Annotated in this window: 113 protein-coding genes and 2 tRNA genes (1 of these 115 running past the window's edge); 40 read left to right on the forward strand and 75 right to left on the reverse strand. The window is 61.4% G+C overall.

The window, feature by feature from the left end; translation table 11 throughout:
* Positions 1–64 precede the first annotated feature (64 nt).
* Both dnaJ and radC read left to right on the forward strand, forming a co-directional pair.
* Complete coding sequence (dnaJ, locus tag AN189_RS01165) at positions 65–1,213, forward strand: molecular chaperone DnaJ (protein WP_056029732.1); 1,149 nt, start codon at positions 65–67, stop codon at positions 1,211–1,213.
* Between the two features lie 137 nt (positions 1,214–1,350).
* On the forward strand, positions 1,351–2,100 hold the full coding sequence (gene radC / locus AN189_RS01170; RefSeq protein ID WP_056029735.1) for a DNA repair protein RadC: 750 nt from the start codon (positions 1,351–1,353) through the stop codon (positions 2,098–2,100).
* Here the strand turns inward: radC and AN189_RS01175 are convergent.
* The 4 genes from AN189_RS01175 to secA all read right to left on the reverse strand — a co-directional run bounded on the left by AN189_RS01175 (position 2,097) and on the right by secA (position 8,418).
* Entirely contained in the window at positions 2,097–3,602 is a 1,506-nt protein-coding gene (locus tag AN189_RS01175) for a phosphate ABC transporter substrate-binding/OmpA family protein (protein ID WP_172794831.1), read from the reverse strand. The two genes, radC and AN189_RS01175, sit on opposite strands and share 4 nt — an antisense overlap.
* A 44-nt stretch (positions 3,603–3,646) precedes the next feature.
* Positions 3,647–4,696, reverse strand: coding sequence for a hypothetical protein (locus AN189_RS01180; protein WP_056029742.1), 1,050 nt, complete (start codon positions 4,694–4,696; stop codon positions 3,647–3,649).
* 111 nt (positions 4,697–4,807) lie between these two features.
* Positions 4,808–5,641 carry a sulfotransferase family protein gene (locus AN189_RS01185; RefSeq protein ID WP_056029745.1) on the reverse strand — a complete coding sequence of 278 codons (834 nt, stop codon included), beginning with the start codon at positions 5,639–5,641 and terminating at the stop codon, positions 4,808–4,810.
* Between the two features lie 74 nt (positions 5,642–5,715).
* Entirely contained in the window at positions 5,716–8,418 is a 2,703-nt protein-coding gene (secA, locus tag AN189_RS01190; RefSeq protein ID WP_056029748.1) for a preprotein translocase subunit SecA, read from the reverse strand.
* A gap of 186 nt (positions 8,419–8,604) precedes the next feature.
* Between secA and AN189_RS01195 the strand changes: the two genes are divergently transcribed.
* From AN189_RS01195 to mutT, 3 genes are read left to right on the forward strand one after another with little or no spacing between them, the layout of a single operon-like run.
* Positions 8,605–9,444 carry a peptidylprolyl isomerase gene (locus AN189_RS01195; RefSeq protein WP_056029751.1) on the forward strand — a complete coding sequence of 280 codons (840 nt, stop codon included), beginning with the start codon at positions 8,605–8,607 and terminating at the stop codon, positions 9,442–9,444.
* A 3-nt stretch (positions 9,445–9,447) separates the two neighbouring features.
* Complete coding sequence (gene argJ / locus AN189_RS01200; RefSeq protein ID WP_056029755.1) at positions 9,448–10,662, forward strand: bifunctional glutamate N-acetyltransferase/amino-acid acetyltransferase ArgJ; 1,215 nt, start codon at positions 9,448–9,450, stop codon at positions 10,660–10,662.
* Positions 10,659–11,057 (forward strand): 8-oxo-dGTP diphosphatase MutT, encoded by a 399-nt coding sequence (mutT, locus tag AN189_RS01205; protein ID WP_056029758.1) that lies wholly within the window; start codon positions 10,659–10,661, stop codon positions 11,055–11,057. The genes argJ and mutT overlap by 4 nt, the downstream gene beginning before the upstream one ends.
* Positions 11,058–11,179: 122 nt before the next feature.
* Here mutT and infB read toward each other — a convergent pair whose 3' ends face one another.
* The 6 genes from infB to pip all read right to left on the reverse strand — a co-directional run bounded on the left by infB (position 11,180) and on the right by pip (position 19,217).
* A complete protein-coding gene (gene infB / locus AN189_RS01210) occupies positions 11,180–13,669 on the reverse strand; it encodes a translation initiation factor IF-2 (protein ID WP_056029761.1) in 2,490 nt (829 codons plus the stop codon).
* A gap of 4 nt (positions 13,670–13,673) precedes the next feature.
* Positions 13,674–14,300: an RNA-binding protein gene (locus AN189_RS01215; protein WP_056029764.1), complete on the reverse strand. Its 627-nt coding sequence runs from the start codon at positions 14,298–14,300 to the stop codon at positions 13,674–13,676.
* A gap of 16 nt (positions 14,301–14,316) precedes the next feature.
* On the reverse strand, positions 14,317–15,927 hold the full coding sequence (gene nusA / locus AN189_RS01220; protein ID WP_056029767.1) for a transcription termination factor NusA: 1,611 nt from the start codon (positions 15,925–15,927) through the stop codon (positions 14,317–14,319).
* Positions 15,927–16,553: a ribosome maturation factor RimP gene (gene rimP / locus AN189_RS01225; RefSeq protein ID WP_056030666.1), complete on the reverse strand. Its 627-nt coding sequence runs from the start codon at positions 16,551–16,553 to the stop codon at positions 15,927–15,929. Before rimP ends, nusA begins: the two co-directional genes overlap by 1 nt.
* Positions 16,554–16,707: 154 nt before the next feature.
* Positions 16,708–18,168 (reverse strand): ABC transporter substrate-binding protein, encoded by a 1,461-nt coding sequence (locus AN189_RS01230; protein WP_056029770.1) that lies wholly within the window; start codon positions 18,166–18,168, stop codon positions 16,708–16,710.
* 59 nt (positions 18,169–18,227) lie between these two features.
* Positions 18,228–19,217: a prolyl aminopeptidase gene (gene pip, locus AN189_RS01235; protein WP_056029772.1), complete on the reverse strand. Its 990-nt coding sequence runs from the start codon at positions 19,215–19,217 to the stop codon at positions 18,228–18,230.
* A 59-nt stretch (positions 19,218–19,276) separates the two neighbouring features.
* Here pip and ubiG point away from each other — a divergent pair, with 59 nt between their 5' ends.
* Positions 19,277–20,020 (forward strand): bifunctional 2-polyprenyl-6-hydroxyphenol methylase/3-demethylubiquinol 3-O-methyltransferase UbiG, encoded by a 744-nt coding sequence (ubiG, locus tag AN189_RS01240; protein WP_056029774.1) that lies wholly within the window; start codon positions 19,277–19,279, stop codon positions 20,018–20,020.
* Positions 20,021–20,036: 16 nt separating this feature from the next.
* On the opposite strand, the gene AN189_RS01245 is transcribed toward ubiG, so the two are convergent.
* From AN189_RS01245 to AN189_RS01260, 4 genes are read right to left on the reverse strand one after another with little or no spacing between them, the layout of a single operon-like run.
* A complete protein-coding gene (locus AN189_RS01245; protein ID WP_056029777.1) occupies positions 20,037–20,480 on the reverse strand; it encodes a MarR family winged helix-turn-helix transcriptional regulator in 444 nt (147 codons plus the stop codon).
* A complete protein-coding gene (locus tag AN189_RS01250; protein ID WP_056029780.1) occupies positions 20,477–21,310 on the reverse strand; it encodes a carbon-nitrogen hydrolase family protein in 834 nt (277 codons plus the stop codon). Before AN189_RS01250 ends, AN189_RS01245 begins: the two co-directional genes overlap by 4 nt.
* Positions 21,307–21,564: a glutaredoxin 3 gene (grxC, locus tag AN189_RS01255; protein WP_056029785.1), complete on the reverse strand. Its 258-nt coding sequence runs from the start codon at positions 21,562–21,564 to the stop codon at positions 21,307–21,309. Before grxC ends, AN189_RS01250 begins: the two co-directional genes overlap by 4 nt.
* A gap of 34 nt (positions 21,565–21,598) precedes the next feature.
* On the reverse strand, positions 21,599–22,324 hold the full coding sequence (locus AN189_RS01260; protein WP_056029788.1) for a double zinc ribbon domain-containing protein: 726 nt from the start codon (positions 22,322–22,324) through the stop codon (positions 21,599–21,601).
* Between AN189_RS01260 and AN189_RS01265 the strand changes: the two genes are divergently transcribed.
* The 6 genes from AN189_RS01265 to AN189_RS01290 all read left to right on the forward strand — a co-directional run bounded on the left by AN189_RS01265 (position 22,296) and on the right by AN189_RS01290 (position 27,034).
* Positions 22,296–23,159 carry a methyltransferase domain-containing protein gene (locus AN189_RS01265; RefSeq protein ID WP_253279521.1) on the forward strand — a complete coding sequence of 288 codons (864 nt, stop codon included), beginning with the start codon at positions 22,296–22,298 and terminating at the stop codon, positions 23,157–23,159. The two genes, AN189_RS01260 and AN189_RS01265, sit on opposite strands and share 29 nt — an antisense overlap.
* 53 nt (positions 23,160–23,212) lie before the next feature.
* Positions 23,213–24,289, forward strand: a complete 1,077-nt coding sequence (hemH, locus tag AN189_RS01270) for a ferrochelatase (protein ID WP_056029791.1) — start codon at positions 23,213–23,215, stop codon at positions 24,287–24,289.
* A gap of 57 nt (positions 24,290–24,346) precedes the next feature.
* Entirely contained in the window at positions 24,347–25,513 is a 1,167-nt protein-coding gene (locus AN189_RS01275; protein WP_056029795.1) for an MFS transporter, read from the forward strand.
* Positions 25,514–25,643: 130 nt separating this feature from the next.
* Complete coding sequence (locus tag AN189_RS19040) at positions 25,644–26,057, forward strand: hypothetical protein (RefSeq protein ID WP_157057340.1); 414 nt, start codon at positions 25,644–25,646, stop codon at positions 26,055–26,057.
* 83 nt (positions 26,058–26,140) lie between these two features.
* Positions 26,141–26,323 (forward strand): hypothetical protein, encoded by a 183-nt coding sequence (locus AN189_RS01285; RefSeq protein ID WP_157057341.1) that lies wholly within the window; start codon positions 26,141–26,143, stop codon positions 26,321–26,323.
* A 6-nt stretch (positions 26,324–26,329) separates the two neighbouring features.
* The gene (locus AN189_RS01290; protein WP_056029804.1) at positions 26,330–27,034 is read left to right on the forward strand and encodes a hypothetical protein; all 705 of its coding nucleotides are present in this window, start codon (positions 26,330–26,332) and stop codon (positions 27,032–27,034) included.
* Positions 27,035–27,038: 4 nt separating this feature from the next.
* Here AN189_RS01290 and AN189_RS01295 read toward each other — a convergent pair whose 3' ends face one another.
* A complete protein-coding gene (locus tag AN189_RS01295; protein WP_056029807.1) occupies positions 27,039–27,629 on the reverse strand; it encodes a L,D-transpeptidase in 591 nt (196 codons plus the stop codon).
* 160 nt (positions 27,630–27,789) lie between these two features.
* Here AN189_RS01295 and AN189_RS01300 point away from each other — a divergent pair, with 160 nt between their 5' ends.
* The gene (locus tag AN189_RS01300; RefSeq protein WP_056030672.1) at positions 27,790–28,362 is read left to right on the forward strand and encodes a CAP domain-containing protein; all 573 of its coding nucleotides are present in this window, start codon (positions 27,790–27,792) and stop codon (positions 28,360–28,362) included.
* Here the strand turns inward: AN189_RS01300 and AN189_RS01305 are convergent.
* From AN189_RS01305 to AN189_RS01335, 7 genes are all read right to left on the reverse strand, one after another.
* On the reverse strand, positions 28,359–28,862 hold the full coding sequence (locus AN189_RS01305) for a murein L,D-transpeptidase family protein (protein ID WP_056029809.1): 504 nt from the start codon (positions 28,860–28,862) through the stop codon (positions 28,359–28,361). The two genes, AN189_RS01300 and AN189_RS01305, sit on opposite strands and share 4 nt — an antisense overlap.
* Before the next feature lie 87 nt (positions 28,863–28,949).
* On the reverse strand, positions 28,950–30,146 hold the full coding sequence (locus tag AN189_RS01310; protein WP_056029812.1) for a class I SAM-dependent RNA methyltransferase: 1,197 nt from the start codon (positions 30,144–30,146) through the stop codon (positions 28,950–28,952).
* Positions 30,143–31,975: an ABC transporter ATP-binding protein gene (locus AN189_RS01315; protein ID WP_056029815.1), complete on the reverse strand. Its 1,833-nt coding sequence runs from the start codon at positions 31,973–31,975 to the stop codon at positions 30,143–30,145. Before AN189_RS01315 ends, AN189_RS01310 begins: the two co-directional genes overlap by 4 nt.
* Positions 31,972–33,804: an ABC transporter ATP-binding protein gene (locus tag AN189_RS01320; protein WP_056029818.1), complete on the reverse strand. Its 1,833-nt coding sequence runs from the start codon at positions 33,802–33,804 to the stop codon at positions 31,972–31,974. Before AN189_RS01320 ends, AN189_RS01315 begins: the two co-directional genes overlap by 4 nt.
* 57 nt (positions 33,805–33,861) lie before the next feature.
* Complete coding sequence (locus AN189_RS01325; RefSeq protein ID WP_056029821.1) at positions 33,862–35,007, reverse strand: CCA tRNA nucleotidyltransferase; 1,146 nt, start codon at positions 35,005–35,007, stop codon at positions 33,862–33,864.
* Entirely contained in the window at positions 35,004–35,600 is a 597-nt protein-coding gene (locus AN189_RS01330) for a CoA pyrophosphatase (protein WP_056029824.1), read from the reverse strand. Before AN189_RS01330 ends, AN189_RS01325 begins: the two co-directional genes overlap by 4 nt.
* The gene (locus AN189_RS01335) at positions 35,587–36,585 is read right to left on the reverse strand and encodes an Hsp33 family molecular chaperone HslO (RefSeq protein ID WP_056029827.1); all 999 of its coding nucleotides are present in this window, start codon (positions 36,583–36,585) and stop codon (positions 35,587–35,589) included. Before AN189_RS01335 ends, AN189_RS01330 begins: the two co-directional genes overlap by 14 nt.
* Before the next feature lie 76 nt (positions 36,586–36,661).
* Here AN189_RS01335 and AN189_RS01340 point away from each other — a divergent pair, with 76 nt between their 5' ends.
* Together AN189_RS01340 and AN189_RS01345 are read left to right on the forward strand one after the other, a co-directional pair.
* Positions 36,662–37,096 (forward strand): NUDIX hydrolase, encoded by a 435-nt coding sequence (locus tag AN189_RS01340; protein WP_056029830.1) that lies wholly within the window; start codon positions 36,662–36,664, stop codon positions 37,094–37,096.
* An 82-nt stretch (positions 37,097–37,178) separates the two neighbouring features.
* Entirely contained in the window at positions 37,179–38,399 is a 1,221-nt protein-coding gene (locus tag AN189_RS01345) for an argininosuccinate synthase (protein WP_056029833.1), read from the forward strand.
* Between the two features lie 197 nt (positions 38,400–38,596).
* On the opposite strand, the gene AN189_RS01350 is transcribed toward AN189_RS01345, so the two are convergent.
* On the reverse strand, positions 38,597–39,295 hold the full coding sequence (locus AN189_RS01350) for a hypothetical protein (RefSeq protein ID WP_056029836.1): 699 nt from the start codon (positions 39,293–39,295) through the stop codon (positions 38,597–38,599).
* Positions 39,292–40,194, reverse strand: coding sequence for a D-amino acid aminotransferase (locus AN189_RS01355; RefSeq protein ID WP_056029838.1), 903 nt, complete (start codon positions 40,192–40,194; stop codon positions 39,292–39,294). The genes AN189_RS01350 and AN189_RS01355 overlap by 4 nt, the downstream gene beginning before the upstream one ends.
* A 135-nt stretch (positions 40,195–40,329) precedes the next feature.
* On the opposite strand from AN189_RS01355, the gene msrA reads away from it, so the two are divergent.
* Positions 40,330–40,965: a peptide-methionine (S)-S-oxide reductase MsrA gene (gene msrA / locus AN189_RS01360; protein WP_056029840.1), complete on the forward strand. Its 636-nt coding sequence runs from the start codon at positions 40,330–40,332 to the stop codon at positions 40,963–40,965.
* Here the strand turns inward: msrA and AN189_RS01365 are convergent.
* Together AN189_RS01365 and AN189_RS01370 are read right to left on the reverse strand one after the other, a co-directional pair.
* Positions 40,962–41,837: a ribokinase gene (locus AN189_RS01365; protein WP_056029843.1), complete on the reverse strand. Its 876-nt coding sequence runs from the start codon at positions 41,835–41,837 to the stop codon at positions 40,962–40,964. The two genes, msrA and AN189_RS01365, sit on opposite strands and share 4 nt — an antisense overlap.
* 1 nt (position 41,838) lies before the next feature.
* Positions 41,839–44,088 (reverse strand): NADP-dependent malic enzyme, encoded by a 2,250-nt coding sequence (locus AN189_RS01370; RefSeq protein WP_056029846.1) that lies wholly within the window; start codon positions 44,086–44,088, stop codon positions 41,839–41,841.
* A 116-nt stretch (positions 44,089–44,204) separates the two neighbouring features.
* On the opposite strand from AN189_RS01370, the gene mutS reads away from it, so the two are divergent.
* Positions 44,205–46,847 (forward strand): DNA mismatch repair protein MutS, encoded by a 2,643-nt coding sequence (gene mutS, locus AN189_RS01375; RefSeq protein ID WP_253279522.1) that lies wholly within the window; start codon positions 44,205–44,207, stop codon positions 46,845–46,847.
* Between the two features lie 95 nt (positions 46,848–46,942).
* Here the strand turns inward: mutS and AN189_RS01380 are convergent, their stop codons facing one another.
* Positions 46,943–47,494: a nucleotide exchange factor GrpE gene (locus AN189_RS01380; RefSeq protein WP_056029852.1), complete on the reverse strand. Its 552-nt coding sequence runs from the start codon at positions 47,492–47,494 to the stop codon at positions 46,943–46,945.
* A 10-nt stretch (positions 47,495–47,504) separates the two neighbouring features.
* A complete protein-coding gene (gene hrcA, locus AN189_RS01385) occupies positions 47,505–48,563 on the reverse strand; it encodes a heat-inducible transcriptional repressor HrcA (protein ID WP_056029855.1) in 1,059 nt (352 codons plus the stop codon).
* 117 nt (positions 48,564–48,680) lie between these two features.
* On the opposite strand from hrcA, the gene rph reads away from it, so the two are divergent.
* From rph to hemW, 3 genes are read left to right on the forward strand one after another with little or no spacing between them, the layout of a single operon-like run.
* Positions 48,681–49,388, forward strand: coding sequence for a ribonuclease PH (gene rph / locus AN189_RS01390; protein WP_056030675.1), 708 nt, complete (start codon positions 48,681–48,683; stop codon positions 49,386–49,388).
* Positions 49,385–49,993, forward strand: coding sequence for an RdgB/HAM1 family non-canonical purine NTP pyrophosphatase (gene rdgB, locus AN189_RS01395; protein WP_056029858.1), 609 nt, complete (start codon positions 49,385–49,387; stop codon positions 49,991–49,993). The genes rph and rdgB overlap by 4 nt, the downstream gene beginning before the upstream one ends.
* Complete coding sequence (gene hemW / locus AN189_RS01400; RefSeq protein ID WP_056029861.1) at positions 49,986–51,143, forward strand: radical SAM family heme chaperone HemW; 1,158 nt, start codon at positions 49,986–49,988, stop codon at positions 51,141–51,143. Before rdgB ends, hemW begins: the two co-directional genes overlap by 8 nt.
* Here hemW and AN189_RS01405 read toward each other — a convergent pair.
* The 7 genes from AN189_RS01405 to hemJ all read right to left on the reverse strand — a co-directional run bounded on the left by AN189_RS01405 (position 51,140) and on the right by hemJ (position 58,444).
* Positions 51,140–52,027, reverse strand: coding sequence for a ParB/RepB/Spo0J family partition protein (locus tag AN189_RS01405; protein WP_056029864.1), 888 nt, complete (start codon positions 52,025–52,027; stop codon positions 51,140–51,142). The two genes, hemW and AN189_RS01405, sit on opposite strands and share 4 nt — an antisense overlap.
* The gene (locus AN189_RS01410) at positions 52,027–52,845 is read right to left on the reverse strand and encodes a ParA family protein (RefSeq protein WP_056029867.1); all 819 of its coding nucleotides are present in this window, start codon (positions 52,843–52,845) and stop codon (positions 52,027–52,029) included. The genes AN189_RS01405 and AN189_RS01410 overlap by 1 nt, the downstream gene beginning before the upstream one ends.
* Complete coding sequence (gene rsmG / locus AN189_RS01415) at positions 52,838–53,458, reverse strand: 16S rRNA (guanine(527)-N(7))-methyltransferase RsmG (protein WP_056030678.1); 621 nt, start codon at positions 53,456–53,458, stop codon at positions 52,838–52,840. Before rsmG ends, AN189_RS01410 begins: the two co-directional genes overlap by 8 nt.
* The gene (mnmG, locus tag AN189_RS01420) at positions 53,448–55,319 is read right to left on the reverse strand and encodes a tRNA uridine-5-carboxymethylaminomethyl(34) synthesis enzyme MnmG (RefSeq protein ID WP_172794843.1); all 1,872 of its coding nucleotides are present in this window, start codon (positions 55,317–55,319) and stop codon (positions 53,448–53,450) included. The genes rsmG and mnmG overlap by 11 nt, the downstream gene beginning before the upstream one ends.
* Before the next feature lies 1 nt (position 55,320).
* A complete protein-coding gene (mnmE, locus tag AN189_RS01425) occupies positions 55,321–56,583 on the reverse strand; it encodes a tRNA uridine-5-carboxymethylaminomethyl(34) synthesis GTPase MnmE (RefSeq protein WP_056029870.1) in 1,263 nt (420 codons plus the stop codon).
* A 19-nt stretch (positions 56,584–56,602) separates the two neighbouring features.
* The gene (rho, locus tag AN189_RS01430) at positions 56,603–57,877 is read right to left on the reverse strand and encodes a transcription termination factor Rho (RefSeq protein WP_056029872.1); all 1,275 of its coding nucleotides are present in this window, start codon (positions 57,875–57,877) and stop codon (positions 56,603–56,605) included.
* A 120-nt stretch (positions 57,878–57,997) separates the two neighbouring features.
* Positions 57,998–58,444 carry a protoporphyrinogen oxidase HemJ gene (gene hemJ / locus AN189_RS01435; protein ID WP_056029875.1) on the reverse strand — a complete coding sequence of 149 codons (447 nt, stop codon included), beginning with the start codon at positions 58,442–58,444 and terminating at the stop codon, positions 57,998–58,000.
* Between the two features lie 399 nt (positions 58,445–58,843).
* Here hemJ and AN189_RS01440 point away from each other — a divergent pair, with 399 nt between their 5' ends.
* From AN189_RS01440 to dnaQ, 4 genes are read left to right on the forward strand one after another with little or no spacing between them, the layout of a single operon-like run.
* Positions 58,844–59,443 carry a nucleoside triphosphate pyrophosphatase gene (locus tag AN189_RS01440; protein ID WP_056029878.1) on the forward strand — a complete coding sequence of 200 codons (600 nt, stop codon included), beginning with the start codon at positions 58,844–58,846 and terminating at the stop codon, positions 59,441–59,443.
* Complete coding sequence (locus AN189_RS01445) at positions 59,440–60,273, forward strand: shikimate dehydrogenase (RefSeq protein ID WP_056029881.1); 834 nt, start codon at positions 59,440–59,442, stop codon at positions 60,271–60,273. Before AN189_RS01440 ends, AN189_RS01445 begins: the two co-directional genes overlap by 4 nt.
* Positions 60,270–60,860, forward strand: a complete 591-nt coding sequence (coaE, locus tag AN189_RS01450) for a dephospho-CoA kinase (RefSeq protein WP_056029884.1) — start codon at positions 60,270–60,272, stop codon at positions 60,858–60,860. Before AN189_RS01445 ends, coaE begins: the two co-directional genes overlap by 4 nt.
* Entirely contained in the window at positions 60,853–61,545 is a 693-nt protein-coding gene (gene dnaQ, locus AN189_RS01455; protein WP_056029887.1) for a DNA polymerase III subunit epsilon, read from the forward strand. Before coaE ends, dnaQ begins: the two co-directional genes overlap by 8 nt.
* A 4-nt stretch (positions 61,546–61,549) precedes the next feature.
* Here dnaQ and secB read toward each other — a convergent pair whose 3' ends face one another.
* Positions 61,550–62,068 (reverse strand): protein-export chaperone SecB, encoded by a 519-nt coding sequence (gene secB / locus AN189_RS01460; RefSeq protein ID WP_056029890.1) that lies wholly within the window; start codon positions 62,066–62,068, stop codon positions 61,550–61,552.
* A 56-nt stretch (positions 62,069–62,124) separates the two neighbouring features.
* The gene (locus AN189_RS01465; protein ID WP_056029894.1) at positions 62,125–62,604 is read right to left on the reverse strand and encodes an FxsA family protein; all 480 of its coding nucleotides are present in this window, start codon (positions 62,602–62,604) and stop codon (positions 62,125–62,127) included.
* Positions 62,605–62,714: 110 nt separating this feature from the next.
* Between AN189_RS01465 and AN189_RS01470 the strand changes: the two genes are divergently transcribed.
* Genes AN189_RS01470 through AN189_RS01480 form a run of 3 tightly spaced genes read left to right on the forward strand, consistent with a single transcriptional unit; the run spans position 62,715 to position 64,977 of the window.
* Positions 62,715–63,368: a Tim44/TimA family putative adaptor protein gene (locus AN189_RS01470; RefSeq protein ID WP_056029897.1), complete on the forward strand. Its 654-nt coding sequence runs from the start codon at positions 62,715–62,717 to the stop codon at positions 63,366–63,368.
* A 53-nt stretch (positions 63,369–63,421) separates the two neighbouring features.
* Entirely contained in the window at positions 63,422–64,396 is a 975-nt protein-coding gene (locus AN189_RS01475) for a murein transglycosylase A (protein WP_056030684.1), read from the forward strand.
* Positions 64,396–64,977 (forward strand): Smr/MutS family protein, encoded by a 582-nt coding sequence (locus AN189_RS01480; protein ID WP_056029899.1) that lies wholly within the window; start codon positions 64,396–64,398, stop codon positions 64,975–64,977. Before AN189_RS01475 ends, AN189_RS01480 begins: the two co-directional genes overlap by 1 nt.
* Here AN189_RS01480 and AN189_RS01485 read toward each other — a convergent pair.
* The 4 genes from AN189_RS01485 to hslV all read right to left on the reverse strand — a co-directional run bounded on the left by AN189_RS01485 (position 64,960) and on the right by hslV (position 69,043).
* Positions 64,960–66,180, reverse strand: a complete 1,221-nt coding sequence (locus AN189_RS01485) for an MFS transporter (protein WP_056029901.1) — start codon at positions 66,178–66,180, stop codon at positions 64,960–64,962. The genes AN189_RS01480 and AN189_RS01485 overlap by 18 nt on opposite strands.
* A gap of 38 nt (positions 66,181–66,218) precedes the next feature.
* Positions 66,219–67,526: an ATP-dependent protease ATPase subunit HslU gene (gene hslU / locus AN189_RS01490; RefSeq protein ID WP_056029905.1), complete on the reverse strand. Its 1,308-nt coding sequence runs from the start codon at positions 67,524–67,526 to the stop codon at positions 66,219–66,221.
* 73 nt (positions 67,527–67,599) lie between these two features.
* A complete protein-coding gene (locus tag AN189_RS01495; protein WP_056029908.1) occupies positions 67,600–68,397 on the reverse strand; it encodes an alpha/beta fold hydrolase in 798 nt (265 codons plus the stop codon).
* An 88-nt stretch (positions 68,398–68,485) separates the two neighbouring features.
* Entirely contained in the window at positions 68,486–69,043 is a 558-nt protein-coding gene (gene hslV / locus AN189_RS01500; RefSeq protein WP_056029911.1) for an ATP-dependent protease subunit HslV, read from the reverse strand.
* 104 nt (positions 69,044–69,147) lie between these two features.
* Here hslV and AN189_RS01505 point away from each other — a divergent pair, with 104 nt between their 5' ends.
* Entirely contained in the window at positions 69,148–70,062 is a 915-nt protein-coding gene (locus AN189_RS01505) for a hypothetical protein (RefSeq protein WP_056029914.1), read from the forward strand.
* A gap of 92 nt (positions 70,063–70,154) precedes the next feature.
* Here the strand turns inward: AN189_RS01505 and AN189_RS01510 are convergent, their stop codons facing one another.
* The 9 genes from AN189_RS01510 to regB form a co-directional block, all read right to left on the reverse strand.
* The gene (locus AN189_RS01510) at positions 70,155–70,541 is read right to left on the reverse strand and encodes an ankyrin repeat domain-containing protein (RefSeq protein ID WP_056029917.1); all 387 of its coding nucleotides are present in this window, start codon (positions 70,539–70,541) and stop codon (positions 70,155–70,157) included.
* Positions 70,542–70,723: 182 nt separating this feature from the next.
* Positions 70,724–71,044, reverse strand: a complete 321-nt coding sequence (gene trxA / locus AN189_RS01515) for a thioredoxin (RefSeq protein ID WP_056029920.1) — start codon at positions 71,042–71,044, stop codon at positions 70,724–70,726.
* Positions 71,045–71,102: 58 nt separating this feature from the next.
* Positions 71,103–74,477, reverse strand: coding sequence for a double-strand break repair helicase AddA (gene addA, locus AN189_RS01520; RefSeq protein WP_056029923.1), 3,375 nt, complete (start codon positions 74,475–74,477; stop codon positions 71,103–71,105).
* Positions 74,474–77,401: a double-strand break repair protein AddB gene (gene addB / locus AN189_RS01525; protein ID WP_056029926.1), complete on the reverse strand. Its 2,928-nt coding sequence runs from the start codon at positions 77,399–77,401 to the stop codon at positions 74,474–74,476. Before addB ends, addA begins: the two co-directional genes overlap by 4 nt.
* On the reverse strand, positions 77,394–78,077 hold the full coding sequence (locus AN189_RS01530) for a nucleotidyltransferase family protein (protein WP_056029929.1): 684 nt from the start codon (positions 78,075–78,077) through the stop codon (positions 77,394–77,396). Before AN189_RS01530 ends, addB begins: the two co-directional genes overlap by 8 nt.
* Positions 78,074–79,021 (reverse strand): aminoglycoside phosphotransferase family protein, encoded by a 948-nt coding sequence (locus AN189_RS01535; protein WP_056029932.1) that lies wholly within the window; start codon positions 79,019–79,021, stop codon positions 78,074–78,076. Before AN189_RS01535 ends, AN189_RS01530 begins: the two co-directional genes overlap by 4 nt.
* Positions 79,014–79,478, reverse strand: a complete 465-nt coding sequence (gene tsaE / locus AN189_RS01540) for a tRNA (adenosine(37)-N6)-threonylcarbamoyltransferase complex ATPase subunit type 1 TsaE (protein WP_056029935.1) — start codon at positions 79,476–79,478, stop codon at positions 79,014–79,016. Before tsaE ends, AN189_RS01535 begins: the two co-directional genes overlap by 8 nt.
* Before the next feature lie 40 nt (positions 79,479–79,518).
* The gene (locus AN189_RS01545; RefSeq protein WP_157057342.1) at positions 79,519–81,117 is read right to left on the reverse strand and encodes a PAS-domain containing protein; all 1,599 of its coding nucleotides are present in this window, start codon (positions 81,115–81,117) and stop codon (positions 79,519–79,521) included.
* Between the two features lie 70 nt (positions 81,118–81,187).
* The gene (gene regB, locus AN189_RS01550; RefSeq protein ID WP_056029941.1) at positions 81,188–82,543 is read right to left on the reverse strand and encodes a sensor histidine kinase RegB; all 1,356 of its coding nucleotides are present in this window, start codon (positions 82,541–82,543) and stop codon (positions 81,188–81,190) included.
* An 84-nt stretch (positions 82,544–82,627) separates the two neighbouring features.
* On the opposite strand from regB, the gene AN189_RS01555 reads away from it, so the two are divergent.
* Together AN189_RS01555 and AN189_RS01560 are read left to right on the forward strand one after the other, a co-directional pair.
* On the forward strand, positions 82,628–83,230 hold the full coding sequence (locus tag AN189_RS01555) for an SCO family protein (protein ID WP_056029944.1): 603 nt from the start codon (positions 82,628–82,630) through the stop codon (positions 83,228–83,230).
* Positions 83,231–83,285: 55 nt separating this feature from the next.
* Positions 83,286–83,837 carry an ActR/PrrA/RegA family redox response regulator transcription factor gene (locus AN189_RS01560; protein WP_056029947.1) on the forward strand — a complete coding sequence of 184 codons (552 nt, stop codon included), beginning with the start codon at positions 83,286–83,288 and terminating at the stop codon, positions 83,835–83,837.
* Here AN189_RS01560 and AN189_RS01565 read toward each other — a convergent pair.
* The 3 genes from AN189_RS01565 to AN189_RS01575 are packed head-to-tail and all read right to left on the reverse strand — an operon-like array spanning position 83,834 to position 85,868.
* Positions 83,834–84,322, reverse strand: coding sequence for a GNAT family N-acetyltransferase (locus AN189_RS01565; RefSeq protein WP_056029950.1), 489 nt, complete (start codon positions 84,320–84,322; stop codon positions 83,834–83,836). The genes AN189_RS01560 and AN189_RS01565 overlap by 4 nt on opposite strands.
* Positions 84,319–84,912, reverse strand: coding sequence for an HD domain-containing protein (locus AN189_RS01570; RefSeq protein ID WP_056029952.1), 594 nt, complete (start codon positions 84,910–84,912; stop codon positions 84,319–84,321). Before AN189_RS01570 ends, AN189_RS01565 begins: the two co-directional genes overlap by 4 nt.
* Positions 84,909–85,868 carry a glycosyltransferase family 8 protein gene (locus AN189_RS01575; RefSeq protein ID WP_253279523.1) on the reverse strand — a complete coding sequence of 320 codons (960 nt, stop codon included), beginning with the start codon at positions 85,866–85,868 and terminating at the stop codon, positions 84,909–84,911. The genes AN189_RS01570 and AN189_RS01575 overlap by 4 nt, the downstream gene beginning before the upstream one ends.
* A 125-nt stretch (positions 85,869–85,993) precedes the next feature.
* On the opposite strand from AN189_RS01575, the gene ahcY reads away from it, so the two are divergent.
* A complete protein-coding gene (gene ahcY / locus AN189_RS01580; RefSeq protein WP_056029955.1) occupies positions 85,994–87,382 on the forward strand; it encodes an adenosylhomocysteinase in 1,389 nt (462 codons plus the stop codon).
* A 225-nt stretch (positions 87,383–87,607) separates the two neighbouring features.
* Positions 87,608–87,949, forward strand: coding sequence for a DUF2853 family protein (locus tag AN189_RS01585; protein ID WP_056029958.1), 342 nt, complete (start codon positions 87,608–87,610; stop codon positions 87,947–87,949).
* 34 nt (positions 87,950–87,983) lie between these two features.
* Here the strand turns inward: AN189_RS01585 and AN189_RS01590 are convergent, their stop codons facing one another.
* Positions 87,984–88,382, reverse strand: a complete 399-nt coding sequence (locus AN189_RS01590) for a DUF1761 domain-containing protein (RefSeq protein ID WP_056029961.1) — start codon at positions 88,380–88,382, stop codon at positions 87,984–87,986.
* Positions 88,383–88,502: 120 nt separating this feature from the next.
* Here AN189_RS01590 and AN189_RS01595 point away from each other — a divergent pair, with 120 nt between their 5' ends.
* Positions 88,503–89,480, forward strand: coding sequence for an FUSC family protein (locus AN189_RS01595; RefSeq protein WP_056029964.1), 978 nt, complete (start codon positions 88,503–88,505; stop codon positions 89,478–89,480).
* On the opposite strand, the gene AN189_RS01600 is transcribed toward AN189_RS01595, so the two are convergent.
* From AN189_RS01600 to tsaD, 3 genes are read right to left on the reverse strand one after another with little or no spacing between them, the layout of a single operon-like run.
* A complete protein-coding gene (locus AN189_RS01600; protein WP_056029967.1) occupies positions 89,465–89,887 on the reverse strand; it encodes an EVE domain-containing protein in 423 nt (140 codons plus the stop codon). The two genes, AN189_RS01595 and AN189_RS01600, sit on opposite strands and share 16 nt — an antisense overlap.
* A 1-nt stretch (position 89,888) precedes the next feature.
* Positions 89,889–90,836, reverse strand: coding sequence for an NAD(P)H-dependent glycerol-3-phosphate dehydrogenase (locus AN189_RS01605; RefSeq protein WP_056029970.1), 948 nt, complete (start codon positions 90,834–90,836; stop codon positions 89,889–89,891).
* A complete protein-coding gene (tsaD, locus tag AN189_RS01610; RefSeq protein WP_056029973.1) occupies positions 90,833–91,927 on the reverse strand; it encodes a tRNA (adenosine(37)-N6)-threonylcarbamoyltransferase complex transferase subunit TsaD in 1,095 nt (364 codons plus the stop codon). The genes AN189_RS01605 and tsaD overlap by 4 nt, the downstream gene beginning before the upstream one ends.
* Before the next feature lie 69 nt (positions 91,928–91,996).
* Here tsaD and AN189_RS01615 point away from each other — a divergent pair, with 69 nt between their 5' ends.
* The 4 genes from AN189_RS01615 to AN189_RS01630 all read left to right on the forward strand — a co-directional run bounded on the left by AN189_RS01615 (position 91,997) and on the right by AN189_RS01630 (position 95,499).
* On the forward strand, positions 91,997–92,698 hold the full coding sequence (locus AN189_RS01615) for a uroporphyrinogen-III synthase (protein WP_056029976.1): 702 nt from the start codon (positions 91,997–91,999) through the stop codon (positions 92,696–92,698).
* Positions 92,699–92,828: 130 nt separating this feature from the next.
* Complete coding sequence (locus tag AN189_RS01620) at positions 92,829–93,911, forward strand: COG4223 family protein (protein WP_172794832.1); 1,083 nt, start codon at positions 92,829–92,831, stop codon at positions 93,909–93,911.
* A gap of 11 nt (positions 93,912–93,922) precedes the next feature.
* Positions 93,923–95,380: a heme biosynthesis protein HemY gene (locus AN189_RS01625; protein WP_056029980.1), complete on the forward strand. Its 1,458-nt coding sequence runs from the start codon at positions 93,923–93,925 to the stop codon at positions 95,378–95,380.
* A 43-nt stretch (positions 95,381–95,423) separates the two neighbouring features.
* Positions 95,424–95,499 (forward strand) — tRNA-Thr (locus AN189_RS01630).
* A gap of 59 nt (positions 95,500–95,558) precedes the next feature.
* Here AN189_RS01630 and AN189_RS01635 read toward each other — a convergent pair.
* Positions 95,559–97,865 carry a glycosyltransferase family 2 protein gene (locus AN189_RS01635; protein ID WP_172794833.1) on the reverse strand — a complete coding sequence of 769 codons (2,307 nt, stop codon included), beginning with the start codon at positions 97,863–97,865 and terminating at the stop codon, positions 95,559–95,561.
* Positions 97,866–98,049: 184 nt separating this feature from the next.
* Here AN189_RS01635 and AN189_RS01640 point away from each other — a divergent pair, with 184 nt between their 5' ends.
* Entirely contained in the window at positions 98,050–98,694 is a 645-nt protein-coding gene (locus tag AN189_RS01640; RefSeq protein ID WP_157057344.1) for a hypothetical protein, read from the forward strand.
* On the opposite strand, the gene AN189_RS01645 is transcribed toward AN189_RS01640, so the two are convergent.
* The 8 genes from AN189_RS01645 to pyk all read right to left on the reverse strand — a co-directional run bounded on the left by AN189_RS01645 (position 98,695) and on the right by pyk (position 104,596).
* On the reverse strand, positions 98,695–99,138 hold the full coding sequence (locus AN189_RS01645; protein WP_056029988.1) for an ASCH domain-containing protein: 444 nt from the start codon (positions 99,136–99,138) through the stop codon (positions 98,695–98,697).
* Positions 99,139–99,184: 46 nt separating this feature from the next.
* Positions 99,185–99,580, reverse strand: coding sequence for a hypothetical protein (locus AN189_RS01650; RefSeq protein WP_056029993.1), 396 nt, complete (start codon positions 99,578–99,580; stop codon positions 99,185–99,187).
* Positions 99,577–100,650, reverse strand: coding sequence for a phenylalanine--tRNA ligase subunit alpha (pheS, locus tag AN189_RS01655; protein ID WP_056029994.1), 1,074 nt, complete (start codon positions 100,648–100,650; stop codon positions 99,577–99,579). Before pheS ends, AN189_RS01650 begins: the two co-directional genes overlap by 4 nt.
* 91 nt (positions 100,651–100,741) lie before the next feature.
* Positions 100,742–101,851, reverse strand: coding sequence for a Hint domain-containing protein (locus AN189_RS01660; RefSeq protein WP_172794834.1), 1,110 nt, complete (start codon positions 101,849–101,851; stop codon positions 100,742–100,744).
* A gap of 350 nt (positions 101,852–102,201) precedes the next feature.
* Positions 102,202–102,564, reverse strand: a complete 363-nt coding sequence (gene rplT, locus AN189_RS01665) for a 50S ribosomal protein L20 (RefSeq protein ID WP_056029998.1) — start codon at positions 102,562–102,564, stop codon at positions 102,202–102,204.
* A 15-nt stretch (positions 102,565–102,579) separates the two neighbouring features.
* On the reverse strand, positions 102,580–102,780 hold the full coding sequence (gene rpmI, locus AN189_RS01670) for a 50S ribosomal protein L35 (protein ID WP_056030690.1): 201 nt from the start codon (positions 102,778–102,780) through the stop codon (positions 102,580–102,582).
* Positions 102,781–102,889: 109 nt separating this feature from the next.
* On the reverse strand, positions 102,890–103,114 hold the full coding sequence (locus AN189_RS01675) for a hypothetical protein (RefSeq protein WP_056030001.1): 225 nt from the start codon (positions 103,112–103,114) through the stop codon (positions 102,890–102,892).
* Positions 103,115–103,150: 36 nt separating this feature from the next.
* The gene (pyk, locus tag AN189_RS01680) at positions 103,151–104,596 is read right to left on the reverse strand and encodes a pyruvate kinase (protein ID WP_056030004.1); all 1,446 of its coding nucleotides are present in this window, start codon (positions 104,594–104,596) and stop codon (positions 103,151–103,153) included.
* A 126-nt stretch (positions 104,597–104,722) separates the two neighbouring features.
* On the opposite strand from pyk, the gene AN189_RS01685 reads away from it, so the two are divergent.
* A complete protein-coding gene (locus AN189_RS01685) occupies positions 104,723–105,460 on the forward strand; it encodes an N-formylglutamate amidohydrolase (RefSeq protein WP_056030692.1) in 738 nt (245 codons plus the stop codon).
* Positions 105,461–105,474: 14 nt separating this feature from the next.
* Positions 105,475–105,771, forward strand: coding sequence for a DUF1244 domain-containing protein (locus tag AN189_RS01690; RefSeq protein ID WP_056030695.1), 297 nt, complete (start codon positions 105,475–105,477; stop codon positions 105,769–105,771).
* Positions 105,772–105,823: 52 nt separating this feature from the next.
* Here AN189_RS01690 and AN189_RS19655 read toward each other — a convergent pair whose 3' ends face one another.
* The 9 genes from AN189_RS19655 to AN189_RS01730 form a co-directional block, all read right to left on the reverse strand.
* The gene (locus AN189_RS19655) at positions 105,824–105,958 is read right to left on the reverse strand and encodes a hypothetical protein (RefSeq protein WP_256212353.1); all 135 of its coding nucleotides are present in this window, start codon (positions 105,956–105,958) and stop codon (positions 105,824–105,826) included.
* A 211-nt stretch (positions 105,959–106,169) separates the two neighbouring features.
* Positions 106,170–106,246, reverse strand: a tRNA-Pro gene (locus AN189_RS01695).
* 42 nt (positions 106,247–106,288) lie between these two features.
* Entirely contained in the window at positions 106,289–107,347 is a 1,059-nt protein-coding gene (locus AN189_RS01700; protein WP_056030007.1) for a DMT family transporter, read from the reverse strand.
* Positions 107,348–107,545: 198 nt separating this feature from the next.
* Complete coding sequence (gene leuB, locus AN189_RS01705) at positions 107,546–108,652, reverse strand: 3-isopropylmalate dehydrogenase (RefSeq protein WP_056030010.1); 1,107 nt, start codon at positions 108,650–108,652, stop codon at positions 107,546–107,548.
* Between the two features lie 63 nt (positions 108,653–108,715).
* Positions 108,716–109,666: an endonuclease/exonuclease/phosphatase family protein gene (locus tag AN189_RS01710; protein ID WP_367379427.1), complete on the reverse strand. Its 951-nt coding sequence runs from the start codon at positions 109,664–109,666 to the stop codon at positions 108,716–108,718.
* Between the two features lie 65 nt (positions 109,667–109,731).
* Positions 109,732–110,571, reverse strand: coding sequence for a hypothetical protein (locus AN189_RS01715; RefSeq protein WP_056030013.1), 840 nt, complete (start codon positions 110,569–110,571; stop codon positions 109,732–109,734).
* 288 nt (positions 110,572–110,859) lie between these two features.
* Positions 110,860–111,465 carry a 3-isopropylmalate dehydratase small subunit gene (leuD, locus tag AN189_RS01720; protein WP_056030016.1) on the reverse strand — a complete coding sequence of 202 codons (606 nt, stop codon included), beginning with the start codon at positions 111,463–111,465 and terminating at the stop codon, positions 110,860–110,862.
* Entirely contained in the window at positions 111,465–112,868 is a 1,404-nt protein-coding gene (gene leuC, locus AN189_RS01725) for a 3-isopropylmalate dehydratase large subunit (protein ID WP_056030020.1), read from the reverse strand. The genes leuD and leuC overlap by 1 nt, the downstream gene beginning before the upstream one ends.
* A 233-nt stretch (positions 112,869–113,101) precedes the next feature.
* Positions 113,102–113,212: the end of a calcium-binding protein gene (locus AN189_RS01730; RefSeq protein ID WP_056030023.1), read on the reverse strand. The gene runs 1,284 nt beyond the window's last position; the window shows 111 of its 1,395 coding nt (coding positions 1,285–1,395); the start codon falls outside the window, past its right edge — the gene reads right to left on this strand; it ends in the stop codon at positions 113,102–113,104.

Here is a 113,212-nt window from a genome sequence, read left to right on the forward strand (position 1 = left end):
CCTGACGGAATAGACCGGCCCCTTTAACCGGGCCGGTCTTTTTCCATTCCCAGAGGGGAACACCATGGCAAAACGCGATTACTACGAAACTCTTGGGCTGGCGCGTGGCGCAGATGCGGCCGAGATCAAGAAAGCCTACCGCCAGAAGGCAAAGGAACTGCACCCCGACCGCAATTCCGACAACCCTAAGGCAGAAGAACAATTCAAGGAAGCCAACGAGGCCTACGAGGTCCTCAAGGACGCGAACAAGAAAGCGGCCTATGACCGCTACGGTCACGCTGCATTCGAAGGCGGCATGGGCGGCGGTGGCGGCGGGCCGCGCGGACCGCAGGGCCAGGGCGATTTCGCATCCGCCTTTTCGGATGTGTTCGACGACCTGTTCGGGGATTTCATGGGGGGCCAGCGCGGCGGCGGGCGCGCGCGCGCCACACGCGGGTCGGACCTGCGCTATAACCTGCGGGTCAAGCTGGAAGAAGCCTACACCGGCCAGCAGAAAACGATCAACGTGCCAACGGCCGTGCAATGCGGCAGCTGCAAGGGATCGGGCGCAGAGGATGGGTCCGACCCGGTCACCTGCCCCACCTGTTCGGGCATGGGCAAGGTGCGCGCGCAACAGGGCTTTTTCACCGTGGAACGGACCTGTCCGACCTGCAACGGCGCAGGCCAGACCGTGAAAAACCCGTGCCGCGTGTGCCACGGTGCCGGACGTGTCGAAAAGGAAAAGTCCCTGTCGGTGAACATCCCGGCCGGGGTGGAAACGGGCACCCGTATCCGTCTGGCCGGCGAAGGCGAGGCCGGGATGCGCGGCGGACCGGCGGGCGATCTGTACATCTTTATAGAGGTCGAGGATCACCAGCTGTTCGAACGGGAATCATCGAACCTGTTCTGCCGTGTGCCTGTCAGCATCGCAGCTGCTGCCTTGGGTGGCGAGATCGAAGTGCCGACAATCGACGGTGGCCGCAGCCGGGTCAAGATTCCCGAAGGGTCGCAATCGGGACGTCAGATGCGCCTGCGCGGCAAGGGCATGCCTGCCCTGCGTGGCGGCGGTGCCGGTGACATGTTCATCGAACTGGCGGTTGAGACGCCTGTGAACCTGACCTCTCGCCAAAAGGAAATCCTGCGCGAATTCGACACCCTGTCCAAGGAAAACAACCCGCAAGGGTCCAGTTTTTTCAAGTCAGTCAAAGGGTTCTGGGATTCCATGAAGGGCTGAACGCCCCGTCTGACCGACCCAGAACGGCCCGGACCTGCATGGTTCGGGCCGTTTTGCGTGGCCGATTGTGATGTCAGCGCCGGCTGGCGCGGAACACGATTAACCCTGTCTTCATTATTTGGCGTCAATCTGGCGACATGACTGGATTTCAGGATGCCCTTCCCATCTTTGGCGACCCGGACGAGGCTACAGGCCCACCCGGCGGTGCCCGTCAGCCATCCTATCTGCGGGACCATCGGGCGCGGTTGCGCGACCGGTTTCGCACCGGCGGGGCGGCGGCCTTGCCTGACTATGAAATGTTGGAATTGCTGCTGTTCCGGTCCATCCCCCGACAGGACGTGAAACCGCTGGCGCGCGCGTTGATCGACCACTTTGGCGACTTGAACGGCGTGCTCTCCGCCACCCCGGACAGGTTGGGCAGGATCAAGGGTGTGGGCGATGCGGTCATAACGGACCTGAAACTGGTCGAGGCCGCAACCCACCGCATGGCGCGGGGCCGCGTGATGCAGCGACACGTCGTGTCCAGCTGGGATGCACTGCTGGACTATTGCCATACGGTCATGTCGCACCGCGATACCGAACAATTCCGCATCCTGTTTCTGGACACCCGCAACACGCTGATCGCGGACGAGGCACAGGCCAGCGGCACCATCGACCATGTCCCCGTTTACCCGCGCGAGGTCGTGAAACGCGCGCTGGAACTGAACGCGGCATCGCTGATCCTTGTGCATAACCACCCCTCGGGCGACCCGACCCCATCCGACGCCGATATCGCCATGACACGCCAGATCGCCGCTGCTGCAGAAACCATGCGTATCACGGTGCATGATCATCTGATCATCGGGAAATCACGCGAATTGTCATTCCGCGCAGAGGGTCTTCTTTAGTCGCCGATCCAGACTTCGACCCGGCGATTCGCCTGCCGGCCGCGGGCGGTGTCGTCGCAGCCGATGGGCAGCGCTTCTCCAAAGGCTGCCGTGTCGATCTGTACGGTTTCGGGCAGATCATCACCCAGCACATCCAGCAGGCGGTCACGGACACGCGCCGCACGTTCCGCAGAGAGGTCCAGATTGGCCAGCGCCGGTCCCTCGCCATCACTGAAACCGATCAGCAGAAGGTCACGCCCATCATACAGTCCCGCTCGGATGTCATGGGCCAGCGTCAACAGGTTTGCGTTCGAGACAGGATCCAGCGTCGCGGTCCCGACATCAAAGCGGAATGTCAGCGACGACCGCGCGCGGGCATGCATCAATTGCACCATGCGCTGCAATTCGGTCAGGGGCGTATCCACGCCTGCAATCGTGATCGCATGGGCAAGCCGCCCGCCCTGCCCATCCAGCGGAATGGGCACCACCCCCAGATCCACAAGACCCGCGCGGCGAATGATCAGATGCGCCTCGGGGCTGCGCAGGTAGCGCAGAAAATCGAGGACGATCTGCGGCTGGCGCTGCTGGGCCAAGGTCAGGAACAGCGGGGTGGTCAGCGGATAATCCTGTGTCTTGATGCTGCTGATACGCGGCGCACTGACCAGACCGCAGGTATCGACCAGACTGACAGCCTGGGCCACACCGGTTGCCGACAGGGCCGTGACACCCAGCGCCCCGACATCCTCTGCCACGGCGGCACTCAGGGCGGCAGCGTCGCCATGACGGGTCAGGGATGCCGCATCCCCAGGCAGACTGGCAAGAAACGCATCCGCTTGCCCGTCAAGTTCGGGCCCCAGATGCAACGACAGCGGCGTGCCATCGGGCCAAGCCGTCACGTCACCGGTAAAGGCTGCATCCAGCAGGCCGGGGTCGATCCTGCGTTGCGGGTTGAGCGGGGATACGATGGGCACCAATGCATCAATCCCGAGGATGAACGCATGGCCCAACCCCCGCAGATCCGGGAGGCCCACGTCGGCTGCCCGCTGGTTTTCAACATCGAGGATTTCCCGAAACGACAGCGCGGCATCGGCCCGAAATGTCACCAGATCGGCAAAGGCCTCGGCGGCATTCGACGGCAGGACCGGCACGTCCAGCACGGGGGCATTCCGGGCATCCAGCAGCATTATGCCGGTCATCCTGTCGTCCGACACGATCTGCTGCGCCGTCAGGCCAGCCTGTCGGGCGAATCCGTCCAGCAGCGCCGGGAACAGGATTTCGGTCGCGCGGGCCTCGCCAGAAATGCGCAGCCGCGGCACATATTGGGCCGGGTCGGGACAGGCGGCACCGCTGCATTGCACGGTGCCGAAATCGACCGTCAGCGGACCGTAATCCGATTCGATGCGCAGGTATTGCCCGTCATAGCTGACAATCCGCCCCGTCACGCTTAGCCCGCCCTGCGCCGAGGTAATCGTCACCTCTTGGGCAGCGACCGGGGACAGACACGCGAAAAGTGCGACAACCAAAGCTGCCGCACTTTTCAAGATGGATCGGGACCTGTTGCGTGCATTCATCGTGCCGCGAGTGTCAGGTCCTCGAACATATTATTCAACACCAGAAATTCACCAACGGCATCGCAATCGGGCATCGACATCACCAGATCGGTCGCATCCGTGGGCTTGCCCGGAACGACCTGCAGGCTTTGGGCCGCAACCTGGCGACCGCAATTGCCAGCCGTCACTTCTGCCTCGACGCTGAGTGCGACATTGCCATCACGGGCGTTGGACCCGCTTGGGAACGTATAGACCTCGGCCATGAAACCGTCGCTGATCGCCGGATCACCCAGCGGCGTCAGGACACCGCCCGTTCCGAATTCCGCAGCAGCCAGATCGCCGGTTGCGCCGTTCCAGATATGGCCGTCCTCGAAATAGGACGCACCGAATTCAAGGGCGTGCAATTCAATGTCCTCTGCCCCCTGCCATTGCAACACAGCACGATCGTATTGATCGATGTCGGACACGTCCGTGCTGGCAGCCGCCCCAAGACCCGTGCCGAAATCCGCCACGAACAACGCGTTGCGCGCCAGCGCCGGCACGGTCACAACCAATGCGCCGTCATCGTCGGTCAGGTTCTGAAACATCATGCCACGATGATGGATAGTGACAGCCTCGTTCGGGCGGCACGTGTCCGTCAATGTGATCTGCACCATCGCGATCGGCAGCACCTGCGCATCCATTTTGGGGCTACAATCAGCGATTTCGACCTTGATCACCTCTTCGGGCACAACGACCTCTTCGGGCGCGGATTCAACGACCAATTCCGGCTCCACGGATTCGATCCGCGGCAGCGGCATGGCCTCTGGTGTCTCCAGGACGGGCGCCGGTGGGGTCACGGCCGGCGGGTCAATCGCCACGACGGGTGCGGGGGCCGCCTTGGGCAGCAGGATCATGCCGGGGGCTGCGGTCGCTGTCCGCACAGGGGGCTGCACCATCACCTGCGGTGCGTCTTCGCCGCCAAGGCGCGACGCAAGTGCGTCACCGTATTGCATGACCGTACCAATGCCGAGTGCCGCGGAAAACGTCAGCCCGGCTGTGGCATATTTCTTCATCTTGGTCCGCATGTCCCACTCCTCGTCCAATGACTTGGGGCAGGTGTGACATTCCCCCGTGTCGTCAGCGGGACGGACTCGCGGAATTAAAGTGGCATGAATGGGGCGGCGCAGATGTCCGGATCAGCGCAGATCATAGCCAAAATAGGTGACCAACGGTTCATCTCGCGACAATATACCCGTGATCATGTCGATTTCGTCCTGCGACAACAGCGCCACCTGTTCGGCATTCATGTTCACGATGGGCTGCGGTTCGTAATCCTTGACCGACAGGTCGCCCGTGACGTCGATGCCCATGTCCGCCAGACCAAGCGCCGACACGAGCCTGGACGGATCCGCGCAAAACGCCTCATAGTTCAGCATCGGTACACCGTGATTTTCAACGATATCGCGCAGGAACCTGCTGCGATACAGCCAGAACTCGGCCAGATGGGCCAATGCCTCCTGACGGGTCACGTTTGCGTAAATCAGCTTGCGGTAGCGTTTGATCTGGGACCCGATGTTGGCGTAAGGATCGCGATTGTTGACCAAGGCCCTGCGTTCAGGAAACAGCGCGAACATGGTTTCCGGCCGCACAAGGTTGGGCGGGCTTTTTTCCACGAACCAGGCAATGTCTGGATTCTCGCGCAATTGCTGTTCCGCGACCTTGTTCAGCGTGCCTGCGATGGAATCGGGCACGATCAACGACTGAGGCCACCACAGGTTGTTGTTCAGCGTCCCGGGCACAAGGCGATTTGCCTCGCTGTGTTTGATTTCATAGGTCGAAATGCGCGACGATGTCTGAAGCAGCTTGGCAATGGCAGTGGACCCCGAATTCGGCGGGGTAAAGATCAGGATCGTCGGAAACCGCACCGGACCGGGTGCGCGGTTGGGCCAGACCTCGTCAGGGTCAGGCCGGCGTTCCACGCGCCGAAACCCGAAATGGCGCATCGTCTTGCCTGCCAGTTTTCGCAACATGCAAGTTGCCCCCCATCCCGCCATGCCGGGTCACGCCCGCGGGCAAGACCCGGACAAGTTTTCCTGATGCCGCGTCAGACCTGACCGTGACAATGCTTGAACTTTTTGCCGGACCCGCAAGGGCAGGCATCGTTCCGACCCGGGTTGCCCCAGGTCTTGGGGTCGTCCTCGACGAAACCGGCGCGCGCCGAGGCATCGCCCGGCGTCTGGGCCGAGGTCGCCCGTTCAACGCTGGCATCTGCCCGCGCTGCGGCCTGCGCCTTCATCTGGGCGATCAACTGCTGCTGCTGTTCGGGCGACATGGGACGGATCTGAGACAGTTTTTCGGTCACATCGATCCGCAGACCGTCCAGCAGACGTTCGAACAGCTGGAAACCTTCGGTCTTGTATTCGTTCAGCGGATCACGCTGGGCATAGCCACGGAAACCGACCACTGACCGCAGGTGTTCCAACGTCACCAGATGTTCACGCCATTTGGTGTCGATGGTTTGCAGCAGGATCTGCTTTTCCACGCTGCGCATGGTGTCCGCGCCAAAGGACGCCTCTTTTTCGGCCATGGCGTCGTCGCTGGCTTTTTCCAGACGCTCGCGCATGTCGGCATTATCGACGCCTTCTTCTTCACCCCATGCGATGACGGGGGCGTTGACACCCAGAACGCGGGTGACCTCGGCGCTCAGCCCCTCGGTATCCCATTGGTCGGCATAGGATTTTGGCGGCATGAAGTCATCGACCATATCCTCGATCACCTGATGACGCATGTCAGCGGTGATTTCGGACAGATCCTGCGCTTCCATGATCTCGCGGCGCTGGCCAAAGATGACCTTGCGCTGTTCGTTCATCACGTCGTCGTATTTCAGCAATTGCTTGCGGATATCAAAGTTGCGGCCCTCGACCTTGGCCTGGGCACGTTCCAGCGACTTGTTCACCCAAGGGTGCACGATCGCCTCGCCCTCTTTCATGCCCAGCGTGGACAGCACCTTTTCCAGACGCTCGGACCCGAAAATCCGCATCAGGTCATCCTCGAGCGAGAGGAAAAACACCGACCGGCCCGGGTCGCCCTGACGGCCTGAACGTCCGCGCAGCTGGTTGTCGATCCGGCGGCTCTCGTGGCGTTCGGTTGCCAGCACGAACAGACCGCCAGCCTCGAGCACGCGGGCTTTCTCGTCGGCGTGCTCGGCCTCGATCTGCTGACGCAGGGCATCGACATCGGCATCCGGATTTTCGGCCAGTGCCTCTTGAACCTTCATTTCGACGTTGCCGCCCAGCTGAATGTCGGTGCCGCGACCGGCCATGTTGGTGGCGATGGTCACTGCCCCGATCTTGCCGGCATCGGCGATGATCTGCGCCTCTTGTTCATGCTGGCGGGCGTTCAGCACGTTGTGCGTGATGCCTTCCTTGGTCAGCAGTTGCGACAGGAATTCGGATTTTTCGATAGACGTGGTGCCCACGAGGACCGGCTGGCCCTTGGCGTGTGCGGTCTTGATTTCCTCGACCACGCCGTTGAATTTCTCGACGGCGGTCCGGTAGACCTGATCGTTTTCGTCCTGCCGCGCGATGGGCTTGTTTGTCGGCACCTCGACCACGCCAAGGCGGTAAATCTCGCGGAATTCGTCGGCCTCGGTCAGCGCGGTGCCGGTCATGCCCGCCAGTTTGTTGTACAGGCGGAAATAGTTCTGGAACGTGACGGATGCGAGGGTCACGTTTTCAGGGCGGATCTGGACGCCTTCCTTGGCCTCGATGGCCTGATGCAGACCGTCGGACAGGCGGCGGCCCGTCATCATCCGGCCGGTGAATTCGTCGATCAGCACGACGTCATCGCCGCGCACGATGTAATCCTTGTCCTTGGTGAACAGCTTGTGCGCACGCAGGGCCTGGTTGACGTGATGCACCAGTGACGCGCTCTCGGGATCATAAAGCGACTGACCCTCTGGCAGCTGACCCGCACGCGACAGCGCATCCTCGAGGAAATCGTTGCCTTCGTCGGTATAGGTCACCTGACGGGTCTTTTCGTCCAGCGTGAAATGGTCGTCCTGAATGCCCGGCACGATCTTGTCGATTTCGCGGTACATCTCGGACCGATCCTGCGCGGGGCCGGAAATGATCAGGGGCGTGCGCGCCTCGTCGATCAGGATGCTGTCGACCTCGTCCACGATCGCAAAGTTATGCGGCCGCTGATACATTTGCGACAGTTCGGATTTCATATTGTCGCGCAGGTAATCGAACCCCAGTTCGTTGTTCGTGGCATAGGTCACGTCGCACTGATAGGCGTGTTTCTTTTCCTCGTCGGGCTGCTGCGGGACCACGACGCCGGTGGTCATCCCAAGGGCCGCATAGACCTTGGACATCCATTCGGCGTCGCGCCGTGCGAGGTAGTCGTTCACGGTGACGATATGCACACCCTCGCCCGACAGCGCGTTCAGATAGGCCGGGAATGTCGCGACCAGCGTCTTGCCCTCGCCGGTTTTCATTTCCGCGATATTGCCCTGATGCAGGAAAATGCCGCCCATCAACTGGGTATCGAAGGCCCGCAGACCCAGCGCACGGCGCGCGGCCTCGCGGCAGTTGGCGAATGCCTCTGGCAGTAGCGCATCCAGGCTTTCGCCACCCTTGGCGCGATCCTGAAGGCTCCGGGTGCGGTCGATGATTTCGGCGTCGGTCAGGGCGCTGAATTCTGGTTCAAGCGCGTTGATCTGTGCGATCAGCGGGCGGACGGATTTGACCTTGCGATCATTGGCGGTCCCAAAGACCTTTTTGGTGATGGTTCCAAGACCCAGCATAATCTCTCCGCGGGCGAATGGCGCCCATGTGATCCGAATGACAGAGGAGGTTGCTTGTAGGCTATCGCCTGCGCCCCTAAACAGGGCCGAGACCAGCCCCCTCAAGGCTTGCAGCCGATGTAAGGGGCCGACCCAATACTGTCAACGTGCGCTCGTTTTGGCGCAATGATGAAAGGACACGACCCCATGAACAGACTGACCGCCCTGATGGGCGCAGCCGTCATCGCAGGCAGCGCACAGACCGCCGCCGCACAGGATGCATCCACCGTCGTCGCCACCGTCGGTGAGACCAAAATCACGCTGGGTGAAATGATCATCGCCCGCGCACAATTGCCCGCGCAATACGACCAGTTTCCTGCCGATGTCCTGTTCGAAGGCATCGTTGACCAGCTGGTGCAGCAGGAACTGCTGGCCGCATCGCTGACCGATGTGCCGTCCCGTGTCGCCCTGTCGCTGGCGAACGAAGAACGGTCCCTCAAGGCCGGTGAAGTCATCAACGCGCTGACCGGTGAGGCCGTCACCGAAGAGGCCGTTCAGGCCCGCTATGACGAAATTATTGCCGAATTCGAGGCGAACCCCGCCACCGAATACAACGCAAGCCACCTGCTGGTCGAAACCGAGGAAGAGGCGCAGGCCGCCGCCGAACGCGCAGCGGACGAGGATTTCGCCGCACTGGCGATGGAACTGTCCACCGGTCCGTCCGGCCCCAATGGCGGCGAATTGGGCTGGTTCGGCACCGGCGCCATGGTCCCCGAATTCGAGGCCGCCGTGGTCGACATGGAGGTCGGCGCGGTGTCCGCACCGGTGCAGACCCAGTTTGGCTGGCATGTGATCAAACTGAACGACACCCGCCCCGTGGCGGCCCCTGACCTCGAAGAGGTGCGCAGCGAAATCAGCAGCGCCATTCAGGAAGAGGCGATCACGGCACGTATCGCGGAACTGCGCGATGCGACCGCCATCACTCTGCCGGAAGCAGGCGAGATCGACGCAGAACTGCTGAACAACCTCGAACTGCTGGAACCCTGAAACATGGCTCTGTCCCCGCTTGCACCCGCTGCATTTCCTGACCTGCCCGTCATCGACGGCGTAACCTTTGCGGCGGGTGCCGCGGGGGTCAAATACCAGAACCGCACTGACGTGATGCTGGCGCTGCTGGCTCCCGGCAGCACCATCGCAGGCGTCTTTACCCGGTCGGCCACGCGGTCGGCCAACGTGCTGGACTGCCAGGCCAAGATGGGCAGCGATGCGCAGGCGGGGGCTGCCATTATCGTGAATTCCGGAAACTCCAACGCCTTTACCGGTAAGGCTGGCGATGGGTCAGTCCAGCGCATCTGCGAGGGCGTCGCAGTGCGGGCTCATTTGCCCGCCAATCGGGTCTATACATCGTCCACTGGGGTCATCGGGGAACCTCTGCCGGACGACCGGATCACCGCCAAACTGGACGACCTGATGGCAGCCCAGTCACCCGACGGGATCGCCGAAGCCGCCCGCGCCATCATGACGACCGACACGTTCCCCAAGGGGTCGGCACAGACCGTCACCATCGACGGCACGCCCGTGCAGATCGCCGGTATTGCCAAGGGGTCTGGCATGATCGCGCCCGACATGGCGACCATGCTGGTCTATATCTTTACCGATGCGCAGATCGGCCACGGCGCGCTGCAATCCTTGCTGTCGCGTCTGACGGACCGGACATTCAACAACATCACCGTCGACAGCGACACATCCACATCGGACACGCTGCTGATGGGGGCCACCGGCACATCCGGCGTGGACGTGACCGACAATGCCGCCTTCGCGGACGCGCTGCACGCCGTGATGCTGGACCTGTCGCATCAGGTCGTGCGCGACGGCGAGGGTGCGACGAAATTCGTGACCGTGAACGTCACGGGGGCCGCCAATGACACCGATGCGCGTCTGGTGGCCATGGCGACCGCCAACAGCCCACTGGTCAAAACCGCCATCGCCGGAGAGGACCCGAACTGGGGCCGCATCGTCATGGCCGTCGGCAAGTCCGGCGCACAGGCCGACCGGGACCGGCTGACCATTCGCTTGGGCGATCTGGTGCTGGCACGCGATGGCTGGCGCGCGCCCGAATATTCCGAGGACGCCTGCGCCGCTTACATGAAAGGCCAGAACATCGACATCAACGTGGACCTCGGGCTGGGCGATGGAACCTGCACTGTCTGGACCTGCGATCTGACCCATGAATACATCCGCATCAACGCGGATTACCGGTCATGAAAACTGTCCTGGTGTCCGCCGTCGCCCTCATCGACGTCGAGGGCCGCATCCTGCTGGCCCAAAGGCCACCCGGCAAATCGCTGGCGGGCCTGTGGGAATTTCCCGGCGGCAAGGTCGAACCCGGCGAAACCCCCGAGGCTGCGCTGGTCCGCGAACTGCAAGAAGAGCTGGGGATCGACACCTGGGCCTCCTGCCTCGCACCGCTGACCTTTGCCAGCCACAGTTACGATGATTTCCATCTGCTGATGCCGCTGTTTGCCTGTCGCAAATGGAACGGCACACCGCAGGGACGCGAGGGGCAGGTCCTGAAATGGGCCCGCGCATCAGAACTGCGGGATTACCCGATGCCACCCGCCGACATCCCGCTGATCCCCATTCTGCGCGACTGGCTCTAGGCGCCTGGCTGTTACGCGCTGCGGTGCCAGTGCTGTATCATCTTGCCAAAAATACTCAAAAAAAGAGGCCCGCCAGCATCGCTGACGGGCCTTTTTCATGACTGCGCGGCGTTTGCAGACCTTTACAGGTTCCGCTCGACCGATTCGCGCTCAAAGATTTCGATGACGTCACCGTCACGGATATCCTCGTAGTTCTCGAACGCCATGCCGCATTCCTGACCGGACTGCACTTCGGCCACTTCGTCCTTGAAACGCTTGAGCGTTTTCAACGTGCCCTCGTGGATCACGACGTTGTCGCGCAGCAGGCGAACGCCTGCGGACCGGCGCGCGACACCTTCGGTGACGATACAGCCTGCAACCTTGCCCACGCCCGTGACCTTGAACACCTCTTTGATGTTCGCATAGCCGATGAACTTTTCGCGGATCTCGTCGCCCAGCAGGCCGCTGGCGGCGGATTTCACGTCATCCACCAGATCGTAGATCACCGAATAATAACGGATCTCGACGCCCTTCTGGTTGGCCGAATTCCGCGCGGTCGCATTTGCACGCACGTTAAAGCCAAAGACAGGTGCGCCAGATGCCTCGGCAAGGCCGATGTCGGTTTCCGTGATCGCACCCACACCGGAATGCAGGACGCGCACGCGCACCTCGTCGTTGCCGATCTTTTCCATCGCCTGAACGATGGCTTCGGCGGACCCCTGCACGTCTGCTTTGACCACAATCGGCAGTTCACTGACGTTTTCGTTGGCCTTGGCGTTGGCCATCAGCTGTTCCAGCGTCGTGGCCGCACCCAATGCAGCACGTTTGTCCTTGGCGACCTGTGCGCGGTAATCGGCGATTTCACGCGCCTGCGCCTCGGTTGCGGTCACGTTCAGAACGTCACCTGCCTCGGGCGTGCCGTTCAGGCCCAAAACCTCGACAGGAACCGACGGACCGGCCTCTTTGACGCGGTCGCCCTTGTCGTCGATCAACGCGCGGACCTTGCCCCACTGTTCGCCGACAACAAAGATGTCACCCTGCTTCAGCGTGCCGTTCTGCACCAGAACGGTCGCGACGGGACCACGGCCCACGTCCAGCTGTGCCTCGATCACGGCACCCATGGCAGCGCGGTCGGGGTTGGCCTTGAGTTCCAGGATTTCGGCCTGCAACGCGATGGCGTCCAGCAGGTTGTCCAGGCCCTGACCCGTCTGGGCCGAAACCTCGACGTCCTGCACGTCACCGGACATCGCCTCGACGATGACCTCGTGTTGCAGCAGATCCGTGCGGACCTTGTTGGCGTCGGCCGACGGTTTGTCCATCTTGTTGATCGCAACGATCATCGGGACCTTGGCGGCCTTGGCGTGGTTGATCGCCTCGATCGTCTGCGGCATCACCGCATCATCAGCGGCAACGACAAGGACCACGATATCCGTGACCTGCGCACCGCGCGACCGCATCGACGTGAACGCCGCGTGGCCGGGCGTATCCAGGAACGACAGCGTCTGACCGGATTTGGTCACGACCTGATAGGCACCGATGTGCTGCGTGATGCCACCTGCCTCGCCTGCGACGACGCGGGCGTTGCGGATCGCGTCCAGCAGCGAGGTTTTGCCGTGGTCGACGTGGCCCATGATCGTGATGATCGGCGCACGCGGTTTCAGGTCAGCGGGTTTGTCCTCTGACTGTTCGATCACCTGTTCGACGTCGGCATCGGACACGCGCACAACGCGGTGGCCAAATTCCTCGATGATCAATTCAGCGGTATCGGCGTCGATGGTCTGGGTCTGTGTGACCATCATGCCCATCTGCATCAGCGATTTCACGACGTCGGACACGCGTTCCGCCATGCGGTTCGCCAGTTCGCCCACCGTGATTGCCTCTGGCAGCTGGACGTCGCGCACGACCTTTTCACGCTCGACCTGACCGCCCATCGCCTTTTGACGATTGCGTTCCTGCTTGCGCTTCATGGCGGCCATGGATTTCGGACGACCGCCGGCACCGCCGCGCAATGCGTCGTTGACCGTCAGTTTTCCGGACCGGCGACCATCGTCGCTGCGGCCGGGTTTGCTGTCGCGCGGTTTCACATCGCGGTCGCGGTCGGTCTTGCGCGGTGCGGCAGAGGGGCGCGACACGGCGGTTTCGCCGGGTGCTGCGGCAGCCATGTCGGGGGATGCGGCAGGCGCAGGCGCGTTTTTCGCGGCCTCTTCCTTGCGGCGCTTTTCCTCTTCTTCGGCGGCTTTTGCTTTGGCGCGTTCCTCGCGTTCGCGGTCCTCGGCCTCTTTTGCCTCGATCTCGGCGCGACGACGCTCACGCTCTTCGGCGCGGGCCTTTTCCTCGGCGGCACGTTTTGCCGCGTCCTCGGCCTCGCGGGCCTTGGACATCGCGAGCGCCTTCATCCGGCGCTCCAGCTCTGCATCGGAAATGCCTGCGGGCCGCTTGGACGGATCGCCGCCCAGCCGGTTCGCTGTTCCGGTTGCCGTGGGTTTCGCTGCACCGGGTTTCGGCACAACCACGCGCTTGCGCTTGGTTTCCACAACGACGTTCTTGGTCCGTCCATGCGAAAAGCTTTGCTTTACGTTGCTGGGGCGGGACCCGCCAAGGCCGAGTGGTTTCTTGCCGTCAGTATCGCTCATCTAGCTATATATCCTTCCCGACAGCCGGATCGCTGTCGTCAATCTCGCGCAGGCCGCGCAGTCTTGCGGCCTCCATTACAACACGGTCGCTAATTCCGCCAGTCGCGAGCGCACCATGTATCACACTTTGCCGTCCGAATGCCAAACCCAGTTCGGCGCCCGTCAGGCAGTTAAAATAGCGGGCCCCTTCCGGGGTCCAGAGTTTCGCCTTGCCGCGGTCAGACCCATCGGCGGCCTGCAACAGCACGCGGACACGCACGCCACCCGCCAGCCAGCCCTTGACCTTTTCAAAGCCACAGATCGCCAGACCGGCCTTGCGGGCCATCGCGATGAGGTCAATCACACGCCGCGTCATCTGGCGTTCAACCTCGTCCGCCAGATCGTCAGGCACTGTCACGGCCTGTTTCGCGGATCGGCTGAACTGACCCTTTTTCGCGGCATCCAACGCGTTACGGGTGGATGACACATACATGCCCCGTCCCGGCAGTTTTTCCAGTACATCGGGCACAACAAGGTTGTCTGGCCCGACGACGAACCGAACCAGACCCGATTTCGGGGCCGTCTCGCCGGTGACGATGCACCGCCGTTCGGGGCCATCATCCCGGTTCTTTTTCAATCCGCCGCGCGCCATCGCGATGTCAGAGGCCTCAGGCCTCTGCCTCCTGTTCCATATCGGCATCGTCCTCGTCGGATACAAGGTCATCGGGATCGACCCAACCCAGCATCACGCGGGCCGTCATGATCATGTTCTGCGCTTCTTCGAGGCTGATGTCGAATTTCTCCAGCGCGCCTTCGTCCTTGTGACGCTCGCCGTTGACGATGGTCCAGCCACCGGCCAGTTCCCAGTCGGCACAGGTGGCAAAATCCTCGAGCGTTTTCACGTCGTCCTCGGCCAATGCCTCGACCATTTGCGGGGTCAGACCGTCGAATTCGATCAGGCTGTCCTCTGCACCCAACGCGCGGGCGCGATCCAGCGCCTTGGCGTTCTGCGCCTCTAGGTAGTCGCGGGCGCGGGCCTGCAATTCGCCGGCGGTGTCGTCGTCGACGCCCTCGATGACCAGCAGTTCCTCTGCATCGACATAGGCGACTTCTTCGAGGTTGGTGAAACCTTCGGACACCAGCAGCTGCGCAAAGAATTCGTCCAGATCCAGCGTGTCCATGAACAGCTTGGTGCGGACTTCGAATTCGGCCTGACGGCGCTTGGATTCTTCTTCTTCGGTCAGGATGTCGATATCCAGACCGGTCAGCATCGACGCAAGACGCACGTTCTGACCGCGACGACCGATGGCCAGGCTCAGCTGTTCATCGGGCACGACCACTTCGATCTTGCCGGCTTCTTCGTCCAGAACCACCTTGCTGACCTCGGCGGGCTGCAATGCGTTCACCAGAAAGGTCGGCATGTCCTCGTTCCAGGGGATGATGTCGATCTTCTCACCCTGAAGTTCGTTGACGACGGCCTGCACGCGGCTGCCGCGCATACCCACGCAGGCACCCACGGGGTCGATGCCGCTGTCATAGGAAATGACAGCAATCTTGGCGCGGGAGCCGGGGTCGCGGGCGACGGCCTTGATCTCAATGATGCCTTCGTAGATTTCGGGCACTTCCATCTTGAACAGTTCGGCCATGAATTCCGGCGCGGTCCGCGACAGGAAGATCTGCGGCCCGCGCTGTTCGCGGCGCACGTCCTTGATGTAGCAGCGGATGCGGTCGTTGGGGCGGTATGCCTCGCGGCCGATCTTTTCGTTGCGGCGCAGGATCGCCTCGCCAGAGCCTACGTCCACGATGACGTTGCCGTATTCCTCGCGCTTGACCATCGCGTTGATGATCGTGCCGGCGCGGTCCTTGAATTCTTCGTATTGCTTGTCGCGCTCTGCTTCGCGGACCTTTTGCAGGATCACCTGCTTGGCGGATTGTGCAGCGATCCGGCCCAGTTCGACCGGGGGAACCTGTTCGACCAGCGTGTCGCCGACCTTGGCGTCCTCGATATAGCCCTTGGCGGTTTCGACCGTGAACTGGGACTGATAGTTTTCGTATTCCTCGTCCGCCACGACCGTACGCACACGGGTGAACGTCGCACGACCGGTCTTGCGGTCGATGCTGACGCGGATGTCCATTTCAGCGCCATAACGCGACTTGGCCGCACGTGCGAGCGACTCTTCCATCGCCTCGACCACCAGACCGGGGTCGATGTTTTTCTCGCGTGCCACGGCCTCTGCGGTTTGCAAAAGCTCTAGCTGGTTGGCGGATGTAATGGCCATCAGTTCATCTCCTTGCGCGAACTCGGTCGCTTTTTCGATCTCTTGTCGGGGGCGACGTTGTCGTCGCTGTCAATAATGGTCTGGACTTCGTCGAATTGGGTCTCGTCGATCAGGCCGCCATCCTTGCGACCCTTGAGAGCCTCGCGGATCAGGTCGTCGGTCAGGACCAGTTTCGCATCCGACAGCCATTCAAATTTCAGGCCGATGGTGCCTTCTTCGATCTCGATCAGCACTTCGTCGCCCTCGACGCCGGCCAATTCGCCCTTGAACCTACGACGACCGTCGATCAGCTCGTCGGTTTCGATCTTGGCCTCGAACCCCTGCCATTGTTCGAAATCCTTGAGACGGGTCAGGGGCCGGTCGATGCCGGGGCTGCTGACCTCCAGCGTATAGGCGTCCAGAATCGGGTCCTCGACATCCATGACGGCGCTGACGGCGGTGCTGATCTTGCCGCAGTCGTCGACTTCGATGGTGCCGTCAGGTTTCTGCGCCATGATCTGGAGCGTCGTTTCCTTGCCGGACATCAGACGGATGCGCACGATTTCATAACCCAGGTCCTCGACCACGGGGGTAATGATCTCTGCAATCCGACGGTCGATGGCCGCCTTGGCGATGAGGTCGTTCATGGATTCCTCCAAGCACAAAAAAACGGGCGCGCGGCCCGTTCGAAATTCCGGTTGGGCGCTGGGGGTGGAGGCCAGCACGCCGCTGTTGAGCATCACATAGAGCAACCTCAGACAAACTGCAAGTGATGCCGATCAGCGCCCCCGTGGCTGGATGTCAGGCCATCCACCAGCGTTCGGCCATGCGCGCGTCGTCCATCGGTCGCTGGTGCCCCAGTTGCGCTGGCGTGCCGATCCGCGTCGATACGGCCTGAAGCGTTGTGGCAAAGGCCGGGATGATCGCGCGGCCCTGATCACGCAGCAGCATCTGCGCCTCGGCATAGATTGCATCGCGCCGGTCGGCGTCCATCGTGGACCGCCCCTGCCGGAGCAAGTCCCGGAACCGTTCCGATCCCTCGATCCCGTCGGTCGCCTGACCATAGGCCGCCAGCAACATCCAGTCGGCGGTTGCCCGCCCGGCGGATCCGATCGCCGCACAGGTCAGAACCCCGCGGCCCGACGCATCGCGCAAGCTGATCCGGGGGCCGGTCGCGCCCCATGATCCCGTGATCCGCGCGGCCCCGAATCCCGCCTGTGCCAGATGGTAGCCTGCGCGCTCGGGGTCGCAGGCTTGGGTGTGGCTAGCTTGAAAATGGGGGTTTGCCGGACCAATCGGGCTGTCTGCCGCGACCTGACCATAACCCGCCAAGAGGTCATCGACCCAGGCCTGCCGGTCTATCCCATGACGCAAGGCCGCCCGCAGATGATGCGCTGCCGGGCCATGCGACACGTGAAACGCATCGTGCTGGTTGCCCGACACCTGTTGTAGCGACAGTCGCGGATGTGCCGCGATTGTCGCCACATCCGACGGGGCAACCCGGTTGATCGCATCCACACGCCCCGCCACCAGCCCCAAGAGCCGGGCTGCGGGATCATTCATCGCGACATAGTCGATCCGGTCGAACCAGCCCGCAGTTTCGCCCTTGTAATGATCGTCAACGCGCACCGCCGTCATGCGCCGACCGGGCTGAAACGACGTGACCCGGTACAGGCCGGTGCCGATCCCGTCGCGCATCGCCGCATCGATCTGGCCTGCCGGATAGATCAACAGGTGGTGATCCGACAGCAAGTAGGGGAAATCCGCATTCGGCGCAGTCAGTTTCAACGTGACCTGATATGGGCCGGACGCGCGCATATCGTCGATCAAACGCACGATTGCACCCGCACCAAAGGCGCGGTCGTCGTCGCGGTGCAGGTTCAAAGAGGCGATCACATCCGCAGGGCCAAAATCCGCACCATTGTGAAAACGCACGCCACGGCGCAGGTTAAAGACCCAGGTCTGGCCATCCGTGCTGTCCCAGCTTTCGGCCAATTCACCCTTGAGGCTGCCATCAGCGGCGATTTCCGTCAGACAATCGAACACTGCGCCCTGACCCGCCGCAATCATGAACAGATCGCTGTGACCGCGCGCATCCCAGCTGTCGGACGGATGCGCCCCGCCCAGACCCGCGACCAGGGTGCCACCGCGCGACTGCGCCCGCAAAGGCAGCCCCGTCAGTCCCAGCACACCGGCAGCCACCGCGCCCTGCAACAGGCGGCGGCGGTTGGGAATACTGGTCGGTGCGCGTCGGTCTGCCATGGCCTGCCTGTGCTGTGAATATCTGGCAGGTTCGGCCGCAATGGCCGTCCTGTCAAACCCTATAGGCCCAAGGACGCGCGCTGGGCGGCAAAACGGTCCATCGCGCGCACCAGCTCTGCGCTGATCCCCGGTTCCGACAGCGCGTGACCCGCGCGCCCGACCAGTTTCAGCGTCGACATCGGCCAGGCCTGCGACAGCCTGTAGGCCGAAATCGGCGGACAAATCATGTCATAGCGCCCCTGGACGATGACACCGGGGATCTGCGCCAGACGGTCCATGCGGTTCAGGATCGCCGTGTCGTGGTCAAGCCAGCCCTGATTCTGAAAGTAATGGTTTTCCAGTCGCGAAAACGCGCGGGCATAATCGGCGGGGGATTCGCCTGTCACACCGTCGCTGTCTATCGCTGCCAGCGCATTTTCCCAGGCCGCCCAGGCACGGGCGTATTTGATTTCCTGCATCATGTCGCCGGAAAAAAGGCGTTTATGGTAGGCCGCAATCAGGTCGCCGTGTTCATCCTCGGGGATCAGCTTGGTAAAGCGGTCCCACAGATCGGGCCAGAACCGGCCCGCACCACCGCCATAGAACCAATCCAGTTCCAGCTGCGTCATCAGGAACACGCCCCGGATCGCGAGGGCCGCGGCACGGTCGGGATGCGTTTGGGCATAGATCAGCGAAAGTGTCGCACCCCAGCTGCCACCAAACACGATCCACCGGTCGATCTTCAGCGTTTCGCGAATCAGTTCGATGTCGCGGACCAGATGCCAAGTCGTGTTGTTGCTGACTGCGGCATGGGGCCTTGATCGCCCGCATCCGCGCTGGTCGAACAGAATGACCCGGTAGTGTTCGGGATTGAAATAGCGGCGCATCGCGGGGCTGCATCCACCGCCCGGACCACCATGCAGGACAACCACGGGAATGCCCGCAGGGTTTCCGCATTGTTCGACGTAGACCGTATGGCCATCACCAACGTCCAGCGTCCGCTGATCAAACGGATCAATCGGCGGGTAGAGATAGGCGGATGCGCTCTTTTGTTTCAGGCTTCTGTCCATGACAGTGGCATATAGTGCGCTACAATCTAAATCCACGCCCAACCCACTTTGAGGACGCGATGAATACCAATACGATTGATGACGGCGAAATCGCCAAGTTCGAGGCGATGGCCGCCGAATGGTGGGACGAGACCGGCAAGTTCAAACCGCTGCACATGATGAACCCGGTCCGACTGGACTATATCACGATGCAGGTGGCCGCGCATTACAACCGCGACCTGTCGGCCGACCGGCCCTTTGCCGGGCTGCGCATCCTCGATATTGGTTGCGGTGGCGGTCTGTTGTGCGAACCGATGGCGAGACTGGGGGCCGATATCGTGGGCGTTGATGCGGCCCCCCGGAACATTCCCGTCGCACGGGTTCATGCCGATCAATCCGGGCTGGATATCGACTACCGTGTGGGCACCGCCGAGGCGCTGGCCGCCGCGGGCGAACAGTTCGATGTCGTCCTGAACATGGAGGTGGTCGAACATGTGTCCGATCCCCAAGGCTATCTGGACGCTTGCCACGATCTGCTGAAACCCGGCGCGATCCACCTGTGTTCGACCATCAACCGCAACGCCAAATCATTCGCCATGGCCATCGTCGGCGCCGAATGGGTGATGCGCTGGCTTCCCAAGGGGACGCATGAATGGTCGAAATTCATCACTCCGGACGAGTTGTTCGCCATGATGACCAAGGCCGGAATGGAACCGGTTGACCGCACGGGTTACGTGTTCAACCCACTCAGCTTTACATGGTCGATGTCGCCCAAGGATCTGTCGGTGAACTATGTCACCGCGGCGATCAGGCCTGACCGCTAGGATACTGCGCAGGACTTCAGGTCTGATCCGACAATTTGACCCGCAGTTCGCGCAACAGCGGCAGGGCGGCGCGGACCTTGTCTTCGCCGACCTTGCCGGCGACATCCGCAACCAGCGGCGTGATCGCCGCGATGGCCGCATCACGGGCGGCACGACCCGCGGGGCTGATCGACACCATCTTCTTGCGGGCGTCATCCCAATCGGGGCGGATATGGATGTAGCCTGCCCATTCCAGCTTGGTCAGCGTGTTGGTCATCGCGCCGCGCGTCAGATGAAATGTCTGCGCCAGTTGGGTGGGCGAGCGTTCTGCGTTGCTGTGGGCCAGATGGTTCAGCACACTGAAGTGCGACAGTTCCATCCCCTTGGGCAGCACACGGGCCAAGGCGTGGCGCACCAGTTGATCCACGGCCAGCAATTCGCTGAACAGGCTGACGGCAAGGTGCTGATTGGTATCGGTCAATGTGGCCCCGCGAATGGTCTGTCATGCGACAACGCCGGTATGCGCTGCCGGGCCTTTTCTACCTGCGACAGGTCAAGGTTCACAACCGTCACGCCGGGCGCGGTGCCCGCGTCGGCCAACACCTCTCCCCATGGGGTGATGGCCAGTGCGTGCCCCCAGGTCTGACGCGGCCGCCCCGCCTGTGCCGCATGTGTGCCGGTCTGGGCGGCGGCAAGGACGAAACACCCTGTTTCGATGGCACGCGCGCGCAGCAGCGTTTCCCAATGCGCCGCCCCCGTGACCGGGGAAAATGCCGACGGCACAAGCAGGATATCGGCACCCGCCTGCGCCAAGGCCCGATACAGATGCGCAAACCGCAGATCATAACAGATCGACAGGCCCAGCGTGGCCGCGTCCGCGCGCACCGTCACGGCCTGCGCCCCCGGGCGGTAACCTGCGGATTCACGATAACTTTCCGTGGCGCTGACGGTCACGTCGAACATGTGGATCTTGTCGTAATGGGCCGCGATGGCGCCATTTGGGTCGATCAGGAAACTGCGGTTGGCGAACCGTCCATCCGCGTCATCCGTTTTCAGAGCCAGCGACCCGATGGACAGCCAGATCCCCAGATCGGCCGCCTGCGCGCGCAGGGCCGTCAACGTGGGATCATCCTCCTGCCGGTGCAGAACACGCTGCTGCTGCGCCCGGTCCTGACTGACGCAGTTCGTCACCTCTGGCGTGCAGATCAGGGTGGCACCGGCTGCGGCAGCCTGCGCCACATAGGCCTGTGTTACGCCCAGATTGACATCCGGGTCGTCGCCACTGGTCAGTTGGACCAGCGCCGCCTTCATGCGGCCAAGAGGGCGTCCAGCTTACCCGCCTGTTCCAGCGCGTACAGATCATCGCAACCGCCCACATGCACCTCACCCACGAAAATCTGCGGCACGGTGCGGCCACCATTGGCGCGCTGCATCATCTCGGCGCGTTTTTCGGGCTGTTGTGCAAGCGAGATTTCCTGAAACGCCACCCCCTTGGAGGTCAGCAGGCGTTTGGCGGCGTGGCAGAAACCACAGGTCGGTGTGGTATATATTTCAACGGATGGCATGACGATCCCTCGGGTCCAGTGGGTTTCGCCTTATCTAGTCATCTTTGACCGCCCTCGCCAGTGTGAGGACATGCACCCGCTGTGCGCCAGCGCGCAATGCCGCGTCAGCCGCCGCTGCAAGCGTGGCACCCGTCGTCATCACGTCATCCACGATCAACACACAGCGACCCGCCATCGCCACCCCCCGGCGCGGATGGGGCTGGATGGCGCGGTCGAGGGCGGCAAACCGTGCGCTGCGGCCTGTTTCCACCATCTTGGGCGCAGGACGCGGACGCACCAGCGCATCAGGCAGATGTTCCAGCACCAGCTGCCGGGCCACCAGCGTCGACAACAGGTTCGCCTGATTATAGCGCCGCGCCAACAGGCGGGACCAATGCACGGGAACCGGCACGACCAGGGTGGCATCGTCAAAGAGCCCGGACGCCGCGCGCGTCATCCAGCGTGCGGCAGGCACGGCCAGATCGGTGCGGTCGCCGTGTTTCAGGCCCAGCACCATCCGCCGACCGATCCCGTCGTAGACCAACGCCGCGCGTCCCCGCGCCCAGGGACGCGCCAGGGTCATGCAATCGTCGCAATGCAGCACCGCAGCGCCCGCGTCGTCCCCCATCAGGGGCGCACCGCACAGATCGCAGGCCGTGCCTGTGATGAACCGCGTATCCCGCCAACACGGGCCGCACAGGCCGTTTTCCGCAGCCGTGGGCTGATCGCAGGCGACGCAACTGGCGGGATAGATGGCGCGGATCACGCTTTGCAACTTCATCGCTTGCCCCTACATGACGCGGATGCAGCCATTGACCGACCGCCCCGCCCTGATCCGCAATCGCGCACGCGCCACCGAAAATTTCCTGCGCGTCCGCGCCATCGACGATGTCGAGGAAAGACTGCAAGAGGTTAACAGGTCGTTTACGGATGTGGCGATCGTCACGCCGCGGCCAGACCTGTGGCAGACGCGCTGGGCAGACGCGCGAATTGTCGCAGACGACGATATTCTTGATCTACCACAAGGGTCGTTTGACCTGGTGATCCACGACCTGTCGCTACACTGGGCGCAGGATCTTGTGGGGCAGTTGGTGCAGTCGCGACGGGCCTTGCGGCCGGACGGATTGTTTCTGGCGACCCTGTTCGGGGGGCAGACGCTGAACGAGCTGCGCAGTGCATTGGGACAGGCCGAGGCGCGCATCACCGGCGGGCTGTCACCCAGGATCGCGCCGATGGGTGAAATCCGCGACCTGGGCGGGCTGTTGCAACGTGCTGAATTCGCGCTTCCCGTCGCTGATTCCGACACGATTACAGTGACTTACACCGATGCTATGGCGCTGATGCGTGACCTGCGCGCCATGGGCGAGGGCAACGCGCTGGACGCACGTCTGCGGCGCCCGACGCGGCGCGCGGTCATGGATGCGGCGACGCAGCTTTATGCGGATCATTTCGGCACGCCGGAAGGACGCGTCACCGCCACCTTCGAGATCGTCACACTGACGGGATGGTGTCCTGCGGCCAGCCAGCCGCAACCCCTGCGCCCCGGTTCTGCCAAGACCCGGCTGGCGGATGCGCTGGGCGTGCCAGAGGCACCGCTTGACCCGTCCACAGATTGACCTGAGCCGCAAAGCGTTTATCTGACCCCTATCCCGCCGCAGAGGAGTTTTCGATGTTCGACGCAAAGTCAGAAGTGCGCCCCGCCACATGCCCGGTCCATGCCCCTGCGGATCACCCCGCCATCGAACCGGCCCGCGTCGGGATCCTGTTGGCGAACCTCGGCACACCTGACGGCACCGACTACTGGTCGATGCGGCGTTACCTGAACGAATTTTTGTCTGACAAACGCGTCGTCGATTATTCCGCCTGGATCTGGCAACCCCTGTTGCAGCTGATCATCCTGTCGAAACGCCCCTTTACCTCTGGTGCGGCCTACCGGTCGATCTGGAACACCGAGGCGGACGAATCCCCGCTGCTGACGATCACCAAGGAACAGACCGCCGCGATCAAGGAAGAGATGCACAAACGCTACGGCGACCGCGTGCGTGTCGATTTCTGCATGCGCTACGGCAACCCGTCGACCAAATCCAAGGTCCGCGAAATGACCGAGGCCGGTTGCCAGAAGATCCTGTTTTTCCCGCTGTATCCGCATTACGCCGGTGCCACGTCGGCCACGGCAAACGACCAGTTTTTCCGCGCGCTGATGCAGGAAAAATGGCAACCCATCGCCCGCGTGGTCGAACCTTACTACGAGGACCCCGCCTATATCGACGCCCTCGCCCAATCCATCGAAACCGCCTATGCCAAGATGGACAAGAAGCCTGAAAAGCTGATCTGTTCCTATCACGGTGTGCCGGAACGCTATCTGCGTGAGGGCGATCCGTACCACTGCCAGTGCCAGAAAACGACGCGCCTGCTAAAGGAACGGCTGGGCTGGGACGACACGCAGATCGTGACGACATTCCAGTCGCGCTTTGGCCCCGAAGAATGGCTGAAACCCTACACCGTCAAGGAAGTCGCCCGACTGGCCGAAGAAGAAGGCGTCAAGAACATCGCCGTCTGCGCGCCTGCCTTTTCAGCCGATTGCATCGAAACGCTGGAAGAGATCAACGAAGAGATCAAGGAAAGCTTTGAAGAAGCGGGTGGAGAGCATTTCACCTATATTCCCTGTCTCAACGCTGACGCCGCGCACATCCACGCGCTGTCTGGTGTCATCGACCGCAACCTGACGGGCTGGATCGACCAGTAGGGCTTGCGCGTTTGACCTGCCCGTGTCAGCGATCACGCTGACATCAGGGAGGGTTCCATGTCGATCATTGGCCGGATGAAACCGCAGCACCGCGTCTTTGCGGGATTTGCAATCTATGCATTCATCTTGGGTCAATTGTTCACCCGCCTGCCCACGGTCAAGGACGCGATGGGCATTGGAGAAGGCGCGCTGGGCCTCGGGCTGATCGGCGCGCCGGTCGGCACGCTGATTGCACTGACGCTGGCCCCGCCGCTGATCGAACGGTTCGGTCACAAACGGTCGATGATTGCCGCGCTGTGCGCCATGTCGGTGTTCTACGCCATTGCCGTCCATGCCACCGGGCCGGTCGCGTTGTTCTTGTTGCTGGTGCCCGCGGGCCTGACACTGGGCACCGTCGAAATCATCATCAACCTCGAGGCCGACCGCGTCGAGGCGACCCTGCCCTACCGCATCATGAACCGCGCCCATGCGTTCTGGTCGCTGGGGTTTTTCGGTGCCGGGCTGTTCGGTGCGCTGATGGCGCAGATCGGGCTGTCGCCACAACTGCATCTGGCGCTGGTCGTGCCGCTGTCGGGCACCGCGGTCTGGCTGTTGCTGTCGGATTTCAGCGCGGCACCGAAACGGGGGTCTGAAATGACCGGGCCATCATCCATGGTCGCACGACCGTCGCTGGCGATCATGGCACTGGTCGGGCTGTGCCTGTCCGCCATGGTACTGGAGGGCGGATCGATCGACTGGTCCGCGATCTACATGCGCACGATTTTCGATACAGCACCCTATTTCGGCGGGCTGACCGTAGCGACCGTGGCACTTTCCCAGGCGCTGTTGCGCTATTTCGCGGACCCGGTCGTGGACCGTTTCCAGCCCGTCCCCGTCGCGCGCGGGATGCAGGTGGCAATGGCGGTCGGCGTGGTCATGGTCTTTTTTGCGCCGAATGCCTGGATCGCACTGGCGGGTTTCGCCATGATCGGGGCCGGCACGTCGGCGCTGTTTCCACTGGCCATGTCCGCCGCAGCGCAACGCACGGACAGACCGTCATCGGTCAATGTCGCAGCCCTCGCACAGTTCAGTTTTGTCGCATTCCTGCTGGGACCGCCGCTGCTGGGTTTCGTGGCGGAACACGTCGGGTTGCGCTGGGTGTTTGGCCTGACCCTGCCGCTGATCCTGCTGTCGGCAGCCCTGTCAAAAGGCCTGCAACCAGAGACCGAAACCAGCCGGCACTAGGCCCTTTGCACGCTTTTTTGCCGAAACAGAATCGCAAGACTTTTATTTTGCGCATCACCTCTTAGATACTTTCTTGCTTAAAGCTCTGGCTTGGCGTCACATTCTTTCACCTCGGAACAAGGAGAGTTCAATGAAACGTCGCACGCTTCTCAAGGGCGTCATTGCAGCGCAGCTTGCGCTCGTGGCGAACCTCTCTCTTGCCGGTGCGGCCATCGCGCAATCGGCAGCATCTCGTGTCTCGCGCGCGTCGCGTCCTTCGCCAGCTTCACGCGCGACACGGCCCTCGCCCGCCTCACGCCCATCGCCGGTTTCGCGTCCCTCGCGCGTGTCGCGCCCGACCGCCCCATCGCGCGCATCGAATCCATCAACCGCCAGCCGCCCCTCTCGTCCCAGCCGATCAGAGGCACTGCTTCGCGGTCCAGAGGCCCGTGATCCGCAGCGCCGCGCGCAGGCCATCCAGTCGGTGCGGGCGGAAATGCAACGTGACGGTCTGACGACGGTCAGTGATGCGAACCTGACCAGCGTGCTGGCGGCGTTCAAATGACAAGGCGGACCTCGTTTCTGGTATTGGTCTGCGTCAGCCTTTCGGCCTGTACGGCCGGACTGCAGGAGGGACCAGATGCCGCGATGGCTGCCGCACTCGACAGCCAGCTCGACGGATTTGCGGGCACGACGATGACGGGCCTGCCGTTCACCATCGTTGATACCGCCGCATCCGACCGTCAGCTGTGTCGGGTCGTGTCGGTCGAATCCCCGACGCGATTTGATGTCGACACCTATTGCAAATCGCCCGGCGGCAGCTGGAGCTGAGGCAGGTTGCCGGACCTGCACAGCGTCGAAAACCTGCATCTCAGCGCGGCCCCGCTTGGGGTCGCGATCTACATTTCCGTACCAAGGTCTGTCCGCGCGCTCTTGGACCTGATCCTGTCGGGTTGGGTCTTCAAAAAGGCCAGCCCACCAATCGATCCGGATATCGCGATCACCTGGGATGGCAGATATGCGCTCTTGTCACCGCTCTACGCAGCCGAACGGCCGCACCGCGACATCATTGCGATCATCAATGAATTCATCGTGGCACTTGGCTATGCCATCGCGCACCAACGCCCAGATTTGCAACTGATCCATGGGGCAGGCTTTGCGCTGGCGGGACGGACAACAGTCCTGTTCGGTGCCAGAAAGACCGGGAAGTCCACTTTCGTCGGTCGGATGGCGGCACAGGGCGCAACCGTATTTGCAGACGATATCCTGCTTTGGTCGCCCAAGGAGGCCCTTTTTTACGCCGTCGGAGCATCGCCGCGCCTGCGCCGTCCCGTTCCTGACGACATTGTTGCCGGATTGGACCCGCGCGCGTTCATCGCAGGTCAGAATACATGCTACCTCAACAGCGGCCGCGTCTCGGTTGCGGCAGCCGGACAGGCATTGATGCCGGATCGCTACATCGCACTGCGCGCAGACCACACGCAAAAGACGATCCGGTTTTGGGCGATCGTGAAACAGATCGCCGCCAACCGGATCGCCTGACCCGTCACAGAACCAGAACCTGCGTGCCCAGTTTGGTCATGTTGAACAACTCGGCGATATGTTCGTTGTACAGACCGATGCAGCCGTTGGATGACCGACGCCCGATCTTGCGCGTGTCATGGGTGCCGTGGATGCGGTAATACTGCCATGTCAGCCACAGCGCATGGGTGCCCAGCGGATTGTCGGGACCGGGACCGATGTAATCGGGCCATTCGGGGTTGCGTTCCTTCATCGACGGGGTCGGACGCCAGTCAGGGCCATCGACCTTTTTGATGATCTCGGTTTCACCACGGCGGGTCAGATCGTCGGTCAGCGGCACAGAGGTGGGATACAGCTTGTAGATGCTTTCGTCCTCGCTCCAGAAATGCAGCGCCCGGCTTTGCAGGTCGACGAGGATCGCACCATTCGTCAGGCTGCCAAAGTAGGGGCGCCAGTCCAGCGAACGGAAACTGGCGACGTTGCGTGTGACGGCACTGCCACCGCGGATGTTGGCCTCCATCTCGGTGCTGTTGGCTTGCGCCAGCGCCGGCGTTGCAAGGGCGGCGGCACCCGTTGCCAGCATCGCGCGGCGCGTAATCAGGGTCGGTTTCTTCATCAAATCCACCTCGGGTTCTTATTTTGCTTTTGCTACGGATATGCGGCGCGTATCCAGCGGACAATTCAAACTTGCGTGCATTGGGCAAAGCCTTGCCGAAGCGTGTTTGATTAGCACCGCAAGCTCGCGTAACACAGAGCTGAATTTGAAGGATCACCTGATGCATCGACGCCTTGTTCTGACTGGTCTGGCCGCCGTGACACTGACCGCCTGCGCACGCGCACCGCGTGGCCGGATCGGCCCTGACGGCCTGCCGCTGCCGCAGGTCTACAATATTCAGCCCGGCGACGAGGATGACATCCAGTTTCGCATGCTGGACAGCGTGAACACCCTGCGTCGCGCCGCCGGCGTGGCACCTGTGGAACTGGACCCGCAGCTGACCGCAGCTGCTGCCACCCATGCCCGTGACATGCGGGCCCAGAACCGTCCCTGGTTGTTCGGGTCTGACGGATCGTCACCGCTGGACCGCGCGCGGATCGCCGGTTTCCAAGGACGGATTCTGGGGGAAAACATCTCTGAATCTTACGAGACAGAGCTGGAAACCCTCGCCGCCTGGATGAAGCAGGAAGACACGCGCCGTGTGGTGTTGGACCCGGCCGCGCGGCGCATGGGCCTTGCCTGGTCGCAAGAGGCAAACGGCAAGCTGTGGTGGACGATGAACATGGGTAGCGACCCGTTCGCACAGGCACCGATCGCCAGTGTCGCAGGGTTCACCCCCGCGATCACGCGCTAGGGGTAAATAAAGATCGGCGTGCCGTCGCGCACCATTGCATATATCTCTTCGATCTCGGCATTGGTGACGGCGATACAGCCCCAGGTCCAGTCGGGCTGTCCGATATACATCTCTGGCGTGCCGTGGATAAAGATATCGCCGCCCGGCGATTTGCCCATGGCGCGTGCGACCGCGATATCGCGCGCGTTCGGATAGGAAATGCCCAGCGACAGGTGAAACCGGCTGTTGGGGTTGCGGCGATTGATGCGATACGCGCCTTCGGGCGTGCGACCGTCACCTTCGACGACCTTGTGACCTTCGGGGGCAAAGCCCATTTCCATGTCGTATTGCCGCAACAATTGATTGTTGTGCAGCAATTGCAGAATGCGCTGGCCCTTGAACACCTGAACGCGTGTCACCTCTGGACCATCATAGGTCAGAAAACGCGCTGGTTTCCCGGCACAGGCTGCGAGCAATGCGCCCAGTGCCCCGAAAATGGCGAAACGTCGTGTCAGGTTCATGGCTCGTCCCCACAGGTCCGGTCTGCGCCGGTCATTCGCAACCTACGACAGCGCACGAACCTGCGCTAGCGGGCAAGCGGTGCCACATCACCCGCGTGTCAGTTGCGCCACCACTTCTGCGTGAGGTGACCAGCGGAACTGGTCCACAACCTGAACCCAGTCAACGACAAATCCCGCAGCGACCAACGTGGCGACATCCCGCCCAAAGGTGACAGGGTTGCACGACACCATCGCCACCCGGTTGATCCCGCTGGCCGCGATCGTGGCCACCTGTGCGGCAGCGCCCGCACGCGGCGGGTCGATGACAACGGCATCAAACCCCTTGAATTCGTCAGGTTCCAGCGGACGGCGGAACAGGTCGCGTGTCAGCGTGGTGACCCGTTTCAACCCGCGCGCACTGCGCCAGCCCCGATCCAGTGCGGCCAGCATCTCGGCCTCGCTCTCGACGGCCAACACCTCTGCCTGCGTGGCAAGGTCCAGCGCGAATGTCCCGCACCCGGCGAACAGATCGACGATACGATCAGCGCCTTGCAGGATCTCCTGGACCGCATCGCGCAGGGCACCCTCGCCATCGGCGGTGGCTTGCAGGAACGCGCCCGGCGGCGGCGTGACCTGCACCGGGCCAAAGGATTGCGCCGGGGATTGGATCGTCACCACGGTTTCATCGTTCCACGTCAGCCGCGCCAGCCCGCTGTTCTGCGCAAAAACCGCAAGGTCGAGGCGCAACTGGTCGGTCAACGGCTGGTCGGTGCCGATCAGCACATCCAGCCCGTTCAGGCTCTCGGTGATGGTCAGCGCGACCTCGCCCCGGCGGGACGCGGCCAGGACGGTCAACGCTTCCAGCATCGGGATCGCGGCAGACAGCGCGGGCGTGACCAGCTGGCAATCGGGCACCGCCACCAGAACATCGGACGCGCGGGCGTGAAACCCGACCATTGCACCCTTTTTCGTGCGGCGACCGGCAAATTTCGCACGCCTGCGCGATTGCGGCGGAGAGATGTGCAGGGTGCGAAACGGCGGTGTCAGCCCATGCGCGGACAGGGCGCGTTCGACGATTCCCTGTTTGAAACCAGCCACATAAGCATCAGAGGCGTGCTGCAACGCACAGCCGCCACAGGTTTTGAAATGACGGCAGGGCGGTGCGACCCGATCAACTGACGGTGTCACGATCTGCGCTGATCCATCGTCGCGCAGGGCCACGTCCTCGCCCGGCAGGGTGCGCGGGATCAGCGTGCCATCCTCGGCGCGGCCCAGTCCCAGATGCGTCATCGCGGTGATTTTCATTCAGCGGCGTCCTGTAGCGTCAAGAAGCCACCCGATTGCCTATTCCAGTAGCGCGCGTAAAGCCCATTCTGCGCCAGCAGGCTGTCATGGGTGCCTTCTTCGACGATGCGACCCTCTTCGAGCACGATGATCCGGTCCATCTGGCGCAGCGTGGACAGCCGGTGCGCAATGGCGATGACGGTCTTGCCGTCCATCACCTGATCGAGTGCGGATTGAATCGACGCCTCCACCTCGGAGTCCAGCGCGCTGGTCGCCTCGTCCAGAATGAGGATCGGCGCGTCCTTGAGGATCGCGCGGGCAATCGCGATGCGCTGCCGCTGGCCACCCGACAGTTTCACGCCGCGTTCGCCCAGATAGGCGTCGAACCCGGTGCGTCCGGCATGGTCACGCAGACCGGGGACGAAACTGGATGCCTCTGCCCGGTCAGCGGCGGCGGTCAAGGCGGCATCGTCAGCGTCCGGATTACCATAACGAATGTTGTCGCGGGCAGAGCGGTTGAACATCGACGTCTCCTGCGTGACCATCCCGATCTCGCGCCGCAGGCTTTCTTGTGTGACGTCCCGCAAATCCTGACCGTCGATCAGAATCCGACCCTTTTCCGGGTCATAGAGCCGCAGCAACAAGGCAACGAGGGTGGATTTCCCCGCGCCGGACGCACCGACGATCCCCAGTTTTTCGCCCCCGCCGACGTGCAGGGTCACGTCGCGCAGACCGCCCTGCCCACCGCCATAGGTAAAGGTGACACTGTCCAGCGCGACCGCACCGTCCGTCAGCGCCAGTGCTGCGGCATCAGGGGCATCGGTCAGGGCATGGGGTGGCGACAGCGTCTGGATCGCATCCTCGATTTCGCCCACGTTGCCGTACATCTGCATCAGGGTGAAACTGACCCATCCGGTCATCTGCGACAGCCGCAACCCGATGGTGCCCGCAATCGCGATATCGCCGGCGGTCGCAGCACCATTGGTCCACAACAGCAGCGTGATCCCGACGAGGAGGACCGGCAGCGTGCCCGCCAGTGCCATCAGGAACAGGCGAAACCATACGTTGACCCACCCATAGGCCAGCCCGGCCACGCGGAATTTTTCCATCGCGCCGATGGCGGCCCGGTCCTCGTGGTCGGCATGGGCAAACAGCTTGACCGTCTTGATGTTGGTGATCGTGTCAACGACCTGCCCGCTGACCATCGCCCGCGTGCCGGCCCGCGCCTTGGACGTGGCGCGGATTTTCGGCATGAACCCCCGGATCAGCGCGATATAGGCAACCAGCCAGATGGCCAGCAACAGGGCTGACCACAGATCAATGCCGGTCAGCAGCAGCACGGACCCCACGACCGAGGCCAGCGCATAGACCACTGTCTGCACGAAATCGACCGCCGTGTCGGTCGTCGCCCGCGCCGCCTGCATCTGCTTTTGACTGATCCGACCAGCAAAATCGTTGTCAAAGAAACTGACCGCCTGCCCCAGCGTGTGCCGGTGCAACCGCGACAGCACCAGCGTATAGATGCCCGGCCCCATCACCACGACGTTCAACAGCGCCGACAGCCCCAGCGTGATCGGCCGCGCGAGGATGAAAAACGCCACGACAGCAGCCAACAACCAGACGTTGCTGGCAAAAAATCCATCCGCGTCCGCCGCAAGCGCCCGGTCGATCACCCGGCCCAGGATCAGCGCGGAAATCACCTCGAGCGCGCCAGCCGCAATGGACAGCAACGATCCCAGACCCAGCGCACGCCCACTGCCCGCCAACGCCCAGCGCAGGAATGCGGCCAGTGAATTGGGCGGCGGTCCCTCTGCCGGGGCAAAGGCGTCGATCATCGTTTCGGGTTTCATCCGTCGTCCCCTAAAAATCCGCCTGACTGACGCGCCCAGAACTGGGCATAGCGCCCTTGCTGCGCAAGCAGGCTGTCGTGCGTGCCGTCCTCGACGATGCGCCCGTTTTCCATCACGATGATCCGGTCCATGCGCGCGATGGTCGACAGGCGGTGCGCGACGGCAATCACCGTCTTGCCGTCCATCATCGTGACCAATGCGGACTGGATCGCCGCCTCGACTTCTGAATCTAGTGCGCTGGTGGCTTCGTCCAGCACGAGGATCGGCGCATCCTTGAGAATGACGCGCGCCAGGGCGATGCGTTGCCTTTGCCCGCCGGACAATTTGACCCCGCGTTCACCCACCAGCGCGTCGTAGCCACGCCGCCCCTCGCTGTCCTGCAGCGTCAGGATGAAATCATGCGCCGCAGCCTGCCGGGCGGCGGCAATCATCGCGCCCTCGTCCGCATCGGGCCTGCCATACAGGATGTTGTCCCGCACCGACCGGTGCAACAAGGAGCTGTCTTGCTGCACCATACCGATCGCACGCCGCAGGCTGTCTTGGGTGACGTGGCGAATATCCTGTCCGTCAATCTCGATCCGGCCCTGTTCGGCGTCATAAAACCGCAACAGCAGTTTGATCAGGCTCGATTTGCCGGCCCCGGACGCGCCAACAAGGCCGACCTTTTGCCCGGCGGGAATCGTCAGATCGATCTGGTCCAGACCGCCACCGCCCCGGCCATAGTGATGGCTCAGCCCTGTGATCTGCAATGCGCCTGCGGTCATCGCCAGCGGTTTGGCATCGGGGCTATCGACCAACCGCGTGCGCTGGCCGATGGTTTCCAGACCCTCGGCCACGACGCCAAGGTTCTGGAACAAAGTCGAGACCGCCCACATGATCCAGCCGCTCATGCCGTTCAGGCGCAAGGTCAGCGCGGTGGCAGCCGCGACGACACCGGCACTGGCCAGCCCGTTCAGCCACAAAAACAGCGCATAGCCGACGACGCCGACGATCAGCCCGCCATTCAGCACCAGCAGGGCGATGTCCATGATGGAATAGAGCCGCATTTCACGCTGGAACGTGGTGCGCGCGCCCTCGATCGCGTCGCGGGCGTAGGCCACTTCCTTGTCGTGATGGGCGAACATCTTGACCGAGTGAATGTTGGTGTAACTGTCGACGACGCGGCCCGTGACCACCGACCGCGCATCGGACGCGGCCTTGGACGCAGGCCCGATGCGGCGGATCGTCCATTGCAGCAGGAACAGATAGGGCACCAGCCACAGCATCATCGGCAGGATCAGCCGCGCATCGCTGTTGCCCAGCAGGATCACCGCACCGATCAGATAGGCCAGCGCAAAGGCAATCGCATCGAACACCTGAAAGATCGCCTCGCCCGCAGCGGGTGGCGTCTGCATGATCCGGTTCGCGATGCGCCCGGCAAAGTCGTCCTCGAACCAGCCGACGGACTGGCGCAGCACCTGCCGGTGTGCGCGCCAGCGGACCAGCGTGGTGAAATTCGGCAGGATGGTGTTGTTCAGCAACGCCACCTGTGCGCCCTGCACGATGGGGCGCAGGACCAGAATGAACAGCGCCACGACGATCAGTTCAAACCCGTGATTGTCCCAGAATGCCGCGCGCCCGGTGTCCAGCAGGTCGACAAGTCGCCCCAGATAATAGATCAACCAGACCTCGACCGCGGCGACCGCCGCCGCCAGCACAGCAGTCACCGCGAACATCCGCCGAAATGGCCGCGCGTAGTCGCGCAGGAACGGGATCAGCCGCTGCGGCGGCTTATCCGTTTCGGTATAGGCAACATAGGGATCGACAAGACGCTCAAAGAAACGAAACACGGGGAACAGACCTGAGATGTGATTAGGCCCTTGGTGTCTGCCCCTTTGCCCGGGGTTTCAAGTGGCACCGCGTAGCAGGTCGTCACGTGTCAGTCTGAAACCAGACGCGATCCAGCGTGATTCGGCCTGTTTCAGGGCCTGCCCCAGCGCAGGCCCCTGCACGGCAGGCATGAAATCAGCGGCACTGACCGGCAGGGTCTGATCTGCACCAAAACGGGCGCTTTGCACCGCCTTGGGGTCGATGTCCTGACCCAGTGACGCGGCAAGGATCGCCAGTTTGTCGATCGCGATAGCAGCGCCGTGCCGATAGCCCATTTCAGCCGGGCTTGCCTGATGGCCACGCAGCGTGTCGATCATCGCCGCCTGTGCCTTGCTCAGCCTCAAACGGTCCAGCGACCCGCCCAGCGCCGCGAGGCGTCGCAGCGGATCGGGGGACAAGCCAGCGTTCTGTTCAACATGAACAAGCACAGTCAGCACGTCAGCAGCGGCCCCGGTCAACACCCGCATCAGCGCGCCACAAGCGGCCATGCTGGCGACAGCGGGGGCCGGATCGGGCGCTGCCAACAGCTTGAGCAGTTCCTGCGTGACCCGTTCGGCGGACAGGTCATCCAAGCCGTCGGCATTCATCGCGCAGGCCGCCAGACCGTCGGCGTCAATGCCCAGCGCCGGATCACCATACCAGGCGAAAAACCGGAAAAACCGCATGATACGCAGGTAATCCTCGCGGATGCGCAGCACTGGGTCACCAACAAACCGGACCCGCCCGGCCAGCGCATCGGGCACACCGCCCAAAGGATCGGCAATGGTGCCGTCCGGGCCTGCATAGAGCGCATTCATCGTGAAATCGCGGCGGCGGGCGTCCTGCGCCAGATCATCGGTGTAGGCGACGGTGGCATGCCGTCCGTCCGTGTCGATGTCGCGGCGAAACGTCGTGATCTCAAAGGGCGCACCATCCGCGATCACCGTGACGGTGCCGTGGGCGATTCCGGTGGGCACGACCTTTAGCCCCGCTGCCTGCGCCAGTGCCATCACCCGGTCGGGCCGGGCATCCGTCGTCAGATCCAGATCACTGACCGGTGCGCAGATGAGCGCGTTGCGCACGCAACCCCCGACGAACCATGCCTGATGGCCTGCCTCGGTCAGCATGGTGCAGACCGCAACCGATGCGGGCGTCGTCAGCCAGGGCGCTTCCAGCCGGGTCACGCGGCCATCCGGTCAGCCAGCGCGCGCAGGATCCGCCCCGTGGCACCCCAGATGTAATAGGGGCCATAGGGCACGGTGTAGTAATGCCGCCTGCTGCCCTGCCAACGGCGGCTTTGGACCAGAAAACGGGCGGGGTCGGTCACATGGGCCAATGGCACCTCGAACACTTCGGATACTTCGCCCGCTTCGGGACGCGGGGTGAAATCCCTGTCGATCATCCCGATCACGGGGGTCATGTCAAAACCGGTCACCGTCTCGTGGCTGGGCAAGGCACCCAGCACCCGCACCCCAGACCGTGGCAAACCGACCTCTTCCTCTGCCTCGCGCAGGGCGGCGGCGATTGCATCAGCGTCGTTGGCATCCAGCTTGCCACCCGGAAAGGCGATCTGCCCCGGATGGTGGCGCAAGGCCGCGGACCGTTTTGTAAGGATCACGGTCCCACGGGCCGGCCGCACGGCGATCAGCACGGCAGCCGGTCGCAATGTGCGGCCCGCCGGTCGCATCACATCGGGATTCAGGTCGTAATCGGTGGATGGCCGGCCCGGACGGGCCAGCGCATCCATCAGACGTGATTCCAGATCAGGCGTCGCCATCGGTTTTTTCGGCCTCGAACCCCAGCGTATCGGGCTGGAATTCGTAATGCGCGCCGCAAAACTGGCAGTCGGCGGTGACGATGCCATCGTCGGTGGTCATGGTGCCGATGTCCTTGGCCGAATAGATCGACAGGCTTTGGCGGACGCGGTCAGCCGAACAGGTGCAACCGAACGTGATGGGCTGGGCGTCATAGACGCGCGGTGCCTCTTCGTGAAACAGACGCACCAGCAGGTCTGTGGGCGCAACCGATGGCCCGATCAGTTCCAGATCGTCCACCGTATCGAGCAAGACATTCGCACGGCGCCAGTTTTCGCCCTCGTCATCCGTCAGGATATCCTCTGCTGCCAGCAACCCGCCCTCGCCGCTGCCGCCTTCACCGCTGGCAAAGGGGGACGCCTTGGGCATGTGTTGCAGCATGACGCCGCCGGCACGCCAGCGCGCGCCCTGACCTGCGTTCTGGTTCAGGCCAAATGACAGCGAAAACCGCGTCGGAATCTGTTCGGACTGGGCAAAATACGTCTCGGCGCAGGCGGACAGGCTGGTTCCGGTCAGAGGCGTGATCCCCTGGTAGGGGGCCATGCCGCTGCCCTGATCGATCAGAATGGCGAAATAACCGTCGCCGACCTGCGAAAACGGGTCTGCATGGGCATCCAGCAAATCCGCGTCATATCCGGCGTAGGCCCGCATCCGGGCGGGTTCGCCGTCCTCGGTCGGGCCATAGTAATCGGTGGCGATCAGGCGGGCGGCACCTGATGACCGCACCTGCAACGACAGCTTCCATTCCAGTTTCATCGTCTGACCGATCAACGCGGTCAGCAGGGCCATTTCGGCAACCAATGCCTCGATCACCGGAGGATAGTCGTGCTGTTTCAGGACCGCGTCCAGAACACCGTCCAGGCGCGCAACGCGGCCCCGGATGTCGGACGCATCCAGCGTGAATGGCAGAACGGTGTCGTCCCAGGCGATCTGAGAGCCTAAGGTCATGGGCTTTCCTAACTTGTGCGGAATTGGCATATCGGGTCCATATAGTCACGGCAAGCAATGGTCCAAGGGGGCGACGATGATCCGCAGATACGGGACACCCCCGAAACATAACGTGCGCTATGGTCTGCGCCCCGGTGCCTATGTGATCTTGCCGCGCGACGGGATGCTGTTGCTGACCTGGCAGGGCGACCCGCATAACGAATTGCAACTGCCCGGCGGCGGCATCGATCCGGGCGAAACCCCCATTCAGGCATTGCACCGCGAGGTGTTCGAGGAAACTGGCTGGCGCATCGCCAAACCCCGCCGTCTGGGGGCGTTTCGCCGGTTCACATGGATGCCCGAATACAAACGCCACGCGGAAAAACTGTGTCATATCTTCGTGGCGCGCCCGACCTTGCGGATCGGCAACCCGGTCGAACCCGACCACACCGCCGTCTGGGTCAGCCCCAGCGACGCGCTGGGGATGCTGGCAAACGACGGGGATGCCGCGTTTTTGCGGGATGTCATCTGACCGGGCACGGCGCAAACCTTGCCCCGCCCCCCAAATCGCAGTATCGCGCTGGACCAACGCTCACGTTGCAAAGGCCCTTACCATGACCGCGCCCAAGAAAGTCGTCCTCGCCTATTCCGGCGGTCTGGACACATCGATCATCCTCAAATGGCTGAAAACCGAATACGGCTGCGAGGTCGTGACCTTTACCGCTGACCTCGGTCAGGGTGAGGAACTGGAACCCGCCCGCAAGAAGGCCGAGGATATGGGTGCCTCCAGCATCTATATCGAGGACCTGCGCGAAGAATTCGTGCGCGATTTCGTGTTCCCGATGTTCCGCGCCAATGCCGAATACGAGGGGCTGTATCTGCTGGGCACATCCATCGCGCGCCCGCTGATTTCAAAGCGTCTGGTCGAGATTGCAGCGGCCGAAGGTGCCGATGCCGTGGCCCACGGTGCAACCGGCAAGGGCAACGATCAGGTGCGGTTCGAAATCGCGGCCTACGCCCTGAACCCCGATATCAAGGTCATCGCCCCCTGGCGCGAATGGGACCTGACAAGCCGCACCAAGCTGCTGGAATTTGCCGAAGCGCACCAGATTCCTGTCGCCAAGGACAAGCGCGGCGAGGCGCCGTTCAGCGTGGATGCCAACCTGCTGCACACCTCGTCCGAGGGCAAGGTGCTGGAGGACCCCGCGATCGAGGCCCCCGATTACGTCTATCAGCGCACCGTCGCACCAGAGGACGCCCCTGACACGCCCGAAATGGTGGAAATCACCTTTGAGCGTGGCGATGCGGTCGCGATCAACGGCGAGGCAATGTCCCCCGCCACGATCCTGACCAAGCTGAACGAATTGGGCGGCAAGCATGGCGTGGGTCGTCTCGACCTGGTGGAAAACCGGTTCGTCGGCATGAAATCCCGCGGTATCTACGAAACCCCGGGCGGCACCATCCTGCTGGAGGCCCACCGCGGCATCGAACAGATCACACTGGACAGCGGTGCGGGCCACCTCAAGGACAGCATCATGCCCCGCTACGCAGAGCTGATCTACAACGGGTTCTGGTTCTCGCCAGAGCGTGAAATGCTGCAAGCGCTGATCGACAAGAGCCAGGAACACGTGCAGGGCACCGTCCGCGTGAAACTGTACAAGGGTTCGGTCAACACCGTCGCCCGCTGGTCCGATGCCTCGCTTTATTCAGAGGCGCATGTGACGTTCGAGGACGACGCCGGTGCCTATGACCAGACTGATGCGCAGGGTTTCATCCAGCTGAACGCACTGCGTCTGAAACTGCTCGCTGCACGCGCACGACGGTTGAAAAAGTAGAACGAAACAACCCGCCCCGGTTCGCACCGGGGCGGGCTTAAAAAATTACTCGTTAACGCCGGGCCTGGCGATACTGGTTAAAACAATACTCACTATCCTGCCCGGATATCTGAAACATTTCAGGTCGCATGCAACCGTGGCGACCATTCGTGAACAGCCACGAGGCGCATCCGGGCAAAGTTTCAGGGGCAGACAAATTATTTCAGTCGACGGGAAAACAGCCTGTCGTAATGAGGCATTGCGCGGGCTGCGAGGGCTGCTGCATCGCCCGTCAGGTCCGGCAAGGCCTGCTCTGCCGCGGCAAACCCGGTGCTGGCATGAACCGCACCATACCAATGCGGGGCCCATGCGCCGTCATCAGGGTGGCCGCCTGCGGGCCAGGACCGCATCGCAGGATCAAAATCCAGACCGATCGCGCCACACAATTTGCGCAACATGGATTCGGGATCTGCCCGGATATCGGCACTGTCGATAACGATCCCGCCAATCCGGTCGAACAAGGCCGTCTGCGCGGCAAACCCGATATCGTCATCCGTGGCGCTGTCGCGTTTTGCGCCGTAGCTGGCGACGACCCGCGCGGGATGGCGGATCAGGTGAACATTCACGCAATCCGACACCCAGTCCAACGGCATCCCGTCCATGTGATGCGGCATGTGTTTCATGTAGAAATGGGGCTTGTTATCCGGGATCGGCCCGGCGCAGCGCGCAGCAACACGGGCCGGATCGGTTTCATGCGCCGCCAGAATGACATCGCGCATCGGATGGTCCGCCCCCGTCCGCGCGAGGTAGGGCGCATAGAATGGTTCATCCCAGACCGCGAAATCCGGCCGGGCACCAAAGCTGTACATCATTGCCGTCGACAGGTTGCGCGGCCCGGACCACATCGCGATTTTCATGCCGCCGCCACCAGTGCCTTGTACAACCCCCTGATCCGTGTCGTCACCGGGCCCAGCTGCCCGCTGCCGATCACCCGCCCGTCGATCATGCCAACGGGCGTCTGCGCACCAAAGGTACCCGTCAGGAACGCCTCGTCCGCGCCATAGGTGTCCACCAGCGAATAATTGCGTTCAAACACCGGAATGCCATCCGCCCGGCACACGTCGATCACCTTTTGCCGGGTGATGCCGTTCATGCAGTAATCACCGGTGCTGGTCCAAACCGCCCCCTTGCGCACGATAAAGAAATTGCAGGCGTTGGTGGTGTTCACGAAACCATGCACATCCAGCATCAGCGCTTCGTCCGCGCCCGCCTTTTGTGCCGCGATGCAGGCCAGAATGCAGTTCAGCTTGGAATGGCTGTTCAGCTTGGGGTCCTGGGTCATTGGCAGACCGCGTTGGTGCGGCACCGTCGCCAGATTGATCGGGCGCGGGATGGACGGTTTGGAATGTTCCATGATGATGACCATGGTCGGACCCGACTGCGACAGCGACGGGTGCTGGAACGGGCGCACCTTGACCCCGCGCGTGATCATCAGCCGTGCGTGCGCGTCGGTGGTCATGGCGTTGGCGCGGCGCGTGTCCTCGAGTGCGGCAATCACGCCGGCACGGTCCATCCCGATATCCAGATCAATCGCCTTTGCGGCCTCGAACAGGCGGTCCAGATGATCGTCCAGAAAGGCCCAGCGCCCGTCATAAAGGCGCAAACCTTCCCAGATACCGTCACCCAGCATGAAACCGCTGTCATAGACGCTGACCGTGGCCTCGGCCTTGGGCCTCAGATGGCCATCGACCCAGATCAGGATGTCATTGTTGCGCAGATCCTCTTCGGATTGATGGGTCGACACCTCGGGGGGCATTGAAATTCCTTCCATTTTTTAGCGACGCTAGGCCGATCTTTCACACGGGTAAAGACCGCGTGAGGACGCAGCGACAGCATTGCGCAGGGACTGTGCGCCGTTGCACGGTCGGGCGACTTTGCGAGGGGGAAAGTAATGTTCAAACGTCTGATCACCGCCGTGATCTGTGCACTGGGTCTGACGACCGGGGCACAGGCGCAGGCGACGCATACCGCCATCGTTGCCGGTGGCTGTTTCTGGTGTGTCGAGGCTGATTTCGAAAAGGTGCGCGGTGTCGGTGATGTCGTGTCAGGCTACACCGGCGGCACGACGGCGAACCCGACCTATAATGCTGTCGTACGTGGCGGGACCGGCCACTACGAGGCGGTATTCATCCCGTTCGACCCGAATGTGATCAGCTACCGCGAAATCATCGACCTGTTCTTGCGCAGCATCGACCCGCTGGATGCCGGTGGGCAATTCTGCGACCGTGGCGACAGCTATCGCAGCGCCATATTTGCGCTGAACCAGCAACAGGCGAACGAGGCGACGGCAGCGATCAACGCAGCCCAGCGCCAGTTGCACCGACAGATCGTCACGCCTGTTCTGCCCGCCAGCACGTTTTATCGCGCCGAGGCCTATCATCAGGACTACTACAAGAGCGAAGGCCTCAAGATCACGCGCGGCGGCGTGAAAACCAAGATGGGAGCCTATGAATATTATCGCCGGGGCTGCGGCCGCGATGCGCGCGTGGCGCAGATCTGGGGCGCGGATGCGCCCTTTGTCCACTAGCTGCCGTCAAGCATCATATCCTGGACCTCCTTGAGGTCCGGGATCACGTCCGCGGTGCCGTGGCGTTGCACCATCAGCGCACCGGCCCGCATCGCGACACCGATCGCCTGCGCCATGGGCTGCCCGCGATCCAGTCCGGCCAGTGTGTAGCCGGTAAACGTGTCGCCGGCCCCGGTGGTATCGACCGGATCGACCGGGATCGCGTCAAAATGCTGTTTGCCCGCGCGACTGTACCAATCGGCCCCGTCCGCCCCCAGGGTAACGATCACGTCGGCCACGCCCAGCGCATCCGGCGTCAGGCCCGTCACATCCTGTAGCTGCTGCGCCTCGACCGCGTTCAGAAACAACAGATCCAGCGCCGGCAGAACCGCCTGCACGCGGTCCGCATCAAAGGGTGCGGCCGCATAAGCGATGCGCAACCCCATCTTGCGCCCCAGTTCGGCGGCGGTGCGTTGCAGGTTGGTTTCGTTCTGGATCAGCAGCCAGTCGCCTGTTTCCGCCTCGGACAGGGCTTCTTGCAGGATGGACTGCGGAATGACCTCGTTGGCACCGGGGGACAGGACGATCATGTTTTCACCCTGAAGATCGACAACAATCAGCGCCTGCGTGGTATCCGCATCGACCCGCGCAATGAACCGCGTGTCGACCCCGTATTCCATCAGCCTGTCGACGCACCATTCACCATCGTCACCCACAGCACCGATGTGATGCACGGTGGCGCCTGCGCGGGCACCGGCGACAGACATGTTCGTGCCCTTGCCGCCGAGAAACAACGCGTGATCGGTGGCCGACAGTGTTTCGCCCGCCTGCGGGATATGCGGCACCGCATAGACGTGATCCGCGTTGATTGATCCCAGGTTCCAAATAGCCATGTCAGGCAATCTTTCCGGCGGCGATCACCGCCATGTTCAAAATGTCATTGACCGAGGATACGGTGGAACAGATCTGAACGGGTTTTCCAACCCCCGACAGGATCGGGCCGATGACTGTCGCGCCACCCATTTCTTGCATCAGCTTGACGCTGATCGAGGCGGAATGCCGCGCGGGCACCACCAGCACATTGGCAGGACCCGTCAGGCGACTGAACGGATAGGCCGCTGCCGCAAGCGGGTTCAGCGCCACATCCACCGTCATTTCGCCTTCGTATTCGAAATCGACACCGCGACGGTCCAGCACCTCGGGGGCGCGGTGCATCTTGTCCGCGCGTTCCGATTTCGGGTAGCCAAAGGTCGAAAAGCTGCAGAACGCGACACGCGGTTCCAGACCAAAGCCGCGCGCGACCTGCGCGGCACGGGTCGCGATATCGGCCAGATCTTCTTCGTTCGGCCATTCCTGCACCAGCGTATCGGCAATCAGTACAATGCGGCCCCGGTTCAGCAGGGCCGTCACGCCGACAGCACCATCCTGCGGTTTCGCGTCAAAGACATGGCCGATCAGTTCCAGCACCTGCGCGGATTTGCGCGTGGCCCCAGTCACCATCCCGTCGGCATGACCATGCGCCAGCATCAGCGCGGCAAAGACATGCCGGTCACGCGCGGCCAGCCGGTGCACGTCCTGACGGTCATGGCCCTGACGTTGCAGGCGGGCGTAGAGAAACGATTTGTAGGTTTCCAGATGTTCCGTGTTGGCCGCATTGACGATCGTCAGCTCGCCAATCGCGTCATCCAGTTTTTCGGCGCGCAACAGCGCTTCGACATCGCGGGTCCGCCCCACCACCAGCGCACGGCCTAGGCCCTGCCGCTGATAGGCGATGGCCGCACGGATGACGCGCGGGTCGTCGCCTTCGGCAAAGACCAGCGTCGATCGGGCACTGCGTGCGCGCGCATAGAGCCCGCGCAGAATGTTCGCCGTGGGGTCCATCCGTGCCGTCAGCGTCGCGACGTAGCTGTCCATGTCGATGATCGGACGGCGTGCAACACCGGTATCCATGCCGGCCTTCGCAACCGCCGGGGGGATGCGACTGATCAGCCGCGGATCGAATGGCGTGGGGATGATATAATCGCGACCAAAGGTCAGTTTGCGCCCATAGGCGGCTGTCACCTCGTCGGACACGTCTTCTCGGGCCATTTGCGCAAGCGCATGGGCGCAGGCGATTTTCATCTCGTCATTGATCGCACGGGCGTGAATATCCAGCGCGCCGCGGAACAGATAAGGAAAACACAGCACGTTGTTGATCTGGTTGGGATAATCACTGCGGCCCGTTGCCACGATCGCATCATCACGGACGGCGTGCGCCTCTTCTGGGGTGATTTCGGGATCGGGGTTCGCCATGGCAAAGATCACCGGGTTTGGTGCCATGCTTTCGACCATGTCCTGCGTCACGGCACCCTTGGCCGATACCCCCAGAAAGACATCGGCACCCTTCATGGCTTCTGTCAGTGTCCGTGCATCCGTGGTCGCGGCATGGGCCGATTTCCACTGGTTCATCCCCTCGGTCCGGCCCTGATAGATCACACCTTTGGTGTCGCACATGATGCAGTTGTTGTGCTGCGCGCCCATCGCCTTGAGCAATTCAAGGCAGGCAATCCCCGCCGCCCCCGCACCGTTCAGCACGATGCGCACATCCTCGATCTTTTTGCCGGACAAATGCAGCGCGTTCAGCAGACCGGCGGCACAAATCACCGCCGTGCCGTGCTGATCGTCGTGGAAAACAGGGATATCCATTTCCTCTTTCAGCCGCTGCTCGATGATGAAACATTCCGGCGCCTTGATATCCTCGAGGTTGATCCCCCCGAAACTGGGCCCCATCAGCCGGACCGCGTTGCAGAACGCATCCGCGTCCTCTGTATCCAGTTCCAGATCGATGGAATTGACGTCGGCGAACCGTTTGAACAGGACGGATTTCCCCTCCATCACCGGTTTCGACGCCAGCGCGCCCAGGTTTCCCAGCCCAAGCACAGCCGTGCCGTTGGAAATGACGGCGACCAGATTGCCCTTGTTGGTGTAATCATAGGCCAACGCCGGATTGGCGTGGATTTCCTCGCAGGGGATGGCCACACCCGGAGAATAGGCCAGCGACAAATCCCGCTGCGTGGTCATCGGGACCGTTGCATTGATTTCCCATTTGCCCGGTGTGGGTTGCAGGTGAAACGCCAGCGCGTCTTCTCTTGTTACTTTGGCCATGAATATCCCCTCCGGTCAGGCGGCCACGTTAGACAGGCCCGCGAATTGGCTCAACCGCTGCTTTCATGGTCCGGCGCGCAATGTTAGGGTTTAACGCTACCAGCGCCGAGGGTTCGATGTCCGACACAGTTACGCCGATGATGGCGCAATACCTGGAACTGAAACATCAGTATCAGGACGCGATCCTGTTCTACCGGATGGGCGATTTCTACGAGATGTTCTTTGACGACGCGGTGCAGGCCGCCGCGGCACTGGACATTGCCCTGACGAAACGCGGCAAACACGACGGGGCCGATATCCCGATGTGCGGCGTGCCTGTGCATTCCGCCGAAAGCTATCTGCTGACTCTGATCCGCAAGGGGTTCCGCGTGGCCGTCTGCGAACAGATGGAAAGCCCGGCAGAAGCAAAAAAGCGCGGATCGAAATCCGTGGTGAAACGCGACGTGGTCCGATTGGTCACCCCCGGCACGCTGACCGAGGACAGCCTGCTGGACGCCCGGCGGCACAACTATCTGGCGGCGATTGCGCAGGTGCGCGACGACACCGCGATGGCATGGGTCGATATCTCGACCGGTGTGCTGCGGGTGATGACCTGCCCGGTGGTGGCGCTCGCCCCCGAACTGGCGCGGCTCGCCGCCAAGGAAGTGCTGATCGCGGACGGGACAGAAGACAGTTTTCGATCCCTGATCGAGGACGCGGGCGCCAGCCTGACAACGCTGGGCCGCGCGGCATTTGACAGCACAAGCGGTGACAAACGCCTGTGCGACCTGTTCCGGGTCGGGTCACTGGATGCGTTCGGTGCATTCACACGGGCCGAGGTGGCAGCCCTCGCAGGGGTGACGGAATACCTCGACATCACGCAAAAGGGACAGCTTCCGCTGCTACGCCCGCCGGTGCAGGAAAACCGCGCCGCCAGCATGCAGATCGACGCTGCAACACGCCGGTCCCTGGAACTGACCCACGCGCTGTCAGGCGGTCGTACCGGATCGCTGCTGGATGCCATCGACCAGACCGTAACAGCGGCAGGCGCGCGTCTGCTGGAACGGCGCCTGTCTGCGCCATCCCGACGATTGGACGTGATCACAGCACGTCAGGACGCGGTCGCGGCTCTGGTGGACGACCCTGCCCTGACCGAGGATATCCGCGATCATCTGCGCGGGACCCATGATCTTGACCGCGCATTGTCACGCCTCGCACTTGATCGTGGCGGCCCCCGCGACATGGCTGCGATCCGCAACACGATCGAAAGCGCCCGGCGGCTTGAACAGACACTGAACAGGGCAGATCTGCCAAATCTGCTGGCCGAAGCCCAATCAGGTCTGACCGGGCATGATGCAATTCATGCCCTGCTGGATGCAGCCCTTGTGGCGGACCCGCCGCTTTTGGCGCGTGACGGCGGTTTTATCGCCCCCGGCTATGACGCCAATCTGGACGAAGCGCGCAAACTGCGTGACGAAGGCCGCAGTGTCATTGCGGCAATGCAGGCGGAATTCATCGCAACAACGGGCATCAACGCACTGAAGATAAAGCATAACAATGTGCTTGGGTACTTTATCGAGGTGACCGCCACCCATGCCGACCGCATGATGGCACCCCCCTTGTCGGACACGTTCATCCACCGTCAGACCACCGCTAATCAGGTCCGTTTCACAACCGTCGCGCTAAACGAAATCGAGAGCCGCATTCTCAACGCCGGATCAGAGGCGCTGGAAATCGAAAAAAGGCTCTATGCAAGCCTTTCAGAGTCTATTCTTGCCGAACAGGCGCATCTGGGGCAATTGTCTCGCGCGCTGGCAGAATGTGATCTTGCGGCAGGTCTTGCCCATCTTGCACGACGCGAGGCGTGGGTCAGACCGGACATCGACGACAGCCGCGCCTTCACGATCGAGGGCGGTCGTCACCCTGTGGTCGAGGCCGCACTGATGCGCGCGGGCCAGCCCTTCGTGGCCAATGGCTGCAATCTGACAGATACGCCGATCTGGCTGCTGACCGGACCAAACATGGCCGGCAAATCGACATTCCTGCGCCAGAACGCGCTGATCGCCGTATTGGCGCAGATGGGGGCATTCGTGCCAGCAGCCAGCGCGCAGATCGGCATCGTGAGCCAGATCTTCAGCCGGGTCGGTGCATCCGACGATCTGGCCCGTGGTCGGTCGACCTTCATGGTGGAAATGGTGGAAACCGCCGCGATCCTGAATCAGGCTGACGATCGGGCACTGGTCATCCTGGACGAAATCGGCCGCGGCACGGCGACATATGACGGTCTGTCCATCGCATGGGCCACGCTGGAACACCTGCATGACGTCAACCGCTGCCGTGCCCTGTTCGCCACCCACTACCACGAGATGAGCAGCCTGTCCGCCAAACTAGCAGGGGTCGATAATGCGACCGTCAGCGTCAAGGAATGGGACGGCGACGTGATCTTTCTGCACGAGGTGAAAAAAGGCACGGCCGACCGCAGTTACGGCGTTCAGGTCGCACGGCTGGCCGGCTTGCCCCCCGCCGTCGTCGCCCGCGCCAAGGTCGTGCTCGAGGCACTGGAAAAAGGCGAACGCGAAGGTGGTGGCGCGCGCAAGGCCGTCATCGACGACCTGCCGTTGTTCGCCGCCGCCCCACCTGCCCCCGCCCCTGCACCACCACAGGCCACATCGCAGGTCGAGGACCGTTTGCGCGCGATTCTACCTGATGAGCTGACGGCACGCGATGCGCTGGCGCTGATCTATGACCTCAAGACGATGCTGACGCCCGACGCGGACTGACCTGCGCCTGCATCATCTTGCCAGAAATACTCGGGGGTCCGGGGGCAACGCCCCCGGTCGGTCGGCCCGGCCGTCAGGCCGGGTCGAAACAGGCGTCAGCCTGCCGTGTTCGACGAAACACCGACCTGTGCGGGGCGCAGCAGTCGGTCGTGCAACATGAAACCTTCGGTGGACACATCGATGATGTCACCAGCCTTTGTGCCGGGCAAAGGTGCCTCGAACATCGCCTGATGCACATTCGGGTCGAATTTGTCGCCGACCTCTGGCGTGATCGGGTCGATACCGTGTTTCTTGAACACGGAAATCAGCTCGCGCATGGTCAGTTCGACACCTTCCAGCAGGGCCGCATTCACGGCCTTGTCGGTGTCGGCGGTGGATTTCAGCGCACGGCGCAGGTTGTCGTAAACCGGCAGCAGGTCGCGGGCCAGTTTCGACCCACCATAATTTTCGGCCTCACGACGATCACGATCGGCGCGTTTGCGGGTGTTTTCGGCATCTGCCAGCGCGCGCATCCACTTGTCGCGGAATTCGTCGCGCTCTGCCTCGATGTCAGCGATCCGGGCAAGCGTTTCATCACCTTGCGCGTCCAGCTCATCGCCCTCTGCTGCAAGCTCATCCAGGCTCATCGGTTCGTCTTGGTCGGCCATATTTTTTCCTTCAGGAGCGGTCGGCGATCATCTGTCCGACACGCTGTGCGGTGTAGTTCACAATGGGCACGATGCGCCCGTAATTCAGTCGCGTTGGACCAATGACGCCGACAGCGCCAATGATCTTACGGTCGGCGTTCATATACGGTGAAACGACCAAAGAGGAACCCGAAAGCGAAAAAAGTTTGTTCTCGGAACCGATAAAGATCCGGACGCCGTCACCTTGGTCCGCCAGCTCGAGGAACTGGGCGATATCACGTTTGCGTTCGAGGTCGTCGAACAGGCTGCGGATGCGGTCAATGTCGCCCGTATCCTCGCCCAACAGGTTGCCGCGGCCCCGTACGATCAACCGTTCATTCGATTCGCCTTCGTTTTCCCACAGCACGGCACCGGACTGCACCAGCTCTGCGGCCAGCCTGTCGATTTCCTGCCGGCGGGCCTTGATCTCGCGTTCAATCACGGCACCCAATGTCGACAGCGTCTGGCCCTCGGCGATGGCATTCAGAAAATTGGCAGCCTCGCGCATGGACGACGGGGTCTGTCCCGGAGGCGGCGTGAACAGGCGGTTTTCGACGTGACCATCGGCGAACACCAGAACAACCAGCGCACGGGTCGCAGACAGCGACACGAATTCGATGTGCTTGATCGGGGCCTCGTGTTTCGGGGTCAGCACCAGACTTGCGACCTGTGTCACACCGGACAGGGCCGATCCGACGCGATCGAGGACCGATCCGACATCGGTATCACGGTCCGTCAGCGTCTGATCGATCAGATCGCGATCAGACCCGTTGAGTTCGTTCACCTCGAGCAGGCCATCCACGAACATGCGCAGGCCGACCTGCGTGGGCACCCGACCTGCACTGACATGCGGGCTGCCCAGCAGGCCAAGGTATTCCAGATCATTCATCACGTTGCGGATCGTGGCCGCGCTGACCTGTTCTGTCATGGTCCGCGTCAGGGTCCGTGAACCGACAGGGGCCCCCGTTTCGAGGTAGCCCTCGACGATGCGCCGGAACACCTCGCGCGAGCGGGCGTTCAAGTCGTCGAATTGCGGTGGTGACTGGGTCATTTTTTTCCGGTCTCAGGCGATGGGGACTTTGGTCAAACAGACGGGTCGCGTCAACGGGACTTGGATTTATCACATGGGGCGCGTATGCCGCTTGCGCAACCAAAAGGAGCTGACACCATGCGCCCATCCGGCCGCGAGACCCACCAAATGCGTGACGTATCCATCGAAACAGGTGTGACCCGCCACGCCGAAGGCAGCTGCATGATCCGCATGGGTGACACGCATGTTCTGTGTACTGCCACCGTTGATGAACGTGTACCATCATTTCTGAAGAATTCCGGTCTGGGTTGGGTGACAGCCGAATATGGCATGCTGCCACGGGCAACACATACCCGGATGCGCCGCGAGGCCAAGAATGGTCAATCCGGTAGAACACAAGAAATTCAAAGGCTTATCGGACGCAGCTTGCGTGCGGGTGTGGACCGGGTCGCATTGGGCGAACGCCAGATCCAGATTGACTGCGATGTGATCCAGGCCGATGGCGGAACCCGTTGCGCGTCGATCACGGGCGGCTGGGTGGCGCTGAAGCTGGCTGTGAACAATCTGATGAAGGCAGGACTGATCACCGCCGATCCGCTGGTCGATCCGGTTGCCGCGATTTCCTGTGGGATCTACGCGGGGCAAGAGGTTCTGGATCTGGATTATCCTGAGGATTCCGAGGCCGGCGTTGACGGAAACTTTATCATGACCGCAGGCAAATTGGTCGAGGTGCAGATGTCGGCAGAGGGTGCGACTTTCACGCGCGGGCAGATGGACAAGCTGCTGGACCTGGCCGAGGCCGGGATCACGGACCTGCACCGCATCCAGATGGAGGCTGTCGCTTGAGGCGGTTTGACGCACAACAACTGGTGATCGCCACGCACAACACGGGCAAGCGGGACGAAATCGCCGACCTGCTGGCCCCCTATGGCGTATCCTTGACCAGCAATGCCGATCACGGGCTGCCGGAACCGGAGGAGACCGAGGATAATTTCATCGGCAACGCCCGGATCAAGGCCCATGCCGCAGCCAAGGCAACGGGCCTGCCAGCGCTGGCCGATGACAGCGGTATCCAGATTGATGCGCTGGGTGGTCAGCCTGGCGTCTATACGGCGGATTGGGCCGAAACCCCCCAAGGGCGGGATTTCCAGATGGCCATGCGCCGCGCCCATGATGCGCTGGAGGCGATCAATGCACCAGAGCCGCGAACCGCAAGGTTTTGCTGCACATTGGTCCTGGCGTGGCCCGACGGTCATGATGAAGTCTTTGAGGGTGTGATAGAGGGCCGGATTGTCTGGCCCGGACGCGGCGATCAGGGGCATGGCTATGACCCGATTTTCTTGCCCGATGGATACGCGCAGACTTTCGGTGAAATGGACCGCTGGGAAAAGAACCGCATCAGCCACCGCGCCGGTGCGTTTCAAAAACTGATGGCCGGCTGTTTTGCCTGAAGACTGGCGTCACGGCGGTTTCGGGCTGTATCTGCACTGGCCGTTCTGCCAGGCAAAATGTCCCTATTGCGATTTCAACAGCCATGTCACCGCGAACGTGGATCAGGATCGTTGGGGTCGGGCCTATGTCAGCGAAATTCGACGGCTTGGTGCACAAACCGAGGGCCGCGTATTGCAGTCCGTTTTCTTTGGGGGTGGCACACCGTCCCTGATGTCGGTGTCACTGGTCGATACGATCATGCGGGAAATCCGCGCGACCTGGCCCATTGCGAATGACATCGAAGTCACGCTGGAGGCAAACCCCACCTCGACCGAGGCAGACCGTTTCCGTGGTTACCGCGACGCCGGGGTCAACAGGGTGTCCCTCGGGGTTCAGGCGTTGAATGACCACGATCTGCGCAAGCTTGGGCGTATGCACAGCGCCGCAGAGGCCATGAAGGCCTTCGACATCGCCCGTGACACGTTCGACCGCGTCAGCTTTGATCTGATCTATGCCCGGCAGGACCAGACCCTGAACCAGTGGAAAGCGGAACTGACCACAGCGCTGGAGATGGCTGTCGATCATCTGTCTCTTTATCAACTGACAATCGAGGACGGCACTGTTTTCGGACAGCGCGATGCGCTGGGGCAGCTGAAGGGTCTACCGGACGACGATCTGGGCGCAGACATGTATTTCGCAACGCAAGAGATCTGTGCCGCGGCGGGTTTCATTGGATATGAAACGTCAAACCACGCCCGGCCGGGCGCAGAAAGCACGCACAACCGGATCTATTGGCAGTCAGGCGATTATGTCGGGATCGGGCCGGGTGCGCAGGGCCGTCTGACCCGTGACGGTAACCGATGGGGCACGGCGACACCACTTGCCCCCGGAGCCTGGCTGAACCAGGTCGAGAGAGAGGGCCACGGCGAAAATCCTCGTGAACAAATCAGCCGCGCCGACGCGCTGACGGAATTGCTGTTGATGGGGCTTCGGTTGGCAGAGGGCCTGGATCGGGATCGATTGGCCGCCGCTGGCTATCAAAACGGCAATGCACAAGAGAGCGAGCTGGCCGCGCTGGACCTCATTGCAAAAGACCCTGCACGGTTGCGGGTCACGCCCGCAGGACGCCCGGTATTGAACGGTGTCCTGCGCGCATTGTTGGCAGACTAACTGCCCGCGAGCTGCCGCATGAGATCATCCAACTGGTTCAGATCGCGGTAGCGGATCGTCATCTTACCGCTTTCCTGCCCGGCATCCTGATCAATATTGACCTGCATGTTTATGGCTGCCGACAGTTCCCGTTCAAGTGCGACAGTATCGGCGTCCTTGCGCGATTTCTGACGTGGCCGCGCGGCCTTTTCATCGGTGTCCGATTTCTTGCTCAGCCGTTCTGCATCCCGGACCGACAACCCCTTGGTGATGATTTGCCGCGCAAGTTCCGTCGCCTTGGGATGACCGACCAATGTCCGTGCATGGCCAGCCGTCAATTTGCCAGACCCGAGCCAGTCCAGAACATCGTCGGGCAAAGACAGAAGCCGCATCTGATTTGCGATGTGGCTGCGGCTTTTGCCCAAGGCTGAGGCAAGCTGTTCCTGCGTGTGGCCGAACCGGTCCATCAACTGCCGGTAACCTGCTGCCTCGTCGACTGGATTGAGATCGGCACGCTGGATGTTCTCGATAATCGCGATTTCGAGCACTTCGGTATCGTTGAAATCACGGATCAGGACCGGAATTTCGTGACGGTTTGCCATCTGCGACGCGCGCCAGCGACGCTCACCGGCAACAATCTGGTATTGATCTGTCGTGCCCGGTTGAATGCGCACGATCAGAGGCTGAATGACGCCTTTTTCCTTAATAGATTCAGAGAGTTCCGCGAGCGCGTTATCATCAAATGTGCGCCGGGGCTGATCAGGATTCGGGTGGACGCTTTCAATTGGGACATAGAGGTCCGGACGCGGGGCAGACTTTTCCGTATCGGACTGAGCCGGCTGAACATCCGCCATCAATGCAGACAGACCGCGGCCCAAACCACGGGTTTTCGGGGGTTGGGACATCAGCTGACCTTTCTAAGTTGCGATTTGGCTTGTGACAAAACCTCGGCGGCCAGCTCGCGGTAGGCCTGGCTTCCGGCGGATTGGCTGTCATAGGACAAGGCAGGCATTGCAAAGGACGGTGCCTCGCTCAGGCGCACGTTTCGCGGAATCACCGTTTCAAAGACCAGACCACCCAGGTTTTCGCGCGCATCGGCTTCGACCTGTTGCGACAGATTGTTGCGACGATCGTACATCGTCAAAACGACGCCTTCGATCCGCAACGCCTTGTTGGCGGACTGACGGACGTCTCGGATGGTAAGCATAAGCTGCGACAAGCCTTCGAGTGCGAAAAATTCGCTTTGCAAAGGCACGATGACTGAATGCGCAGCAACCATGGCATTGACCGTCAGGATATTGAGTGACGGCGGGCAATCGATGAGCACGAAATCAAAGCCCATCGCGTCCATCGGCAGCTGGCGCAGCGCATCAAACAGCAGAAAACTGCGTTTCTCGTTTGAAATCAACTCGATATCAGCGGAACTCAGGTCTGTTGTCGCGGGAATAATCGACAGATTTTTAACCGTCGTCGCCTGAATTGCCTGATCTGGCAGCGCATCACCCAAAATGAAATCGTAGGTCGTCACCTGGCGCGCGTAGGGCGACACGCCCAGACCGGTGGATGCATTGCCCTGCGGGTCAAGGTCGATCAACAGCACCTTTTGTCCAGCTTCTGCCAAGGCTGCACCAAGATTGATCGTCGTCGTCGTCTTGCCGACCCCGCCTTTTTGGTTCGCGACGGCAATGATCTTGGCGCTTTTGCCGGGAATTGCGTCAGGCACGAGAGATGTCCTTTATGACAAGTATTTGCGCAGCCGGGTCAGTCTGACTGACGGTGGCATCACATGAAAATTGCCACGATTCACGCGCTGTCGCAACTTCAGCTTGGGCTGACTGGCCTTTTGGAAAAATAGCGACGCCTGACGATTCCAAAAGCTGCGTGGCAAATCCCAACAAATCAGTCAACGGTGCAAGGGCACGGGCAGTGACGCATTGCGCTTTGATAGCTGTTGTATCGGCAATCCGCTCTGCAAATACCTCTACATTGAGGTCAAAAGTACGTGCGGCTGTCCGCAAAAAAGCAGCCTTGCGCTGATCGCTCTCGACGAGCTGAATACGCATGTTGGGCCTTTGCAGCTTGACTGCGATCGCAATGACAATCCCGGGGAATCCGCCGCCACTGCCGATGTCTGTCAGGGTATCACAATGGTCAGGGATGTGAGGCAGCAGTTGCAGGCTATCCAGAACGTGACGTGTCCAGATATCCGACACCTGAGAGCGCGCGACCAGATTGATCTTGGCGTTCCATTTCAGCAAGAGTGCGCTGAACTCCTCGAGGGTCAGCAGTGTTTCACGTGAAACATCTGATGAAAGTGCGTCGAATCTAACTGACACGCCGTACCTCAGCCTTTCGCAAGGCACCACGGATCAACAGCATGGCTGCTGGTGTCATGCCTTCCAATGCCAAACATTCATGAAGGTTTTGCGGTTGCGCCTTCGCCAATTTCAACTTCAGCTCATTGGAGAGACCGGACAACCCCTGAAAAGAGAAACCAGCCGGAATGATCGTCGCTTCAGCTTCCTTCAAAGCATCAATGTCGCGTTGTTGCCGTTTCGCATAGGGTGCGTATAGCGCGTCACTTCGAACCTGTTGACCGATTGCCTCGGAAATCTGCTGAAAAGACCTATCCAGTGGTTGAACCTTGCCGAATTCGCAGTCCGCAAGTCCGAGCGCATCAAGCGCAGTCCGCGCAGGACCATCCACTGCAACATTAACACCCTGCCCCGCCAATGCCCGTGCAGGCACCTTGACTGAACGCAGCAGTTTCATTGCGATTTCAATCTGATCCAGTTTTTTGGTGAATCTGTCCCAACGCTGATCATCAACAAGGGAAAGCTCTCGTCCCGTAGCCGTCAACCGACGGTCAGCGTTGTCCGCCCGCAAGAGCAGCCGAAATTCTGCCCGTGACGTGAACATCCGATATGGTTCGGTGACGCCTTTGGTGATCAGGTCATCAATCATGACACCGATATAAGAATCACTGCGGCTGAAACTAAAGGAATCCAGACCCCGCGCTTGCCGTGCTGCATTCAAGCCCGCGACCAGCCCTTGTGCTGCCGCCTCTTCATATCCAGTTGTGCCGTTGATCTGTCCAGCAAGATACAGGCCTGGGCATGCCTTGAGAGCAAGCGCACTCGACAGGCTTTGTGGATCAACAAAATCATACTCAATCGCATAGCCCGGTTGCAGGATTTCTGCCTTTTCAAGCCCAGCAATCGAGTGGACATAGTCCGCCTGAACTTCCTCCGGCAACGAGGTACTGATGCCATTGGGATAGACAACGTCGGACGTCAGACCCTCAGGCTCCAGAAAAATTTGATGCGAGTCCTTTTCAGCGAAACGCACAACCTTATCCTCGATCGACGGGCAATATCGTGGTCCGACACCGTCGATGTGACCACCATACATGGCAGAACGTCCGATATTCTTGCGAATGATATCGTGCGTTGCCGCGTTGGTATGCGTGATCCCACAGGCGACCTGCTGAACCGACAACTCGTCACTTAGAAATGAAAAGAGCGACGGATCATCATCCGCATGCTGCTGCTCAAGCTGATCCCACTTGATGGATGACGATTTCAGTCGGGGCGGCGTACCGGTCTTGAGTCGTCCAATTGGCAGATCAAGTGATCGCAACTGTTCGGACATCCGCATAGAGGCGGCATCGCCCATTCGACCGCTAGGGTATGACCGGTCACCAATATGAATCAGCCCGCCCAGGAACGTGCCTGTGGTCAAAACGACAGCGGATGCTGAAACCTTGCTATCATCGGCCAGAGTGACACCAGCCACGCGGCCACCATCCATGATCAATGACGCGACCTCAGCTTCAATAACCTGAAGACCTTGCTGCGACGTAATGATCCGATGCATGGCTCGCTGATAAAGGACACGGTCCGATTGCGTGCGCGGCCCTTGGACAGCGGGACCTTTCGTGCGATTCAACAGTCGAAACTGAATTCCGGATTCATCGGCAGCGCGGCCCATTGCGCCGCCAAGCGCGTCGATTTCTCGCACCAAGTGGCCTTTACCCAGTCCACCAATAGCCGGGTTGCATGACATCACACCGATATCAGACATTTTCATCGTAATCAGTGCAGTCAAAGCGCCCGTTCTCGCGGATGCAAGAGCAGCTTCACAGCCAGCATGACCACCACCGACCACAACGACATCGAAATGTTTCACGTGAAACATCCTACTTTCCAATACAAAAACTGGAGAAAATTTCGCCAAGGAGGTCCTCTACATCTACCCTCCCCACAATGCTGTCAAGCGCCCTGACTGCGTCGCGCAATTCTTCGGCCAACAGGTCGACTGGCAATCCCAGTGTCATCTGGTGCTCTGCGTGATTCAGCTGCTTAAGCGTGGATACCATCTGCCTGCGGTGGCGTTCGCGGATCGCCAAACCGGCATTAGCTGATCGACTGCTTAACTCTTGCCCGATCCGCAAAATCATGTCGGACACACCTTCGCCCGTCAAACCTGAAACGCCACCTGGGGCAGTTGATTTACCGACCAAAACCAGGTCCGCCGGATGTGGCGGAAACGGCGTCGTCTTTCCATCCTCTGACAGAAAAACCCTCAAGTCTGCATTTTCAGCACGCTGCCGTGCAAGGTCGACACCCATCTTTTCAACGATGTCGTCAGTGTCGCGGATCCCGGCCGTATCAAGCAGCGTGACAGGCAACCCTGCAATCTCCATCCGGACTTCGATCACGTCGCGCGTCGTGCCAGCAATTTCAGATGTGATTGCGGCGTTCCGGCCTGCCAACCTGTTCAGCAACGTCGATTTCCCGATATTCGGCGGTCCGACTATGGCGACTTCAAATCCCGTACGCACACGCTCGGCTGCAAATGATCCGGCGATCTGCTGTTCGAGGTCGGATTTGACCCCCGCCAAGAGTTGTCTCACCTCGGGGAAAACGTCGACAGGCACCTCCTCGTCAACGAAATCGATCGTCGCCTCGATCAATGCGGCAGCGCGGATCAGCTTTTGACGCCATCCTTCGGCAAGCTGACCAAGCTCACCGCTGAACACCCGTACGGCCTGTTTGCGTTGCGCCTCGGTCTCCGCATCAATGAGGTCGGCCAACCCTTCGACCTGCGCGAGGTCAAGGCAACCGTTTTCCAGCGCGCGCCGGGTAAAATCACCAGGACCGGCTGGCACACCACCTAATGACGCAAGCCGCGTGTTCACGGCGGCGATGATTGCGGTGCTGCCGTGACAATGAAGTTCGATGACATCTTCGCCGGTAAAACTGTGACCGCGCGCAAACCGAAGCACCAAGGCCTCGTCCAAGAGAACACCGTCGGCATCAATCAGCCGCCGCAGACCGCGTTTTTCAGGAACACTCTCCATCAGACCAGATGCGATACTGACCGCATCTGGTCCCGAAATCCGGATGACGGATACGCCTGCCCTCCCCGGTGCGGACGCCAAGGCAAAAATCGTATCCATGTATAACCCCTTGATAAGGTTACGTATTCATCGAATCAAAGAAATCGGAATTCGTCTTGGTCTGCTTCAACTTGCCAATCAGGAATTCGATGGCATCCGTTGTGCCCATCGGGTTCAGGATGCGGCGCAGAACATAGGTTTTTGCCAGATCCGCCTTTTCGACCAGAAGCTCTTCCTTGCGGGTACCGGACTTGAGGATATCCATCGCGGGGAACACGCGCTTGTCTGCAACCTTGCGGTCCAGCACGATCTCCGAGTTGCCGGTGCCCTTGAATTCTTCAAAGATCACTTCGTCCATCCGGCTACCGGTATCGATCAGCGCGGTTGCAATGATGGTCAGCGACCCACCCTCTTCGATATTGCGGGCAGCACCAAAGAACCGCTTGGGCCGTTGCAATGCGTTGGCGTCCACACCACCCGTCAGCACCTTGCCGGACGACGGTACGGTCGTGTTGAAGGCGCGGCCCAGGCGCGTAATCGAATCCAGCAGGATGACCACGTCGCGCTTGTGTTCGACCAGGCGTTTGGCCTTTTCGATCACCATTTCGGACACGGCGACGTGACGCGTTGCAGGTTCGTCAAAAGTCGAAGACACAACCTCGCCTTTCACGGACCGCTGCATGTCGGTCACTTCTTCGGGGCGCTCGTCGATCAGCAGGACGATCAGATAACATTCGGGATGATTGCGTTCGATCGAATGGGCGATGTTCTGCAACAGCACCGTTTTACCGGTGCGCGGCGGTGCCACGATCAGCGATCGTTGCCCTTTGCCGATGGGTGACACCAGATCGATGATCCTTGCCGACCGATCCTTCTTGTCGTGCTCGCTGTCGACTTCCATTTTCAGGCGCTCGTCGGGGTACAGCGGCGTCAGGTTGTCGAATGCCACCTTGTGCTTGGTCTTTTCGGGGTCTTCAAAGTTGATCTTTTCGACCGTTTTCAGGGCAAAGTAACGCTCGTTGTCATTGGGCTCTTTCATCGTGCCCTCGACGGTGTCGCCAGTGCGCAGCGAATACTGTCGGATCATCTCGGGCGAGACATAGATATCATCGGGACCCGGCAGATAGTTTGCCTCGGGCGACCGCAGGAACCCGAAACCGTCCTGCAAAACCTCCAGCACACCGTCGCCGCCGATCAGCCATTCCTCATCCGCCCGCTCGCGCAGAATTGCGAACATCATGTCGCCCTTGCGCATGGTGGAAGCGTTCTCGATCTCAAGCTCTTCTGCCATGGACAACAGGTCCTTGGGGCTTTGCGCCTTGAGATCGGCGAGGTTCAGACGGTGTTCGGACATGTGCAAGGTTCCAGACGCCAGCGCACTGGCGTTTCAAAGAGATCAGACTGGGAAAGCGTGATGCCCGGACGGGCGCGCTGCGCGGCAGTTAAGCGCAGCACCCCGAAAAGTCAACGCAGATCAGAACGGGCGAACGATCACTGCAACCACGGCGACGATCATCAGGATCGTCGGCGCCTCGTTCGCGATCCGGTAGGTCTTGCCGGACCGGGTATTGGTGCCGGCGGCAAATTCCTTGCGACGGGCCGCCATCCACATATGCGCGGCAGTCATGGCAATCACGGCCAAAAGCTTTGCCCAGCCCCAGACAGCACCGAAATCCAGGCCACCCATGCCAATCAGCAGGATTCCACAAATCCATGCCGTGATCATGGCTGGATTCATAATCACGCGCAGCAGCTTTTCTTCCATGACCTTGAACGTCTGGTCCAGTTCGGACCCCACCGATGCGCGTTCAGCGTGATAGACAAACAATCTGGGCAGATAGAACAGCCCTGCCATCCAGGCAATCACAGCCATGATGTGCACGGCCTTGATCCAGTCGTAATAAGGCAAGAGCCAGTTCATTGGTTATCCTCGTTCAGTCTGCCCTACTCTTTCAATAATAAAGAAAGAAAAGAAAGATGATGTTTATGTAGGTTGCCAAGAATCTGGGGATCGATTTTTCATCAACATATTTATCCATAGGCCAAGAGCCGACCCATCCTGGGTCATCCTTGATATTCGATCAGAAAAATACGCGAAAACAGATACATAAATATCGATCTTCGTTCGGTTTACACTTTCTCAAGACTTGACTCTCGCTTTTTTGGGACGTTGTGCACAGGCCAGAGTTATCCCGTCCACATGAGGATGACCGCGGCGAATCCCCCCTGTTTGTCCTTGGTTCACCGTCGCACGTCGGGCGAACATCGGTTGTTTGCCCCAGCTTGACGTTTCACCCAAAAATGTCCTTCAGTTATCCCCATGCCCGATGATTTGATCCTTGCCAGCGGTTCCACGATCCGCGCGACGCTCCTGCGGAATGCAGGTGTGTCATTTGCCGTCGAAAAACCCCGTGTGGACGAGGATGTGATGCGTCTGTCTCTTCAGCATGAGGGCGCACCGCCACGTGATATCGCCGATGCCCTGGCCGAGATGAAGGCCGCCAAGGTGTCGTCCCGCCATCCTGACGCCCTGGTGGTCGGTTGCGATCAGGTTCTCGCCTTCGGGCAGGATGTGCTGGCGAAACCCCAAACACCGGAACAGGCGCTTGAACAGTTGAAATCAATGCGCGGGCAGCGGCATCAATTACTTTCCGCTGCCGTGATCTATCACAACAACGCGCCGCAATGGCGTCATGTCGGCGTGGTTCGCATGCACATGCGTGATGCCAGTGACGCCTACCTGGCCGATTATGTGCAACGTAACTGGGATGACATCCGTCATTGCGTCGGCGCATACCAGCTCGAGGCAGAGGGGGTGCGGCTCTTTCATCGCATCGAGGGGAATTATTTCGATGTGCTCGGTCTGCCTTTGCTCGACCTCTTGTCTTATCTGACGCTGCGCGGGACACTGCCCGGATGACACATCCTGCCATTCCTCTTGCCGGTGTGATCGGTTTTCCAATCGGTCATTCCGCCTCGCCGCGCCTGCACAAACACTGGCTGAACCGCTACGGGATCGCCGGTGACTACGTCCCGTTGCAAGTGTCGGAAGGATCCTTGGAAGCCGTGATCCGCGCCTTGCCGCAGACGGGTTTCGTCGGGGCCAACGTCACCATCCCGCACAAGACATCCGTCATGCAGATCGCGGATCACCTAAGTGATCGCGCAATCCTGGTCGGGGCCGCGAATACGCTGATCTTTCGCGCTGATGGCAAGATTCATGCAGACAACACTGACGGTTACGGCTTCATGGCGAACCTGAAACAGGGTGCGCCGAACTGGTCGGCCGCATCCGGGCCCGCCCTGGTTCTGGGCGCAGGCGGTGCGGCGCGGGCGATTATCGTGGCGCTGGCCGATGCCGGTGTGCCGCAGATCCTGCTGGCCAACCGGACCCGCCCCAAGGCCGAGGCGCTGCGTGCCGAATTCGGCACCCGGATCAAGGTGGTCGATTGGGTGCAGGCCCAAGATGCCGTCGCCGAGGCGCATCTGATCGTCAATACAACCTCCCTTGGCATGACAGGCCAACCTGACTTGAAACTCTCTCTGGATCGTCTGTCAGCCAATACTGTCGTGACGGACATCGTTTACAAACCCTTGCGCACGCCTTTGCTGGAACAGGCCGCCGCCCGCGGCTGCGTCACGGTCGACGGGTTGGGCATGCTGTTGCATCAGGGCGTGCCCGGTTTTGAGCGTTGGTTCGGCACGCGGCCAGAGGTTGACGACGCCCTGCGCGACGCCGTTCTGGGATGACCTATCTGCTGGGTCTGACCGGCTCGATCGGCATGGGCAAGAGCACGACCGCCCAGATGTTCCGCGATGCAGGTGTGCCGGTCTGGGATGCTGATGCCAGCGTTCACGCGCTTTATGCGGCGGGCGGTGCTGCTGTCGCACCGATCGGCGCGGTTTTCCCCGACGCGATAGTGGATGGTGCAGTGTCCCGCCCTGCCCTGCGGACCATCATGCAGTCCGACCCGACCGCGCTGGACCGGGTGGAACGGATCGTTCATCCCCTCGTCGCCGCTGACCGGGCAGCATTCATCGCCGCGAAAACGGACCCGTTGCTGGTGTTCGACATACCCCTGCTGTTCGAAGGTGGCGCCCAGGCCTGGCTGGACGGCACATTGGTCGTCACCGTCCCGCCTGACATCCAGGCAGACCGCGTTCTGGCCCGGCCCGGCATGACCCATGCACAGTTTGACATGATCCTGTCGCGCCAGATGCCGGACGCAGAAAAACGTGCGCGGGCTGATTTCGTGATCGAGACTCGCACACTGGACGAGACACGCCAGGCCGTGCAAAACCTGATTCAGGATCTGACCGGGGCTGACCATGCGTGAAATCGTTCTAGACACTGAAACCACTGGATTCGAGCCTGCAGAAGGCGACCGGATCGTGGAAATCGGCGCGGTCGAACTGATCAATCACATGCCCACCGGCCGGACCTATCATCAGTATATCAACCCGCAGCGCACGATGCCGCAGGCCGCGTTCGAGGTGCATGGTCTGGGTGACGATTTCCTGCGCGACAAGCCGGTTTTCAAGGATATCGCACAGGATTTCATCGATTTTGTGGGTGATTCAAAAATGGTGATCCACAACGCCAAATTCGACATGAAATTCCTCAATGCCGAACTGGGCTGGTTGAACCGTCCGTTGCTGCCGATGGATCAGGCACTGGACACGCTCGACATCGCGCGTCGCCGGTTCCCCGGATCGCCTGCATCATTGGATGCGCTGTGCCGCAGGTTCGGGATCGATAATTCGTCACGCACCTTGCACGGGGCGTTGCTGGATTCCGAGATTCTGGCGGAGGTCTATCTGGAACTGATCGGCGGCCGACAACCCGATCTGGTGCTTCAGGGTAGGACCAGCCAGAAAACCCAGACGTCAGATGCTGGCGAATGGCGCGCCTACCCACGCGAAACACCCTTGCCGTCGCGCATAACTGATGCGGAAACCGCCGCCCATACTGCATTTGTCGACAGTCTGGGCGACGGCGCGCTTTGGAAAAAACTGGCCTGACGGCTTAGTTGATCGGCGCGTTTTCGCTCTGGGCCTTCTGGGCTTCCATACGGGCGGCCAGTTGCGCGCGATAAAGCGCAACGAAATCGATCTGTTCGAGGTTCAGTGCCTGAAAACCGCCTTCGCGCGTGGCATTGGCGACGATGTGGCGGATATAGGGGAACGTCAGGCGTGGGCATTCGATCAACAGGAACGGATGCATCTGGTCCTCTGGCACGCCGGAAATCTGGAACACGCCGGCATATTCCAACTCGAGGATGAACAGCGGCTCACCGGCATCCTTGGTCTTGGAGGTGATGTTCAGCTTGGTGATCACTTCGAACTGGTTGTCGGACCCGCGCTTGCGGGCGTCGACATTGACCTGCACCTGAATTTCTGGCGTCGCGTCACCCTTGATCCCTTTTTGCGCAAGGATGTTTTCGAACGACAGGTCGCGCACGTATTGCGTGACGATGCGGTTGCTGACCTGCGGCGGTTGTTGGGGGGCGTCGCCGGCGGGTGTCGTTTCAGGCGTATCGGCCATGGAGTGTCTCCGTCAAATTAGGTTGGCGTGAGGCATAGCAGGGCGATGCCGCAGGCTCAATGCTGCGTCCAGCCGGACGGACGGTGCGTTGGTTTCTTGTCCTCGTCGAGCGTGCTGTATTCGCCGTCGATCACCGTATCGTCGGGGCGGGGCGATTGATGGGGCGGTGTGCCCATCTGAAACCGTTGCACGTTCACACGCGCCTTGATCGCCAGAAAAACGCGATGCCTGACGGACGGGATCAGCAAGGAAAAGCCGACGGCGTCGGTGAAAAACCCCGGTGTCAGCAGCAATGCGCCCGCAAACAGGATCATCGCGCCATTCGCCAGGGGTTCGGACGGGTCCGACAGTTGCGAAAATGACGATTGCAGTCGGTTCAACTCGCGCGCTCCCTGTGATCTGACCAGCCAGCTGCCCAGGATCGCCGTCATCAGGACGATCAGCAGTGTGGGCCACAGCCCGATGGCGCCGCCAACCTGGATGAACAGGGCAATTTCGATCAGCGGGACGGCAATGAACGCCAGCAAAAGGTACATTTTCGGTCCTTTGGTCACAGGGGGCGGCCACAGGTGGACTTGGCCGCTGCTGACACCTACATAAGTTCAGACCCAAAAGTTACCAGCCATCCGGCGGCAAGAGGACCAACATGAACGGACCCATTATCCAGCTACTCGTCCTTGCAGGCATCGCGATTTTCCTCGTGTTGCGTCTGCGCGGTGTGCTTGGCACCCGCGAAGGTTTTGAAAAACCGCCCGTCCCACTGGACAAGCCCGCACCGGCCAAGCGTGACTTTGAGGTGATCGAGGGCGGCCCCGACCGCGATATCATCGACCACGCCGACGAAGGCACGTCCACGGCCCTGGCCCTGGCCGAGATGAAACGCATCGACCCGTCTTTCAACGTGGGCGAGTTTCTGGGCGGTGCGCGTCAGGCCTATGAAATGATCCTGATGGCATTCGAACGCGGCGATCTGGACGAGGTAAAATCCTTTATTTCCGAAGATATCGAAGCAGCATTTACCGCGGTGATCCATGACCGCGCTGACAAGGGGCTGACGGTCGATGCCACATTCGTGGGCATCAGCGAGCTGAAGCTGCGCGACGCGACATTCGATCAGTCCATCAAGGAAGCCGAGCTGACGATCCGCTTTGGCGGTGAACTGGCCTATGTCGTGCGCGACCATGGCGGCGATATCGTCGATGGCGACCCCAACGCGATCAAAAAACAAAAGGACGTCTGGACCTTTGCCCGCGTGATGGACAGCGGCGATCCCAACTGGCGCCTTGTCGCAACGGAATGATGGCGAAACCGGCGTGGGCGCTGTCGGCGTTCCTGGCCTGGACGGGAACGGTCATGGCAGAACCGACTTACACGATCCTCGACTTCGGTGATCTGAACGGCTGGGACGACGATGACCACGCCGCCGCATTGGATGTTTTCACGAACACCTGCGGCGATATCGACCGGACCGACTGGCAGCGGCTTTGCGCCTTTGCAAAGGATGGTCCGGCCGCGCGCGATTTCTTTGAGACGTTTTTCAAACCCGTGCTGATCGAGGACGGCACGCCGATGCTGTTTACCGGATACTTTGAACCGGAAATACGCGGGGCGCTGCAACCGTCCGAGACCTATCGCTATCCGATTTACGCGCTGCCCGGGGATGGATTGGCAGGCACCTACTCGCGCCGCGAGATCGAAGAGGATCTGCCGTTCGCAGATCAAGGGCTGGAAATCGCCTGGCTGGCTGATCCGGTCGACCTGTTTTTTTTGCAGGTGCAGGGTTCAGGTCGCATCCGCCTGCCCGACGGTGGCGTCATCCGCGTGGGATACGCAGGCAAAAACGGACGCGATTATACCTCGGTCGGCATGGCCCTCGTTGAACGTGGCGAATTTACGCTGGACCAGGTGTCGGCCCCGACGATCCGCCAGTGGGTGCGCGATAACCCGGTCGAAGGTCGCAACCTGCTGTGGTTGAACGATTCTTACGTTTTTTTCCGCGAAGTGAACGAGGTCCCTGCCAACAAGGGTCCCTTGGGGGCCATGAACCGGTCGATCACCACGGGGCGCAGCATCGCGGTCGATCCCAGCATCACGATACTGGGCGCGCCGGTCTGGATCGAAAAGCAGGGCCGCGACCCGATCAACCGGCTGATGATCGCGCAGGACACCGGGTCAGCGATCAAAGGTGCGCAGCGTGCCGACATATTCTACGGCACCGGCGATGCAGCGGGTGCTGCGGCTGGTGCCATCAAGGACGGTGGTCGCATGGTCGTCCTGATGCCCATCGACTACGCCTTGTCCAAGACCGAGCCACGGGTCAGTTTCTGATGCGCCGCCCGCGCCACCTGTCACCCGAAGAGCGCGCGATCTGGGATCATGTCGCAAGGCAGGCGCAACCGCTGAATCCGAAAAAACCCAAGCCCGCCCCAGAGGCAAAGGCCCCACCCAAACGCCCGTCCAGCGTCGTGCCACAACGCGATCTGCCTGATTTCACAGTCGGCATGAAAGCCGATATCGCACGGTCGCACGACATTCTGCCGCCACTGCGCGAACGCCTGCAACGCGCGCCCATCCAGATGGACGCCAAGAATTTCATGCGGATGAAATCGGGCAAGCTCAAGCCCGAGGGCCGTCTGGACCTGCACGGCATGTATCGCGACGAAGCCTATCCCGAACTGATCGCCTTCATCCTCAATGCACAGGCGGCGGGCAAGCGTCTGGTGCTGGTGATCACGGGCAAGGGGACATCCAGCGACGACTGGGCCGGCGGGCGTGGTGTCCTGCGCCGTCAGGTGCCGCAATGGCTGCAACTGCCGCCCATCGGTCCTGCTGTGCTGGAGGTGCGGCCAGCGCACCTCAAACACGGTGGGGACGGGGCCTATTATGTCTATCTACGCCGTCGCAAGTGATGCGCGGGCGCGGGTGACGCCCAGTGTGGCCATGGCCGCCGCGACCAGAAAAAATACCAGATAGCCGATCATTTGTGCGGGGAAATCGACGCCCCAGTCGATCAGATACCCCGATACACCCGGCCCGATGGCCGATCCGAACACCATGATGGCGGCCGCTGCCGCCTTGATCGCGCCGATGTGGCGCGTGCCGTAGAATTCCGCCCAGAACGCGCCGGGCAGGGTGGATTGCAGGCCTTGGCCAACCCCCAGCACAGCCATGCCCAATGCGGCAACCGGGATCGAGGGCGCAAGCGCGATAATCCCAAAGGCCAGCGCAAAGGGCAGCATGTAAAATGGCACGATCCGTCCTGATCCAAACCGGTCAATGGCCCAGCCGGTCGCGAAATTCGATCCGATGCTGATGATCGTGAACAGGGGAAAGAGGGCCACGAAACCTGCCAGCGTCCAGCCTTTGACCTCGGTCAGGTGGACCTGTTGGAACCACAGCGCCGTGCCCCAGGCGGGCGGGCCCAGCAGGGCAGGGACCATCAGCCAGAACAGCGGATGCCGCAACACATCGGCGCGCGTCCAATGCCGTCCGTGCATGCCTGCGGCCTGTTCATCCTTTGCCAGTGATTGTGGCGTGCGTTCCTGCCGCAGCAACAGGCCCATCAGCGGGATAGTGACGACGACGATCACGCCCGCCACAATCCACAGTGTGCGCCAGTCTGTCGTGATCAGTAGGGCGACAAAGATGATCGGCAGAACGGCCTGACCCACGGAATAGCCCATGGATGCCACGGCCAGCGCCTTGCCACGGCCCGCCACGAACCAGCGCGCCATGGATACGGTGGCCAGATGGCTGGACATGCCTTGTCCGAACAACCGCAGGAAAAAGATTGCCAGCACCAGCAGTGCTGCATTCGGCACGGTGCCCATGAAAAAACAGGCGGCGGCAAGCCCTGCAAAGACCAGCGTGCCGATCACGCGCACCCGAAACCGGTCAACCAGCGTGCCGGCCCAGATCATCGTGATCGCAGACGCGGTGGTGCCCAGCGTATAAAGCCCGCCCCACTGCCCATCCGTCAGGCCGAAATCGTCCATGATCCCGCCCGCAAAGAGCGAAATGAAAAACGTCTGCCCGTAGGACGACGTCAGCGTCAGGATGAAACCCGCCAGCAGGAACAACCAGTTGGTGCGAACAAAGGACACAAAATTCATGTGCCCTTCGTCGCGCCGCCAGACGGGAAAGAAAAGCCCTAAAGCACGTAACGCGACAGGTCGGTGCTGCGTGCCATTTCGCCAAGATGCTTTTCGACAAAGGCTTCGTCGATCGCGATTTCCTCGCCGCCGCGGTCGGGTGCCGTAAAGGACAGATCCTCGAACACCCGTTCGATCACGGTATAGAGCCTGCGCGCACCGATGTTTTCAACGCTTTCGTTCACCTCTGCCGCGATCTTGGCCAGTGCCGCGATGCCGTCGGTGGTGAATGTGACAATCACATCCTCTGTTTTCATCAGCGCGGAATATTGCAGCGTCAGCGCATTGTCGGTTTCGGTCAGGATGCGGACGAAATCGTCCTCTGTCAGGGCGCGCAATTCGACGCGAATCGGCAGGCGGCCTTGCAATTCGGGCAGCAGATCGGACGGTTTGGCGACGTGGAACGCGCCGGAAGCGATGAACAGGATGTGGTCGGTTTTGATGGGGCCGTGTTTGGTGCTGACGGTCGTGCCTTCGATCAGGGGCAGCAGGTCGCGCTGCACGCCCTCGCGCGATACATCGGCACCGCGTGCATCCGATTTGGCGCAGACCTTGTCGATCTCGTCCAGAAACACGATCCCGGATTGTTCAACCGCCTCAAGTGCGGCCTTGGTGACGGTTTCATCGTCCAGCAGTTTGTCCGCCTCTTCGGCGATCAGCGCATCATAACTGTCGGCAACGCTGAGGCGTTTTTTTACCGTGCGACCGCCGCCCATTTTGCCGAACAACTCGCCCAGGTTCATCATGCCGCCCATGCCGCCGGGCTGACCGGGGATGTCCATACCGCCCAGCGGGTTCGACGTATCCTTTAGCTCCAGCTCGATCATGGTGTCGTCCAGCAGGCCGTCCTTGAGTTTCTTGCGAAACATCTCGCGCGTGCCTTCGCGCGCACCTTCGCCTGCGACGGCGTCGATCACGCGTTCCTCGGCGGCCTTGTGGGCGGATGCCTTGACGTCCTCGCGCATGTGTTCGCGGGTGTCGATGATGGCGGTATCGACCAGATCGCGGATGATCTGTTCGACATCACGCCCGACATAGCCGACCTCGGTGAATTTGGTGGCCTCGACCTTGATGAAGGGCGCGCGTGCCAGTTTCGCCAGACGGCGGCTGATTTCGGTTTTCCCGACGCCGGTCGGCCCGATCATCAGGATATTCTTGGGGTAGACCTCGTCGCGCAGATCGTCGCCCAGCTGCTTGCGCCGCCAGCGGTTGCGCAGGGCCACGGCCACGGCGCGTTTGGCGTCATTCTGGCCGATGATATAACGGTCAAGTTCGGATACGATTTCGCGCGGTGTGAGGTCGGTCATAGTGGTCACTTTCCTTCTTGTGCCACTCAACTGGCAACCCGGACCCCTTTTGGCAAGGGGTCCGGATCGGGCGTCACTTTGCCAAGAAGTCGAGAACGGCCTGGTTCCATTCTGCGGCGTGGCTGACATTGCAGCCATGCGGTGCACCCTTGATCTCGTGCAGTTCACTCTGCGCAACCGCCTTGTGCGTGCGGTGGCCTGCTCCCTCGATCGGCACGATACCATCGTCGGTGCCGTGCAGGACAAGCGTGGGGACCGTGATCTTTTTCAGGTCATCGCGGAAGTCCGTGGTCGCCCATGCCTTCATGCAACCGAGTGCCGCATCCTGAGAGGATTGTTTGCACAGGGTCAGCGCCTTTTGGCGTTCTTCTTCGGACACCTTCAACGCATCGTTGGCGGTAAAGAAATCACTGGTGAACCCGTCAAAGAACGCGTCGCGATCCCCGGTCAGGTTTTTCTCGAATTCATCTGCTGCGTCCTGCGTCAGCGGACCGTCGGGGTTGTCGTCGGTCTGCAACAAGTAGGGCGGTACGGCAGAGGCAAACACCACGCTGCGCAACCGGCTTTCGCCATGGTTCGGAATAAACCGTGCGACTTCGCCACCGCCCATCGAAAAACCGATCAGCGTGGCGTCCTGCAGGTCCAGATCTTCCATGATGCCGTTCAGATCGGCGGCCAAGGTGTCGTAGTCGAACCCTGTGCCCGGCTTCTCGGACTGACCGAACCCACGACGGTCATAAGTAACGACGCGGTAGCCTGCGTCCTTGAGTGCGCCGACCTGATGTTCCCAGGCTTTGCCCGACAGCGGCCAGCCATGGATCAGAACGACGGGGCGGCCCGTGCCGCCGGTATCACTGATATTCAGTTTCATGGATTGTCCTTTCGTAATCCGTTTCAGCAGGACAATCCCCGAGCATTCCATCCAGTTCCGAAAAACCGGATCACGGATACTTCATGCGCTAGCCGCCGACGGTTTCGACCGTCAGGTTGCCGTTGGTATAGACGCAGATGTCGGACGCAATCGCCATGGCGCGACGGGCGATCGCCTCTGCGTCCAGGTCGCTGTCCATCAGGGCGCGTCCTGCGGCCAGCGCGTAATTGCCGCCCGATCCGATGGCCGTCACGTCGTGTTCGGGTTCCAGCACATCGCCCGCACCTGTTATGACGAACAGGTCGGTCCCGTCGCTGACGATCAGCATTGCTTCCAGTTTTTGCAGGTATTTGTCGGTGCGCCAGTCCTTGGCCAGTTCCACGCTTGCGCGTTGCAGCTGACCTGGTGTCGCCTCCAGCTTTTTCTCCAGCCGTTCGAGCAGGGCAAAGGCATCGGCGGTTGACCCGGCAAAGCCTGCGACGACATCCGCACCCTTGATCTGCAGGCGACGGACCTTGCGGGCGGTGCCCTTGATCACGGTCTGACCCAGGCTGACCTGACCGTCGCCCGCGATCACAACCTTGCCACCTTTGCGCACGCCGATGATCGTGGTGCCGTGCCAGCCGGGAAATTGATCGCTATCCATGTCGCTATCCTGTCGCCATTGCGTTGTGGCTTATATGGTCGGGCGGTCCGGGTGCGGCAACCCCGAGGCTTGCTTGCGCGCGGTGGCTGGGTCAGAATACCGTTATGGATCAACCCGGTGACGTCGTATTCTATCTGGATTCCGGGCTGCTGAACAGCGCGCGGGCGGGCAAGCACAATTTCATCGGTCTGGTCGCCAAATGCCTGACCGACGCCGGTTTGCGCGTGTTTTTCGAACCCAATACGCTGACGGCGCGCAATGCCTCGGCCCGGCGGCCCGGCTATTCGCTGTTTCACATGGATGAACCGACGCACCCGCGCGCCCTGACCCTGCGGCGCAATTATTTCTATCCGTTCTGGCAGATCGAAACATCGGCGCGGCGCTGGGAATGGGCCGTGGCGCTGTCCCGTTTCGACAAGGCGCAGATCGACCGCAAGGAGGCGACACGCTTTTTCAATTTCTGGCGCAAGCGGCTGTATCCCGGTCTGTCCGAGGACAGCACGCGGCACGGGCCGCTGTATATGCCGCTTCAGGGGATGGTGCGCGAACACAGGTCGTTCCAGTCGTGCAGCCCGATCGAGATGATCAAACGCACCGCCGAACGGTTTCCCTACCGCGATGTGATCCTGACGCTGCACCCCAACGAGAGCTATTCACAGGACGATCACGCGGCGCTGCATCTGGTCGAGGATAAATACGACAACGTCAGCATCAGCGCCCGCCCGATGACCGCGATCTTGCCGGGCTGTTCTGCCGTCGTCACACAGAATTCGTCCGTCGCGCTGGCGGGTTTCCTGTTTCGCAAACCCGCCGTGATCTTTGCCCAGATCGATTTTCACCACATCGCGGGGAACGTGCCCAAGGACGGCGAGGACAAGGCGTTCAAGGCGATCACGCAATTCCCCGATTTCGAAGGCTACGTCTGGTGGTTCCTGCAACAGATGTCGATCAACGCCGGCAGACCCGAGGCCCCGGACAAGATCGCCGCCACCCTGCGCCGCCACGGCTGGCCGGTGTGAGGGGGTTAGTCGTTTCGTTGAGCCGGCAGGTTTCATTAGGAAAGGTCCGGTATGCGGACGACGCTGCTGGTAGTAACACTAAGTTCATGAACCTACAGGTTGCTGAAACACCGCTGCATGTCGCCTCCCAGTTCGAAGGCCATTTCTTTGGGGGACTTTCCAAACTCAGATTTAGCCGCCGGATTTGCACCCGATTTCAATAGCGCTTCGACAACCACAGTGTTTCCTCGGCTTACGGCGACATGAAGCGGCGTTTCTGACATGTCTCCAACAGCGTTCACGTCGGCACCTGCCTCAATAAGCAACAGCGCTCCATATGTATTTTTTTGCCAAAGCATCACATGCAATGGGGTATCACCATCGGAGTCTCTGCTATCGATGTGAACTGGAGCTTCACCCATTTCAGCGGGGAAAAGGGTTTCGGAACATGACATAAGGAGTTGATCCAACGTCTCTCTGGATTTGAGTTTCTTGGACATTCCAACTCTCACCAAATTCTTTTGCAGTGCTCCGATAACACAGTTGAACTCTGCGTCGTTAACGAAAAATCTCAAGTCACTTTGGGCTCAAAGCAGACCTGTCGCGCCTGCAAAAACAACGTGCACAACGAAAAAGGCCGCCCCGATGGGACGGCCTTTGATCATCACGCCAGTGGCGGAATTCAGATGGAGTCTTCGATCCAGCTTTGGATGGCGGCCTTGGGGGCGGCGCCGGCTTTGTTGGATACCACTTCGCCGTTCTTGAACACGAACAGCGCCGGGATGCCGCGCACGCCCATGGCGGCGGGGGAATTGGGGTTTTCGTCCACGTTGACCTTTACGATCTTGACGCGGCCTTCCATCTCGGCGGACAGCTCTTCCAGGGCTGGGCCGATCTGTTTGCAGGGGCCGCACCATTCGGCCCAGAAATCCACGACGACGGGGATATCGGACTGTTTGACTTCGGCATCGAACGTGGCGTCGGTGACGGCAAGGGTTGCCATGTTGGTCTCTCCTGGGATCAGTGTCAGGGACGGAACCTAGGAACGCGGCGTGCAGACGTCAAGCGACGCTCTGCCGTGACAGGGCATTCAGCGCCAGCCCAGCCGGCACATCCATCAGGTTTGCGGTGGCGGTCCACAGGATCGCAGTGCGGATCTGGTGGTCGGGGTAGATCTGCGCCAGCGCATCGGCATAGGCCCCCAGCTGTCGCAGTAATCCTTCGGGCACCTGATCTGGGGATGCGGGCACAACGCGGTTGGTTTTGAAATCGACGGCGGTCACGGTGGTGTCGGTGACGATCAGGCGGTCGATGGTCCCGTTGATGCGATGTCCCGACAGGCCCGGCAGGTTGGCCGTGATGCCAACCTCGGCCAGTGTCCCGTCAAAGACATGGGCAAGCTCCGGCACGGCCAAGAGCGTCAGCGCGTCGGTCACCAGACCATCGGTCGGCACGTCGTCCGCGCCGGGATAGGACGCAAGCAGGCGTTCACCGATCGTGCGGCGCTGATCTGCGGGATGGTCGGGCAGATGTTCCAGCAGCAGGTGCATCAATGTCCCGCGCATCATCGCGGTGTCGGCGTCATCCTCGGCCGGGTCGCCTGGCACCACCTTTGCCCCGTCCATCTGCGACGGTGACAGCGTCCTTGGCCGCACAACAGCGGGCAGGGGGGCCAGGACCAGCGGCGGATCATCTGGTGCTGCGGTCTGTTCCGCATCGATGCGTTCGCCCGCCAGCCAGCTGCCGTTGGACACCCGCTGGATCGCCAGATCACCGGCGTGATCCATCGCGGCACCGGCCTGTTCCATGCCCTGTGCGACCAGATCGTACCAGCCCGTGTCGCCCTTGCCGGGATTGCCGGCAGAGCCGACGATCAGCCATTTTTCCGCCCGCGTCATCGCGACATACAGCAGCCGGAGACGTTCGCGCGCCTGCTTGTCCAGCACGTCCTGCACCTGTTGCCCCAGCGCGGTGGGCGTGTCGGGCTTGTTCGGTTTCCACAGCGGTGTCTTGCCCGGCAGGATGTCGCCACGCAGGATTTCGGGGCGTTCCTTGGCGTCCGGCAGGATGACGATCGGGGCCTCCAGCCCCTTGGCCCCATGGACGGTCATCACCCGGATCTGATCACCCTGCGCATCGACCTGCCGCTTGATCGTCAGATCGTCGGCGTCCATCCAGCCGATGAACCCCGTCAGGCTGGGCACGCCGTCGCGTTCATAGGCCAGGGCCTGTGCCAGCAGCGCGTCGATGCCGTCCTCTGCCTCTGACCCCAGACGGGCCAGCAGTTTGCGCCGCCCGTCGTGGCGGATCAGCAGCCGCGCGATCAGGTCGTAGGGCCGCAAAAAGTCGGTATTCTGGCGCAGATCCCTGAGGATCGCGACCGTTTCCGGGTGGCTGTCGTCCGCACGCAGCACCTGCCAGAGCGTCTGACCCAAGCGTCGCGGTTGCGCGAGCGTATACAGGTCCTGTTCCGACCAACCGAACAATGGTGATTTCAATGCGGCCGCCAACGACAGGTCGTCTTCTGGCAAGGCCAGGAACCGCAGCACGGCGCCAATGTCGCGCACGGCAAGTTCCGCACCGACACGCAGCACGTCGGCACCCGCGATGGGCAGTTTTGCAGACTTGCAGGCGCGGATAAGTTCGGGAAACAACAGGCCCTGACGGCTTTGTACCAGGATCAGGATATCGCCCGCGCGCACGGGTCTGTGGTTATAGGCGCCGGTATTGCCGATCTCGACCGGCAAATATTCGGCTGCCATCATCCGCTTGATCTGGCCGGCCACCCGTTCGGCCATGCGGACCATGTGATGGCTTTCGCTGATTTCGTCGACGGGATCGATCCAGCTGGCTCCGTCGTCCTGTTTTTCAACGGGTTCGACCAGTGGCCAGAGGTCGACACGTCCCGGCATATCCGCCTTGAACGCCAGATGCCGCACCTCGCCGCCCAGTGCATCGGCCCGGTCCCGCACAAAGGTTTCGTCCACCACCCGCAGGATCGCAGGCGCCGACCGGAACGAATGTTCCAGGGTGCTGACTGCCAGCGGGGCATCACCTGCTGCCAAACCGGTGGCGAAATGACCGCGCATCCGTTGGAATTCCAGCGGATCGGCGCCCTGAAACGAATAGATCGACTGTTTGACGTCACCCACGACGAAAATGGTGCGGCCTTCGTCGGCGCGTGCACCCTCGCCGCTGACCAATTCGCGCGTCAGATGCTGGATCACGTCCCATTGCAGCGGCGACGTATCTTGCGCCTCGTCCACCAGCAGGTGGTTCATGCCGCCGTCCAAGCGGAACAGGACCCAATCTGCGACCACGGGGTCGGCCAGAAGGCCGCGGGCCTTGGCGATCAGATCGTCGAAATCCAGCACGCCGCGGGTTGTTTTCGCCGTCCTGTAGGCATTGGTGAACAACACGCCAAAGCGGTTCAGCGCCAGCGATTTGTCGTAAACCTGCAGCGAAAGCCGCGTGCCACGGGCGACCTCGACCTGTTCCATCAGCCCGTTCAGTGCATCGGTCAGATCGGGGTGGGCTGTGCGCAGGGCCTTGGTCGGAATGGCGTCAATCTTGGCCGCAAAGGGTGCCTTGGCGGTTGATCCGGTCAGCAGAACCTTTTCCAGGATCACCAGATCGGCAGGGCCGGGTGCGTGCAGGTCGATCCGGGCCAGCGCATCGGCGTTCTTGTTGTCCTGCGTGCCGCCCGTGCGCAGAACACCGATCAGGTCACGGATGATTTCCCGTCCGTCTGCCCCCAGAATATCGGCGACCAGGCTGTCCAGCGTCACGTTGTCCGGCAGGTCCAGCATTGTGCGCAGATCATGTTCGTCCAGTGGTGCCGCAAAGTCATCGGCGCGCCCGGCGATATCGCGCACCAGATCATCCACGTCCGCGCCGGTGAAATACCGCAGCATGTCGGCCACGATTGCGCGATGTTCACCCTCTACCAGCGCATCCATGACCTCTGAGCGCATCAGCGCGGCGGACCGGTCGTCGATTTCACGAAAATCGGGGCTGACCCCGGCCTCGAGGGGGAAACGCCGCAGGATGCTGGCGCAGAACGAATGAATCGTCTGAATCTTCAGACCGCCCGGCGTTTCGATGGCCGAGGCAAACAGCGTGCGGGCCCTGTTCAGATCATGGTCACCGATGTCGGTTTCCACCCCAAGCGTGCGCAGTTCCGCCCGCAGATCGCTGTCCGGCAGCATGGCCCAGCCGCCCAGCCGTTTGAACAGGCGGTTCTGCATCTCGGCGGCGGCGGCCTTGGTATAGGTCAGGCACAGGATGTTCTGCGGGCTCACGCCTTCCAGCAGCAGGCGGGCCACGCGGTCGGTCAGCACGCGCGTCTTGCCGGACCCTGCGTTGGCGGACAGCCAGGTTGATGCATGCGGGTCGGCGGCTGTGACCTGCCGTTGTGTGGCCTCGTCACGGATCATGTCAGCACCTCTGGCGTGGCAGGGTCGCTGTCGGTCCATTCGCCACGGCGCGACAGATGATCGTAGTCGCCGTCGAATGTGACGCGCTGCGGGGCCCGCCGCGCGGTATATGGCCAATCGTCCGATTGGCACATGGTCAGGAACTTGATCAGCTGCGCCCAGACCAGGTCCGGCGGGTGATCGTCCAGCGGGGCCGCGACCTGTGGCATCCCGCGTTTGATCCCCAGGAATGCAGCGGCCTGCGTCTGCCGCACCCCAACCGCGGCAAAGGCGCCGCGTTCGATCATCGCGGCCTCCAGTAGTAGCTGTTTGTCGAATGCGGCCTGTTCCTTGGCCGTGGGCAGGGTACCGGTCTTGTAGTCATAGATCAGGGCACGCCCGTCGGGGGTGGTGTCGATCCGGTCTGCCTTGCCGTTCAGGATGATGTCAGGTCCGGGCACGGTGATTTCGCCCCATGTCTCCAGCGCGATCAGCGCGCCTTGCATCTGACGCATGGCCTCTTGCTGCAGAAACTCGGGCGCGATCTGGTCGAACAGAACACGCCATTGCAGGCGCACGGTGGGCCATGGGCACATCTCGGCCAGCGTGTCGTCCGTAATCCTGCGCAACAGGTCGCGGGCGGCGGGGTCTGACGCATCGGGTCGTGCGCTGACAAACCGTTCGAGGATCTTGTGAAAGACATCCCCCTTGAGCGCCGCATCCACATCGGCTGTCAGCGGTTTCAGCGCGGTCAGACCGAGGATCTTGCGCGCGTAAATCGCATAGGGATCACGGTAGAGCGTCTTGATCTGGGTAACAGACACTTTCCTTGGTCGTGCGCTGGCGGGTGGCATGGGGGCTGGGCGCGTCGCCCGGTCAATCAGCACCTCCGGTTGCGATAGACGGGCCGCGTGTCGCAGCCAGACTGCCCCGCGCGCACGCATCTGGTCCAGCGCCTGCGGTCCCTGCGCATCGGGTAATCCCGCCAGCAGGTTGGTCAGGCGATTGACCCAGCGCGACGGCACGGTTTCCGCATCCGCATCGCGGCGGGCGCGGGTGATCCAGACCTGTGGGGCGCCGATGGCCTGTTGGTAATCATGGGCCGACAGCCCGATCTGGCGCTCTGGCAGCAGCAGCCCGGCCTGCGCGCGCAATGTCCGGTTCAGCCAGGGATCGGGTTTTGGACTGGGTGGCCAGATGCCGTCGTTCATGCCGCCCAGGATGACCAGTTCGGCCCCGCCGACGCGCGCCTCGAGCGTGCCGAGGATCGTGATGCCCGGATGGCCCGCATCGCGGTCGCGGACGGTCTTGGCCGCCATAAGCGCGCGAAACAGCGCTGCATAGTCGCGATTGTCCATCGGGTTTCCGGCGTCGGCATCCCGTGCGATGGCCGCCATGACACCCTGCATCATGCGGCCTGCCGCCTTCTTGAACAACTCTCCGGTATCGCGCCCTCCTGGTCCTGCCGCGAGCAGTTCCGCAGCCGCCATGTGCTGTGCGAGGTGATCCGCGATCGGCAAGGTGCCCGAATGATCGAGCGCGCTGATGACGCGCGCAACCCAGGCTGTCCAATCGTCCAGCCCGTCCTTTGGGTTGGACATGCTGCCGACCCATGCCGACATGACCGCCGGCGTGACAACAGGCGGACCGCCACGGCGCAGATGCAGTTCCAGGTCGCGGGTCCACAAAAGATGCTGCCGACCCGCGACACTGCTGTTGGTCAGCGGGTGTTTGAGCAGGATCAGCAGAACTTCGGCAGTGATTGGCCGGCCAAAGGCGGTGACGATATGTTCCATGAACCGACCCGGAGGTGACAGGCCCAGTGGCAAGCCGCCACTGTCGTCCGGCGTGATATTCCAACGATCCAGTGCAGCGGTGACCTGCCGGGTCAGCATCCGGTCCGGCGAAATCAGCGCCGCAGGCACGCCATCCGCCGCAGCCTGTCGCAGGCGCAGGGCAATGACCTCGGCTTCGGCGCGGGGGCTGTCGGCCTCGACCAATGTGACATCAGTCATGGCGGCGGGCAGGTCGGTCAGCGCTGCACCGTCGCGGCGCCATTGATCGGTCACGGGGGCAGGGCGTAGCGAAAGTGATACGAGCGCATTGCGCGCCGGGGCGGGCGGTGGCTGGTCGGTCCAGGGAAGGACAAGGTCCGCCGTCAGGTCAAGATCGCGCATCAGGCGGCGATAGCGATATTGCGGATGGTCCTCGTGGGTCAGCGTGCCCCCCATGCTGTCCCAGACATGTTGCGGCATGTCGAAATCAAAGCCGGGCAACACGACAGCCCCCTGCGGCAGTCTGGACACGGCCTGCATCAGCAGCCCGGTGGCACCGCGCGACCCGGTGGAACCCGCAACGATCACGGGATGATCCGGCGGCTGTACCGCCCAAAGGTCGATCAAGGACAGGATATGCATGCGCTGGCGGGCGGCCGCATCGGGTTGTGCCGCCTCTGCGATGAAATAGGGTTCCAGCAATCTGAGGAATTTCAGCGCCTGCTGCCAATGGCCAGACACATCGGTCACATCCAACTGGGTCAGCGCGTCGAAATCGACGCCTTCACCATGCATTTCGTCCATCAGCGTAGCCAGACTGTCCGACAGATCATAGAGTGCTGCACGCGGCAGGCCGGGGGTGGCATCAATCAGTTTTTCCACGGCGCGGGACAGTTCCAGCCTGCGGCGCAAGGGTGAGACAGGCAGATCGGCTGACCCGATTTCTCCTTCGAATGCTAGGTCCGTGACCAGTTTGACCCGCGGCAACAATCGCGCCGGGCCAGCATCGAATGCGGCCCTGATCTGTCGCTGCATCCGGGCTGCGTTCACGTAGATCCGGACCTGTGACAGATCCGTGCTGCGTGCGGTCAACCCGCCGACAAAGGCCTGCGCAAAGTCGACACCGGGGGTCAGCCCGAACAGCCTGGGGTGATCGCTGGGGTCAAACATCGTGCTCTTTCAACATGGTCTCGGCCAGGGAAATGCTCTCTGGGCGGCCGACATCACAGATCAGGCCGTCCCAGACCAGACCATATAGACCGCCATTCGCGATCATCTGGTCCCAGATCACATTCAGCGAAAAGGCCGGCAGGCGCACGCCGTGAACCCGGTTTGTGCGCGTCAGCTGCAACCCGGTATAGACGTAGTCCTGACCACGGGTCAGTCGCCCGTCAGCCGCCCTGGCAAAATCGCCCGGTCCGCTGTGTCCGCGCATCCGGGTTGTCGGCACCAGCAGCAGCAGGGCCTCCATCGCGGGTGTCCAGCCATCGCAAAGCGTTTGGACAGGGTTCGGGCCGCACCAGACGGCGTCGGTGTTCAGTGTGACAACCGGACCGTCGCCCAAAAGCGGCAAAGCGTGGCGCAACCCGCCACCCGTTTCCAACAGCGCGACCTCGTCAGAAATTGCAACGTCGCGTCCGCGCAGGTGGTCGTGGATCATCGCGCCCTTGTAATGGGCATTGACCACGCGCCTGCCGATGCAGGGGATGTCTGTCAGGTCCAGCGCGTGATCCAGCAGGGTGCGTCCGGCGACCGCGATCAGCGGCTTGGGTCGCGTATCGGTCAGGGGGGCCATCCGGGTCCCCCTGCCAGCGGCGAACAGCAGTGCGGGATAGGTCCGCGTCATGGGGCGACCGGGGCGGGAATGTCGCGCAGCACGATGTCGCGCAGTTCGGACAGCGCAGGATGTCCGAGGTCGCGCAAAAGCACCGACCAGACACGCGGCATCATCGCGGCATAGCGCCCCTTGCCGCCCGCGATCAGACGGCAGAACACACCCAGAATCCGCAGATTGCGCTGGGCACCCAGCACGGCAAGGCGCAGCGCCATATCGTCTGCCACCTCTCCTGTCGCGCGGGCAAAACGCGCGGTTTCGCGTGTGATGATGTCAGCGGGCACGTCGCGGCGAATATCGGACAAGAGCGAGGCCAGATCGTAGCCGCGCGGCGCAAGGCAGGCATCCTGGAAATCCAGCAGGCCCACGCGGTCGCTGCCCGATGCCTGCGGACGCCAGATCAGATTTTCCGCATGAAAATCCCGCAGCGCGATCCGGTCCGCCACCGGCGCGTGGCGGGTCAATGCCTGTTCAACAGCGGCAACCAGCGGTGCGGGATCGCACCTGGCATAGAGTTCGGCCGTAATGGCGACCATCTGCCCGCCCGTGACCGGGTCGATTTTCGGCAACGCCAGTGGCGCAGCACCGTCAAGTTGGATCAGCACATCGGTTGCCGCATCATACAGGACCTGCTGATCTGCGAGTGTTCGGGCTGCCATTTGCGCCAGGCTTTGTTGTCCGAGGTCTGACAAAAGCAGGAAGCCCGCTGGATCGGAACTGATGATCCGGGGTGCGCAAAACCCCTGATCCGTCAGATAGCGGGCGATCCGCATGAATTGTGTGGTATCTTCGCCTGTCGCGGGGTCAGCGTCCATCAGGATCAGGCTGTCGCCCCCAGGTGCCACCAGGCGGGCATAGCCGCGGGACGATGCATCGGCTGCGATGGGTTCAGCGATCCAGTCGCCAACGCCTGCATCTGTCAGAAAACGGGTCAACAAGACCGAACGGTCAGTCATTCAACCAGCCCAGTTTCTGCTGCCACCGGGCAGGACCGGTCAGCGTGACGGTGTGGTGGTCGGTCTCGGCCGTGAAATGACAGGTCAGCGCGTCACCGGGTGTTTCCTGCCCCAAGCGGTCAGGCCACTCGATCAGACAAATCGCATCCTCAAAGGCATCCGTCAGCCCCAGTTCCAGCACCTCGTCCGCGCTGGTCAACCGGTACAGGTCGCAGTGCCAGATTTCGGTTTCCCCGTCATCGTAGGTCTGTACCAGCGTAAATGTCGGAGAAGGCACATCCTCCATCCGGCGCAACCTGTTGCGGATGAATGCGCGTGCAAATGTCGTCTTGCCCGCCCCGATATCACCGCTGAGCAGAAGTGTGTCACCCCGATCCAGCGCCGCTGCAAATTGCGCGGCAAGGGCCTCGGTCTCTGCGAGGTCTGGCAGGGTGATCTGGGTGCAAAAGGTCAACATGCAACCAGAGTAATCGCCCCCAGCATGGCCGCAACCGGATTCAGCCGCTTGCGACCCGTTGTTTCGTCCTGGGCGTCTGCGTCACACAGCCCATCGGTGGCTGGCCGTCGGCGGGCAGGAATTTTACCATCGTCATCCCGGCAGGGATGGGATGCGCCTCGCAACGCAGGCGGCGCCCGTTCACCAAAATGATGTCATCTGTCACAACCTCGCGCCGCTGACCCAGCTGGCCGAATTTTTCGACCTTGCGCCAGAAATCCGTGGGCGCGCTGTGCGATTTCCAAAGGCGCAGCGCTGTTCGCAGATCCTGCAGGTCGAACGAACCGGTGTCATGGTCGCCCCACATCTGGGTGTAGGCGCTGTTTGTCATGACCAAGGTGCTGGCATCGGAAAAAACCGCGATGGCATCGGACAGCGTATCCAGCACCGCCTGACCTGTTTCGATTTCGACGCGAAAACGCCGTGTCAGCGAGACCTCGGCGCTGATATCCTCGAACAAGATGGCGATGGCGCCATCGGGATGCGGACGACCGGTCACGCGAAAGACCTGTCCATCCGGCAGATCCCATCGGTCCGAATAGGCACCATCGGTTGCCACCGCATCCAGGGCTGCAAACTGTTCGCGCCAACCCGGATAATCCTTAGGTTCGGGAAGTTTGCGCATCTCGCGCAGCCGGTCCAGCACCGATTCCAGCGTGGGGCGGACGGTCACGAACTGAATGGGCAGACCGAACATGTCCACAAAGGCAGGGTTGAACATCGTCAGTTTGCGGTCACGGTCAAAGATCGCAAGCCCCGTGGACAGTTCTGCAAAGGTTTTCACGAGTGTTTGCCGAAAACCCTGCAATTCGCTCTCGGCGCGCATCGTGGCATTGGCGTCGGTGGCGAAAAACAATGTCGAACCGGGGAGGGGGCATGATGTGATGTCGAACCAATGCTCTGCCTCTTCGCCGTGCAGTTGCAGTGACAGGCGTCGCGCGTTGGGCGCGCGGCACCCGCTGTCGGGCACAGAGATATCGCCGAACAAGCGTTGTCCGGGCCAGATGCGACCCGCACCCGGCGTGTCAGGCCGTGTCCGTTCCGCATAGGTCAGGTAGGCCGCATTCGCCCAAATCAGTTCGCCACGCGCATCCTCTTGCCAGACAAGTTGCGGTGTCTCGCGCAGGATGTCGCGCAGTTGGGTCAGTTCCTTGTTCTGGATCGCGTGTTCCATTGCGGCAAAGCGGGCGCTGGCCTGTTCGGCCTCGGCCGCCGCGAGGCTGATGCGGGTCAAACCGTTTTCGTTCCGGATCTGGATGCAGATCGTATCGTCCTGTCCTGCCGGGACCTGCCGATTGTCGTTCCAGCCCAGATCGCCCAAGGTGTCCTGCAACGTCGGAAACTGGTCCCCCAGCACGTGCAAAAGCGCCCCCAGATCCCCAAGTTTGTCGCGGTGGTCACCGATCAGGGCAGACCCACTGGGCGATGCGTCGATCAGTATATCGCGGTCGAACAGAAAAACGGGTGTCTGGGTAATCGTGTTTGATCGCGGCGGGGCAGAGGCAGATCCCGAGGTGGAACGGGCAAAGATGAATGCCGCAGTCAGGCCCGCCACGCATAGGCATGCCGCAACAAAGAGCAGGATAGAATCATAGATCACGATCAAGACCCCCAGGCGTATCTGCCCAAAGACTGTCCGCCGGAGGTTAATGCCGCATTAACAGGCCCGATCAGGGCAGGAACGAGGGGTTTTTTCCCAATGTCGGGCGGTGCGCCGGGCTGATATCGACCAGGGCACGCATCGGCCAGGTGACGGTCACCACGGCACCGGATTCGGATTCGTTGGCGAATGTCAGGTTGGCCCCGGACCGTTCCAGCAATGTTTTCGCGATAAACAGGCCAAGTCCCATGCCGCTGTAGGCCGGACGTTTTTCGCCGTCGATCTCTGATCGTCTGCGCCGCACGTAGGGGTCGCCGATGCGGCCGATAACCGACTGCGGAAAACCGTGACCGTCATCGCTGATCATGACCCGCGCCTCGGTCGCTGACCAGTCGATGCGTACGACGACCGTCTCTTGGGCAAAGTCGACGGCGTTCTGGATCAGGTTGCGCAACCCGTGGATGATTTCGGGTTTGCGCTGGATCGTGGGCTGCGGGACGGTGCCCCCCTTGATGTCGAACAGAACGCTTGCCTTGCGGTCCAGATGCGGCTCTGCGGCTTCGCGGGCGACGGCCTCCAGCGGGGCGGTTTTCATCATCAGGTCATCCTTGCCCGCGCGCCCCATGGATTGCAGGATGTCGCCGCAGCGATCGGCCTGCGACCGGATCAGCATGACATCGTCGCGCAGGTCGGGATGGTTTTCCAGTTCGGCGACCAGCTCGGTGCTGACCAGTTTGATCGTGGCCAGCGGTGTGCCCAGTTCATGTGCTGCCGCTGCGACAACACCGCCCAGGTCCGTCAATTTCTGTTCGCGTTCCAGCGCTAGCTGGGTTGCGAGCAACGCATCACCCATACTGTGCATTTCTGTTGTCACGCGCCGGGCATAGATGCCCAGAAACATGACGCCGATCACCAATGAGACCCAATAGCCAAAGCCAAAGAGCGGCGGCAGGATCAACAGCGAACCATTCGCCAGCTGAAGTGGCAGGGATGTAAAGCTGATCAGCGTGATCATCCCGATTGCCAATGCACCAAGTGCGATAAAACTCAGAAGATGCAGCACCGTCGCCGCGATGGTCACCGGGGCCAGGATCAACAGGGCAAAGGGGTTGTTCAGGCCACCCGTCAGATACAGCAGCAGGCCCAGTTGCAGGATATCGAATGCCAGCATCGCACTCGCCTCGCGTTCGGACAGGCGTTTGTTCTGCGGGAAATAGGCGTGGGTGGCGATATTGGCGATGGCGGCCACGCAGATCGTCAGGATCACCGGCGTCAGTGGCAATGTCAGCCCATAGAGCCGGACGGCAACAAGGATCGCCACAATCTGACCACCGACAGCCGCCCACCGCAACGTCAGCAGTGTCCGGAGCCGGACCCAGTTGCTGCGTTCATGCTGTGCCAGCATCGATGTGTCGTAAATCTCCATGATCGCCCTTAAATGTGATGCGCGTCCCCATTGTTATGAGCCGGTGGATCGGCAATCAATGCGACGCTTTTGAAAGGAGCCCTGATGAACCGCGCGATCGTCCTCGTTTCCGGTGCCGCCATTGCTGCCGTGGTAGGTGTGTCACTGTCCCTGACCTTCAACCGTGGTCAGGATCTGGCATCCTGTTTCAGCACCAACGCCGAAGGTGCCGACATCGGTGGTCCATTCACGCTGGTCAATCAGGAGGGGCAGACGGTCACGGATGCAAATGTCATCACGGAACCGACGCTGGTCTATTTCGGCTACGGATTCTGCCCTGATGTCTGTCCCATCGACAATGCCCGCAACGTGGCGGCGGTTGACCTGCTGGCGGAACAGGGTGTGTCGGTCACGCCTGTGTTCATCTCTGTGGATCCCGCACGCGATACACCCGAATTCATGGCCGATTACGCAGCAAACATGCACCCCAAGATGATCGGCCTGACCGGAAGCGAGGCACAGGTCAAGGCTGCGGCGGATGCCTACAAGGTCTATTATGCACGCAACGGGGATGATCCTGACTATTACCTCGTGGACCATTCCGCGTTTACGTACCTGATGCTGCCGGACACCGGTTTTGCGACATTCTTTCGCCGCGACACACCGCCGCAGCAGATCGCTCAAGAGGTCAGTTGCGCCTTAACATAGATTGACGGCCTGCCGCGCGGTCCTATCTGTTGGGTAACAAGGCAAGGTATTGAAAATGAACAGCGACACACGCGATCTCGGCCCTGACCCGTCACTTTTGCTGGTGGACGATGACGAGGCTTTCGTCAAACGTCTCGCCAAGGCGATGGAAAAACGGGGGTTTGTCGTCGAAACGGCTGAATCCGTGGCCGAAGGCAAGGCAATCGCGTCTGCCCGCCCGCCTGCCTATGCCGTGGTCGATCTGCGGCTGGAGGACGGCAATGGTCTGGACGTGGTCGAGGTGCTGCGCGAACGCCGCCCGGAATCGCGGATCGTTGTTCTGACGGGCTATGGTGCCATCGCCACGGCGGTCGCCGCGGTCAAGATCGGTGCGACCGACTATCTGGCAAAACCCGCTGACGCGACGGATGTGACCAATGCCCTGCTGGCCGGTCAGGACAAGTTGCCTCCGCCGCCCGACAACCCCATGAGTGCTGATCGCGTGCGTTGGGAACATATCCAGCGCGTCTATGAATTGTGCGACCGCAACGTGTCTGAAACGGCGCGCAGGCTCAGCATGCACCGCCGGACGCTGCAACGGATTCTTGCGAAACGCAGTCCGCGCTAAAGGTCGAACCGCTTGCGGATGCGGTCGACACGGGTGCCGTCCCGCAGCGGAACGTCGATCAGCCTGTCGAAATCGACAAATCCCATCGCGGCATAATAGCGCAGGCCACTGTCGTTATCCGCCCGGATTGTCGCGTCGATGGTGGCAATGCCTTCGGACAGGGCCTTGGTCTTGGTGGCCGCGAACAGCGCCCGGCCAATCCCCTTGCCCGCATGATCGCCCGATACGAAACTGGCGATGATCGCCCAGCCCTGCATCGCGGCATCACCCGGATCGGGCCGGGCAAGCATCTGAAATCCACCGATTATGCCGTCCATATCCGCGACATGCGTGCAGATCAGCGCCGGGCGGCTGATATAGTGTTGTCGCATCCCGTCCACATCGAACAGAGTTTGATGTGCGGTCGTGCCACCCTTTGCGATGATCGGGTTCAACACATCGACCATCCCTTGTGCATCCGCTGACGTGGCCTGTCGGATCATCATTGCATCATCTCCAGCAAGGTGGCGTGTCGTTCGGTGAAATCGGCGCGCACGGCGACCGGCGGGCGCAAGGCGATGGTCAGCCCGTCGATCAGTTCGGGTTTCTGGCGGCCAAAGAACCTGTTGGCTTCGGCCACGCCGAACCCGGCAATCTGCACGGCCTCGGCCCATGCCGATACGCGGTCGGCGGCCTTGATCTGTTTCTTGACGCTGGCGGGCAGGGTTGCGGGCAGTCCGAACCGCAGGTGGATCGCGGCGGTCAACCTCATGTCCAGCTCGCCATAGCCGGGGCCGATGGCGGCCTTGACCGGGCTGATCATGTCCCCGATCACGTATTCGGGCGCATCATGCAACAATGCGGCCATCCGCCATTTCGCCGGTGCCTTGGGGTTCATGCGGGTGAACAGATCCTCGACCAGCAGCGAATGTTCGGCGACGGAATAGGCGAAATCACCCTGTGTCTGCCCGTTCCAGCGCGCGACAAAGGCCAAACCGTGGGCGATGTCCTCGACCTCGATATCGACGGGTGTAGGATCCAGCAGGTCAAGCCTGCGACCCGAGAGCATTCTTTGCCATGCGCGGGGCTGTTTCATCGTACTGTCATATCCGTTGGAAACCTGTCGAGATAGCGGGCCATGCGCGCCGCAGCGAGGGTATTGCGCAGGAACATCTTGCGCATCAACGGCGTATTTCTGGCAGGCATTTGTGACATTGGTATCGGGGGATGGTCCGGAAAATGCATAGCCATGAACCGCGCCAGGTCACGGGCATAGCGCGGTGGCAGCTCTTGTGCCTTGTCCCGCCATGGTTTTGCAGGGCCGATGAAATGCGCGATGTTGACGGGGGCCATTGCGCCAAAAAGCCGTGCGCTCTTGGTCATTTGCCAGTTCCATAGGGGCGAGAGTTCGGCCCAGTCGCAATGCGCGGCCCAGTTCAGAAGGGTCTGGTCGTGCTGCCTGATCGCATCCGGGTGGCGTCCGGCAAGGTCGAGGATGCGCGCCGACAGATCGGCCTTGGCCCATTGGATCAGGTCCAGCAGCAACACGCCGCTGTTGAAATAGGGCGCGGGCGGCAGATGGATTGCGGTGAAATCCCGGCTGGCGCGCTGCGGTGTGCGCCATTGCATCGTATCACGCACAGCGCCGATCGCCCGACCGCCCAGATCAAGGTGCATCAGCGCGTTGAAATCCCCGCCGTCGACATGGATATCGCTGTCCAGATAGAGCAACCGGTCATAGTCGGCCGTCAGCACATGCGGCAGCGCAAGGCGCAGATAAACGCTTTCACTGCGGCGGGCATCGCGCGGCAGGTCTGCGAATGCACCGTCGGTCGTCACCTTGATCAACCGCAGGCCATGGGCCGTCAGACTGTCGGGGATGGTCAGATCGTCCATCGTCACGATGCAGATGTCGAACTGACGGTCGCGTTGCAGGCCGGCGATCTGCGTCGCTGCATGCAGGGCAAAGGGCAAATATCCTGCATCACAGCAAAAAACGACCGCCCTGCGATGGGCGGCCGGTTTCGAAAACGCTGCCGTGATCTGCGACATGGGACCCTGACGCTGCAATGGGTGAACAGACTGTCCACGCAGTCAAAGGGCGATCACGTCGCGTTGTCAACGCGGGGAGGTTGGTGATAAGGGGCGGCAACGCTTTTTTCCGCCAGGAGACGGACATGACCCAAGATTATATCGTCAAAGACATTTCACTTGCCGCCTATGGTCGCAAGGAACTGGACATCGCAGAAACGGAAATGCCGGGGCTGATGGCCCTGCGCGAGGAATACGGCGCGTCCAAACCGCTGGCGGGTGCCCGCATCGTCGGATCGCTGCACATGACGATCCAGACCGCCGTTCTGATCGAAACGCTGGTTGCACTGGGTGCCGACGTGCGCTGGGCATCCTGCAACATCTTTTCCACGCAGGATCATGCTGCCGCCGCCATCGCGGAATCCGGCGTGCCTGTTTTCGCGATCAAGGGCCAAAGCCTGGAAGAGCATTGGGATTACCTCGATAAATCCTTCATGTTCCCCGAAGGCGCGAACATGATCCTGGACGATGGCGGCGACGCGACACTGTACGTTCTGCTGGGCGCCCGTGCCGAGGCAGGCGAGGACATCATCCCCGTCCCGCAATCCGAAGAAGAAGAAGTCATCAAGGCGCAAATCAAGAAGCGGATGGAAGCATCCCCTGGCTGGTTCACCAAGGTGAAGGCCGCGATCAAGGGCGTGTCCGAGGAAACCACCACAGGCGTTCACCGTCTGTATGACTTGCACAAGAACGGCCAGCTGCCGTTCCCTGCGATCAACGTGAACGACTCTGTCACCAAATCAAAGTTCGACAACAAGTACGGCTGCAAGGAATCGCTGGTCGACGGTATCCGCCGCGCCACCGACACCATGATGGCCGGCAAGGTCGCCGTCGTCTGCGGTTACGGCGACGTGGGCAAGGGGTCGGCGGCGTCGCTGCAGGGTGCGGGCGCACGCGTCAAGGTGACAGAGGTCGATCCGATCTGCGCGCTTCAGGCGGCGATGGACGGTTTCGAGGTTGTCCTGCTCGAGGACGTGCTGGACAGCGCCGACATCTTTATCACCACCACCGGCAACCGTGACGTCATCCGTATCGAGCACATGCGCGAGATGAAGGACATGGCGATCGTTGGCAACATCGGCCATTTCGATAACGAAATTCAGGTGGCCGCGCTGAAAAACCACAAGTGGACGAACATCAAGGAACAGGTGGACATGATCGAGATGCCTTCGGGCAATCGTCTGATCCTGTTGTCCGAAGGTCGTTTGTTGAACCTTGGCAACGCCACCGGTCACCCGTCGTTCGTGATGTCCGCATCCTTTACCAATCAGGTGCTGGCGCAAATGGAACTGTGGACCAAGGGCGAGGAATACGCGCCCGGCGTCTATATCCTGCCCAAGCATCTGGACGAAAAGGTCGCCCGCCTGCACCTCAAGCGGATCGGCGTCAAACTGACAGAGCTGAAAAAGGAACAGGCGGATTACATCGGCGTCACCGTCGAAGGTCCGTTCAAGCCGGAACACTACCGCTACTGATATTCCGGGCCGTTCAAGCCTGAAGCCTGACGCCTGCGGCATCGCGGTCCTTGTGACTGCGGTGCCGCTTTTGCATGTGGGGCGCGCAAACTGCTGTGCACCAACGCGGATCGTCGTGAATGGCCCGCGGCAAGGCCGGCCCTCTTTTTTCTTGTCCGAAGCCGTGACCTGACGTTAGCGTGACCGCGACGGCCAGAAAGGCTGCAAGGCAACAAGGGGAACCCGATGGGAAAACGTGACGATCTGATCCAGAAATACGCCGAAGATCTGCGCAATGACTGCGGCATGGAGCCGGACATGGACCTGCTGACCAAGGTCACGATTGGCTGCGGTCCGTCGATCTACAACGCCGACGCAAGCACGGTCGCGGGCAGCGACCCAGAGGAATTGCAGCGCGTCGTGGACGGGTTCCTGAAGAAAAAGCTGGGCCTGCCTGACGGACCTGACCTGATGGACGCCGTCAACAAGGCCATTGATACCTACGGTCGGTCAAACCGGACCAAATACCGGGCGGTCATCTACTACTTGCTGACGAAACATTTCGGCAAGGAAGCCGTTTACAGCTGAACAAACGCGCGCGCGCCCTTTGTGGCGCGCGCCCTCATGCCAGCAGGATCAGCACCGCGCCCATGATGGCGCAACCCAGGCTGGCATATCCCGCATTGATCAGACCCAGCGACCATGGCCTGCCTTCGAAACCAACCGTCAGGATCAGCCAGGGCGATATGATGAATGCGCCCAGTCCGAACCCCGATGTCAGACCTTCGATGATCGTGTCGATCGCGGACAGCGTAAAAATATGTCGCATCATCCCCGCGACCAGCAGGATCATCACGCCCGAGACTGCATAGGGCCACGGGTTTGTGCTGTTTACCGGCTTGCCGTCCGCACGCACGACGACGCCGGCAGCCCTGATCCACGGTTTTGACAAAACGCCGTACCAGATCGCGCCGAAAACAAATGCGGCAGCCGCCGCCCCGATCACATCTGCAAATCCCATGGTCCGTGTCCTCCTGTCAGAAAAAACCTGCCAGACCATTGCGCGTCTTGCCAGTGTTTGCTTCTGCCGGTGACCGCGCCATTTAGCATGCCACAGCGTCCAGCGGGGTGACCAAAGGTGATGAAGGCTCTGTTGAACTGGCTTGTCGAGGATGGCGAGCCGATGCCGTGGCGATCCGTGGCTGTCACGACCGCGGCGGTGGCGGGGCCCGCGTTGGTTGCCGTGCCGTTGATCGGCAGTCCGGGGGCCATCGCATTCATGGCGGGACTGTCGGCGCATCTGGCTGCGCGGGATCGCGGGATCGGACCGGCCGCGGTCGTGACGCTGGTCCTGATGATGTCGGGGCTGTTGGTTCTGGGGGCACCGGTCATGGCGTTGATCCTTGCCCCGTGCCTTGCGGTGATGATCGGGATCGGCGGGACGCGCGGCATGGCGCAACCGGGAATGCGGGCGCTGATTGTCTGGACCATCTTTACCAGCCCGATCCTGCCAGATGACCGGGATGCCCTCTTGGCGGCCATATTCATCGGCGGCATGATCTGGGCGCTGGCGATCACATGGTGGTTCGAAGAGGATGCGACTGGCGACGGGGAAACAGCGCAAAGCCACCGTTATGCGCTGATCTTCGGGGTGGGTCTGGGGATCGGTCTGATGCTGTCTGTCTACGTCGGCGGTCGGTATTTCGGTGAACACGGATTCTGGTTTCCGCTGACCTTTGTCGTGCTGTGCGTTCCGCCGCACGGCAACCTGTTTTCCAAGACCCTGCGCCGCACGTTAGGCACGGTTCTGGGCACAGCAATTGCCATCGCGGTCGCCGCAATATCCGAAGAGATGTGGTTGACCGTCGCCGTCGGCATGATCGCGCTGCCGGTCGCGTTCCGGTTCTTGCCGCGCAATTACACGCTGTTCACGACCTTTCTGACGGTTGCCGTGCTGGAAATTCTGGCGCTTGTTTCGCAGGTCAGCGTGTTGGCGGTCGAACGTCTGGTCACAATGGCCGCGGCCGCAGCGATGACGGTGGTGCTGGGCGTGCTGGGCATCATCGTGCTGCGGTTGGTCAAACCGGATGCGCTGCGCGCGCTTCAGTCCGGGGAATGACCCGCAAGATCAAGGATGATCTGCCATTCTGCATCACTGACGGGTTGCACGGACAGGCGCGAATTCCTGACCAGAACCATGTCGGACAGGCGATCATCGCTCTTGATCTGATCCAGCGTGACGGGACGCGGCAGCCGTTTCAACGCGCGCACATCGACGCATTCCCATTTGCCATCCTGCGCCGTGCTGTCGGGGTGGGCCTTGGCGATGACCTCGACGATGCCGACGATTTCCAGCCCGGTCCGCGAGTGATAGAAAAACCCGGTATCGCCGATTGCCATTTCGCGCATGATGTTGCGGGCCTGATAATTGCGCACGCCGTCCCATTCACTGCCAGCCCGACCCAAGGCCGTCAGGTGATCCCAGCCAAACACGTCGGGTTCCGATTTGAACAGCCAGTGGGCCATGTCATTCCTCCTTGAGTGGGCGGGATAACAGTGTCTGCAATGCGGTTTCGACACTGATTTTCTGGGCACAAAGGGCTGCCACGATGGTGCAGACCGGCAGGTCGATGCCCCGCGCCTGACCCAGGTCCGTGACCGCGACCGAGGTGGCGGACCCTTCGACCGTGGCAGTCGCATCGATCCGGTCACAAGCACCAAGGGCAAGGCCCCGACGATAGTTTCGCGACAGCGTCGAGGTGCAGGTCAGTGCCAGATCACCCAGACCGGATAGCCCGGTCAGCGTTTGCGGATCGGCCCCCAGCGCCTCTGCCAGTCTTTGCATTTCGGCAAAACCGCGGGTCATCAACGCAGCACGGGCGCTGTCACCCAGTCCCGCCCCAATCGCGACGCCGCAGGCAATGGCGATCACGTTTTTCAAGGCACCGCCCAATTCGGCACCGATCGTGTCGGTGGTGCGATACAGCCGCAGATTGCCCGTCGAGAGTGTCTGTTGCAACGCGCGACCAGCCGTATCGTCGGCACAGGCCAGCGTCAGTGCGGTCGGCAGGCCAGCCGCGATATCGTCGGCAAAGGATGGCCCCGTCAGGATCGCTGCCGTGGCATCGGGTAGCGTGGCGGAAATGCTGGCGACCGGTCCCGTCAGGGTTTCAAGGTCGATCCCCTTGCAGCAGGCCACGATCCGCTTGGTGGCCAGGTGATGTTTGTGTGTCTCTAGCACGCCACGCAGGCTCTGTGCGGGGACGGCCATCAGGACGCATTCCGCTGTCTGTAGCTGCGTTGCGTCATCGGTGATCAGCACGTTGGCGGGAATTGCCACGTCCAGTTTCGGACTGCGGCGGGTCTGTTCCATGTCCCGCAGGTCACGCGCCAGCAGCGTCACCCCCCGCCCGTCCCGTGCCAGCGAAATCGCCAGCGCCGTGCCGAATGCGCCCGCCCCCACGACAGCGATCATGCCTTTGCCCCCTTCTTGCCCGATCCCAGCATCGCTGGCGCGGTGTCATCCAGCGGCCAGCGTGGTCGTGCACCCAGCGTCAGATCATCGTGTTCGCCCGCTGCAAAACGCGTCAGCCCGGCGTAGGCGATCATGGCAGCGTTGTCGGTGCACAGCGCCAGCGGTGGGGCCAGAAACGCCGTGTTGCGTTGCGCGCACAGGTCAGTCAGCGCGGTGCGGATCGCCATGTTCGCAGCGACCCCGCCCGCAACGGCAAGCGTGGGTGTGGCCGGGTTCAGCGCCAGATACAGGTCCAGCGCGCGTGCGGTTTTCGCCGCCAGCACATCCGTCACCGCCGCCTGAAATCCGGCGGCAAGGTCAGCCTGATCTGTCCGGCTGAGTGTCTGTTCCGGCCCGATCACGCCGTCACGTGCCCGCAAAAGGGCGGTTTTCAACCCGGAAAAGGACATGTCGCAGTCATCCCGATCCAGCAAAGGGCGCGGCAGTTTGAACCGTTTGGGATCACCCGTTTTCGCCGCGGCCTCGACCGAAGGACCGCCGGGTTGCGGCAGGGCCAGCAAGCGGGCGGTCTTGTCGAATGCCTCGCCCGGGGCGTCGTCGATGGTGCCGCCGATCCGTTCGAAACGGTCGCGGTCATGCGCGATCAGGAACTGGCAATGTCCGCCGGACACCAGCAGCATCAGATATGGAAACGGCACCGCGTCGGTCAGGCGCGGCGTCAGTGCGTGACCTGCCAGATGATTGACCCCGATCAATGGCAGGCCGGTGGCAGCGGCCAGACCCTTGGCGCACATCACGCCGGACAGCACGCCGCCGATCAGGCCGGGACCTGCTGTTACGGCAATGGCGTCGCAGTCCATCAGGGCCAGCCCTGCATCCGAGAGTGCGTCAGCGACGCAATGGTCGACCTTTTCCGCGTGGGCGCGGGCGGCAATTTCGGGCACGACACCGCCAAAATCGGCGTGCAGGGCGGTTTGACCAAAGACGATGGACGATAGCACGGTCGCGTCATTGGCCGTGCCGCGCACCACGGCGGCGGCGGTATCATCGCAGCTGCTCTCGATGCCGAGGATCGTCAGGGGTCGGGACATGGGGTGCCTGTTGCGCTTGGTCCGGTCGCAGGTAACACTTGGCAGCGGTTCTCACAATAACGGCGCGCCATGGCCCCCATTCTGATCATCAGCCGTCCTGCGCCAAAGGGGGCTTCCTTTGTGGCGCAGCTGACTGCCATGCTGGACCGGCAGCCCGGCGTGATCATGGCACCCGCCTTTGACATCGTGCCGACCGGTGCACCTGTGCCAGAGAATGGCGCTGTGATCTTTACGTCGGCGAACGCGGTCGGCTTTGCGCCGCATGGGATGGGACGCACGGCATGGTGTGTCGGGCAGGCCACGGCACATGAGGCGCAGGCGCAGGGCTATCGCACGCAGGTGGCAGAGGGGGACGCCGCCGCGTTGATCGCGCTGATCCTGTCGCAGCGTCCGACCGGTCCGCTATGGCACCTGGCGGGCGCGCACCGTCGTGGTGATGTGGGCGAAACGCTGCGCGAAGCGGGCCTGACCTGCGAAACGGTTGTGCTTTATCGTCAGGTTCCGCTGCCACCGCCGGATCGGCTGTTGCATGCGGCAGCAGGGAACGTCCCGCTGATCGCGCCGGTATTTTCGCCGCGTTCTGCCGACATACTGGCGTTGCCGGATCGCATCGCCCCGCTATTTGTTGTTGCAATGAGTGATGCGGTCGCTGCTGCGGTGTCGGTCCATCGACCTGATCGGGTCGTGGTGGCCGCAGCGCCCGACACCCCGCATATGCTGGGGGCAACCCGCGCGCTTTGGTCCGAAATTGCCGCTACCGGCAACGCTTGAGACCCGGGGCGTAGCAGGCTAACGTCGATGGGTGGCAGATTGCCGCGCGTTTCGAAGAACGAAGGGGAATGATGTGGCGAAAACACCGGCAAAGGGAAAATCCCTCGATCCCACATCAGCGACGACAGCCATGCCGCCCCCTTCGATTCCTGCGCCGCAAACGGAACGTCCCGCAACCCAAGTGGACGCGCCAGTCGCCGTGGCGGAACAGCCCCGACAGGCGGAAACCGCGCCGACCCCGCAGCCGCAGCACACCGAAAAGCGGCGTCCGATTTTCCTGCCCATGGCGATGGGCGGGTTGGTTGCGGGTCTGATCGGCTACGGGATTGCCTGGACGCAAGCCGGAATGGTGGCACCTGTTGTCGGTGGTGATGACAGCGTTCAGGTGCAGATCGATGCGCTGCGCGACGACATCGCAGCGCTGCCCGCCGCTGCACCTGCCCCAGACATGACGGGTCTGGAACAGACAGTTACTGATCTGCAGGCCGAACTGACCGCGTTGCAGGACCAATTCGCGGCCCTGCCCACGGGTGCTGCCGACCCCGCCGCACCCATGGTTGATGAGGCGGCGCAGGATGCGGCTGTGCAGGCCCTCAGCCAGCAGATCGCGGACCAGACCGCAGCGTTGCAGGCGCAGCGCGACGAGCTTCAATCCCAGCTAGAGGCCATCCGGGCCGAGGCTGAGACCATTCAGGCAAACGCGATTGCAGGCGCGCGCACGGAAACCGCACGTGCCGCATTGGCCCGTATACAGGGCGCTGTCGAAAGCGGCGCACCGATGGCTGCCGTTCTCGGTGATCTGGGGGAGGCGCTGGATGGGCCGGTGCCCGATGCTTTGTCAGCCGTCGCAGAAGAGGGTGTTCCGACCATGGAAACCCTGCGCGAAACCTACCCCGAGGCGGCCCGCGCAGCGCTGCAAGCTGCCCGCCAATCCGGCGAAGGCACGGAAACGGACGGGGGTCTGGGCGGCTTTCTGCGGAGCCAGTTGAACGTGCGGTCCACGGCCCCAAGAGAGGGCACATCCGCCGATGCCATCCTGAGCCGGGCAGAAGCGGCACTGCAGAGCGGGCGCCTGAATGACGCCCTGGCCGAGGTTCAGACATTGCCCGAAACGCCGCGCGCCGCGATGACCGACTGGATCACGCTGGCCGAACAGCGTGCCGCTGCCATTGACGCCGTCGAACAGCTCGACACCAACCTGACCGCCAATTGAGGGCCTGACACATGATTTCGACACTCCTTAAAATCGCGGTCTTTGTTGCCATTGTTCTGGGTCTGACCTGGGGCGCGGTGCGACTGTTGGACATGCAGGGCGGCGCGATCCTGTCGATCGGCGGATACGAGGTGGCATTGAGCGCGCTTCAGATGGTCGTCGCCTTGCTGGCGCTGGTCGTGCTGGTTTGGATCGGGCTGAAATTGATCAAGCTTTTGGTCGCGGTGTTCCGTTTCCTCAACGGTGATCAGACCGCGATTTCGCGCCATTTCGACCGCAACCGCGAACGCAAGGGGTTCGAGGCCCTGTCAGAAGGTCTGTTCGCACTGGCAGGCGGCGAAGGTCACCTGGCGATGGCCAAGGCCAAACGTGCGGACAAGTACCTGAACCGTCCCGACCTGACCACGCTTCTCAAGGCGCAGGCCGCCGAGATGACCGGTGACACCCGCACCGCCGAAGAAAGCTATCGCGCGCTGGTGGCCAAGGACGAAACCCGGTTTGTCGGTGTGCGCGGACTGATGCAGCAAAAGCTGGCGGCGGGCGATACCGAGACCGCCCTGGGGCTTGCCCGCAAGGCGTTCGAGATCAAACCACAGCACGAGGGGGTCCAGGACACCCTGCTAAAGCTGCAGGCCGAAAAGGCAGACTGGGCCGGTGCCCGCGAAACGCTGGGGGCCAAACTGAAATCGGGTGCGCTGCCGCGTGATGTGCACAAGCGCCGTGATGCCGTTCTTGCCCTGTCAGAGGCCAGAGACATCATGGACGAAGGTCAGGACATGAAGGCGCGCGAAGCGGCGATCGAGGCCAACCGGCTGTCGCCCGATCTGGTGCCCGCCGCGATCATGGCCGCACGGGCGCATCTGGAAAAATCAGAGCCGCGCAAGGCCGCCAAGATCCTGACGAAAACCTGGGGCGTGACACCGCATCCCGATATCGCCGCGGCATTTGCCGAAATCGCGCCGGATGAAACACCGCAGGAACGTCTCAAACGCTTCCGTGCCCTGACCAAGCAGAAACCGGATCATCCTGAAACGCGGATGCTTTTGGCAGAACTGAATATCGCGGCAGAGGATTTTCCGGCTGCCAAGCGCGCCTTGGGCCATCTGGTGACCGACGATCCGACGGGGCGCAGCCTGACACTGATGGCCGCAATCGGACGCGGAGAAGGGTCCGACGATGCGGTGGTGCGCGGTTGGCTGACACGTGCGCTGACGGCGCCGCGCGGTCCGCAGTGGATCTGCGACAATTGTCAGCATATCCACGCGTCCTGGGGGCCGGTCTGCGATAATTGCGCGGCCTTTGATACGCTGGCCTGGAAACGCCCGCCTGCAGGCGAGGTGGCCATGCCGACAGGCACGGAAATGCTGCCGCTGATCGTTGGTCAAAAGCCGGCAGAAGCCAATCAGGTCGCCGTCAGCGACGCAGAGGTGCTCGACCCGCTGCCTGCACCTGCCTCGGACAAAAAATAGGTCTTTCCTGACCGCCCATGGGGTGCTAGATCGCACCCCGGATGCCGCATTAGCTCAGTCGGTAGAGCACATCATTCGTAATGATGGGGTCGGGGGTTCGAATCCCTCATGCGGCACCACATCCCTGCATTTCAGATCGACCGCGCTGGTCTGTGACGGCCTTGGCGCTAATGGAACCTTAGCGAAATAGCTGTGCCGCCCATCTGACGGGCTGCGTCAGCCGCATGGATTTGCTGCGCATGACTGCGCTGTATCGGGCGCGCAGTCGGCTGATCGAACGGTCTTTTTCCTTTAGCGTGCGGCGCAACCTCGCAATTTCTTGCCGCAGGCGCTGTGGCTCGCCCCCTTCGATGCCACTGAAATAGGCCGCGACGATCAACTGATCCAGCAGGTCCGGCGGAATGCTTGCTGCGGTGTCGGCACAAGATTTCGCGGCCTCTTCGATCCAACGATCCCTTGGCAGGTCCAGACGCGCCGCCAGATCGGGGTCGCGGGCACTGTCGCAGAATGACGTGACGATGCGCACGCGTTCCGCGGCAGAAAAGATCGGGGCGGCCGTGCCCAAGTCGGGGGCAAGCCGATAGAAGTCATGCAGAATGGTCTGCCGGTCGCGAATGTTCGGCACGAGGACGTTGACCAGTTCCGCCAACCGAAGGTGTTGATCATCGACGGATGGGTATATTGGGCCGTCGGTCAAAGACAGCCCGTCCGCGACATGCCCCAATCCGCAGATGTCCATAAACCCGACAACAGGGTTTTCGCCATTTGAAGTGGCTTGCTCAAGTGACGTAAGGCGCAGATGTTTGTCGCATGCCTTCTCGATGACAGCGACGAGATTGCCGAAATCCAACTGGCGTTCATTGTTCAGCAGATACTCGGATGGTGTGATGTTCCCGGTGTTCAATCCAGTGCTGACCAGTTCCCGGTAATAGCTCTCGAACCAGCGGTCGGGACGGCGATAAAACAAGACCGGTGTGACATCACCCAGCGATCCCATAGCGGCAACGAATTGCTGGATGACGGCCTCGCGTCTGGATTGGTCGGCATTTGGCGCGCTCAGATTTTCGACTGAGAGGACAATGGTATTGCAACCAGTTGCATCGGCTTCGGCCGCGATTTGATCGACGTAAGCCAAATCGCCTGTCGTGATCGCGGACAGCAACCTGTCGTGGCCGGGCATGCCATGCAGGCGCGTCGCCGTATCGCTGCCGCGTGCGCCCAGACCAGCCTTGGGGAACAGCACTCCTTGTGTGGCCAGATAGTCCTTGTTTTGGTCCAGCTGGTACTGGATCGCGGTGGATGCTGTCTTGTGCAGACCGAAATGAACGATAACCCGGCGGTTACCGCGTTTCGGCTTGGGCGATTGCGCTGCCACGGCGTCGGCCTTGGATTGCACGATCCGGGACAAGATGTTTTCGACCAAAGTCAGATTGCGGTCCAGCATCGCCGCATAGAGCGCCACCATGTCGTCCCGTGTCACCAGCATGCCCCCGGTTTTGACGCTGGTGAAACGACGATGGTCCGGTCCGAAATGGCGCCGGATTTCACGTTCGGTCGGCGCAATATCCCGGATCACCGCCAGGTAGCGATCCTGCAATTCGCGGCGCTGGTCGCTGCTCAAGTCGTCAGTCACACCGCGCAGAACCGAAGGCGACCCACGTGAAATGATTTCGAACCCTTGGCCCATCATTTCCATCAGCATAAAATCCCGTGAAATCGGGTTTGCAAAAGTGGACCATTTCCGCACAGATTTCTCGAAACTGGCAATGCGCATGTTGCGTGCGTCAAAATCAGGGCGGGTCGTCGTGATCGAATTGGCGCGCCTGCGCCAGACGTGCGTCGGCTTTCCCATGATTGCGATACTTTTTGCCGCCAGCAGGGCGTCGATGACGAATAACCGATCTTCGAATTTTCTCTGTGTAGGATCAAACCTCAGATTGTGCCGTGAAATCAGGTCAGCTCGGTAGATGAAACTCCAGCAAAATGGGGCATCGAAACTGGCCTTGATGGCCGCGTTGCCATGGAACGTTCCTGCATTGTCCGGACCAAATGTCTTGCGTTCCTGTTCCAAGACATGACCGGACAGCCTGTTCAAACTGGTTTGTATTGTTTGCCCGTGTGTCATGTCTGCGCCGCTGGCGATTGCATGGTCCAGCATCTGGCGCAGACCCAGATGCGTATAAAAATCGTCGGCGTCCAGAAATGCGATGTATCTGCCACGGGCGGCATCCAGCCCAAGGTTCCGCGCGCTGGGCAGGCCTGAATTGCACGCGGCATGGATGACCCGCACGAAACCCGGCAGGTTCAAACCATCAAAAAAAGCCTGATCAAAGTGATCGGGATTGTCGTTGACGACGATCACCTCAATCCCTTTGATGTCCTGAGCGACGATGGATTTGATCGTTGTCGGCAGAAAAACGACCTCGTCGTAAAATGGAATGATGACGGACAGGACAGGCTGAGCGGCATCGCGGTGCATCAGCATGGACAGCTCCTTTGCATGCGCGGCATTTGACAGACATGTCCGGAATAACGACCCGCCCGCAAAAATGAAAGCGACGGCAAATTGCATCACGCCATGCGGGTTGCTGCCGATCTGTGCAGATTGCTATCGCATAACCGCGGTCTTGTGCTCTAAGAGGTCGGCAGAACCAGCAGGAGCCTTGCGGATGCGTCGGACTGTCATTTCATTCTTGGTGTTCATGTCTGCCACGCCCACGATCGCGGAAACCTACGCGATGATGCTGGGAAACAGGCAGATCGGGACGCTGGAAACCAATGGGGCCAGCCTGCAATCAACGCTGAACAACACGCCGCTGGGTGTGGCTGACGGCACGTTTCAGGCGTCGGTGACCAGGGTGCAACTGCCCGACGGCAGTATCGCCGAGCAGTATCTGGGCGTGAACCGCGGCGGCAAGACGCGCGATATTTCTGTCATCCGCCAGAATGGCCGCGTGGCTGATGTGACAGTGGTCCCTGCCAATGACGCCACTGATCTGAGCGCACCTGACACTGTGCCTGCGGATGTTCTATTCCCGTCAGAGCTGTTTGCCCGGCTGGAACGGGCCGGTGGTTGTCCTGCCCCGCTACAGATGTATGACGGGCGCCGTCTGGTGGCGATTTCCACGGCCAGCACCGCGACCGAAAACGGCCAGACGGTCTGCGACATGGATTACCGCGTCGCGGCTGGCAAAGGGCATTTGTCACCATTCAACTTTAAATCGCTGAACATGCAGCTGGCCTATGCGGACGGCGCATTAGCCCGGGTGACTGTGTCGGCAGGTGGGTTCGACGTGTCGATGCTCCGGCAGTAGTTACAGGCTGCGGCCGTCCAGATCCTCGACCAGTTCAAAGAACTCAAACACCAGCGGCATGTCGTCGGACCAACCACCGTTGCGCTTGAAATAATGGGTCTTTTCCGCGCGCCAGCCGTCTAGGGTGTAGCTGCTGCTCTCGGCCTCGGCCATGTCCAGCGTCACGTCGCAGAACCGCACGTGTTCGACCCGTGTGGTGCGCAGAACCAGCGCGGGGGAGCCGCCCCAGTTCGCCGCAATGTCGCAACGCCCCACGACGGGCATGGCGTCGGGGTCGTCCTTGAAGTCGCGGAAGGGGGCGCAATTCGCCGATTTCTCGCCGCGCCGGACAAGATCGATCTGCTGCTGGCATTCCGCCTTGGAATTGCCGAATCGAAACGTGCCCGCACCGGGATAAATGTCGTTGAGGTCGACAATGGCGTCGTAGTCGTCGTCGCTGGTCATATAAAGTTCCTGAAACTGAATCTTGAGTGTACGTTCTATTAGCCAGTTACGTACTTGGCCCTAGGATCCATGCGGTAATAACAGCGATTGTTACCGACACGACAATCGTAATCATGTTCTGCTTCAACACTTCAAGTTGTCGCTTAATCCAGCTTGACCGATGTTCACAAAGGAACGCTGCTCCTTTCGGAGTGAGCTTAAAATCGAAGAGCAGATCGTTTAATGGACTTCGAGCCAAGATTAGCCCTTCATCAAGCATTAATTGCAGATAAAAGTCGCGTGCAGCCTCGTCTATTGGAAGCTTTGCATTTGGTGTTCTTATGTCACCGTCAGCAATTATTCCATCTTTTTCGTAAAACACTCTACCGTGACGATCCGCGTGCTTCAGCGAAAACCTAAGCAGCTTGAGAACATTTTGCTCAATTACGGCAGCTGAAATCACCGCGATAACCCGCCCCGCAGGGTCGGCACGTCCAGCGCGCTGAACCCGTAGTGGCGCAGCCAGCGCAGGTCGGAATCGAAGAACGCGCGCAGGTCGGGGATGCCGTATTTCAGCATCGCGATGCGGTCGATGCCCATGCCGAATGCAAAGCCCTGCCACTGTGCCGGATCGACGCCAGCGGCCTGCAGCACCTTGGGGTGGACCATGCCGGAGCCGAGGATTTCAAGCCAATCGTCGCCCTCGCCGACCTTGAGCGTGCCGCCTTCCCATGAACAGCGGATATCGACCTCTGCCGAGGGTTCGGTGAAAGGAAAGTGCGAGGCGCGGAAGCGAATATCGACGTTATCCACCTCGAAATAGGCCTTTACGAATTCTTCGAGCACCCATTTCAGGTTCGCCATCGAGATGTCGCGGTCGATGGCGAGGCCTTCGATCTGGTGGAACATCGGTGTGTGCGTTTGATCATAGTCGGCGCGGTACACGCGGCCGGGGCAGATGATGCGTGTGGGGGCGCCAGATGCCTCCATGCTGCGGATCTGCACGGGGCTGGTGTGGGTGCGCAGCACGGCGGGGGGGCGATTGTCGCCTTCGGCGCGGGACATATAGAATGTGTCCATCTCGGCACGCGCCGGGTGATGGCCGGGGATGTTCAGCGCGTCAAAGTTATACCAGTCGGATTCGATCTGCGGACCTTCGGCGACGGCGAAACCCATATCTGCGAAAATCGCGGTGACCTCTTCGGTGACCTGGCTGATGGGGTGGATGGTGCCCTTGCGCTGGTGCCGGGTGGGCAGCGTCACATCCAGCCATTCGGTCTGTAGCCGGGCGTTCAAGGCCGCATCGCTGAGGGCGGCCTTTTTCGCGATGAGGGCGCTGTTGATTTCGTCCTTGAGGGCGTTGAGCGCGGGACCTGCCGTCTGGCGTTCCTCTGGCGTCATCTTGCCCAGTTCGCGCATCTGAAGGCTGATTTCACCCTTTTTGCCAAGCGCCTGCACGCGCAATGCTTCGAGCGTGGATTCGTCGCCTGCACCGGAAATCAGCTCCAGGTATTTCGCTTTCAGATCGGTCATGTTCGGTCCTTCCGGTGGTGGGCCTGTGCTATATCCTGCCAAGGCATGACGCAAGGTGGCCGAAAATCACCGGTTGGAGATTGTGGTCGGGCTAGCGCGTCGGCGGTTTGGATGTTTCCATGTACCGACTTGACTTGATCTTGTGCAGCGCGCGGGGCCTCGCGTCGGTCGGACGCTTGGGGGTTGGTTTGCACTTGGGTGGGCCTGCCAGAATGTTGCACAAGACGCGCCCCTCGAAGGCGCGCAGGGTCGGCAGGCTTGTCTGGTAATCTGTGGGCGCCAGGTCGCTGGACCGAAGTTGCGGAAAAACCAATGCGATCTCTTGGCGGAGTGCGGGACGCATGCTGGTGGACAAAAGATCACCCAGAAACAGGCTTTCGGCTTCGACACCGTTGGCCAACAGGGTGATGTGCTCTTTGCACAGGATGTGGTGATAGGTCACTGTGGTGAGGTCGGTTGCAAAGCTGGCCATGTAGCCGACCAGTGAAACGGCAGGAACGAAACAATCGACATGGCCGTACAACACTTCGGTTGCGGGATGGCGGATAGCGACGCGGTGTTGTTGCGATACGATCAGGTCACGAAAGGGGGCCCTGCCAGCCATCGCCTCGCTGCTGATCCGTACGGGCACCAGTTTTTGGTAATGCGCCTCACACAGGGCGTCGAGGTGAATGGTTTTGGCACCTGCCCACAGCACCGTGTGGTTTCTGCCCTGTGTATCCAGAACGGTGTCGCCGGGCTGAATGTCCTCGATCGCCCGGTTGCCGCTGGGCGTGGTAATCCGCGTGCCCGCAAGAAAGCAGGGCACAAAGTCAGGCAGGATAAGGTCGGCATCCGGGTCGATGTTGAACGACACATTGATCAGGGAAAGTGGCGGCAACCCTTCAGGGACATAGAAATAGATTTGTTCATCGACTTCGAATATCGAAATGGGCCGCGGAAAGAGTTCGATCCCCAGCACGCTGATCAATGAGACACTGCCGCTGCCGATGTAATTGATCGTCGATTCCTCGGTCGATCCGTCCAAGAGAAATCGCGCGATGCCATTATCTGCGGAATTCAGGATGCCGTCGGCATCGTTGATGGTTGCGCCCAGTGGCGATCCGACCCCGTTCAGGACGTTGATGTTGGTAATACCGCCAAGGTTGAGTGATGCCAGTGTCCCGTTGTAGGGACGTACGGTGATTGCAGAAGCACCCATGACCATTCTCCTTACAATGTCGCTGAACACGACCCAAGGAAAGTCTAGCGCGCTTGGGGCAAGGTCTGTCCAGACACAACCTTGACGCGATTAGTCCACAAATTTGAACTAGTCGTAAAAACCTTTACGTTACGGAAGGTTAAGTAATTGTTTCCCAAATGGAAACTGATCACGAATTGTCGATGACAATCCACTGCCTCAAATTAGTGCAAAAAAGAGCGTGTTTTCCCGTCGCGACAGAGGGAAAACGAATCCTTTTGAGAATATTCATCATTCAAAATCGGGTATCAAAAACGAACAAAGCCGCCCCGATCTGGGGCGGCTTTGCTGATTGTATCGGATGCTCCGGCTCAGGCGGCCAGTGCGTCCTTTGCTTTGTTCACGATCGCCTCGAATGCCTGCGGCTCGTTCACGGCCAGGTCGGCCAGAACCTTGCGGTCGACTTCGATGCCGGCCAGCGACAGGCCGTTGATGAACCGCGAGTAGGTCATCTGTTCGTCGATCGCGCGCACACCGGCGTTGATACGCTGGATCCACAGGCTGCGGAAATTGCGCTTGCGGTTGTGACGGTCGCGGGTTGCATACTGCTGCGCCTTGTCGACGGCCTGCGTCGCGACCTTGAAGGTCGTGGAACGGCGGTCGTAGTAACCCTTGGCTTTATCAAGGATCTTTTTGTGGCGACGGTGGGTGACGGGTCCGGATTTAACGCGCATGGTTGGTCCTCCTGATCAGCGTGCGTAGGGCATCATCGGCTTGATGATCTTCTCATCAGCCTTTGCGAGAACCGTGGTGCCACGGGCGTCGCGGATGAACTTCGTGCTTCGCTTGATCATGCCGTGGCGCTTGCCGGCCTGACCTGCCTTGATCCGGCCAGAGGCCGTGATCTTGAACCGCTTCTTGCAGCTCGATTTCGTCTTCATCTTCGGCATTTCCATCTCCTTATCGGGTGGTTGGACGCGCGACTCGGCATGCCATTCGGGCCGGACGCGCGGTAAGAGCGGGCCTTGTAGGACGGTGTTCAGGGTTTGGCAAGCGGGTTTAGAGGCCGAAACCCGCCAGAACCCGCATCACGACATCCGGCAAGGTTTCAAAGGTGTAGGCCCCGGGTCGCTGACGCACCGCGTATCCAATCATGACAGCGGCAAGCATGATGATCAGGGCAGGTGCGCGCGGCACCCGCCCATCAACCATCGCTGAAATGATTGCCGGGATCGACAATATCCCGAAAACGACGCCGCCCAGAAAAATCAGGTCGGTATCCATGTTTCATCCTCAATAAAATAACTGCAATGCCGCAGACTATTCTGTATCGGAGCTGTGAATCAATCGTTCTTGGCAAGGGGCGACGCGCAGGATGTTCGTCGATCCCGGCGTATTGAAGGGCACACCGGCCGTGACGACGATCATGTCGTCCTCGGTTGCCATGCCTTCATGCAGCGATGCACGCACCGCTTCGATGACGGCATCCTTGAACCGGTCGACCTGACCACTCAGCACGCTGTTGATCCCCCACATCAGGCAAAGCTGACGCGCGGTGGTGATGTGATTGGTCAGCGCCAGGATCGGAACGCGTGGGCGTTCGCGCGCCACCAATGCTGCCGTGCTGCCTGTCTGCGAATAGCAACAGATCGCCTTGATGTCGGATTTTTCCGCGATTTCGCGCGCGGCGGCCACGATACCGTCAGCAACAGAGCTGCCAGAGGTTTTGCGGCTGCTTTCGATGATTTCTGTATAGGTGGGGTCAGCCTCGACCTCGACCGCAACGTTGTCCATCGTGGTAACCGCCTCAATCGGGAACGAACCAGCGGCGGATTCCGCGGACAACATGATCGCGTCGGACCCTTCGTAGATGGCGGTGGCGACGTCGGATACCTCTGCGCGGGTCGGCATCGGGGAATCGATCATCGATTCCAGCATCTGCGTCGCGACGATGACCGGTTTGGCGGCGGCGCGGCATTTGCGCACCAGCTGTTTCTGGATCGGCGGCACGTTCTGCACAGGCAGTTCGACCCCCAGATCGCCACGGGCGACCATGATGCCGTCGCTGACCGCAAGGATATCGTCGAAGTTTTTGACGGCAGCGGGTTTTTCGATCTTGGACAGAATCTTGGCCCGGCCTTTGCACAGTGCGCGCGCCTCTTCTACGTCAGAAGGCCGCTGGACGAACGACAGGGCCAGCCAGTCAACGCCCAGATCGCAGACGAATTCCAGATCCTTGCGGTCCTTGTCCGACAGCGCGGCCAGTGGCAGGACCACGTCAGGCACGTTTACGCCCTTGCGGTTGGAAATCATGCCGCCAACCAGAACCTCGGTATCAGCGAAATCGCGGCCACAGTCTTTGACCCGCAGCTTGATCTTGCCATCGTTGACCAGCAGGTGGCTACCGGGTTCCAGCGCGTCAAAGATTTCCTTGTGCGGCAGCTTTACGCGTGTCGCATCGCCGTCCTCATCCTTGAGGTCCAGACGGAAGGATGCGCCGACCTCCAGCATTTCTTCGCCATTGGCAAAAACGCCAACCCGCAGTTTCGGACCCTGAAGGTCAGCGAGGATACCGATGGGGGAACCCATGTCCTTTTCGATCTTGCGGATCGTGGCATGGCGCACGCGGATCTCGTCGTGGCTGCCGTGCGACATGTTCAGGCGGAACACGTCGGCACCGGCCTCGTGCAGCTTGCGGATCATTTCATAGTCGTCCGACGCGGGCCCGAGGGTGGCGACGATCTTGACGTTGCGATTACGTTTCATGTGTTGGTCCTTTTCACCGGCGGTGAGACGGGCGTTAGCGGTAACGCACCAGTTGGGGCGGTTATTGCGCAATTCCCTTCGCGCTACAACTAGACTAGGTGGGGTGACGAAAAAATGACGGTGCACATGACACAAGAATCCTACGAAATCGTCGGTGCGGACCGGCCCGGACGCTGGATCGTGACCTGCGACCACGCAACCAATATTGTCCCCGACTGGATCAATGGCGGTGACCTGGGGCTGCCAGCGGCGGATATGAACCGGCATATCGCCTATGATATCGGGGCCGAGGGTGTCGCAAACGGGTTGGCGGCCGCGCTGGACAGTCCGATGATCGCCACACGGTTTTCGCGACTGGTGATCGACCCCAACCGGGGTGAACAGGACCCCACGCTGCTGATGCGGCTGTATGACGGCACGGTTATCCCGGCCAACCGTGCAGCGGACAGCGCCGATCTGACCCAGCGGCTGGAACGGCTCTATCGGCCCTATCATGCGGCGGTCGCAGATCTGGTCAGTCAGCGCGACAATCCGGTGTTCTGCGCCATCCATAGCTTTACGCCACAGCTCAAGGGGCGCGCGCCGCGACCTTGGGAAGTTGCGATCCTTTATGCCGATGATGCGCGGTTGGCAGCCCCATTGGTGCAGGCCTGCCGTGATGCCGGTTGGGTCACCGGCGACAACCAGCCCTATTCGGGCAATCTGCCGGGCGACAGCGTGGATCGCCATGCGCACCAGCATGGCATTCCCAACATTCTGATCGAGTTGCGGCACGATCTGATTGCCACGCCGCAGGATCAGGCGTTGTGGGCCGGACGCCTCGCCCCCATCTTGGAACAGGTATTGGCCGACACCGGCCTATGACAGGAGGATCGACGATGGATGACGCAACCCGCACTGAAATCGAAGCGGCTGCCTTTCGGCGGTTGCAGCAGCACCTGATGCAGGACCGGCCAGACGCGCAGAATATCGACATGATGAATCTGGCGGGATTTTGCCGCAACTGCCTGTCCCGCTGGTATCAGGAGGCCGCGAACGAGCGGGGTATCCCGATGACCAAGGAAGAAGGCCGCGAGGCGTTCTACGGGATGCCGTTCGATGAATGGAAAGCGAAACACCAGACAGAGGCAAGCCCGGCGGCGCAGGCAGCCTTTGCAGACAGCCACAAGGACTGAACGTGAAAAGGGCGGCCACCGGGGCCGCCCTTTTTTCGCGATGGTCGGGGGATCAGTCCTTGGACTTGTCCGCGCCCTCTTCGTTCTTCAGCTCGTGATGAACCGCCTCTTCGGGGCGTTCCTTCTGACGTTCGGTTGCCTCGACGGCCTTGTTGTCACCGGTCAGGTTGCTGTTCGTCGCACTCATGTCATTCTCCTCTTGGTGTTCGTTAGCTCAACGCGGGGGAACGGTTCAGGGTTCCATATTGGTCGGAAACGGACCGGCAGGCGGTCGGCATGACCGGTATTGCGGCCACATCCAGGGCCCGTGACAGGATGACGACATCGGACATGCGTCAACGACGGACGATTGTCCGCTGCGACATGCCATGGTGCGACTGCTTGCAAATTTTGTGATCTGGTCGGGCTGAGAGGATTCGAACCTCCGACCCCCTGCTCCCGAAGCAGGTGCGCTACCAGGCTGCGCTACAGCCCGACCGTGGCGGCGTCGTAAACCCGCCACGGCCGTTTGACAAGACTATTCCGTGTCCTTGCGCCGCGGTTCCGCCACGGGCGGAACACGGCCCGGCAATCCACGCAGATGGGGTTTGGGGCGGGCCGAGGGTGCATTGGGCGGCACCACGCGCGGGGAATCCTGATGCGGTTCCATTTCGCGCGGGCGCGGGCGCAGGAATGTGCCCGTCTCGAACCGCAGGCGCATCCGCAGGTTCGGTGTGCCACTGTTGTCAGACCGGCTTTCGCGCAGGACGATGTACAGGCCACTGGCGATGATGATCGCCGCACCTAGAACGGTGCCGCCATCCGGCACCTCGTCAAAGAACAGCGCACCGAAAATCGCGGCCCAGATGATCTGGCTATACTGCATGGGGGCGACAATCACGGCCTCGCCTTGCTTGTAGGCACCGATCACCAGCAGGCCGGCGACAAAGGCAAAGGCGGAAATCACGAACAACATGCCCATATGTTCGACCGGCATCGGTTCATAGACGAACCCGAGCGCGGCCCCCATGACGACAAAGTTGCCCGCCATCGGATACAGCATCAACACGACGGGGCGTTCGTCTGCCCCGATCTTGCGCACGATCAGACCTGTCAGCGCGGCCCCGAATGCCCCCAGCAATGCGGCGGCGTGACCCAGTTCCAGCGTCGTGCTGCCGGGCCGCAGCACCACCATCACACCGGCAAGGCCCACCAGAACCGCCATCCAGCGGCGCAGGCGCACCTGTTCGCCCAGGATCGGAATCGCTAGAATGGTGATCAGCAGCGGCGTGGCGAACAGGATCGCATAGACCTGTGCCAGCGGCAGCACGGAAAAGGCGTAGAACACGCAAAACCCGGTGACGACGGCAGCCACGGTCCGCAGGGCCATCCAGTAGGGGTGTTTTGGCAAAAGCGTGCCGGGTGTGGCGTCCTGCATCAGCTGAAAGGTCGCCAGCGGGAACGACAAAAGCACCGAAAAGAACACGATCTGGATCGGCGAATAATCCGCTCCAAGGATCTTGATGAAAACATCGTGCGTGGAAAAGATCGCATAGGCTGCCAGCGCCAGCAGCGCGCCTTTTGCATTCGGTGCCATGATAATGTCCTGCCTTGGAAAAGCGTCAGTTCGACGGATGCGCGTTGATTTAACGCGCGTCAAGTCCCGAGGCCGATCCGCGACAGCCTGTTTTTCGGCTGCTCATTTACGCGCCAGCCGGGGCCGCCTGCGCTGCCACGGGCGCAAAAAAGGATGGCCCCGCTGCAAGAGCGGAGCCATTCTGATCGTTGGTCTGAATTACAGGCTGGCGTCGAGCGCGGCCAGAATCCGGTCACCCATCTGTGTGGTGCTGATGGGCGAACCGCCCTCCGGGCCCAGCAGATCGGCGGTGCGTGCACCGTCGGCCAGCACGGTCTCGACCGCTGCTTCGAGGCGGTCGGCCTCTGCGCCCGCATCAAAGCTGTAGCGCAGCGCCATGGCGAACGACAGGATGCAGGCGATGGGGTTGGCCTTGCCCTGACCTGCGATGTCGGGGGCGGAACCGTGCACCGGTTCGTACAACGCCTTGGGGCGGCCGTTCGCCATGGGCAGACCCAGAGAGGCAGAGGGCAACATGCCCAGCGAACCGGTCAGCATGGCGGCTGCGTCCGACAGCAGGTCGCCGAACAGGTTGTCCGTGACGATCACGTCGAACTGCTTGGGGTTGCGCACCAGCTGCATGGCCCCGTTGTCGGCATACATGTGCGACAGTTCCACGTCGCTGTATTCTTTTTCGTGGACTTCGGTCACGACCTGACGCCACAGCACGCCGGATTCCATCACGTTGGCCTTTTCCATCGAACAGACCTTGTTGCCGCGACGGCGGGCCAGCTCGAACGCGGACCGCGCGACGCGGGCGATTTCGGATTCCGTGTAACGCTGGGTGTTGATGCCGACGCGCTCGTTGCCTTCGGTGTGGATGCCGCGCGGTTCGCCGAAATAGACACCAGAGGTCAGTTCGCGGACGATCATGATGTCGAGACCGGCGACGATATCACGCTTGAGCGACGAGAAATCCGCCAGCGCATCGAAACACTGCGCGGGGCGCAGGTTGGAAAACAGGTCCATTTCCTTGCGCAGGCGCAGCAGGCCGCGTTCGGGCTTCAGGCTGAAATCCAGATCGTCGTATTGCGGGCCACCAACGGCACCCAGCAGAACGGCGTCGACCTCTTGGGCGCGCGCCATCGTGTCGTCGTGCAGCGGTGTGCCGTGCTTGTCATAGGCGCAACCGCCGACCAGGTCCTCGGACACATCAAAGGGCATGTCGCGCTTGTCGCCATACCAGGTGATGATGCGTTTCACCTCGTCCATGACTTCGGGGCCGATGCCGTCACCGGCAAGGATCAAGAGAGAGGGGTTCGACATGTCAGCGGTCCTTGTGACTAAAGGTTTGGGCGTGGCGTAAACCCAAGGACCGCCGGGATCAAGTCAGCGTGCAATATCCACCCAGACCATCCGGTGCGGTCCGGCGACCGCGATAGCCTGGGCAAGGGGATCATCGCCCGCAGGCCAGACGACGCCCGCACCTGTTACCGACCAGGTCACGGCGGGCAGAACATAGGACACGCGCAGATTGCCGGGGCCGTCATCTGGCCAGTCGGCGGTGTCCAGCGCGGGATCGCCGGCATGGTCCGGGTCGGCTGCTGCCAGCCCACCGGGACTGTCCGGTGCGGGGTCGATGATGCGCGGATCGGCCAGAAAGGTCTGCATCGCCGCGCGATACCCGGCCCCGTCAGCGGGGTCGAGGTTGGCATTGCCGAGGATGATGAAATCCTGCGGTGCATCGTGATCGAGGATATGGGTCCATAACCGCAACTCGTCCCGGTTGCGCAGGCCGTTGCGATCCTCGGGCCCGTCGAAAACGGGCGGTGTCGCGCTGTAGGTCATCAATGTCACAGGCCCGCCGGGTGCTGCGATCGGCACGATCCAGTGACCTGTCGAGGACAGGCGCTGCACGGCCATGATGTCTGCTGACCCCAGCGGCCCCTCGGGCAGGGTCGCCCCCGGCAGGTCGCGCCACAGCATCGCGGACAGGTCCTGCACATCATCTGCGATGATCGGATACCGCGACAGGATCGCAAGACCGCTGTCACCCGGAAACCGGCCATAGCCCTGCGCGTCGCGCGCCTCGCCCAATGTGCTGTTCCCATCAAGGTCCAGACCCGTCGGCAGGCCCGTATTGGGTGCAAGAGCAAAGCCATGCGGATAATTCAGGCGCCGGGCGAGTGCCGCGAGCGTCAGACCGTCGTGGTCGTGGTCGACGTCCGTCAGCAGCAGAATATCGGCATTCGTGTCCAGCACGATGGCAGAAACCGCATCAATCTGGGGGTCGTCGCGTCCCAGATCGCGCAGCAGCAACCCCGGCCCGTCGCGGCCCAAGGGGGCGGCAAAGGTGGCGATGCGCAGTGGTTCCGACTGGGCAGCCGTGGCCGCCAGCCACAGGATCAGACCGGCAGCAAACCGTTGGCAGCAGCGGCGGCGTATGCGCGTTTGCGCTGGGCATGGATCATCTGCGCCACGCGCGACAACGCGATCCCGCGCATCAACAAACTCGAAGGCAAGAATGCCCATGCGGCCACCATCCAGATCAGGGTCTGCGGATCGTTCAGCGCGATCGGTGTGGCATAGATCGTGATCAGCTTGCCAATCGCCGGGATCAGGAATGGCAGCAGAAAGCCTAAGATAAGGTTAATCTGGCTGTCGCGGTTCAGGCGCACCACGACATCATCGCCTGCGGTCGGGTCGAACATTGGCAGATTGATCCAGACGTTGAAACTGTCGGTCCGCCGCGGCCAGCGTTTCACGCGCAGCATTACGATGAACGTCGCAATGGACAGCAGCGACACAACATAGGCCAGACCTGCGGCGACGCGCAGTGTTTCCATGACATGGGCGGGCGTGTCGTCCGTCATCATCAGCTGGATCAGGCGCACGGGCGAAAACGGCACGTCCATGGCGTTGCCGACCTGTTGTCCGATGACTTGCAACAGCATTGTCAGGGTCGAGGGTGCCTCTGCGCCGCGCATGATCAGCGACAGGGTCAGAACGGTTACGAACAATGCGGCAAAACGCAAACGGTTGAATGGGGGCGCGCTGCGGAATTCGATAAAGCTGGGGCTGGCGGAACTGTATTCGACGACCGTGAAAATCGCGGCAAAGATGGCGACGAGGGCGACAATAGCCGAATTGCCACCTGCGGGCTGCGGTAGAAACAGCGTCGGCGTCGCAATCAGCGCCAATACGCACAAAGCGCGCGCGCACGCCTTTAGCAGGGTCGTGTTCATCGACTGCTCGTCCTTGTTACGGCCAGGGGCGATACGATGCCGACCCTTTGTTCCGTTTCCCGCAAATGTGGCGGGCTGCCTCTTGATTGCCATAATTCTGCCCCTTTCATCCCGGTCGCACAAGCGCCTGAGAAATATGAGGAAAGCCGTTGACCATTTTGGGGCAGGGGTGGTGCGGCTTTGCAACCCTTTTATGGCGCTCGCGCGTCAGCCTTGGGTGTGACCACAAAATAATGGGGCCAGCTTGCGCCAGCCCCATACAGACAGTTTTAACGAAACAGTTTGTGTTCAGACCCAGGGCCGCGACGTGGCGGCTTGTTCCTCGAACGCCTTGATGGACGCGGCCTTTTCCATGGTCAGGCCGATGTCATCCAGACCGTTCATCAGGCAATGCTTCTTGAAGCTGTCGACCTCGAAGGTGAACACATCGCCGTCGGACGACGTGATGGTCTGCGCCTCCAGGTCGATTTCGATCCGGGCGTTCGACCCTTTTTCGGCGTCTTTCATCAACACGTCGACCTGTTCCTGTGGCAGGACCACGGGCAGGATGCCGTTCTTGAAGCAGTTGCTGTAAAAGATATCCGCGTAGCTGGGCGCGATGATGCAGCGGATGCCGAAATCCTTGATCGCCCAGGGTGCGTGTTCACGTGACGAACCACAGCCAAAGTTGTCGCCCGCCACAAGAATTTCGGCGTTGCGATACTGCGGTTTGTTCAGCACGAAATCGGGGATTTCGTCGCCGTTGTCGTCATAGCGCATCTCGTCGAACAGGTTCACGCCCAGACCCGACCGCTTGATGGTCTTGAGGAACTGCTTGGGGATGATCATGTCGGTGTCGATGTTCACCAACGGCATGGGTGCGGCAATCCCGCTGAGTTTGTCGAACTTGTCCATTACATCATCTCCCGAACGTCGGTCAGTTTGCCGGTGATCGCGGCAGCGGCGGCCATGGCGGGCGACATCAGGTGCGTGCGTCCGCCGCGGCCCTGCCGTCCTTCAAAGTTGCGGTTGGAGGTTGCCGCGCAGCGTTCGCCCGGCGCCAACTGGTCCGGGTTCATCGCAAGGCACATGGAACATCCGGCCAGACGCCACTCGAAGCCGGCCTCCTTGAAGATGTCGGCCAGACCTTCTTCTTCGGCCTGTGCGCGGACCAGACCCGAACCGGGCACGACCATCGCGCGTTTCACGGCAATTTTCTTGCCCTTGAGGATCGCGGCAGCGGCGCGCAGGTCCTCGATCCGGCCGTTGGTGCAGGACCCGATGAACACGGTGTCGATGGCGATATCGGACAGCGGTGTGCCGGGCGTCAGGCCCATGTAATCAAGCGAGCGCTGCGCAGCACCCACCTTGCCACCGTTGAAATCAGATGCGGCAGGCACGTTTGCGGTGATCGGCAGCACGTCCTCGGGCGATGTGCCCCAGGTGACAGAGGGTGCGATGTCCTCACCCTTGAGGGTGACGACCTTGTCCCAATGGGCATCGTCGTCGGAATACAGGGTTTTCCACCACGCCAGCGCGGCTTCCCACTGTGCGCCCTTGGGGGCATGCGGGCGGCCCTCGCAATAGGCGAACGTCTTTTCATCGGGTGCGATCAGACCAGCGCGCGCGCCGCCCTCGATTGCCATGTTGCAGACGGTCATGCGGCCTTCCATCGACAGGTCGCGGATCGCCTCGCCACAGTATTCGATGACATAGCCGGTGCCGCCCGCGGTGCCCGTGACACCGATGACGGACATCGTGATGTCCTTGGCCGTCACACCCGGGCGCAGTTTGCCGGTGATTTCGACCTTCATGTTCTTGGATTTCTTCTGGATCAGCGTCTGGGTCGCCAGCACGTGTTCGACCTCGGACGTGCCGATGCCGTGGGCCAGCGCGCCGAATGCGCCGTGGGTGGCGGTGTGGCTGTCACCACAGACGACGGTCATGCCGGGCAGGGTCCAGCCCTGTTCGGGGCCCACGATGTGCACGATACCCTGCCGCACGTCGGACACCGGGTAGTAATGGATTCCGAAATCCTTGGCGTTCTTGTCAAGTGCGGCGACCTGGATGCGGCTGTCCTCGGTCATCGTTTCGGCGTTGGCGCGATCCAGCGTGGTCGGCACGTTGTGATCGGGCACCGCGATGGTCTTGTCGGGGGCATGCACGGTGCGGCCGGTCATGCGCAGACCTTCGAACGCCTGCGGACTGGTCACTTCGTGAACGAGGTGACGGTCGATATAAAGAAGGCAGGTGCCGTCGTCGGCTTCGTGCGCGAGGTGCGCATCCCAGATTTTATCGTAGAGGGTCTTGGGGGACATTGGTCCACTCCCATGTGATTGGCTGTTGGAAAAGATCGGTCTGACGGGCGTCACGCGACGCCGCGCGCATCATAGATGCGCGAGGATCGTCCGGTTCGCACCGAAAAACCGCCAAGGCAGCCGGGCGCGATCATCCATGTCGAAAAACCTGTTCATGTGGGGCGAGATATACCTCGCCCCGCATTGTCGCAAGAGGGAAGGCGGGTGCGCGCCTTTTCGCGGCACCCTCATTTTCAGGCCACCAGCGCGGGATCGCTGACCAGGGCGGTGAAATTGTCCTCGGTCAGGTCAGCGGCTGTGACGTTGTTCAGGCGCACGACGATATCGCCGTTCACCGCACCTTC

Source organism: Loktanella sp. 3ANDIMAR09 (assembly GCF_001420005.1).
Lineage (GTDB): Bacteria > Pseudomonadota > Alphaproteobacteria > Rhodobacterales > Rhodobacteraceae > Loktanella.

Excerpts from the sequence above, each read along its gene's own strand:
- dnaJ (WP_056029732.1), top strand. The coding sequence starts at position 65 with ATGGCAAAACGCGATTACTACGAAACTCTTGGGCTGGCGCGTGGCGCA.
- radC (WP_056029735.1), top strand. The coding sequence starts at position 1,351 with ATGACTGGATTTCAGGATGCCCTTCCCATCTTTGGCGACCCGGACGAG.
- AN189_RS01180 (WP_056029742.1), bottom strand. The coding sequence starts at position 4,696 with ATGCGGACCAAGATGAAGAAATATGCCACAGCCGGGCTGACGTTTTCC.
- AN189_RS01185 (WP_056029745.1), bottom strand. The coding sequence starts at position 5,641 with ATGTTGCGAAAACTGGCAGGCAAGACGATGCGCCATTTCGGGTTTCGG.
- secA (WP_056029748.1), bottom strand. The coding sequence starts at position 8,418 with ATGCTGGGTCTTGGAACCATCACCAAAAAGGTCTTTGGGACCGCCAAT.
- AN189_RS01195 (WP_056029751.1), top strand. The coding sequence starts at position 8,605 with ATGAACAGACTGACCGCCCTGATGGGCGCAGCCGTCATCGCAGGCAGC.
- argJ (WP_056029755.1), top strand. The coding sequence starts at position 9,448 with ATGGCTCTGTCCCCGCTTGCACCCGCTGCATTTCCTGACCTGCCCGTC.
- mutT (WP_056029758.1), top strand. The coding sequence starts at position 10,659 with ATGAAAACTGTCCTGGTGTCCGCCGTCGCCCTCATCGACGTCGAGGGC.
- infB (WP_056029761.1), bottom strand. The coding sequence starts at position 13,669 with ATGAGCGATACTGACGGCAAGAAACCACTCGGCCTTGGCGGGTCCCGC.
- AN189_RS01215 (WP_056029764.1), bottom strand. The coding sequence starts at position 14,300 with ATGGCGCGCGGCGGATTGAAAAAGAACCGGGATGATGGCCCCGAACGG.
- nusA (WP_056029767.1), bottom strand. The coding sequence starts at position 15,927 with ATGGCCATTACATCCGCCAACCAGCTAGAGCTTTTGCAAACCGCAGAG.
- rimP (WP_056030666.1), bottom strand. The coding sequence starts at position 16,553 with ATGAACGACCTCATCGCCAAGGCGGCCATCGACCGTCGGATTGCAGAG.
- AN189_RS01230 (WP_056029770.1), bottom strand. The coding sequence starts at position 18,168 with ATGGCAGACCGACGCGCACCGACCAGTATTCCCAACCGCCGCCGCCTG.
- pip (WP_056029772.1), bottom strand. The coding sequence starts at position 19,217 with ATGGACAGAAGCCTGAAACAAAAGAGCGCATCCGCCTATCTCTACCCG.
- ubiG (WP_056029774.1), top strand. The coding sequence starts at position 19,277 with ATGAATACCAATACGATTGATGACGGCGAAATCGCCAAGTTCGAGGCG.
- AN189_RS01250 (WP_056029780.1), bottom strand. The coding sequence starts at position 21,310 with ATGAAGGCGGCGCTGGTCCAACTGACCAGTGGCGACGACCCGGATGTC.
- grxC (WP_056029785.1), bottom strand. The coding sequence starts at position 21,564 with ATGCCATCCGTTGAAATATATACCACACCGACCTGTGGTTTCTGCCAC.
- AN189_RS01265 (WP_253279521.1), top strand. The coding sequence starts at position 22,296 with ATGGCGCGGATCACGCTTTGCAACTTCATCGCTTGCCCCTACATGACG.
- AN189_RS01260 (WP_056029788.1), bottom strand. The coding sequence starts at position 22,324 with ATGAAGTTGCAAAGCGTGATCCGCGCCATCTATCCCGCCAGTTGCGTC.
- hemH (WP_056029791.1), top strand. The coding sequence starts at position 23,213 with ATGTTCGACGCAAAGTCAGAAGTGCGCCCCGCCACATGCCCGGTCCAT.
- AN189_RS01275 (WP_056029795.1), top strand. The coding sequence starts at position 24,347 with ATGTCGATCATTGGCCGGATGAAACCGCAGCACCGCGTCTTTGCGGGA.
- AN189_RS19040 (WP_157057340.1), top strand. The coding sequence starts at position 25,644 with ATGAAACGTCGCACGCTTCTCAAGGGCGTCATTGCAGCGCAGCTTGCG.
- AN189_RS01285 (WP_157057341.1), top strand. The coding sequence starts at position 26,141 with ATGGCTGCCGCACTCGACAGCCAGCTCGACGGATTTGCGGGCACGACG.
- AN189_RS01295 (WP_056029807.1), bottom strand. The coding sequence starts at position 27,629 with ATGAAGAAACCGACCCTGATTACGCGCCGCGCGATGCTGGCAACGGGT.
- AN189_RS01300 (WP_056030672.1), top strand. The coding sequence starts at position 27,790 with ATGCATCGACGCCTTGTTCTGACTGGTCTGGCCGCCGTGACACTGACC.
- AN189_RS01305 (WP_056029809.1), bottom strand. The coding sequence starts at position 28,862 with ATGAACCTGACACGACGTTTCGCCATTTTCGGGGCACTGGGCGCATTG.
- AN189_RS01310 (WP_056029812.1), bottom strand. The coding sequence starts at position 30,146 with ATGAAAATCACCGCGATGACGCATCTGGGACTGGGCCGCGCCGAGGAT.
- AN189_RS01315 (WP_056029815.1), bottom strand. The coding sequence starts at position 31,975 with ATGAAACCCGAAACGATGATCGACGCCTTTGCCCCGGCAGAGGGACCG.
- AN189_RS01330 (WP_056029824.1), bottom strand. The coding sequence starts at position 35,600 with ATGGCGACGCCTGATCTGGAATCACGTCTGATGGATGCGCTGGCCCGT.
- AN189_RS01335 (WP_056029827.1), bottom strand. The coding sequence starts at position 36,585 with ATGACCTTAGGCTCTCAGATCGCCTGGGACGACACCGTTCTGCCATTC.
- AN189_RS01340 (WP_056029830.1), top strand. The coding sequence starts at position 36,662 with ATGATCCGCAGATACGGGACACCCCCGAAACATAACGTGCGCTATGGT.
- AN189_RS01345 (WP_056029833.1), top strand. The coding sequence starts at position 37,179 with ATGACCGCGCCCAAGAAAGTCGTCCTCGCCTATTCCGGCGGTCTGGAC.
- AN189_RS01350 (WP_056029836.1), bottom strand. The coding sequence starts at position 39,295 with ATGAAAATCGCGATGTGGTCCGGGCCGCGCAACCTGTCGACGGCAATG.
- AN189_RS01355 (WP_056029838.1), bottom strand. The coding sequence starts at position 40,194 with ATGCCCCCCGAGGTGTCGACCCATCAATCCGAAGAGGATCTGCGCAAC.
- msrA (WP_056029840.1), top strand. The coding sequence starts at position 40,330 with ATGTTCAAACGTCTGATCACCGCCGTGATCTGTGCACTGGGTCTGACG.
- AN189_RS01365 (WP_056029843.1), bottom strand. The coding sequence starts at position 41,837 with ATGGCTATTTGGAACCTGGGATCAATCAACGCGGATCACGTCTATGCG.
- AN189_RS01370 (WP_056029846.1), bottom strand. The coding sequence starts at position 44,088 with ATGGCCAAAGTAACAAGAGAAGACGCGCTGGCGTTTCACCTGCAACCC.
- mutS (WP_253279522.1), top strand. The coding sequence starts at position 44,205 with ATGTCCGACACAGTTACGCCGATGATGGCGCAATACCTGGAACTGAAA.
- AN189_RS01380 (WP_056029852.1), bottom strand. The coding sequence starts at position 47,494 with ATGGCCGACCAAGACGAACCGATGAGCCTGGATGAGCTTGCAGCAGAG.
- hrcA (WP_056029855.1), bottom strand. The coding sequence starts at position 48,563 with ATGACCCAGTCACCACCGCAATTCGACGACTTGAACGCCCGCTCGCGC.
- rph (WP_056030675.1), top strand. The coding sequence starts at position 48,681 with ATGCGCCCATCCGGCCGCGAGACCCACCAAATGCGTGACGTATCCATC.
- AN189_RS01405 (WP_056029864.1), bottom strand. The coding sequence starts at position 52,027 with ATGTCCCAACCCCCGAAAACCCGTGGTTTGGGCCGCGGTCTGTCTGCA.
- mnmG (WP_172794843.1), bottom strand. The coding sequence starts at position 55,319 with ATGTTTCACGTGAAACATTTCGATGTCGTTGTGGTCGGTGGTGGTCAT.
- mnmE (WP_056029870.1), bottom strand. The coding sequence starts at position 56,583 with ATGGATACGATTTTTGCCTTGGCGTCCGCACCGGGGAGGGCAGGCGTA.
- rho (WP_056029872.1), bottom strand. The coding sequence starts at position 57,877 with ATGTCCGAACACCGTCTGAACCTCGCCGATCTCAAGGCGCAAAGCCCC.
- hemJ (WP_056029875.1), bottom strand. The coding sequence starts at position 58,444 with ATGAACTGGCTCTTGCCTTATTACGACTGGATCAAGGCCGTGCACATC.
- AN189_RS01440 (WP_056029878.1), top strand. The coding sequence starts at position 58,844 with ATGCCCGATGATTTGATCCTTGCCAGCGGTTCCACGATCCGCGCGACG.
- AN189_RS01445 (WP_056029881.1), top strand. The coding sequence starts at position 59,440 with ATGACACATCCTGCCATTCCTCTTGCCGGTGTGATCGGTTTTCCAATC.
- coaE (WP_056029884.1), top strand. The coding sequence starts at position 60,270 with ATGACCTATCTGCTGGGTCTGACCGGCTCGATCGGCATGGGCAAGAGC.
- dnaQ (WP_056029887.1), top strand. The coding sequence starts at position 60,853 with ATGCGTGAAATCGTTCTAGACACTGAAACCACTGGATTCGAGCCTGCA.
- secB (WP_056029890.1), bottom strand. The coding sequence starts at position 62,068 with ATGGCCGATACGCCTGAAACGACACCCGCCGGCGACGCCCCCCAACAA.
- AN189_RS01465 (WP_056029894.1), bottom strand. The coding sequence starts at position 62,604 with ATGTACCTTTTGCTGGCGTTCATTGCCGTCCCGCTGATCGAAATTGCC.
- AN189_RS01470 (WP_056029897.1), top strand. The coding sequence starts at position 62,715 with ATGAACGGACCCATTATCCAGCTACTCGTCCTTGCAGGCATCGCGATT.
- AN189_RS01475 (WP_056030684.1), top strand. The coding sequence starts at position 63,422 with ATGGCAGAACCGACTTACACGATCCTCGACTTCGGTGATCTGAACGGC.
- AN189_RS01480 (WP_056029899.1), top strand. The coding sequence starts at position 64,396 with ATGCGCCGCCCGCGCCACCTGTCACCCGAAGAGCGCGCGATCTGGGAT.
- AN189_RS01485 (WP_056029901.1), bottom strand. The coding sequence starts at position 66,180 with ATGAATTTTGTGTCCTTTGTTCGCACCAACTGGTTGTTCCTGCTGGCG.
- hslU (WP_056029905.1), bottom strand. The coding sequence starts at position 67,526 with ATGACCGACCTCACACCGCGCGAAATCGTATCCGAACTTGACCGTTAT.
- AN189_RS01495 (WP_056029908.1), bottom strand. The coding sequence starts at position 68,397 with ATGAAACTGAATATCAGTGATACCGGCGGCACGGGCCGCCCCGTCGTT.
- hslV (WP_056029911.1), bottom strand. The coding sequence starts at position 69,043 with ATGGATAGCGATCAATTTCCCGGCTGGCACGGCACCACGATCATCGGC.
- AN189_RS01505 (WP_056029914.1), top strand. The coding sequence starts at position 69,148 with ATGGATCAACCCGGTGACGTCGTATTCTATCTGGATTCCGGGCTGCTG.
- AN189_RS01510 (WP_056029917.1), bottom strand. The coding sequence starts at position 70,541 with ATGTCCAAGAAACTCAAATCCAGAGAGACGTTGGATCAACTCCTTATG.
- trxA (WP_056029920.1), bottom strand. The coding sequence starts at position 71,044 with ATGGCAACCCTTGCCGTCACCGACGCCACGTTCGATGCCGAAGTCAAA.
- addA (WP_056029923.1), bottom strand. The coding sequence starts at position 74,477 with ATGATCCGTGACGAGGCCACACAACGGCAGGTCACAGCCGCCGACCCG.
- addB (WP_056029926.1), bottom strand. The coding sequence starts at position 77,401 with ATGTTTGACCCCAGCGATCACCCCAGGCTGTTCGGGCTGACCCCCGGT.
- AN189_RS01530 (WP_056029929.1), bottom strand. The coding sequence starts at position 78,077 with ATGACGCGGACCTATCCCGCACTGCTGTTCGCCGCTGGCAGGGGGACC.
- AN189_RS01535 (WP_056029932.1), bottom strand. The coding sequence starts at position 79,021 with ATGACTGACCGTTCGGTCTTGTTGACCCGTTTTCTGACAGATGCAGGC.
- tsaE (WP_056029935.1), bottom strand. The coding sequence starts at position 79,478 with ATGTTGACCTTTTGCACCCAGATCACCCTGCCAGACCTCGCAGAGACC.
- regB (WP_056029941.1), bottom strand. The coding sequence starts at position 82,543 with ATGGAGATTTACGACACATCGATGCTGGCACAGCATGAACGCAGCAAC.
- AN189_RS01555 (WP_056029944.1), top strand. The coding sequence starts at position 82,628 with ATGAACCGCGCGATCGTCCTCGTTTCCGGTGCCGCCATTGCTGCCGTG.
- AN189_RS01560 (WP_056029947.1), top strand. The coding sequence starts at position 83,286 with ATGAACAGCGACACACGCGATCTCGGCCCTGACCCGTCACTTTTGCTG.
- AN189_RS01565 (WP_056029950.1), bottom strand. The coding sequence starts at position 84,322 with ATGATGATCCGACAGGCCACGTCAGCGGATGCACAAGGGATGGTCGAT.
- AN189_RS01570 (WP_056029952.1), bottom strand. The coding sequence starts at position 84,912 with ATGAAACAGCCCCGCGCATGGCAAAGAATGCTCTCGGGTCGCAGGCTT.
- AN189_RS01575 (WP_253279523.1), bottom strand. The coding sequence starts at position 85,868 with ATGTCGCAGATCACGGCAGCGTTTTCGAAACCGGCCGCCCATCGCAGG.
- ahcY (WP_056029955.1), top strand. The coding sequence starts at position 85,994 with ATGACCCAAGATTATATCGTCAAAGACATTTCACTTGCCGCCTATGGT.
- AN189_RS01585 (WP_056029958.1), top strand. The coding sequence starts at position 87,608 with ATGGGAAAACGTGACGATCTGATCCAGAAATACGCCGAAGATCTGCGC.
- AN189_RS01590 (WP_056029961.1), bottom strand. The coding sequence starts at position 88,382 with ATGGGATTTGCAGATGTGATCGGGGCGGCGGCTGCCGCATTTGTTTTC.
- AN189_RS01595 (WP_056029964.1), top strand. The coding sequence starts at position 88,503 with ATGAAGGCTCTGTTGAACTGGCTTGTCGAGGATGGCGAGCCGATGCCG.
- AN189_RS01600 (WP_056029967.1), bottom strand. The coding sequence starts at position 89,887 with ATGGCCCACTGGCTGTTCAAATCGGAACCCGACGTGTTTGGCTGGGAT.
- AN189_RS01605 (WP_056029970.1), bottom strand. The coding sequence starts at position 90,836 with ATGATCGCTGTCGTGGGGGCGGGCGCATTCGGCACGGCGCTGGCGATT.
- tsaD (WP_056029973.1), bottom strand. The coding sequence starts at position 91,927 with ATGTCCCGACCCCTGACGATCCTCGGCATCGAGAGCAGCTGCGATGAT.
- AN189_RS01615 (WP_056029976.1), top strand. The coding sequence starts at position 91,997 with ATGGCCCCCATTCTGATCATCAGCCGTCCTGCGCCAAAGGGGGCTTCC.
- AN189_RS01620 (WP_172794832.1), top strand. The coding sequence starts at position 92,829 with ATGCCGCCCCCTTCGATTCCTGCGCCGCAAACGGAACGTCCCGCAACC.
- AN189_RS01625 (WP_056029980.1), top strand. The coding sequence starts at position 93,923 with ATGATTTCGACACTCCTTAAAATCGCGGTCTTTGTTGCCATTGTTCTG.
- AN189_RS01635 (WP_172794833.1), bottom strand. The coding sequence starts at position 97,865 with ATGCTGATGCACCGCGATGCCGCTCAGCCTGTCCTGTCCGTCATCATT.
- AN189_RS01640 (WP_157057344.1), top strand. The coding sequence starts at position 98,050 with ATGCGTCGGACTGTCATTTCATTCTTGGTGTTCATGTCTGCCACGCCC.
- AN189_RS01645 (WP_056029988.1), bottom strand. The coding sequence starts at position 99,138 with ATGACCAGCGACGACGACTACGACGCCATTGTCGACCTCAACGACATT.
- pheS (WP_056029994.1), bottom strand. The coding sequence starts at position 100,650 with ATGACCGATCTGAAAGCGAAATACCTGGAGCTGATTTCCGGTGCAGGC.
- AN189_RS01660 (WP_172794834.1), bottom strand. The coding sequence starts at position 101,851 with ATGGGTGCTTCTGCAATCACCGTACGTCCCTACAACGGGACACTGGCA.
- rplT (WP_056029998.1), bottom strand. The coding sequence starts at position 102,564 with ATGCGCGTTAAATCCGGACCCGTCACCCACCGTCGCCACAAAAAGATC.
- rpmI (WP_056030690.1), bottom strand. The coding sequence starts at position 102,780 with ATGCCGAAGATGAAGACGAAATCGAGCTGCAAGAAGCGGTTCAAGATC.
- AN189_RS01675 (WP_056030001.1), bottom strand. The coding sequence starts at position 103,114 with ATGGATACCGACCTGATTTTTCTGGGCGGCGTCGTTTTCGGGATATTG.
- pyk (WP_056030004.1), bottom strand. The coding sequence starts at position 104,596 with ATGAAACGTAATCGCAACGTCAAGATCGTCGCCACCCTCGGGCCCGCG.
- AN189_RS01685 (WP_056030692.1), top strand. The coding sequence starts at position 104,723 with ATGACACAAGAATCCTACGAAATCGTCGGTGCGGACCGGCCCGGACGC.
- AN189_RS01690 (WP_056030695.1), top strand. The coding sequence starts at position 105,475 with ATGGATGACGCAACCCGCACTGAAATCGAAGCGGCTGCCTTTCGGCGG.
- AN189_RS19655 (WP_256212353.1), bottom strand. The coding sequence starts at position 105,958 with ATGAGTGCGACGAACAGCAACCTGACCGGTGACAACAAGGCCGTCGAG.
- AN189_RS01700 (WP_056030007.1), bottom strand. The coding sequence starts at position 107,347 with ATGGCACCGAATGCAAAAGGCGCGCTGCTGGCGCTGGCAGCCTATGCG.
- leuB (WP_056030010.1), bottom strand. The coding sequence starts at position 108,652 with ATGTCGAACCCCTCTCTCTTGATCCTTGCCGGTGACGGCATCGGCCCC.
- AN189_RS01715 (WP_056030013.1), bottom strand. The coding sequence starts at position 110,571 with ATGAACACGACCCTGCTAAAGGCGTGCGCGCGCGCTTTGTGCGTATTG.
- leuD (WP_056030016.1), bottom strand. The coding sequence starts at position 111,465 with ATGGACAAGTTCGACAAACTCAGCGGGATTGCCGCACCCATGCCGTTG.
- leuC (WP_056030020.1), bottom strand. The coding sequence starts at position 112,868 with ATGTCCCCCAAGACCCTCTACGATAAAATCTGGGATGCGCACCTCGCG.